Source organism: Haloplanus vescus, from assembly GCF_900107665.1.
GTDB lineage: Archaea > Halobacteriota > Halobacteria > Halobacteriales > Haloferacaceae > Haloplanus > Haloplanus vescus.
Map to the genome: position 1 here is coordinate 1 of NZ_FNQT01000004.1, position 115,343 is coordinate 115,343.

100 protein-coding genes and 1 pseudogene are annotated in these 115,343 nt (G+C 57.9%); 31 read left to right on the forward strand and 70 right to left on the reverse strand.

Going from position 1 to position 115,343, the window contains the following annotated elements; all coding sequences use genetic code 11:
- The 5 genes from BLU18_RS11860 to BLU18_RS11880 form a co-directional block, all read right to left on the reverse strand.
- Window positions 1-269: hypothetical protein (locus tag BLU18_RS11860; RefSeq protein WP_092635347.1), on the reverse strand; the 269-nt coding region annotated here is incomplete at its 3' end.
- A gap of 155 nt (window positions 270-424) precedes the next feature.
- The gene (locus BLU18_RS11865; protein ID WP_092635350.1) at window positions 425-859 is read right to left on the reverse strand and encodes a TRAM domain-containing protein; all 435 of its coding nucleotides are present in this window, start codon (window positions 857-859) and stop codon (window positions 425-427) included.
- 37 nt (window positions 860-896) lie between these two features.
- Window positions 897-3,746 carry a UvrD-helicase domain-containing protein gene (locus BLU18_RS11870; RefSeq protein ID WP_092635352.1) on the reverse strand — a complete coding sequence of 950 codons (2,850 nt, stop codon included), beginning with the start codon at window positions 3,744-3,746 and terminating at the stop codon, window positions 897-899.
- Entirely contained in the window at window positions 3,743-6,328 is a 2,586-nt protein-coding gene (locus BLU18_RS11875) for a PD-(D/E)XK nuclease family protein (protein WP_092635354.1), read from the reverse strand. Before BLU18_RS11875 ends, BLU18_RS11870 begins: the two co-directional genes overlap by 4 nt.
- A 153-nt stretch (window positions 6,329-6,481) precedes the next feature.
- Entirely contained in the window at window positions 6,482-7,258 is a 777-nt protein-coding gene (locus BLU18_RS11880) for a hypothetical protein (RefSeq protein WP_092635356.1), read from the reverse strand.
- 59 nt (window positions 7,259-7,317) lie between these two features.
- Here BLU18_RS11880 and BLU18_RS11885 point away from each other — a divergent pair, with 59 nt between their 5' ends.
- Entirely contained in the window at window positions 7,318-7,569 is a 252-nt protein-coding gene (locus BLU18_RS11885) for a DUF8139 family protein (protein WP_092635358.1), read from the forward strand.
- 12 nt (window positions 7,570-7,581) lie between these two features.
- Here BLU18_RS11885 and BLU18_RS11890 read toward each other — a convergent pair whose 3' ends face one another.
- On the reverse strand, window positions 7,582-10,857 hold the full coding sequence (locus BLU18_RS11890; RefSeq protein WP_092635500.1) for an N-6 DNA methylase family protein: 3,276 nt from the start codon (window positions 10,855-10,857) through the stop codon (window positions 7,582-7,584).
- 671 nt (window positions 10,858-11,528) lie between these two features.
- Here BLU18_RS11890 and BLU18_RS11895 point away from each other — a divergent pair.
- The gene (locus tag BLU18_RS11895) at window positions 11,529-12,557 is read left to right on the forward strand and encodes a Cdc6/Cdc18 family protein (RefSeq protein ID WP_092635360.1); all 1,029 of its coding nucleotides are present in this window, start codon (window positions 11,529-11,531) and stop codon (window positions 12,555-12,557) included.
- A gap of 18 nt (window positions 12,558-12,575) precedes the next feature.
- Here the strand turns inward: BLU18_RS11895 and BLU18_RS11900 are convergent, their stop codons facing one another.
- Together BLU18_RS11900 and BLU18_RS11905 are read right to left on the reverse strand one after the other, a co-directional pair.
- On the reverse strand, window positions 12,576-13,262 hold the full coding sequence (locus BLU18_RS11900) for an SOS response-associated peptidase (protein WP_092635502.1): 687 nt from the start codon (window positions 13,260-13,262) through the stop codon (window positions 12,576-12,578).
- A 314-nt stretch (window positions 13,263-13,576) separates the two neighbouring features.
- Window positions 13,577-14,893, reverse strand: coding sequence for an RNA-guided endonuclease InsQ/TnpB family protein (locus tag BLU18_RS11905; RefSeq protein ID WP_176791240.1), 1,317 nt, complete (start codon window positions 14,891-14,893; stop codon window positions 13,577-13,579).
- Between the two features lie 38 nt (window positions 14,894-14,931).
- Between BLU18_RS11905 and BLU18_RS14940 the strand changes: the two genes are divergently transcribed.
- From BLU18_RS14940 to BLU18_RS11925, 5 genes are all read left to right on the forward strand, one after another.
- A complete protein-coding gene (locus tag BLU18_RS14940) occupies window positions 14,932-15,075 on the forward strand; it encodes a hypothetical protein (RefSeq protein WP_176791241.1) in 144 nt (47 codons plus the stop codon).
- Window positions 15,076-15,412: 337 nt separating this feature from the next.
- Window positions 15,413-16,249 carry a hypothetical protein gene (locus BLU18_RS11910; protein ID WP_092635364.1) on the forward strand — a complete coding sequence of 279 codons (837 nt, stop codon included), beginning with the start codon at window positions 15,413-15,415 and terminating at the stop codon, window positions 16,247-16,249.
- Window positions 16,250-16,251: 2 nt separating this feature from the next.
- Window positions 16,252-16,557 (forward strand): DUF8156 family protein, encoded by a 306-nt coding sequence (locus tag BLU18_RS11915; RefSeq protein WP_092635366.1) that lies wholly within the window; start codon window positions 16,252-16,254, stop codon window positions 16,555-16,557.
- Window positions 16,558-16,559: 2 nt separating this feature from the next.
- Window positions 16,560-18,725, forward strand: a complete 2,166-nt coding sequence (locus BLU18_RS11920; protein ID WP_176791242.1) for a type B DNA-directed DNA polymerase — start codon at window positions 16,560-16,562, stop codon at window positions 18,723-18,725.
- Window positions 18,726-19,908: 1,183 nt separating this feature from the next.
- On the forward strand, window positions 19,909-21,186 hold the full coding sequence (locus BLU18_RS11925) for a Cdc6/Cdc18 family protein (RefSeq protein ID WP_092635370.1): 1,278 nt from the start codon (window positions 19,909-19,911) through the stop codon (window positions 21,184-21,186).
- A 363-nt stretch (window positions 21,187-21,549) separates the two neighbouring features.
- On the opposite strand, the gene BLU18_RS11930 is transcribed toward BLU18_RS11925, so the two are convergent.
- Window positions 21,550-21,873, reverse strand: coding sequence for a DUF6788 family protein (locus BLU18_RS11930; RefSeq protein WP_092635372.1), 324 nt, complete (start codon window positions 21,871-21,873; stop codon window positions 21,550-21,552).
- Window positions 21,874-22,084: 211 nt separating this feature from the next.
- Here BLU18_RS11930 and BLU18_RS11935 point away from each other — a divergent pair, with 211 nt between their 5' ends.
- Both BLU18_RS11935 and BLU18_RS11940 read left to right on the forward strand, forming a co-directional pair.
- Entirely contained in the window at window positions 22,085-25,237 is a 3,153-nt protein-coding gene (locus tag BLU18_RS11935) for a DEAD/DEAH box helicase (protein WP_218124098.1), read from the forward strand.
- Window positions 25,238-25,350: 113 nt separating this feature from the next.
- Window positions 25,351-26,232, forward strand: coding sequence for a helix-hairpin-helix domain-containing protein (locus BLU18_RS11940; RefSeq protein WP_176791243.1), 882 nt, complete (start codon window positions 25,351-25,353; stop codon window positions 26,230-26,232).
- Between the two features lie 345 nt (window positions 26,233-26,577).
- Here BLU18_RS11940 and BLU18_RS11945 read toward each other — a convergent pair whose 3' ends face one another.
- The 10 genes from BLU18_RS11945 to BLU18_RS11990 form a co-directional block, all read right to left on the reverse strand.
- Window positions 26,578-26,991 (reverse strand): helix-turn-helix domain-containing protein, encoded by a 414-nt coding sequence (locus BLU18_RS11945; RefSeq protein ID WP_092635378.1) that lies wholly within the window; start codon window positions 26,989-26,991, stop codon window positions 26,578-26,580.
- 85 nt (window positions 26,992-27,076) lie between these two features.
- A complete protein-coding gene (locus BLU18_RS11950) occupies window positions 27,077-27,895 on the reverse strand; it encodes a hypothetical protein (RefSeq protein WP_092635380.1) in 819 nt (272 codons plus the stop codon).
- A gap of 149 nt (window positions 27,896-28,044) precedes the next feature.
- A complete protein-coding gene (locus tag BLU18_RS11955) occupies window positions 28,045-28,848 on the reverse strand; it encodes a nucleotidyl transferase AbiEii/AbiGii toxin family protein (protein ID WP_092635382.1) in 804 nt (267 codons plus the stop codon).
- A gap of 5 nt (window positions 28,849-28,853) precedes the next feature.
- Window positions 28,854-29,684 carry a type IV toxin-antitoxin system AbiEi family antitoxin domain-containing protein gene (locus BLU18_RS11960; protein ID WP_092635384.1) on the reverse strand — a complete coding sequence of 277 codons (831 nt, stop codon included), beginning with the start codon at window positions 29,682-29,684 and terminating at the stop codon, window positions 28,854-28,856.
- Between the two features lie 124 nt (window positions 29,685-29,808).
- Window positions 29,809-30,741, reverse strand: a complete 933-nt coding sequence (locus BLU18_RS11965; protein WP_092635386.1) for an ArdC-like ssDNA-binding domain-containing protein — start codon at window positions 30,739-30,741, stop codon at window positions 29,809-29,811.
- 87 nt (window positions 30,742-30,828) lie between these two features.
- The gene (locus tag BLU18_RS11970) at window positions 30,829-31,176 is read right to left on the reverse strand and encodes a DUF8013 domain-containing protein (RefSeq protein WP_092635388.1); all 348 of its coding nucleotides are present in this window, start codon (window positions 31,174-31,176) and stop codon (window positions 30,829-30,831) included.
- 71 nt (window positions 31,177-31,247) lie between these two features.
- Window positions 31,248-32,249, reverse strand: a complete 1,002-nt coding sequence (locus BLU18_RS11975) for a DUF6610 family protein (RefSeq protein ID WP_092635390.1) — start codon at window positions 32,247-32,249, stop codon at window positions 31,248-31,250.
- Window positions 32,250-32,374: 125 nt separating this feature from the next.
- On the reverse strand, window positions 32,375-32,596 hold the full coding sequence (locus BLU18_RS11980) for a DUF8129 domain-containing protein (RefSeq protein ID WP_092635392.1): 222 nt from the start codon (window positions 32,594-32,596) through the stop codon (window positions 32,375-32,377).
- Window positions 32,597-32,662: 66 nt separating this feature from the next.
- Window positions 32,663-33,823 carry a hypothetical protein gene (locus BLU18_RS11985; protein ID WP_394327340.1) on the reverse strand — a complete coding sequence of 387 codons (1,161 nt, stop codon included), beginning with the start codon at window positions 33,821-33,823 and terminating at the stop codon, window positions 32,663-32,665.
- A 242-nt stretch (window positions 33,824-34,065) separates the two neighbouring features.
- Window positions 34,066-35,481 (reverse strand): class I SAM-dependent methyltransferase, encoded by a 1,416-nt coding sequence (locus tag BLU18_RS11990; protein ID WP_092635394.1) that lies wholly within the window; start codon window positions 35,479-35,481, stop codon window positions 34,066-34,068.
- A 535-nt stretch (window positions 35,482-36,016) separates the two neighbouring features.
- Between BLU18_RS11990 and BLU18_RS12000 the strand changes: the two genes are divergently transcribed.
- Window positions 36,017-36,802, forward strand: coding sequence for a hypothetical protein (locus BLU18_RS12000; RefSeq protein WP_092635396.1), 786 nt, complete (start codon window positions 36,017-36,019; stop codon window positions 36,800-36,802).
- A 43-nt stretch (window positions 36,803-36,845) separates the two neighbouring features.
- Here the strand turns inward: BLU18_RS12000 and BLU18_RS12005 are convergent, their stop codons facing one another.
- The gene (locus BLU18_RS12005) at window positions 36,846-37,292 is read right to left on the reverse strand and encodes a hypothetical protein (RefSeq protein ID WP_092635398.1); all 447 of its coding nucleotides are present in this window, start codon (window positions 37,290-37,292) and stop codon (window positions 36,846-36,848) included.
- A gap of 134 nt (window positions 37,293-37,426) precedes the next feature.
- Here BLU18_RS12005 and BLU18_RS12010 point away from each other — a divergent pair, with 134 nt between their 5' ends.
- A complete protein-coding gene (locus BLU18_RS12010) occupies window positions 37,427-38,791 on the forward strand; it encodes a restriction endonuclease (protein WP_092635400.1) in 1,365 nt (454 codons plus the stop codon).
- Between the two features lie 36 nt (window positions 38,792-38,827).
- Here the strand turns inward: BLU18_RS12010 and BLU18_RS12015 are convergent, their stop codons facing one another.
- From BLU18_RS12015 to BLU18_RS12055, 9 genes are all read right to left on the reverse strand, one after another.
- Window positions 38,828-39,778 carry a MarR family winged helix-turn-helix transcriptional regulator gene (locus tag BLU18_RS12015; protein ID WP_092635402.1) on the reverse strand — a complete coding sequence of 317 codons (951 nt, stop codon included), beginning with the start codon at window positions 39,776-39,778 and terminating at the stop codon, window positions 38,828-38,830.
- Window positions 39,779-39,822: 44 nt separating this feature from the next.
- Window positions 39,823-40,407, reverse strand: a complete 585-nt coding sequence (locus BLU18_RS12020; protein WP_092635404.1) for a hypothetical protein — start codon at window positions 40,405-40,407, stop codon at window positions 39,823-39,825.
- An 82-nt stretch (window positions 40,408-40,489) separates the two neighbouring features.
- Window positions 40,490-40,885: a DUF7567 family protein gene (locus BLU18_RS12025; RefSeq protein ID WP_092635406.1), complete on the reverse strand. Its 396-nt coding sequence runs from the start codon at window positions 40,883-40,885 to the stop codon at window positions 40,490-40,492.
- A gap of 72 nt (window positions 40,886-40,957) precedes the next feature.
- Window positions 40,958-41,323 (reverse strand): DUF7568 family protein, encoded by a 366-nt coding sequence (locus BLU18_RS12030; protein ID WP_092635408.1) that lies wholly within the window; start codon window positions 41,321-41,323, stop codon window positions 40,958-40,960.
- A 6-nt stretch (window positions 41,324-41,329) separates the two neighbouring features.
- Complete coding sequence (locus BLU18_RS12035; protein WP_092635410.1) at window positions 41,330-41,830, reverse strand: DUF7995 family protein; 501 nt, start codon at window positions 41,828-41,830, stop codon at window positions 41,330-41,332.
- A gap of 109 nt (window positions 41,831-41,939) precedes the next feature.
- Complete coding sequence (locus tag BLU18_RS12040; RefSeq protein ID WP_092635411.1) at window positions 41,940-42,362, reverse strand: DUF8025 family protein; 423 nt, start codon at window positions 42,360-42,362, stop codon at window positions 41,940-41,942.
- Window positions 42,363-42,436: 74 nt separating this feature from the next.
- Window positions 42,437-43,099 carry a DUF6735 family protein gene (locus BLU18_RS12045; protein ID WP_092635413.1) on the reverse strand — a complete coding sequence of 221 codons (663 nt, stop codon included), beginning with the start codon at window positions 43,097-43,099 and terminating at the stop codon, window positions 42,437-42,439.
- A gap of 69 nt (window positions 43,100-43,168) precedes the next feature.
- Window positions 43,169-43,549 (reverse strand): hypothetical protein, encoded by a 381-nt coding sequence (locus tag BLU18_RS12050; protein WP_092635414.1) that lies wholly within the window; start codon window positions 43,547-43,549, stop codon window positions 43,169-43,171.
- 86 nt (window positions 43,550-43,635) lie between these two features.
- Window positions 43,636-43,824: a DUF8012 family protein gene (locus BLU18_RS12055; protein WP_092635416.1), complete on the reverse strand. Its 189-nt coding sequence runs from the start codon at window positions 43,822-43,824 to the stop codon at window positions 43,636-43,638.
- 337 nt (window positions 43,825-44,161) lie between these two features.
- Here BLU18_RS12055 and BLU18_RS12060 point away from each other — a divergent pair, with 337 nt between their 5' ends.
- Together BLU18_RS12060 and BLU18_RS12065 are read left to right on the forward strand one after the other, a co-directional pair.
- A complete protein-coding gene (locus BLU18_RS12060; RefSeq protein WP_092635506.1) occupies window positions 44,162-44,713 on the forward strand; it encodes a DUF7342 family protein in 552 nt (183 codons plus the stop codon).
- Window positions 44,714-44,730: 17 nt separating this feature from the next.
- Window positions 44,731-45,219: a hypothetical protein gene (locus tag BLU18_RS12065; protein ID WP_092635418.1), complete on the forward strand. Its 489-nt coding sequence runs from the start codon at window positions 44,731-44,733 to the stop codon at window positions 45,217-45,219.
- Window positions 45,220-45,469: 250 nt separating this feature from the next.
- Here BLU18_RS12065 and BLU18_RS12070 read toward each other — a convergent pair whose 3' ends face one another.
- From BLU18_RS12070 to BLU18_RS15270, 3 genes and pseudogenes are all read right to left on the reverse strand, one after another.
- Window positions 45,470-46,339 (reverse strand): biosurfactant protein 1, encoded by an 870-nt coding sequence (locus BLU18_RS12070; RefSeq protein WP_092635420.1) that lies wholly within the window; start codon window positions 46,337-46,339, stop codon window positions 45,470-45,472.
- Window positions 46,340-46,599: 260 nt separating this feature from the next.
- Window positions 46,600-47,199, reverse strand: coding sequence for a transcription initiation factor IIB (locus tag BLU18_RS12075; protein WP_394327341.1), 600 nt, complete (start codon window positions 47,197-47,199; stop codon window positions 46,600-46,602).
- Window positions 47,200-47,394: 195 nt separating this feature from the next.
- Window positions 47,395-47,520: pseudogene (locus BLU18_RS15270) on the reverse strand (transcription initiation factor IIB family protein); the annotation flags it as partial.
- Window positions 47,521-47,716: 196 nt separating this feature from the next.
- Between BLU18_RS15270 and BLU18_RS12080 the strand changes: the two are divergent.
- Window positions 47,717-51,754: a winged helix-turn-helix domain-containing protein gene (locus BLU18_RS12080; protein WP_143025267.1), complete on the forward strand. Its 4,038-nt coding sequence runs from the start codon at window positions 47,717-47,719 to the stop codon at window positions 51,752-51,754.
- A 297-nt stretch (window positions 51,755-52,051) separates the two neighbouring features.
- Here the strand turns inward: BLU18_RS12080 and BLU18_RS12085 are convergent, their stop codons facing one another.
- The 8 genes from BLU18_RS12085 to BLU18_RS12130 all read right to left on the reverse strand — a co-directional run bounded on the left by BLU18_RS12085 (window position 52,052) and on the right by BLU18_RS12130 (window position 65,185).
- Window positions 52,052-54,580, reverse strand: coding sequence for a hypothetical protein (locus BLU18_RS12085; protein ID WP_143025268.1), 2,529 nt, complete (start codon window positions 54,578-54,580; stop codon window positions 52,052-52,054).
- A 311-nt stretch (window positions 54,581-54,891) separates the two neighbouring features.
- The gene (locus BLU18_RS12090; protein ID WP_092635428.1) at window positions 54,892-55,752 is read right to left on the reverse strand and encodes a DNA-binding protein; all 861 of its coding nucleotides are present in this window, start codon (window positions 55,750-55,752) and stop codon (window positions 54,892-54,894) included.
- A gap of 587 nt (window positions 55,753-56,339) precedes the next feature.
- Window positions 56,340-56,597, reverse strand: coding sequence for a HalOD1 output domain-containing protein (locus tag BLU18_RS12105; protein WP_092635433.1), 258 nt, complete (start codon window positions 56,595-56,597; stop codon window positions 56,340-56,342).
- Between the two features lie 84 nt (window positions 56,598-56,681).
- Window positions 56,682-57,011 (reverse strand): DUF8158 family protein, encoded by a 330-nt coding sequence (locus BLU18_RS12110; protein WP_092635435.1) that lies wholly within the window; start codon window positions 57,009-57,011, stop codon window positions 56,682-56,684.
- A 6-nt stretch (window positions 57,012-57,017) separates the two neighbouring features.
- Window positions 57,018-57,368: a DUF8105 family protein gene (locus BLU18_RS12115; RefSeq protein WP_092635437.1), complete on the reverse strand. Its 351-nt coding sequence runs from the start codon at window positions 57,366-57,368 to the stop codon at window positions 57,018-57,020.
- A 155-nt stretch (window positions 57,369-57,523) separates the two neighbouring features.
- A complete protein-coding gene (locus BLU18_RS12120; RefSeq protein ID WP_092635439.1) occupies window positions 57,524-57,850 on the reverse strand; it encodes a DUF7558 family protein in 327 nt (108 codons plus the stop codon).
- Window positions 57,850-58,140: a DUF8069 family protein gene (locus BLU18_RS12125; protein WP_092635441.1), complete on the reverse strand. Its 291-nt coding sequence runs from the start codon at window positions 58,138-58,140 to the stop codon at window positions 57,850-57,852. Before BLU18_RS12125 ends, BLU18_RS12120 begins: the two co-directional genes overlap by 1 nt.
- 529 nt (window positions 58,141-58,669) lie before the next feature.
- Window positions 58,670-65,185, reverse strand: coding sequence for a sacsin N-terminal ATP-binding-like domain-containing protein (locus BLU18_RS12130; protein ID WP_143025269.1), 6,516 nt, complete (start codon window positions 65,183-65,185; stop codon window positions 58,670-58,672).
- A 283-nt stretch (window positions 65,186-65,468) separates the two neighbouring features.
- On the opposite strand from BLU18_RS12130, the gene BLU18_RS12135 reads away from it, so the two are divergent.
- The gene (locus tag BLU18_RS12135; RefSeq protein ID WP_092635445.1) at window positions 65,469-65,966 is read left to right on the forward strand and encodes a hypothetical protein; all 498 of its coding nucleotides are present in this window, start codon (window positions 65,469-65,471) and stop codon (window positions 65,964-65,966) included.
- A gap of 123 nt (window positions 65,967-66,089) precedes the next feature.
- On the opposite strand, the gene BLU18_RS12140 is transcribed toward BLU18_RS12135, so the two are convergent.
- Genes BLU18_RS12140 through BLU18_RS12175 form a run of 8 tightly spaced genes read right to left on the reverse strand, consistent with a single transcriptional unit; the run spans window position 66,090 to window position 79,956 of the window.
- A complete protein-coding gene (locus tag BLU18_RS12140; protein ID WP_092635447.1) occupies window positions 66,090-68,102 on the reverse strand; it encodes a cell division protein ZapB in 2,013 nt (670 codons plus the stop codon).
- 39 nt (window positions 68,103-68,141) lie between these two features.
- Window positions 68,142-72,506 (reverse strand): primase-like DNA-binding domain-containing protein, encoded by a 4,365-nt coding sequence (locus BLU18_RS12145; RefSeq protein WP_092635449.1) that lies wholly within the window; start codon window positions 72,504-72,506, stop codon window positions 68,142-68,144.
- On the reverse strand, window positions 72,499-74,568 hold the full coding sequence (locus BLU18_RS12150) for a VirB4 family type IV secretion system protein (RefSeq protein ID WP_092635451.1): 2,070 nt from the start codon (window positions 74,566-74,568) through the stop codon (window positions 72,499-72,501). The genes BLU18_RS12145 and BLU18_RS12150 overlap by 8 nt, the downstream gene beginning before the upstream one ends.
- Entirely contained in the window at window positions 74,565-75,578 is a 1,014-nt protein-coding gene (locus BLU18_RS12155) for a TraC-like domain-containing protein (RefSeq protein ID WP_092635453.1), read from the reverse strand. Before BLU18_RS12155 ends, BLU18_RS12150 begins: the two co-directional genes overlap by 4 nt.
- Window positions 75,579-75,584: 6 nt before the next feature.
- Window positions 75,585-76,958 carry a TrbL/VirB6 family protein gene (locus tag BLU18_RS12160; RefSeq protein WP_092635455.1) on the reverse strand — a complete coding sequence of 458 codons (1,374 nt, stop codon included), beginning with the start codon at window positions 76,956-76,958 and terminating at the stop codon, window positions 75,585-75,587.
- Entirely contained in the window at window positions 76,951-77,853 is a 903-nt protein-coding gene (locus BLU18_RS12165; protein ID WP_218124100.1) for a hypothetical protein, read from the reverse strand. Before BLU18_RS12165 ends, BLU18_RS12160 begins: the two co-directional genes overlap by 8 nt.
- Window positions 77,853-79,544: a DUF8186 domain-containing protein gene (locus tag BLU18_RS12170; protein WP_218124101.1), complete on the reverse strand. Its 1,692-nt coding sequence runs from the start codon at window positions 79,542-79,544 to the stop codon at window positions 77,853-77,855. The genes BLU18_RS12165 and BLU18_RS12170 overlap by 1 nt, the downstream gene beginning before the upstream one ends.
- Window positions 79,534-79,956: a hypothetical protein gene (locus tag BLU18_RS12175; RefSeq protein ID WP_004594540.1), complete on the reverse strand. Its 423-nt coding sequence runs from the start codon at window positions 79,954-79,956 to the stop codon at window positions 79,534-79,536. The genes BLU18_RS12170 and BLU18_RS12175 overlap by 11 nt, the downstream gene beginning before the upstream one ends.
- Window positions 79,957-80,095: 139 nt before the next feature.
- Between BLU18_RS12175 and BLU18_RS12180 the strand changes: the two genes are divergently transcribed.
- A complete protein-coding gene (locus tag BLU18_RS12180) occupies window positions 80,096-80,299 on the forward strand; it encodes a hypothetical protein (protein WP_092635461.1) in 204 nt (67 codons plus the stop codon).
- Between the two features lie 21 nt (window positions 80,300-80,320).
- Here the strand turns inward: BLU18_RS12180 and BLU18_RS12185 are convergent, their stop codons facing one another.
- The 5 genes from BLU18_RS12185 to BLU18_RS12205 all read right to left on the reverse strand — a co-directional run bounded on the left by BLU18_RS12185 (window position 80,321) and on the right by BLU18_RS12205 (window position 82,732).
- Complete coding sequence (locus tag BLU18_RS12185; protein ID WP_218124102.1) at window positions 80,321-80,545, reverse strand: hypothetical protein; 225 nt, start codon at window positions 80,543-80,545, stop codon at window positions 80,321-80,323.
- A gap of 183 nt (window positions 80,546-80,728) precedes the next feature.
- Complete coding sequence (locus tag BLU18_RS12190) at window positions 80,729-81,103, reverse strand: metalloprotease family protein (RefSeq protein WP_092635465.1); 375 nt, start codon at window positions 81,101-81,103, stop codon at window positions 80,729-80,731.
- Between the two features lie 147 nt (window positions 81,104-81,250).
- The gene (gene xseB / locus BLU18_RS12195) at window positions 81,251-81,433 is read right to left on the reverse strand and encodes an exodeoxyribonuclease VII small subunit (protein WP_092635467.1); all 183 of its coding nucleotides are present in this window, start codon (window positions 81,431-81,433) and stop codon (window positions 81,251-81,253) included.
- Between the two features lie 3 nt (window positions 81,434-81,436).
- The gene (gene xseA / locus BLU18_RS12200; protein ID WP_092635469.1) at window positions 81,437-82,489 is read right to left on the reverse strand and encodes an exodeoxyribonuclease VII large subunit; all 1,053 of its coding nucleotides are present in this window, start codon (window positions 82,487-82,489) and stop codon (window positions 81,437-81,439) included.
- Window positions 82,490-82,564: 75 nt separating this feature from the next.
- Window positions 82,565-82,732 (reverse strand): DNA-binding protein, encoded by a 168-nt coding sequence (locus BLU18_RS12205; protein ID WP_004048632.1) that lies wholly within the window; start codon window positions 82,730-82,732, stop codon window positions 82,565-82,567.
- Window positions 82,733-82,866: 134 nt separating this feature from the next.
- Between BLU18_RS12205 and BLU18_RS12210 the strand changes: the two genes are divergently transcribed.
- Together BLU18_RS12210 and BLU18_RS12215 are read left to right on the forward strand one after the other, a co-directional pair.
- Complete coding sequence (locus BLU18_RS12210; RefSeq protein WP_092635471.1) at window positions 82,867-83,163, forward strand: PadR family transcriptional regulator; 297 nt, start codon at window positions 82,867-82,869, stop codon at window positions 83,161-83,163.
- A 52-nt stretch (window positions 83,164-83,215) separates the two neighbouring features.
- A complete protein-coding gene (locus tag BLU18_RS12215) occupies window positions 83,216-84,103 on the forward strand; it encodes a DUF8172 family protein (RefSeq protein ID WP_092635472.1) in 888 nt (295 codons plus the stop codon).
- A gap of 321 nt (window positions 84,104-84,424) precedes the next feature.
- Here the strand turns inward: BLU18_RS12215 and BLU18_RS12220 are convergent, their stop codons facing one another.
- The 5 genes from BLU18_RS12220 to BLU18_RS12240 all read right to left on the reverse strand — a co-directional run bounded on the left by BLU18_RS12220 (window position 84,425) and on the right by BLU18_RS12240 (window position 88,345).
- A complete protein-coding gene (locus tag BLU18_RS12220; protein WP_092635473.1) occupies window positions 84,425-86,707 on the reverse strand; it encodes a copper-translocating P-type ATPase in 2,283 nt (760 codons plus the stop codon).
- A gap of 131 nt (window positions 86,708-86,838) precedes the next feature.
- The gene (locus BLU18_RS12225; RefSeq protein WP_004594582.1) at window positions 86,839-87,036 is read right to left on the reverse strand and encodes a heavy-metal-associated domain-containing protein; all 198 of its coding nucleotides are present in this window, start codon (window positions 87,034-87,036) and stop codon (window positions 86,839-86,841) included.
- Window positions 87,037-87,182: 146 nt separating this feature from the next.
- Window positions 87,183-87,578 (reverse strand): hypothetical protein, encoded by a 396-nt coding sequence (locus BLU18_RS12230; protein WP_004594583.1) that lies wholly within the window; start codon window positions 87,576-87,578, stop codon window positions 87,183-87,185.
- 137 nt (window positions 87,579-87,715) lie between these two features.
- Entirely contained in the window at window positions 87,716-87,991 is a 276-nt protein-coding gene (locus BLU18_RS12235; protein WP_004594584.1) for a DUF7521 family protein, read from the reverse strand.
- A gap of 3 nt (window positions 87,992-87,994) precedes the next feature.
- Window positions 87,995-88,345 carry an ArsR/SmtB family transcription factor gene (locus BLU18_RS12240; protein ID WP_004594585.1) on the reverse strand — a complete coding sequence of 117 codons (351 nt, stop codon included), beginning with the start codon at window positions 88,343-88,345 and terminating at the stop codon, window positions 87,995-87,997.
- A gap of 114 nt (window positions 88,346-88,459) precedes the next feature.
- On the opposite strand from BLU18_RS12240, the gene BLU18_RS12245 reads away from it, so the two are divergent.
- Window positions 88,460-89,020 (forward strand): DoxX family protein, encoded by a 561-nt coding sequence (locus BLU18_RS12245; RefSeq protein ID WP_092635474.1) that lies wholly within the window; start codon window positions 88,460-88,462, stop codon window positions 89,018-89,020.
- A gap of 28 nt (window positions 89,021-89,048) precedes the next feature.
- Window positions 89,049-89,444, forward strand: coding sequence for an SHOCT domain-containing protein (locus BLU18_RS12250; protein WP_092635475.1), 396 nt, complete (start codon window positions 89,049-89,051; stop codon window positions 89,442-89,444).
- 14 nt (window positions 89,445-89,458) lie between these two features.
- Here the strand turns inward: BLU18_RS12250 and BLU18_RS12255 are convergent, their stop codons facing one another.
- A complete protein-coding gene (locus BLU18_RS12255; protein ID WP_008364394.1) occupies window positions 89,459-89,908 on the reverse strand; it encodes a universal stress protein in 450 nt (149 codons plus the stop codon).
- A gap of 155 nt (window positions 89,909-90,063) precedes the next feature.
- Complete coding sequence (locus BLU18_RS12260; RefSeq protein WP_092635476.1) at window positions 90,064-91,449, reverse strand: permease; 1,386 nt, start codon at window positions 91,447-91,449, stop codon at window positions 90,064-90,066.
- Between the two features lie 182 nt (window positions 91,450-91,631).
- Between BLU18_RS12260 and BLU18_RS12265 the strand changes: the two genes are divergently transcribed.
- Together BLU18_RS12265 and BLU18_RS12270 are read left to right on the forward strand one after the other, a co-directional pair.
- A complete protein-coding gene (locus tag BLU18_RS12265; protein ID WP_066419111.1) occupies window positions 91,632-92,003 on the forward strand; it encodes an SHOCT domain-containing protein in 372 nt (123 codons plus the stop codon).
- A 26-nt stretch (window positions 92,004-92,029) separates the two neighbouring features.
- The gene (locus BLU18_RS12270) at window positions 92,030-92,686 is read left to right on the forward strand and encodes a hypothetical protein (protein WP_015299307.1); all 657 of its coding nucleotides are present in this window, start codon (window positions 92,030-92,032) and stop codon (window positions 92,684-92,686) included.
- A gap of 20 nt (window positions 92,687-92,706) precedes the next feature.
- Here BLU18_RS12270 and BLU18_RS12275 read toward each other — a convergent pair whose 3' ends face one another.
- Window positions 92,707-93,231, reverse strand: a complete 525-nt coding sequence (locus tag BLU18_RS12275; RefSeq protein WP_092635477.1) for an ArsR/SmtB family transcription factor — start codon at window positions 93,229-93,231, stop codon at window positions 92,707-92,709.
- Window positions 93,232-93,413: 182 nt separating this feature from the next.
- Between BLU18_RS12275 and BLU18_RS12280 the strand changes: the two genes are divergently transcribed.
- From BLU18_RS12280 to BLU18_RS12290, 3 genes are read left to right on the forward strand one after another with little or no spacing between them, the layout of a single operon-like run.
- A complete protein-coding gene (locus BLU18_RS12280; protein WP_006183492.1) occupies window positions 93,414-93,629 on the forward strand; it encodes a heavy-metal-associated domain-containing protein in 216 nt (71 codons plus the stop codon).
- Between the two features lie 4 nt (window positions 93,630-93,633).
- Window positions 93,634-95,553 (forward strand): heavy metal translocating P-type ATPase, encoded by a 1,920-nt coding sequence (locus BLU18_RS12285; RefSeq protein WP_092635478.1) that lies wholly within the window; start codon window positions 93,634-93,636, stop codon window positions 95,551-95,553.
- Window positions 95,554-95,581: 28 nt separating this feature from the next.
- Entirely contained in the window at window positions 95,582-96,235 is a 654-nt protein-coding gene (locus BLU18_RS12290) for an FmdE family protein (RefSeq protein ID WP_092635479.1), read from the forward strand.
- A gap of 32 nt (window positions 96,236-96,267) precedes the next feature.
- On the opposite strand, the gene BLU18_RS12295 is transcribed toward BLU18_RS12290, so the two are convergent.
- On the reverse strand, window positions 96,268-97,503 hold the full coding sequence (locus BLU18_RS12295; protein WP_092635508.1) for a phage integrase SAM-like domain-containing protein: 1,236 nt from the start codon (window positions 97,501-97,503) through the stop codon (window positions 96,268-96,270).
- A 374-nt stretch (window positions 97,504-97,877) separates the two neighbouring features.
- Here BLU18_RS12295 and BLU18_RS12300 point away from each other — a divergent pair, with 374 nt between their 5' ends.
- From BLU18_RS12300 to BLU18_RS12310, 3 genes are all read left to right on the forward strand, one after another.
- Entirely contained in the window at window positions 97,878-98,399 is a 522-nt protein-coding gene (locus BLU18_RS12300; RefSeq protein WP_092635481.1) for a hypothetical protein, read from the forward strand.
- Window positions 98,400-98,496: 97 nt separating this feature from the next.
- Window positions 98,497-99,582, forward strand: coding sequence for a hypothetical protein (locus tag BLU18_RS12305; RefSeq protein WP_092635483.1), 1,086 nt, complete (start codon window positions 98,497-98,499; stop codon window positions 99,580-99,582).
- Window positions 99,579-100,697: a hypothetical protein gene (locus BLU18_RS12310; protein ID WP_092635485.1), complete on the forward strand. Its 1,119-nt coding sequence runs from the start codon at window positions 99,579-99,581 to the stop codon at window positions 100,695-100,697. The genes BLU18_RS12305 and BLU18_RS12310 overlap by 4 nt, the downstream gene beginning before the upstream one ends.
- Window positions 100,698-100,924: 227 nt before the next feature.
- Here the strand turns inward: BLU18_RS12310 and BLU18_RS12315 are convergent, their stop codons facing one another.
- Together BLU18_RS12315 and BLU18_RS12320 are read right to left on the reverse strand one after the other, a co-directional pair.
- Entirely contained in the window at window positions 100,925-101,332 is a 408-nt protein-coding gene (locus tag BLU18_RS12315; RefSeq protein WP_092635487.1) for a DUF8160 family protein, read from the reverse strand.
- Complete coding sequence (locus BLU18_RS12320) at window positions 101,329-102,147, reverse strand: ParA family protein (protein WP_092635489.1); 819 nt, start codon at window positions 102,145-102,147, stop codon at window positions 101,329-101,331. The genes BLU18_RS12315 and BLU18_RS12320 overlap by 4 nt, the downstream gene beginning before the upstream one ends.
- Before the next feature lie 406 nt (window positions 102,148-102,553).
- Between BLU18_RS12320 and BLU18_RS12325 the strand changes: the two genes are divergently transcribed.
- Complete coding sequence (locus tag BLU18_RS12325; protein ID WP_092635491.1) at window positions 102,554-103,228, forward strand: helix-turn-helix domain-containing protein; 675 nt, start codon at window positions 102,554-102,556, stop codon at window positions 103,226-103,228.
- Entirely contained in the window at window positions 103,225-103,920 is a 696-nt protein-coding gene (locus tag BLU18_RS12330; protein ID WP_092635493.1) for a hypothetical protein, read from the forward strand. The genes BLU18_RS12325 and BLU18_RS12330 overlap by 4 nt, the downstream gene beginning before the upstream one ends.
- A gap of 82 nt (window positions 103,921-104,002) precedes the next feature.
- Here the strand turns inward: BLU18_RS12330 and BLU18_RS12335 are convergent, their stop codons facing one another.
- The 5 genes from BLU18_RS12335 to BLU18_RS12355 form a co-directional block, all read right to left on the reverse strand.
- The gene (locus tag BLU18_RS12335; RefSeq protein ID WP_092635495.1) at window positions 104,003-104,275 is read right to left on the reverse strand and encodes a hypothetical protein; all 273 of its coding nucleotides are present in this window, start codon (window positions 104,273-104,275) and stop codon (window positions 104,003-104,005) included.
- A gap of 155 nt (window positions 104,276-104,430) precedes the next feature.
- Window positions 104,431-104,865, reverse strand: coding sequence for a TRAM domain-containing protein (locus tag BLU18_RS12340; RefSeq protein WP_092635350.1), 435 nt, complete (start codon window positions 104,863-104,865; stop codon window positions 104,431-104,433).
- A gap of 37 nt (window positions 104,866-104,902) precedes the next feature.
- Complete coding sequence (locus BLU18_RS12345; protein ID WP_092635352.1) at window positions 104,903-107,752, reverse strand: UvrD-helicase domain-containing protein; 2,850 nt, start codon at window positions 107,750-107,752, stop codon at window positions 104,903-104,905.
- Window positions 107,749-110,130 (reverse strand): PD-(D/E)XK nuclease family protein, encoded by a 2,382-nt coding sequence (locus BLU18_RS12350; protein WP_245697953.1) that lies wholly within the window; start codon window positions 110,128-110,130, stop codon window positions 107,749-107,751. The genes BLU18_RS12345 and BLU18_RS12350 overlap by 4 nt, the downstream gene beginning before the upstream one ends.
- Before the next feature lie 357 nt (window positions 110,131-110,487).
- Window positions 110,488-111,264, reverse strand: coding sequence for a hypothetical protein (locus BLU18_RS12355; RefSeq protein WP_092635356.1), 777 nt, complete (start codon window positions 111,262-111,264; stop codon window positions 110,488-110,490).
- A gap of 59 nt (window positions 111,265-111,323) precedes the next feature.
- Between BLU18_RS12355 and BLU18_RS12360 the strand changes: the two genes are divergently transcribed.
- The gene (locus BLU18_RS12360) at window positions 111,324-111,575 is read left to right on the forward strand and encodes a DUF8139 family protein (RefSeq protein ID WP_092635358.1); all 252 of its coding nucleotides are present in this window, start codon (window positions 111,324-111,326) and stop codon (window positions 111,573-111,575) included.
- 12 nt (window positions 111,576-111,587) lie between these two features.
- On the opposite strand, the gene BLU18_RS12365 is transcribed toward BLU18_RS12360, so the two are convergent.
- On the reverse strand, window positions 111,588-114,863 hold the full coding sequence (locus BLU18_RS12365; protein WP_092635500.1) for an N-6 DNA methylase family protein: 3,276 nt from the start codon (window positions 114,861-114,863) through the stop codon (window positions 111,588-111,590).
- Window positions 114,864-115,343 lie beyond the last annotated feature (480 nt).

The following is a 115,343-nucleotide window of genomic DNA, read 5'->3' on the forward strand; positions in this document are numbered from 1 at the left end:
TCGACCGTCGCTAACACACGGACATCCGTAGCTGAGTGTCGTTCCCGTTCAGTACGAGCACCGTGCTCGCGGAGGAACTCATCAATACGGTCGGCTAAGGACTCCGCATCCTCCCTATCGACGTGGACGATCAGCGTCGGATGTTCCTCGTCGCTGTTCTCGATCACGAGCGAGACATCCTTGAATTCGTCCGGCTGTCTATACGCCTCGAACTCATCGGCGACCTGGTCGGCCAAGTCGTCGAGTACCTCAATCGGTTCCTTTGTCATAGATTGAATTTTGGCTTTGGAAGGTTGTGACATCGTGAACGAACGGAGAGGGCGAACGTGACTTTCAGAACCACCTCCATCAGACAAACTCGAACGGAGCCTTCTCACACCGATGGTTTACAGAGAAGGAGATTGATCCACAGAAAGAACAGCAGTTAGAAAGCTCGTGGATTGCTATCGACAATGCTCGCAAACGCGACATTCTCCTGAACTTGTTCAATTTCGACGGTTGGCTCGTCGCCAGGTTGAGCGCCGGCAACGATCACGACGTAGCCACGTTCGACTTTTGCGATACCGTCGCCCTGATCGCCGACTGTCTCGATGGTCACATCACGTACTTCGCCTTCCTCCACGGGAGGTCCTGAGGAAGAATGGCTCGCAGTCTCACGAGAAGGTGCTCTCTGTGACTCCTGTTGTACTGACGACTCCGTCGAGACAGGAGATTCCAGAATCGCTACGCGATACGTTTCGTCAGCTGACAACGCTTCAAAGTCGATTTCGCTCGATGGGACCTCCACTATGTACGTCCCATCCTGCTCTTTAATTGGAGCACTGAACAGAGAGCGAAGGGAGTTGGGAATTTCGACCATTGAGTTTCTAGTGCTCAGTACCCACGAGACAAGTAATTTAAACACTATGTGTTACCACTAGCTCTCGAAGAGCCGCCTTATCGAGAGGGGTAATATTGTGCCGAGTGCCATCATCGGTGTAGAAAATAGACGCAGTAACCGACCGATCAGGATATTGGTCGGCGACGACATGGTAGTAGATACTGAGCTGTTTCCGGTATTCATCTTCTGCGTGCGTTGTGAGATCGGTTTTGTAGTCGATGATCTCAACACGGTCAGATGTCACGTGGAGCAAGTCGATGATGCCGCCGATCGTTACCTTCTCGCCGTCGACGGTAAGCGGAAGGAACGCATCGATCTCGGCTCTCGTCTCACCCTCGAGTGAGTCGAGTAACGCCTTGACGTGCTCTTTGTCAGGGTTATCGCCGGTTTCGACTGCTTCACCGAGAACATACCGTTCCGCAAACTCGTGGACGTCTGACCCGAACTCCATTCCCCGGCCGCCGGTATTCCCTTCGAAGACTGCGTCATCGATGAAGGTGTGTGGTGAGTAGCTTGCCGGTCCATCAGGCTCCGGAATATCGACCGTGTAGGTCGAATGCTCGCCGGGTTCTGGGTCGAACGCAGATAGATCGGGGTCGATATCTTCGACATCAACAGGGAGTGAATCGAGGAACGAATTTGGGTCAGTACCGCCAGTCAAGACGAGGTGGCTCTCAGCACGCGTGACAGCCACATAGAGAAGCCGACGTTCCTCGTCGTAGTTCTGTGGGAGGCAGCGATTAAGAACGTCAGTCTTCCAGTCGTCGTAGACGTGTGGAACGCCGTGTGCATCCTCTGAGTACACCTTCCGCTGACGGAGGCCAATCGGGTCGGTGTAGGCAATATCGCTTCCGCTGCCACCGGAAGACGGGAATTTGTTCGCGTTCATATTTGCGAGGATGACGATCGGGTATTCGAGCCCTTTCGTCGCGTGGATCGTTTGGACAGTCACCGCGTTCGTCCCAGCCCCGGCGTCGACGTCGTGTGTACTCCCATCAGCAATCGCCTCCTCGATGAATCGGATCAGCTCTCCACGGGTGAACGTCGTCGTCCCGTGAACCGACTGAATAGTGTCGAGGACGACGTCTGCGGTCGGGCCGGAACGGCCGTACTGTTCGAACACGCGTCGGGCGACGCCGCCGAACGTCTCCAAATCCCGTAGATCCTCTCGGAATGCGACCATAGCTTCGGGATATGCCTCACGCTCGATGATCGTCTTCGTCTCGTCAATCGTGTAGCCAGCCTCTTCGAGGACGAGTGCCCACCCGCGTTCAGCGTCACGTTCGAGGATACGTAACCACGCTAACACCAGCTTCGCGGCGTCGGTCCGGAAGACCTCGATCCCACCCTCGTAGGCCATCGGCAGACCGAACGTACTCGCCGTATCGAGCAGATCCCGACCGAAATCGCGGGTTCGCGTCAACACAGCGATGTCGCCGTACTCCGGAGCGCGATACGTGCCGTCGTCGCCTTCGACGGCGTAATCATCGTTGTCGACGATTGCGTCGATCTTCGCGAGAATGGCCTCGTGTTCGTCCTCACTCGTGAGCGCCTCGATGTAGCTATCATCTCGATCTGTATCGGCAGTCAGTGGTGTAACCTGCTCGGAGATAGCCTCCGCATCCAGAGATTCGTTCTTTGTCGCACGGGCAGTCAGCGCGTGGGTAGAGAAGTCCAAGATGGACTGCGTCGACCGGTAATTCCGCGTCAGCTGCTTGTCATCAACCGGCGTCGTCGGGAACGTGACTCGATCTACGTCCCGATTCAGCTCCGCGGTAAATCGTTCGAGCCGATCGTCGAACTCGCGGATATTGTCGACGTCCGCGTACTGGAAGCTGTAGATGCTCTGTTTCCAGTCGCCGACCACACAGATGTTGTTCGTGCCGGCAAGCAGCAGCGTGAGTTTAAACTGGATCTCACTGGAGTCCTGGAACTCATCGACCATCACGTACTCGTACCCCAGTTGCTCTCGGAGGTCGTGATCCTCACACAGAAGCACGAACGCGAACAGCTGAAGGAACCCGAAGTTCAGGTAGTTCCGCCGAAGCGCGAACTCAAGATAGGCGTGATATACGTCGTGGACGAACCGCTTGAGAGCCGTTCGGTCCTCCTCGAAGACACGTTTAGCGAGGTCCGCAGGGACTTGCTTGCCATCGCCGCGGATGTCCCACTTTGCGGGCGCCTTCGGGAGATACGTCTTATCTTCACCATACTGATAGAGCTTCTTTCGAAGCTTCGATTGCTTGCTCCCGCCGTTCCGTGGTTCATTCCGGTCGGTGAACAGCGTCTCGAACGCCTCAAAGTCCCCATCGAGGTGTGACTCGCTGTCCCGGTACCAGCCATCCGCAGTGGGGAACACACCTTTTGCGGACAGTTCCTTGATCAGATCGAGTAGCTCCGACGTCTCCGACAGTGCCGTGAAGAACTCGTCATACTCTGGGTGGTTATCGATGAACTGGCCGATGAACTCACGAAACAGCGCCTGTTCGATGATTTTGTCTTCGATAATCCGTGTCGAGCCAGTGATCGTCTCTTCGATCCCGAGGGACATCGGTGCGTCGTGTCCGTATTCGTCGAGCAGGTCGTGTGACAGCGAGTGGAACGTCTGGATCGGCGCGTTCGCGAGCTCCCGCATCCCGTACTCGCTGTGACGCACTATCCGTTCCCGCATCTCCTCGGCCGCGTTGTTCGTAAAGGTCACCAACAGCACGTCTTCGGGATCGACGCCATCTTGGGCGACAATGTTTGCGTATCGCCGGGTAACGGTGAACGTCTTCCCGGTGCCAGCACCCGCGTCAACGAGATAGAGGCCATCGGTCGCCTCTATGAGTTCGCGTTGCTCCCGGTTCGGGTCGACGCCGCTCATTGTTCACCCTCTAAGAGAAGGTCACGATTGTCTACCCGTCGGTAGTTCGTCTCGTCGGCAAGCCCCTCGATGGGGAATTCCTCGTCGCCAGTGCGGCGTCGGTTGAGTTCCGTCAGTCGCTCGTCGACAAATGATTCGAACGCATCGAGATCACGTTTGAAGAATGCACCCTTCTGTCGGTCGACGATTGCTCGCATCACCTGCTTGCTCCCCGTCGTCACGTACTTGTACTCGCCAATCTCCGCTTGGAGTCGATCGATCATCGTCTGTCCGAACTCGGACTCGATGAGTTCGTCGCTATCGGTCGTCTCGACGAGCTGCGCAGCATCGAAGAGCGCGGCGTACGTCTGATAGTCAATCTTCGAGAGGATCTTTTGGCACTTCTGTGCCCCCTCCTCACGGAGATACTCGAAGAACTCCTCACGTTGCACGTGCTCGGTGAGCGATTCAGGGTAGTATGTTACAGTCGTCAACGCGTCGTCGATGTCGGCGTCGCCGGCGATCACGTCGTCGACGAGTTCGGTGACGTAGAAGAAGGTGAACGAGAGTTGGTCACCCGGACGTTGTGATCGCCAATAGGTGAGATAGAGTGCTGCCTGAAAGTCAGGCTCGTCTGTCGGCTCGTCAATCGCGGCGTGTTTGACGATTGAGGTGGCGCTGCTCTCGCTGCCACTCTTGTAGTCGAGCAGTTCTTGCTGCGACTGAACGAGGTCGATCATTCCGTTGATGCCCAATTCTTCGTCAGTAAACCGACGTTCAGTCACGGGAGAGTCGATATCGCGACCGAAGTGAGCAGCGACGGCATTATCACCCCCACTGGACGGCGTCAGAAACGCGCCCTCGGTCGGCTGGTTCGCGTCAAGATATGAGACGATCGTTTCGAGGCTCGCACGATATTCAGTGCGCCGGGTCCGTTCGTCGACGGAGCGAACCAGCGGACGGACGTCCTCGAGCATAAGTTCGACGACCTCCGAGAGTGTCTCTTCGTCAATCTCGTCCGGATGGTTGACGTAGAACTCCGCGAAGTCGTGGAGCAGGTTGCCCTCGGTGAGATACGCCTTCTCCGGACCGTCGACTATCCGGCTGAAGTAGTAGTCTCGCGGTGAGTTCACGTAGGTGTTGAGACTCGACTTGCTGATCGTCTCGACCGGGTCGGAAGTCACACCGACAGGTTCGTTCTCGAATCCGTCACCAGCTCGTGCTGCGGTTTCGATCTGATGACTTGTCGAAGGTAGATCGGAGAAGCGGTCGTACTCCGGTTCGAGGAGCTCTTCGAAGTACAGGCACGGCGTAACGGGTGATCCGCCGGTCGCATCTTGGACGAGATAGTGTTGCTGGCTGCCGCTCTGCAACAGCAGCTGGAAGCTCTTAAGATTCCGTGTGAACTGGGCGTCCTGGTCGACCCACGGACGACGTGGGGCCGAGTGGGTCCAGCGGTCGTCAAGCCCTAGGTAGAAGACAACCTCACGACCCACGTACGACGCTGATTTCGCATCGGCGAGCAAGACACCCTCGTTCTCTCGATCGACCGGCACCTCGTAGGTCTGGAGATAGAACGACAAATCGTCGAGGCGCGCTTCCGTGATGGATTCGTCCGCGATGGTGAGTGTCTCCAGTTCCTCCCGGAAGGCATCCAGCGTGTCGCCGGCGTGGCGTTCAAACACTGAAAGGGCATCCGAGAACGTGTACTCTTGGACATCGTGGCAGAAGTCGATCAGCCACTTGAGATCTCCATCGTCAAGCTCGTGCAGTCGCTTGTTTGTGTCAGCGTCGACGACGTCACAATCGAAGACCGTCAACAGCGACCGGATCTCGCTTATTCGGGTATCAGTCCCCCGGTGGGCGGTCCGGAGGAGGTGGAGGAACAACCGGTGTTCGCTGCGATCTGTGAATCCCGGCCCGCCGAAAAACGGGATATCGGCCGCTTCGAGCGCGGACTCGATAAGCGGTGAGTATTCGCTTTCCTGATCGAGAACAATCCCGACGTTATCAGCGTTCTCGTCATCGACGGAATCGACGACGGTCTCGACGATCGCAGTCGGCGAATCGTGTATACGGAACGGCGGGAGCTCGAACTCGGTATCAGCGAAGAGGTCGACCGTGTCGTACTCGGCAGGCAGATACGCTCGTTCGAGCTGGGTGAGCATCGCCGGCTCGACGACGACCACGTCGAAATTCGGATCGATGGTCTCGTTTGTGAGCTTCATCGAGGCGGTCTCGAGTTTCGCGATTCGCTCCACAGCTCGTTCGGTGGCATCGTCGACGTAGCCGTCGTACTCGAAGATAGCGTCGTGTGACCCTCGGTGTTCCCAACACTGGAGGATATTCCCAACCGCGTATGCACAGCGCTTCCAGGAGAGGTCCTCGTGATCAAGCATACCGAGGAAAGCGAGACGGTCCTCGGACTCTTGGCGTCGACCAACTGCAAGTCGGCGTGGTGGGATCGCGAACGGACCGAGATGCGAACGATCGAGGTGGCGGTTGAGAGCACTTGCAAGCGGCCCATCCGGAGTGATCACCCGGTCGTACGATCGAACCTCTTCGTAGAGTTGGCCTGGCGATTTGGCGCGGGGAAATGGCACGCTCAGAGACAGTCAGTGATGTCGGTTAAATCTTTGTCAGTTAGATCAGGCTTTGGAAATGTACAGCTTCAGAACGACGGTCGTGAGTCCTATAGCCCGGACCGTCGTTCTGTATGAATGGAAGATTCAAACCTCACAAACACCGCTCACAACTCACGGCGGGTACTTGAATGTCTCTTCGACCCGTCGTTGCAACTTGTGATCTGAAGACTCCGACGAGAATCGGAATTCGCGGATATCCTCCAGCGTCACCCCACCAGTAATCTCACCTGGCTTCCCCATCACCTGATTAAAATACACGTTCTCGTTCACGTCCGTATACAGCACGTGTAGCTGGAAGGAAACATATCGAATCCCGGCGTCATACAGTCGCTGAGTTGTCTCAAACACTGGCGACCGGACGTACTCGGCTCGACCCTCTTCGCCGTGGAACACCTCCTCAAACTCAACTTGCGTGCTGAACTCGACACGGCCTTCATTTGGGCTTAACACCCCGCCCTCCCGTGAGTTATTTTCAAACTGGTCTCCCTCGGTCCTGTTCAACGGGAAGTATCTTGGGAGGATCTCGAATCCGTCACCGGCGGGAGTGAGGAAACACGCGTCCTCTATGTCGATAGGCGTCCCTTCTCCGGGGTCTGGATCGTAACTGACGACGAGTGTGGGCCGAACATACAGGTTCTGAGCGACGCCTTCACCGAGATTTTCCAGCTGGATCGTGAGAATATCGAACGTGCTGCCTCGGCCGCTTTTCGACTGGGTCTCCCTCCTTCGACTCTTCACGACTGGTTTGCTTTGCCGCTCGATAGTGTCTTGCAGGTCCTCGGTCGGAACCTCAGTATTTGACTGCCAGAAGACGAAGTTCTCGACGAAAACGGCCTTCACTGCAGTAAAGCTGAATTGAGGGATATAGTCACGGAAACGTTCGAACATACTGGTTAACCGTCACTCGTTGATAATAAATGGGTGGTCGGGGTACTCGAAGACAGGGAATGGAAGACATCCCGCAACCCTCACCGGACCCGTACGACCCGGACGACACAGTGCGCGTGTATCTCGACCCGGATGACCCGGACAGTCGCTTCCACGGCGTCCGCTGCGAGGTCGTAGACCGGTTCGCCGACGACTTAGACCGAGAGAGCGGGCGCGACTCGGACCGGTTCACGTACCGTGTACGCGCCGTTGAGGACGGTGGCGTACTTCCCGTCGAATTTCGGCACGCAGATCTCGTCCCCGAAGAGTAGCCGCGTCGCCGTCTAATCGTCCGCTTCGGCCGCTTCCGCGGCGTCCACGTTCAACGTCACGTCCTGCTTCCGCTCCGGTGCCGGCGGCTTCCCATCAGGGTACAGCTCCTGCATCGTTTGATGATACGCGACGAGACCCATCTGGTTAGAGATATGGACCATGTCGCTTCCGTCGAGACCGTACAAGTCCTGTAGTGCTTGCTCGATCTTCCAGTCCGTTTCTCCACCTAACTCCCCGTCACCGGCCAGCAACTCCTCGACACACTCTGCGATTTTCTCTGCCGTCTCCACGCCCTCCTCTGTCGTTAGCTTCGCAACAGGGATCGGGAGCGACCGGATTTTCGTCTGTGTCAGCTTAGCGAATGCCTGCGCAGCATCAATTTCACCGAACCGTTTGAACACGTAGTAATGGAATACGCGGGAGTTCAACGCGCCTAACAGGAACTTGTGGTACGTTTCCGTGTTCAATCCGTCTGGGATATTCTCCGGGACGGTCCACTTCCCGTCATACTCCTCGTCATCAGGGTCAATGTCAACGTACCAGTTCCGCATTTCACTCCGGTCGTCCCGGATTTTGTAGATGTAGACGCTTTGCGGGCAGTACACGGGATCACCGTGGTACGCGACGGACAGACCTACACCGGCTTGCCTGATGAACACTTTATCCCCGCGATAGATCTCCTCGTCCTTGTACTGAATTCCGTTGTACCCGGTGTCTAACCCTTTCAGCGTCAAGTGATCGTACCGTTCCCCGAAGGAATCCCCGTCCATGTACGTCACATCACCGTCTGCCGGGTCGTCGGAAACGATGTACTCTTCCCCGAGCTTGTTCTGGTACTCGAATTCAGTCTCACAGTCGGGGCACGTTTTCTTCGTGTCCGGGTCACGTCCTCGCGGCGGCGGCATCCACACTCCGCATGCGGGGCACTGAATGATGTGCCCGGCTTTGTTAAGCTCAACTCCGCGGTGTGATTCACATAACGCACCGAGCGGAATTGAGTTCGACTGCATCGTCCCGAGTATCTCGTCGTCTGTAGTGTAGCGGAACGGCTCGATCTCCCCGGACTCGATGCACCGGTCCTGCGGGATATCGAATGAATACGCCGACTCCAGCTGTGACAGGCTCAACTCACCTTCTATCGCCGCTCGCCGGTCATCGTCTACGAGCGTCATGCTACGGAACGTATTCCCGTCGCTCGGATCCTCGTTCCGGACTTGCAGCGTCGTGGTGTTCATCCGGATTTCTGGACCGAACCAGTCGGCTCCGAGCATATGGTACCGTTCGAACGTGTAGTTCCCCAGTAAGTGCTCGCGGACACCGGAGTGGTCCGGATTCAACAGGGTTTGCGGGAGTACGAACGCTAACCGTCCGTCGTCGTTCAAGTATTTCAGTGCGACGAGAATGAACAGTTCGTACGTGTCGAGATTATCGACGTCGAATTCGTCGCCGAACTCGTCACTCAACCACTCCGCGGCTTCGGGACTCACCTGCCCGCCCCACGGCGGATTCCCGATAATCAGGTCGAATTCGCCGAATCCGGGCGTTTCATCCTCGTCTTCGAATTGGATTTCACCGTCGAGTGCGTCTTGCGACGCGAAATTCCCAGTAAGCATACCGAGCGACGTATTCTTCCGCGCGCTGCGTAGCCACACGGAGAGTTTCGAGATTTCAATCGCTTCCTGCAGCAGGTCGTTACCATGCAGCGATTTGTCGAGAATGTCGATTTCAGTCTGCTCGTACGATTCAAGTGAAACTTGGTAGTGACCGTCGGATCCGGTCGCTCGTGCGGATCGGAGCTTTTCGTGCACCCGTCGCGCCTCACGACTCAAGTGGTTGAAACAAGAAACCAGGAACGCACCGGACCCGCACGCGATGTCCGCGATTCGGATGTTGACAATTTCCTTCAGGTAGGCTTCAAGGAATTCCTTGTCGGGGTTCTCCATCTCCATCTCCCCGTTCTCAAGGTCTAACTCGTCCCGAATCTTCGTGCGCTTGTCCTGTAGAAGGTCCTGTATCGCGTGCTCGGCGACGTACTCGGTGAGACCCTCCCGCGTGAAGTACAGGCCATAGTCCCCTCGGTCACCGCTGAACGGGTTCGATTCGCCTTCTGCGAGGTTCGCTCGCACCTGCTCGATATCACCCACGCTCTCCTCGAAGATACGGCCGAGAACGTGCTCATTCAGGTCTTGGTGGAAGTCGTACTCGTAGAACCCGTACACGCCGTTAATCGTCGTATCCCCGATCTCGTATTCCCGAGTGAACAACTCGTCCGGGAGGGTCACTGACTGCAGCACTTCGTCCTCCTCGAACAACCCGCCGTCGTACCCGAAGATATCGTACGGGTACTCGTCCGGGCTCCCAGTGTCGATGACTCTGAACATATCCTGAATGAGCGGGTAGATTTTCCGGTCGTCCAGCGTCGGGAGTGTCGCGCCGGTGCTGACGACGTCCTCAAGCAGGTCGTCCGGGAGTAGTCCGGACGGGTGGTCTGAGAAGAAGCAAATTACGAGACCGCGGTGTATCAGGGTTTGAGCGGCTTGAATCGCGGCGAGTTGCCCGTCGCTGGATTCGCCGAGCTCCGGGGCTTCGTTGATAATTTCCTCGTACACGTCCTCCACAGCTTCCCGGTAGAATTGGTAGAAGTCCTCGGTGAGTTCCAACCGTTCGGACAGGTTCTGCGCCATGAGGTCCTCGATGTCCGAATCGGCATCCTCACCGATTAGGAACCGTCGGTGCATAATGAAGTAGAATTCCCAGAACGTCTCGGTCAACTCACCGTCGGCGTCAAGGAACTCGTCGATCTCCCACTCCTCGTAATGGTCGATACTGCCGTGGTGGTACAACCTGACTACTTCCATGTTCGACGCGACAACCCACCGAACGGACAGACCGTTCGTGATCGCGTACTCGAATGCCTGCTCCACCGGTGATTTGAGGCGCGATGGATCGACTTTATCGAGGTCCGTCCCCGGGTCTTTCAGCTCTCCGACGACTTTCCTGACGTCTTCAGTGAGATCCCCGTCGTCCTGTTCGAAGTGACCGAGTAGAACGTCGGGGAACCCGTCACCGCCTTCGGAGAGTGATTCAGGGAGGAGCTGGAATTCACCGGCGCTGCCGCGCGGTCGAGTGTATCCAAGTACATCGCTGAAAATGTCACTTACGAACGATTGCTGCAGGTTGCGCTCAGTGAGTGACGTGCTCGTTCCCGTCCAGCCTTCCACGGCATCAACAATGTCGTCGGTATCGACTGGGCGTTCGACTTCCTGTTGCTGTAAGTACTCATCCACTAGGTCCGCGTCGAAGAGAGAGTGCTGATTAGTCGGCAAGGATATTGGGTTCTTTCTTATACAGGATACTTTGTTCTATCCCTTAACCAGTCACGGCGCCATTGTCCATCCCCTTGGCCGCTATTAAAAAATTTGTCGTGTTGGGTAAATTACTGGAATTTGAGGTAGGGTATTGAGACACCTCTGACATGACCGTGTCGCTCTCGACAATGAAACAATTTTCGCCGCCCCTGAACCGTAGTTCAACCGACCGGAACACTGAATTCCCGTTGCTATCGTATCGGACACGTCTCCCCCGTCGTCCTGTCCCCGGACGGAGAGTACGATTTTGAATGGACTCGAGATACAAAGCCGAAGCACAGCTACTGTATGATGTCGTGGACTGGTTTGCTGAAAAGTACAATTCCGGCAACCAGATGCTCGTCACGTACAAGACAGCGACTATGATATCGCGGTTTTTTGAAGCACTGGGGTATGATTGACGTGGCATTGCCTTGCCAAACGCCACATTACGTTCGACCTCAGGTGTTTCCGGAAATGCTTGGTTTCCTCAAAACGAACCGCATCACAGCGTGGTCAAACTCGGATTGAACTGAGATTGAATAGTACTTTCCGGAAACACCCCGGTCACGTTTTTAGTACTAGCCAGAAAACCAGTCTATCAATCAAAGATGATCCGCGATGCTCGCGTTCTCCGCGCCGGGTTCGTCCCTCGGGAAGTTGAGCATCGCGACGCCGAAGTTAACCACCTCTCCAGCGTTCTTGAGCCCATCACGAACGGGGAACCCGCCGACACAGCCATCGTCACTGGACCCAGCGGCGCCGGCAAGACCTGCATCTCGCAGTTCGTCACCGAACGACTCCGGGAAGAGGTCCTCGACGTCGAGACCACCTACGTCAACTGCTGGCGCAACTACACGCGGTTCCGCACGCTCTACCAGATCCTCGACGACCTCGGCGCGACCATCGACATCCACCGACAATCGACGCCGCACGACGAACTCGTCGACCGCCTCCAGCAGCACGACGGCCCGCGAACCGTCGTCATTCTCGACGAGGTCGACCAACTGGAGGACCCCAGCGTCATCTACGACCTCCACAGCCTCCCGCAGTTTGCGATCATCTGCATCGCGAACAAGGAGGAGGAGCTGTTCAGCCGCGTCGACGACCGGCTCGTGAGTCGGCTCCGTTCGAGTGAACACGTCCGGATGGACAAGTACCACGACGAGCAGCTGTACGACATTCTGAGTGCGCGGGCGAAGTGGGGCCTCGATGAGGACGTCATCACCGACGACCAGCTCTACCGGATCGCCGACGCGGCCGCCGGCGACGCCCGCCTCGCAATCGGCATCCTCCGAACAGCCGCCGGCAAGGCCGATCGTGAGAACCACGAGCGCATCACCGACGATATTCTCCTGGACGCCGCCGAGGATGCTCGGGCCCAGATCAAGCAGAAGAGCCTCGACTCGCTCACGCCGCACCAGCGCGTCGTCTACGACATCGTTCGCGAGCACGGCCCGGTCGGGCCGAGCGAGATTCACGAGCGCTATACCGAGGACGTCGATGACCCACGGACGAAGCGGACTATCCGCACGTATCTCTCGAAGATGGAGCAGTACAACCTCCTCGAGGCGGAAGGCACGAGTCGGGATCGAGAGTACTCGCTCGTCGATTCGGCAGCTGCATCGCCGATGCAGTGACCGTGACGCCGTCAGCTATCAGGAACTGAACTCGCCGAGGCCCGATTGCTCGTGGTCCAGCGGCTCGATGACCTGGGGATCGTCGTTGCCAGGGTTGTTGACTCGCGTCGAGATCTCATAAGCGTCTAGGTCGTCCTTCGGGTACGGCTGGCACAGTTCCTTGCGGGTGTCCGGGTCTGCGGCGAGCCAGTCGGACTCGGCGTCCTGCGGGAGGACGACCGGCATCCGGTCGTGGATTGAGTTCATCAGGTCGTTCGGCTCCGTCGTGAGAATCGTGACGCACGAGATCGTCTCGTCGTCGCCCTCCCAGACGTCCCAGAGCCCAGCCATCGCGAATGCGGGGTCGTCCTCCCGGTAAATCCGGTAGGGCTGCTTCGACCCGCCGTTCGGCGATTTCCATTCGTAGAACCCTGACGAGGGGACGAGGCAGGGACGTGATTTCCACGCCCGCTCGAAGACGCGTTTCTCGTCGGCAGTCTCGGAGCGAGCGTTGATGATGCCCTCCTCGGGCTCGTCCGCCCAGAACGGAATCAACCCCCAGTGGTAGGCGTCAATCTCGTCGGAGGCCTCGTTCGTGATGATGTGGAGGTCGTCGCCAGGCGCGATGTTGTATCGGGGTGTGTACCCGCCGTCCGCGACGACCTCGGCATCGAAGCGGGCCTCGAGGTCTGCTTGGTCGATGAAGAGCGAGTTTCGGCCACACATACCGAGGAGTTCGGAGGGTAGCATCTTCAACGTAATCGCACAGGAACTTCGCGTCAGCGCCGATGTTCTTAACCAACAAACAGCCCCGGAAGATCCGGTGTGTTGGTTAACTGAGCAGCAGCGGAAATAGTCAATCGTCCGCAAAACACGACGACCGAGATTGGGCTGCCATCTATCTCGTGGCTTTCCTGAAACGCGGAAGCGCCACGGCGAAGCGTATCGGGACTGTGGACAACTAGTAAACTCGCCCAGATCGCGCCCATTGACATCCTCCCATCCTTAGGGGAATGGGATTCCTCCGGTGGGGATATTGGCTATGCCGCACCCACGGAGGCAAGTTTCCCCGTGCGAGTACTCCGGTTTGTGCGCTCCTCGTTGGGACTGGCCCTCTCGGGAGAGCGTGAGAACTCCGACCAAATGTGGTCGTCCCACTTGAGGCGCACAGGCCGTGCCATCGACCCGACGTCCAGATTTACGCCAGCCTGTCGTTCGAGGAATGTCCGTGACGCACCGAGGTCGGCGTGCCCCTCGTAGCCACACGAACAGCGGAACACGTTGCCGTCCCGCTCCGTCTTCTCTCGTTCGCCACACACTGGACACTCCGCCGTCGTGTATGCTTCTGAGCGGACTTCGACCGTGATACCGTACTCCTCGGCGGTCGTGGCGAGACGATCGATGAACGAGCGATACGCCCAGAACTGGTGGGTTTTCTCGTTCACTTCCGCGCTCCAGTAGTCCACCAGCACGTCCGTAAGGTCGCCGACGTACACCGTATCGACACCTTCGTCGTATAGTCGCTCGATCAAATTCCGCACGAGAGCGTCTTGGGCGTGGTCGCGGCGGCGCGTTCGCTTGCGGTACAGGGATCGAATCCGCTGACTGCTGTTTCGGCCCTCTTGGAGTTTCGATTGGAGCCTCGCGATTTCTTCGGTGGTTTCACGGAAGCGGGCGAACAGGTCGCGTCCCTCGTAGAGATACTGCTGGCCGGTGGTGGTGGTACAAGCGACGAGGTTGTTCGCGCCTACATCCAGAGCAGCCGATTCGTCGGCTAGTGGTGAATCCTGTCGAGAATCCGGGACAGTGACAGGCTGAATGGCTCTGAACGTGTCGTCGATCTCGTCGAAGTACAGTTCCAATCGGCCCTGTTCGCCGTCCCACTTGGGAGCGCCGCAGACTTCGAGCCGTAGGCGGTCGTAGTAGCCAAGTCCGTACTCATCTTTCAGGTCTTGGCCGACCGGGATTTCGAGGCGACTCCGTTCACCAGTTTCGATGGTGTAGGAGTCATTACGGATGTACGTCCGCAACTCTCTACCGGCCTCCTCGTTGCCCCAGTAACCGGGCGGGGCGGCGTCCTCGCCATCTTCGCAGGCGGCGAAGAACGACCGCCACGCCTCGCTGTTCTTACGGATGACTTGTTGGGCAGTAGCGGAGCCGAGGACACCGACGTACTGTTTTCGGTAGTCGGCAGTATCCCATACGGAGTCGCCGTCGAAGAAGTTCTGACGGCGCTCGTAGTTCAGTTCGTTCCACAGGCTGGCGGAGGCGTCCAACAACTCGCGGAGCAGTTGCTCATCCTGCTCGGAGAGCGGTCGCACCGCGAACGTATTGGTTCGCCTCACGACAACAGACATTTGTTTCTGAATGTCTAAATGTCTTTTGGACACAAACGATGCGACCGAACATCGACATCTCGCACACACTGAATGGGCGGGTGAAAGACTACGCCGAACAAGAGGACAAGCACCTCGAAGAAGCCTATCAAGAGATTATCGAAGCCGGTCTAGAGGCGGTGGAAAATCCAGACAAGCCGTAGCACCTGGATTGTGGGGCCGTGTTGTCGCTCAGACCCAGCCTGAAAGGATGGGCCCACTCGCTACGAACCATCCGAACCAAGGTCATTCTGGAAGCCTTCTCGGAAACCTTCGGACGGTCGCCAAAATCCAGCGCCTGAGTCCGATTTACCGCATTACTCAGTCATTCCTTGGAAATGCGGAAGCGACACGCCGCGGCTTATCTGGTACGTGGCCATCTATTGGAGTATGCCCGACCGCTCCACATCGACGTCGAACCGATTGGCGGTAGACCAGCCAACACGGAGCGCTGACCGCAACCAGAATCTGGCTAATCAAGCCGACCCCGCGACGGACGGAATGCTGCTTCCCTCCCTTGAGGACGGTATAACTCTCCTTGATGTCGAAGGTGATCGGGGTGTACCGATTCTTCAGTCATTGGTACTCGATCATCTCCTCTTACATGACGGGCCCGCTTTCTGGATTGACGCAAACGGCCATGCGACGACGGCCACGCTGACGCAGATAGCCCCCAGTCAACGGTTGCTCAACCGAATCCACGTGGCACGCGGATTTACCGCCTACCAGCACTACGGTGCCAGCTGTGATCTCCCGACGGCAGTGAACAAGTCGATCCAGATGTCCACCACCGACGCCGGCCCGGCCGGTCGACAACCGAGTCGCGACGAGGACACGTCGTCCCACACGCCCGCTCTCATCGTCGCGCCGGCCGTCGACGCCCAGTACCGCGCCGACGATACCCTCGGCGAGACTCACGCGAAAACCCTCCAGGCCCGAACCCTCGCCCGGCTAGTGACCTACGCCGAGGGGTATGACATCCCGGTGCTCGTTACGCGAAACGAACGAAACGAATTCACCGAATCAATCGCGACGGTCGCCGACCACCACCTGGAGTGCGAGCAAACCCGGATGGGGCCGCGGGTCGTCGGCGAGGACTTCGAGACGCTCGTCTATCCCGTCGACGACGGCGCGTACTACCAGACGACGTTCGCGTACTGGCGGCAGCTGCTCGCGGCACGCGCCACGCAGGTCGGCGTGGAACCGACGACGCCGGCGCCGTCGACGCCGACTCCCAAAGGCGTCGGGACGGGCGTCACAGCTGACGGTGAGACGGTGTCGGCTACCGCGAATCCCCTGCTCGATGCGTGGACCGCGACCGGAACAGGAGGTCGATAGCGATGGGGCGCACAAACCCGACGTACCGAGATGCGCTGCGGGCCATCGAAGAGCGCTGGACGGAGTTCCGCCGGGCACTGCGGCGTCGCGACCAGCCGCGCTTCGACCGACTATTCGAGTACGCCCGCGAGCACGCCGACGCGAGCGGGCTGTTGAACCACCAGAACCCGCTGCTGCCGGCGCTACTCAGCATCGATCTCGAACAGGAGGCCCGCCTCGACGACCACGAGGAACGCCTCGAGGAGCTCGAAGCCGCGGTCGCAGCACGCGATGACCAGGAGAGTGCCCCACCGGACGCGAACCCGTGACGATGTCGTTCAGTATCGACTTTCTGGACGACGGCCGCGTCCTGGAGTGGGAGGCAACTGCCGACAGCGCCGTGGCGACCGAGCGCCAAGACTACACCCCACGCTTCTACGTCGCCGCTCGCGACCCTGATGCCGACCTCGACCTCACGACACTCCAGTCGGTGTACGACCAGCACCCGGACGTCGTCGCGACCGAGATGGTTGCGCGACGCCCCGGCTTTCGACGAGACGAGGAGGCCGTTCTCGCAGTCGACGTTGCCCACATCGATCGCGTCACTCCACTCGCCCGGCAGGCACGCCAGCTGTCGGACTATCCAATCGGGGATCTCGCCTGTTTCAACGTCGACTTCTCGCGAGAGTTCCGGTACTGTCTGGAGACCGGCGCCGATCCGACGCCGGCGAGCGAGCTCTCGACGCTCCGTCTCAGCGTCCCGGTGACCGAAACGAGCAACGACGTCTATGGGGAACTGTCTGTCGCCGGCGACACCGTCACCGGCTCGCCGACGGATATCCTGACCGCCGTCCAGGAGGTGCTCGAAGCACACGATCCGGACGTCCTGGTCTGCTCAACCAGCGAGATCGTCCCGACGCTGTACAAGATGGCGACGGACGCCGGCGTCGGCGACTTCTCGCTGAGTCGGTGGCCGGACGTCGACTACCAGCAGCTTGCGAGCCGGTCGACGTACTCGAGCTACGGTCGCGTCGGTCACTCACCGGCGCGGTACAACGTGCCCGGACGGGCGATCATCGACGAGTCGAACACGTTCTTCTACGGGGAGACGAACCTCGAGGGCGTCATCGACCTCGTGTCGCGCTCGAAAAAGCCCGTCCAGGAGCTCGCGTGGGCGTCAATCGGGAACGTGCTGACGGCGATCCAGATCTGCGAGGCCCACGACCGCGGTGTCCTCGTCCCGTGGAACTCCTGGCGCCACGAGTTCTTCAAGCCGATGGGGACGCTCCACGACGCCGACCGTGGCGGCTTCATCTTCGCGCCCGAGGTCGGGCTTCACGAGAACGTCCACGAACTCGACTTCTCCTCGTTGTACCCGAACATCATCTGTACGCGGAACGTCTCACCGGACGTCATCCGGTGTGACTGCCACAGCGACCGCGACGACGTCCCCGGCCTCGGGTACTCGATCTGCGACGACCGGGGCTACCTTGTCGACGTGCTACAGCCGATCATCGACGCGCGCGACGAGATCAAGGCGGCCATTCGTCGCGAGAAGGAACGGAACAACCCCGACGAGGACCGGCTGGTGGAACTCGAGGGACGGTCGGGAGCGCTGAAGTGGATCCTCGTCGCCTGCTTCGGCTATCAGGGATTCAGCAACGCGAAGTTCGGCCGCATTGAGTGCCACGAGGCGATTAACGCATTCGCTCGCGAAATTCTGCTGACGGCAAAACAGCAACTGGAAGCCGGCGGCTGGCGGGTCGTCCACGGCATCGTTGACTCCATCTGGGTGACCCCGGACCCTGACGTCGACGACGAGAACCGCGAAGACCTCAAAGCACTCGCGACGGCAATCACGGAAGAGGTCGAGATCCGGCTCGAACACGAAGCCCACTACGACTGGGTGGCGTTCGTGCCGCAGCGCGAGAGCGACGCCGGCGCGTTGACGAAGTACTTCGGGAAGGTCGCCGGCGACGACGATTTCAAGATACGCGGTATCGAAGCCCGGCAGCGCTCAACCCCACCGTTCATCGAGGACGTCCAGCGGGACTGTCTCGAACGGCTCGGTGCGACTAAATCTCCGGACACCGTACTCGACTGTCTTCAGGACGCGATCAAGCGCCTCCACGCTGGAACGGTGCCGGTCGAGCAGCTCGTCGAACGGAATCGTGTCTCCAAGCCGCTGGAAGGGTACACGCAGAATACGCAGAACGTGGCGGCGCTGAAGCGGGCTCGGGACCAGGACCTCGCCATCCACCCAGGACAGGACATCGAGTACGTGGTCGTCGACGACGAGAAGAGCTCGCGAGAGCGGGTCGCGTTAGCCCACGAAGAGATAGAGTCGTACGATGCGTCGTACTACGAGACGCAACTCGTCAGAGCTGTCGAGAGTGTGCTGGCACCACTTGGCTGGGATCGGATGGAGATTCAACGCGAGATCGCGGAAACTCGGGAAACGGACTTGGACGCCTTCACCGAGATTGAGAGTGGTTAACCAACACTATCGAGGTATCGGGAGGTTTGTTGGTTAATACTGAGTGAAGACACGGAAGGGAGCTGGAGAGAATACCTCGCCCACACACCCCTCGTCCAGAGTGAAAACCAATCGGAGAGTGGGGTGAGGTCCACGGGAAACGGGGGTTCTTGTGGGGAGAAAGCAACAGGAATCGCGGAAAGACTGCTTGAGACGGGAGAACACGGAGGAAATGGAACAGCGAACACGAGCAGCGGTTCGAAACCACCCGGACGAATGCCGCCTTCGTCCTCCTTCTTGTGCTGAATGCACTTGGGGAGTGGTAGGAGGTAGGTAGTAATAAAACCTCTAGGTAATACTATGGAGATTGGTATGTTTAGAGGATCTTCGACTGTGTGACGACTGCTGTTCGAGGGATACTCGTCTCACGTCTTGTGATTTCGGTACTTTCCAGCCGACTCGTCGTGTGGTTTCCGCCGGGTCAACCGAGGGACTCTCGTAGCGTTTCACTCTGGACGAGGGGTGTGGGGGTTAGATTTCATCGTCCGCGTATTATGAGACGTTGAAGGAAAATCGTCATTCTGACTATTCGCCAACCAGCGAACCGGCATCAAAGCCGAAATCGGGATTGGTATCTCCCGATCTCCCTCATCACTCGGAATCAAGATACCCGATCCCGACAGTTCCGATTGTACCCTGCTTTGCTTCGGCTGGAGATCTGACCTGTGTCTTCACTCTTGATTGGGGGTGCCGACGAACGCTCGTCAGCATCACTCGAGGTTCACACTTCACTCCTGCTCGTCACACCTACGCTTTCACTCTGGACGAGGGGTGTCTGCCGTGCGTCAGACGTCCAGGGTCGATGTGTCCTCTCATAGAAATGATTGATTACCAGGTTCGGGAGATACACTCTGGACGGGGGGTGTCGTCTCAACCAAGTACGCTGCTCCCGTATGGAGGGCTATTCACTCTTGACCAGGGGTGTGTCAAACCCGCTCCAGTCTGGCGTTTTCACTCTGGATTGGGGGTGCCCGTCTGCGGCGGTAACTCTCGCTCCGAATCCGATTTCACTCGGGACCGACTCGACCCTTTGTGAGGATGATACGCCAGCGACAAAACATCAGAAGACGACCATAGCCCGATTTACACTCTGGTCGAGGTAGCCAAATCATTAAGTAGGTCCCATCCGCGATATCTGATATTGATGGCTGAGGAACCGTCCCAACTCTCTGACTTCGACGGCCGCTACGAGGATCCCGCTGACGATCCCCTCTTTGACTTTGATGAAGACGACCCCGACCGAGCCAACATTTTCGCTCGAAAGGAACTGCTGAAGGTTGGCCACGTCCCTGAAAGCGGCCGTATCGTCGGCCGAGATGGCGAGATCAAGGCCGTTGCTGCTGAACTCAGGCCGATCGTTCGTGGCGATCCGCCCAACAACGTGATTATTTACGGGAAAACGGGTACGGGGAAGTCGCTCGTTGCCCGTCACGTCACAGAACGAGCCCGCCGAGCCGCGGAGTCGAACGGTGTGTCCGTCGGCACGGTCTACGTCGACTGCGCGCAGCACAACACACAGACACGCGTCGCGAGGACGGTGACTCGTTCACTCAACGAAACGGACGAGACTGACTTCGATATTCCACGCGCAGGGATTGGCAGCGGGGAATACTACGACTATCTCTGGGAGATTCTGGATACTGCCTACGAGTCAGTCATCATCATTCTCGACGAGGTGGACCGACTCGATGACGATGATATTCTTATGCAGCTCTCGCGGGCTCGCGAATCGGGGAAAGCGGATTGCCACCTGGGCGTCATCGCAGTCAGCAACAAGATCGAGTATCGCGACCAGCTGAACGAACGCGTCAAGTCCAGTCTTCGCGAGGAGGAGTTCGTCTTCCAACCCTACGACGCGAATCAGCTGCGCGAGATTATGAAGCACCGACGGGACGCGTTCCACGATGGCGTTCTCTCTGATGATGTGATCCCGCTGACGGCGGCACTAGCTGCCCAAGAACACGGTGACGCCAGAAAGGCCATCGAAATTCTTCGTCACGCCGGCGAACTGGCCGAACGAGAAAACGTCGAGACGGTCGTCGAGGAACACGTTCGCGATGCCCAGGAGTGGGCTGAAATCGATCGCTTCGAGGAGCTGCTACGCGGGTCGACGACACAGGTCAAATTCATCCTCTATTCGCTCGCGCTGCTCACCGAAGAGAATCCGAACGAGGATGGATTCTCTACCAACCGAATTTACGAACGGTATCAAGCGACGACAGAGAAGGCCGATGCGAAGACTCTCAGCGAGCACCGCGTCTACGAGCTGTTGAAAGAGCAGGCGTTCCTCGGTGTCGTTGAATCTACTCGGACCGGGGGTGGCCGGGGTGAAGGCAGTTATCTCGAGCACCGGTTGGTTCAGGATACCGGCATCGTGCTGAAATCTGTCCTCCGGGATAGCCGGCTGGAAGACCTGGCCTAGCTCCCGTTTCGGTCGCTGACCACACCCCTGATCACGAGTGTATCTCTCGATACGTCGGAAACGTGGGGTGGGGGATCCGAGGTCGTCTTCTACTCCCAATAATCGACTTTGGCCGGGTGACGAAACGACGGAAACGTGGGGGGTGTGATCCCCTCGATCGTGGCTGCGTTCCCTCCACCGACCTCCAGTTACGACGGAAACGTGGGGTGGGTATTTTTTCTCCGAGTGTTACCTGTTTGGACTGACCGGACCCATTCACACTGAGGGGTGTGGGGTGGGTTGAACCCATTCACACTCTGGGGGGTGTCCTCTGCGACGCTACTAATTGCGCTTGACAAACCTCCGGCTACGGTTCACCACCGTCTACTCGTCGGGACTGACGGGGCCTTTATACTGGGAACGAACTTTTTCGCCTTCTCGCCACTGCCAGTAGTAGTAGCGGTTGTCGTTAATCTCCTTGATCGTGATCGTGGCCTTCGCCGGGACGTCGTCCGGCAGATCGTCGGGACGTTCTTCAATTTCGCTTTCATCTGAATCCTCTTCGAGACGTGCCTCGCCAGCTTTGTGCTCAGCTAGCTCTTCAGCGTAGCGGGCAACGCGCTGGAGCTGCTCAGAAGAGGACTCGTTGAGCGTATTGACGAGGTCTGTCGGGAGTTCCGCCGGCGGCGTCGGTGGCTCGTAGGACATCAGCGGTCGCCTCGTGTTAACCAACATAACCCGCTAATCCATAGTTTTGTTGGTTAAGTTGGTAATATCAGTCAGTCCTCGCTACCTGTAACATTACTCGCAACTTCTTTATGAATGAATTTATGACGCGAAGATGTACACCCTTAGCAATTATACTACGAGCTACTAAATCGCCACTAACCCACCAAACTTCACGGAACACATACGAGGGATGTTCATCTTACATGCGGTCACGGACGATTGCGGGAAAATATACCTCTGGGCAGAGGATTCGACACTTCCTCGTTTGCGAACAAAGGAACAGGACTCGAAAGGTGGAGAGAGGCATCCGTTTGCTGTTGACAAGCAGACTCTCAACGATATTCTGTCATATGCGGGGTATGGAAACGCAAATACGGAGATGATCACTCTCACAGTCTATTTGCCGTCAGGTCAAGATAATCCTCAGCCGTCCCCATCAATTCGGGAAGAGAACGCACAAGAGACTACCACATCACTCGCTCCGTGGCTCATCCCAGCAGTGGAAGTCGATCCAAGAGACGCTCCATTGATCCTCTCATATCTTTCGCAGCCATCTTCAACTGATAAGGAGACGATTAGTCACGGAGAAAACCTTATCAAATCGGGACGGACCGTCAAGTACTGGTCTTCTGTTTGCTCGGTAGCAGAGTCGTACGTTGAATCTGGGCGGGTTGTACCACACCTCGCAGAGAAGGACGGGTCCGTTACCGGTGTTTGGCGTGCGTACCCCTCTAGGGAAGCTGATATTGATCTGATTACGGAGCTGATGGAAGCGATGCCACCGCTCGCACGGACATCCGTAGGGATTGGATCGAAGCCTATCCTCAACCGAGGATCCCCTAATGATCCAATCGGTCGTTCCTCAAGGGATGTCTTGACGCGCGCACTAGACCAAGTGGTCAATGCGCTGTCGAAAGAGCGCTTATCCCCGACTGAGACGGACTTAGCCACGGACAAAGTGGAATCAGCCCATCAACAATGGATCCGCACGCTTCAAAGGACCGGGGAGCCGATCGATGCTGCTCCCGAGGCGATCGCTGAACTTCGAGACCAACTCGACGAGTGGACACGCCCTCCCGTGACAGGGGATGAGCAAGAAGTCAGGCTCTGTTTCCAGCTGAAAGAGCCTGAAGTGGAAACTGATATGCTGATTTCGGAGTCGGAGACGGAACCGGTTGTTCCTGACGGTTGGATGCTCGAATTGCTCCTGCAATCTGAGGACGACCCGAGCCTCGTCGTTGAGGCGAGCGAACTGTGGAACTCGGATCGCTCCACATCGAAAATACTCGCACGCCATCTCAACCAGCCCACTGAGATACTGAAAAACGAACTGGAGCGCGCATCCCCGCTATATCCACGACTCAAGGAAGAACTCGACCAATCGAAACCGACTGCGATAGAGTTATCGAACAGCGATGCCGCCGAATTCCTACAGGAATATGCAGAAGTTCTCCGGCAAGCAGGATTTGGAGTGATTCTTCCAAACTGGTGGGGAGAGCCGCCGCAACGACTGGGTGCTCGACTGGTCGTCTCTGACGCCGATGACGAGTTTGAGACTACTGGTAGCGGTCTGGGAATTGAACAGCTGTGTGAGTTCGACTGGGAGATCGTTCTCGGGGAAAACAGTCTCTCTGAAGACGAGTTGGAAGAACTATCCACACTCAAACAATCGCTCGTACACTTCCAGGGAAAGTGGGTCTCAGTACAGGACGATGACGCCAAATCGGCAAGAGACCTCCTCCATCGTGAAGAAGAACGTACTCTTGAGGAAGCGCTTCAAGCGGATACTGAGATTAGCGACGACGGAGTTAGCCTCCCGGTCGTCGAAAAGAGATTAGAGGGAACGTTCAAGAAGTTGTTTGAGCAGGATTTCGAGATATGGGCCGAGAAAATAGACACCCCGTCTGGGTTTGACGGGGAGTTGCGCTCGTATCAGAAAACGGGCCTAGGCTGGATTTCGTATCTGGAAGATCACGGCTTTGGTGGCTGTCTGGCGGACGATATGGGACTGGGGAAGACGATACAGATACTCGCCCGTCTCGTTCAAGAGCGTTCCGTTGATCCCTTGGTTGGTCCGACACTTGTAGTGTGTCCGTTGTCTGTGGTATACAACTGGAAAAGTGAGGCGAATAAGTTTACACCAGATCTGACGGTACATATTCACCACGGCCAAGGTCGAATGTCGGGGGGCGACCTTGCCAGCGCCATACAACACCACGACGTAATCATTACTACCTACGGGACGGCGAGGAGCGATATCGAACTACTGCGAGACATTCAGTTCCATAGGATCGTTCTTGATGAGGCACAGAAGATCAAAAACACATCAGCCAGTCGTACACAGGCGATAAGGTCACTGTCGGCTCATCATCGGTTGGCGTTAACTGGAACTCCCGTTGAGAACCGGTTGAGTGAACTTTGGTCCATTATGGAGTTCTGCAATCCCGGACTACTTGGCACCGAGAGCCAATTCAGAAACGCCTTTTCTCGGCCTATTGAGGAACAGGGAGATATTGAGAAGATGGAGCAGCTCAGACAACTCATACGTCCATTTGTGCTGCGACGTGAGAAAACTGACAACTCGATAATCGACGATCTTCCGGAGAAATTGGAAAAAAAGGAGTACTGTGGACTCACTGAGGAACAAGCAACCCTATACAAGGCAGTAGCCGATGAAATCTTTGAGCAAATTGAGCAGTCCCAGGATATCGAACGAAGGGGGCGAATTCTGAAGCTGATCGGCAATCTCAAATCGATTTGTAATCACCCACGTCAGTATCTTAACGACGATCAGCGTATCAGTGGTCGATCGGGCAAGCTTGACGTCCTTGATGACCTCGTCCAGAAGATAGGAGCTAATGACGAGAAGGGACTGATATTCACACAATACACCCAGATGGCGGAGCTGCTGTTAGAACACTTACGAGGTCAAGGCCACCGTGTGTTCTACCTCTATGGGGGGACAGCGAAGGAGGAGCGGGAAGAGATGATTGACGAATTTGAGAACACTGAGGGATCCTGTTTCTTCTTGTTATCACTGCATGCTGGTGGCACCGGGATCAATCTCACGCCGGCTAACTACGTTATCCACTATGACCGGTGGTGGAACCCTGCCGTCGAAAAGCAAGCAACTGACCGAGCGTATCGGATTGGGCAAGACAATAACGTACAGGTACACAAACTGATTTGTCGAGGAACGATCGAAGAATCGATCGACCAAATTATTGAGAGCAAGCGTGACCTAGCAGAACAGGTACTGGCCGATAGCGACGAGTGGATAACTGAACTATCGGATGAAGAACTTCGCAACCTCGTATCGTTATCAGCAGACTCTCTGGTATGACTTGGTCTAATAGACAACTCGTCAACAGTGAGGAGACCAACCAGGACTCACGAAAACCGAGTGCGACGTGGTGGAGACATCGATTTTCCGCAACAAATGCATCAGTTGAGGGTGTGAATGATTCGCTCGAAGAATCTCTTGACGAATTCTGGACTGGGCTACCTGAGGAGTATGAGATCCCTTCCGAAGATGCTGAAGAGGATGAACAGACGAAATTAGCATCACTCGGTGCTCCACCAGAGGGATTCAGTCGGGCTTTTGAGATGGCTAATCGGCTCCACGAGAAAATTCAAGAGCCACAGAGATATCAGACTCAACAAACTCAATTCACACCAGAAACGTCTATCAGAACCGTAGTGGACGAGATTCCACGTGCAGGACCGGTTATCGTAACGAATCTGGAAAACGAGGGTTACGAGACACTCGGTGATCTGGAGGGAGTTTCCAATCGCGAATTAATGAGAGTGAACCGAGTTGGAACGGAAACAGCAGAGCGGTTGATTGAGTTCACCCAGAATCAGATACCGGGAGATCGAGATTGGAATCGAGCGAGCGACCGATCAGCTATCTCGAACGATGTTGAGCTCCGCAAGATTTCGGAGCAGATCCCCGGTTTCGGAGATACCAGTCGAAAGAAGATCGAAAAAGAGGGATATGAGACTGTAGGAGACGTACGTGCTGCAACGGCTAATGAACTAACTGATATTAAACAGATTGGCGAAGGGACTGTTTCGAAACTTTTGGACTACATAGAAAATAATTCAGGAGAACCCAGTCCAATAGCAGATAAACAGATACCAGACGATACCTCGATAGAAGATTTCGCGGCAGATGTTCCGAGTGTGGGTCGGGTGTTGATCTCTAAATTGACTCAAGAGGGGTATGAGACGGTAGGTGATCTTCGTACTGCGACCATTGAGGACCTAACCAACGTCGAGCATATCGGTGAAAAGAAGGCAGAATCTCTTTTGGAACACGCTGGTTTGAGGATGTAGACAGTGAGTCCGGGTTTGAGGAATTTACAGTCCCACACGCTTGACCTGCCAACGGAGTCGAACCGGTACTTAGTGGCGGAGAACATAGCTTCGATCACCTAGTCCTATCCGTGGTGACTGCCATCCAACCGGTCGTTGCGAATACGTCAAGTTAGCGAATAGCTGGAGGTGAATGCGATCAGAGATTCAAACGACACTCGCGGTATGGAGGATTCGTAAAGCATCGGCTGCTCACATGTTAACCAACAAAGTGCGTACCGGTATAGATTTGTTGGTTAAACAGATATCGCCCCGTCACGGGCTGAAGAGTATGAATAGCAAACTATTCGGGAATAGAACGTTCCATTAGATGTCGTCGGGACGAAGCGCGTTCTCGTACTTGACCATCTTCTCGGATTTATCGCCGATGGTGTCGTAGATCTGTTGGAGCGTCTCTTCAGCGGCGAGCAGGTTGTGCTCCTCCAGGAACTCCTGACCCTCTTCGGTGAGACCGTAGAACTTCCAGGGGTAGCCCTGTCGGCGCTGGTCGTCGTCCAGGGCGACCTCCTTCACGATGCCCTCATCGATCAGCTTCTGGATGTGCTTGTAGACAGTGGCGTCACTCACGCTGGGGTTGAGCTCCTCGAGTTCGTACATCGAAGGAAGCTGCTCGGGGTGCTGGAGGATGTTGTTGATTAGGGCAAACCGCGTCTGCTGAGTGACGAAATGGATGAGTTCCCGTGGTGCCGTGTTCTCACCGTTCCCAAGGCCATCGTCCATATTGGTGTGTTCAATCGAGTACGCCAAAGTAGTTTACCCCAGAGTAAACTACCACGCAGAAGCGACTGAGAAGCAAGACAGGAGCTTACACCTGTGGTGGAAGCTGACCATCTGGACGTGGGACCTGCCCCTGTTTGATTTCGTGATCGACGCGACGCATATGTTTGCAGCCCCCGTCTGGAGCGCGCTGCTGCCAATCGGAACAGGTACAGGATTGCCCGATGATATCGACTTCGTATCGATTTCCGGACGCCGCTTCGACTTCGTAGCGACCACCCTTGGCGAGTAGGGAGACGGTCATCGCTTCCTCGACAGCGCGCTTTGTGCGGGGCTCGAGATCATCAGCTGAGGTGGAGCCGTCTGATACGAGCATTCGGTCGCGGACGTCTCCCGCCTGTCCGCCGTCTGGAGCGACAGCGCTTCCAATCTCCTGAATCCGGTTTTCCAAGAGTGCTTCCGCAAGGTTCCCCTCCGGCCAGAGAAAGTGGACTTCTCGTCGCTCTCGATGATCGTAGGAGCCACAGGTGGCGGCATTCCCTTCCCAGACTCGCCATGCCCTCAGCGCGGCCATCACGGTGAGGATGCCCCGAGGAACCGGTGTTTGGTCCTCAGGGTAGAACACTCGAAAGCGCGTACAGTCGTCCTGTGGCGGTACTGTGTCCCACCACTCGACGTCGGACCCCCAACTGTCGTACATCGCTTGATCTCGGCCGTATCCGACCGTCACGCCATCGACCTGCGGGACCTCCTCGGGGATCGCGTTGGCATCGCCTTCGAGGAGTCGGAGTACAGCGTACCGGAGATACTCGTGTGTAGGGGAGTTCGTGGTTTGGGCGATCTGGTCGTACTGCTCTGCGACTCGCTCCGCTTCTGCCAGAACGGCTCTGAGATGTCGCTCTGTCATAATTCGGTGAGGCTGGAATGCGCCTCCACCCCTCGGCGGGCGCTCAAAAAATTAACCAACGCACCAGCCAGATATCCCGACTTGTTGGTTAATCGCCAGAGCTCCGGATGCAGCACCCATCGGTCATCCACACCGACATCGGCCGTTGCCTACGGCGATCCCTGTTGGGAGATCACCGTGTCCAACTGCTCCCAGACCATTTCGAACGCCGGCGGATCACCGGTCAGGTCCGGCAGCGTGGTCTCCCACTGGTGGCGGATCGTTTCTTGTTGCTCGTCCGGGAGTCCGTCGCTCAGATCAACGGTGAGCCCATCGTGTTTGCACTTCGCGTCGAAGGCGGGCCCCACGTCGGCAAAGTTGATGGTGACCGAATCGGTTTCGAGCAGCTGATAGAGGTCGTAGTAGTCACGGGCGGCCCCGCGCTGGTAGATCGCTCGGAGCTTTTCAGCGAAGATCTCCTCGACGCTGTACGCCTGGAGGTCGAACTCGGGCACGTCTTCGTACGCGTGCGTGTGCTGAACAGGATCGAAAGCGACGTGCTCGTCGACCATCACGTCGATGCTGGTCGTGTTGGGGTGGTTGAGGACGCCGCGGTACTGAATGCTGATGTCGACGTAGTGGGTCGGGTAGTGGTCCTGCTGAGATTCGTGATGCTCTCGAATCTCGAATTCGATGCCAGAGCGGTCGGCAATCGTATCGAGGACCGTTCGGAGTTCCTGTTTGGACCCCTGGTACTCCCCTTCGACGCCAAAATCGAGGTCTTCTGAGAATCGCCACGATTGCGGGAAATACAGCTTGGACAGCGCGGTCCCGCCTTTGAACAGGAGGTTGTCGCCGTAGCCGCTCGTGAAGATGCCCCAGAGAAGCCACGAATTGACGTAGTTCTTCTCGGCGTACCCTTGCCGAACGCCCAGTTCGCGAGCGAGAATCCGGAGCCGGTCCTGACTGATCATCGCGATCAGGACTCCGTCGGCTCCAGCGTGGCTGGCTCGACGTTGATTCGGAGGCGATACGTACTGTCGGTCGATCCGGTGTCGGGTCGCGTCGGGTCCAGCAACGAGTAGCCACTCGTGAACGACGCGACGAGTTCCTCGCGGGCGGGGAGGCCGATGCCGAGCTGATCGGCGAGGTAGACGATCCGCTTGGTCGCCGCGCCGTTGTCGAGGCGTTCGAGGTACTCGCCGACGGTGTCCCAGTCGCAGCCCCGGTCGTCGGCGGTGCGCATCGCGGTTGCAAGTTCTCGAAGGCCACCACAGAACTCGGGGTGGTCCGCACAGTCGACCAGCGTCTTCTCCAGGTTGCTGACCTGAACGGTCGTGCCTTCGATGGATGTCGGCTCAAAGCCGAAGAACTTCCGCTCGGTGACTGTCGTGACGCGGTACGGGACACCGTGGATCTCTCGGCTTTGCGCTCGGGTCGGCGTGACGACGTACACCGTCCGGGGAACCTGTTCGGTCAGCCCGTGGTGGCTGAGGGCGCTGTAGTAGCCGATGTACATTGGCTCGGCGACGTGGGCGGCGATGAGGTACTCGTGGGTGGTGTACACGGCTTCCTCGCCGGCTGTGAGTGGAATGATGAGATACGTGCCCGAGAAGAGCCGGTCGAGCCAGCCCTTCTCGGTGAGTCGGGAGGCGATCTCGCGGGCGGTATTTGGGGGGACCTCCAGCGTCGTCTCGATGTCGTCGACGGAGATGATTTGGTGACCCGCGCCAGCGAGTTGTGCAAGGAGTCGACTTTCTCGAGTCGAGAGACCCTGGCGTATATTTTGTGTTTGCTCTATGGTACTCATACCTGCGTTTCTTACATAGAGTATAAACACGGGCCTGCTTTAGCCTTGCGACTGCCGCGGACGGCGGAGACAAGCAGACTTAACCAACAGAATCGGGGTGTGGAACCGTGCGTTGGTTAAGGATTCAAGCGCCGTCTTCGGCTACGTCGATGAGCTCTTCTGCTGTGGAACTGATCCGGTCGAGACGGTCGCGAACGATCTCGGGATCGTCCGACTCCCACGCGGCCAAGTAGAACGCCGACCCGCTGGTATCTAACCCACAGTACCGCCCGACGACGTACGCGACCGCCTCGGCTTCGACTTCGCGTTTCGACCGCTCGGTGTCGTCGTCGACGTCGAAGTGGAGCAGGGCGTGGGCGTACTCGTGGATCAACGTCCGCGCAAGGTCGGCATCGTTCTCCCGATCACGCACCTCGACACGCGGTTGCATACCGACGAGACTCAGCTGCTCGCAGATGCCTTTCGCCTCGCCGTGCGTCCACTCCGCTTCCGGAATAATCCGAACCGTCACGCCAAGTTCGTCGGCGGCTCCAGTCAGCCGACCGACGAGGTCGCCGGCGTCCCCGGTTGCTTCCGTGTCGAGATCAGGAAGCGGCTCGCCTTCGGTCTGAGAGACGTCAAACACCGGCGCGGGCTTGAACCCGACCAGGCCCTCGGACCACTCTTCAGGCGACGTCTCGTCGTAGTCACAGTCACTGTCCTCGTGGTAGCTCGGCGAGTTCTCGCACTCTGGACACTGCTTCGTGATGATCGGCGCCCAGATCCAGATGGCCGACTCCCCCTCCGTGACGTGGCGGTCGAACTCTTCCTGCCACGTCCGGTAGCCCGTCACCCGGGTCGCCTCGGGACACTGCCGCTTGATGAGGAGCGTGTTCCGGTAGGAGTAGTCGTGGAAACGACTCTGGACGTCGAGCCACTCCTGGAACTCTTCGCTGGCCTGCGCGTCGTCGACGCCGGCGACGAGGTCGTCGATCCACTGTTCGATGGTGCTGTTCATCTCGTCGGATCGTGTGTCGGTCTGCTCGAAGGAGACCGACGAGTCACTAGTCGTAGCCATTGTGTTCACCGAATCAAGGTCACGGCGACTGCGTCTGTTCAGACCGCGCCGCACCCCTCAGGGGCGTCCAAAAAACCGCTCTGTCGGTTAGCGGAGTTCGTGGCGTTCGTCAGCGAAGCCGACCGTGACGAGGTACTCGAGGAACTCGTCGAAGCGCTCGACGTCGCTGGGTGTGTCAGTCGCAAGGTGACGCGTCCACTCGATGGCCCACTGGAAGGCGGGATCTGTCCCGCCCTTGCCGTGTAGATACCACCACCGGGCCGCTTTGAGAACCACTATGGGATTCGTCGGCGGCTGCTCACCGGCGAGCCCACGGGTGATGGACTCGATTTCGTCGGGGACGTCGGCGGAATCGACCTCCGCTGATTGCGTGTTGTCGATATCGACCGGGATCTCGTCGACCGAGACGTTGTCGGGACTCTGTTGTTGACTCACTGGAAGTCACCTCTGAGGGCTCTCGAAGGAGCCCTCGCCCTCTCTGGGGGCACGAAAAACAGGTCGCGAAGTCACGCCGGCGGGAGGTAGACGCTCTGCTCGCCGGCGATCTCCTCCAGGTTGTTTCGGTGACGGTGGCTGAAGTAGCACTCGTAGCTGCAGTATCCACAGATTGCGCCGGTATCGTATTCGGCCACGTACGGGCCGCGGCGAGTTCGCCAGACGTTCGTCCCGCACTCGGTACAGACGGCGTCCTCGAGAACGGCAGGACTCGGTCCCTCGTACTCGACGTTGAGCCCCTCGTCTTCCGGTGTCGTTTCGGGCCAGATCCCGTGGCCCCTCCAAAACTCACGGACGCGAGCGAGGCTGTGGCGCACTGTTTTTCGGACGGTGACGTGGTCGGCGTCGCGACCGCTGTCGTCCCAGCCGTCGGCCGTCCAGAACTCACCGAACTGTGCGCCACGATGTAGCCCGTTCCAGTCGACGCCGACGATGTCGGCTGGTGGCTCGTCCGTGAGTGTCGGTCTGGTCAGCTGTCGAATGGCGTTGAGCTGCTTGGGCGGACTCCCGCCGAGGATATGGACGCGTCGTCCTCTCCAATCGGCTGGGTCGGAGAACTCGTGGGCCAGGCGGTCGGCGTATCCCCGTGAATATCCGAGGACGAGGGTCTCGGGTATCGCATCGATCACCGCCCGCGACTTCGGAACGACGATGAGCTCGGCCTCGGGGTAGCTCGCTTGGATCTCGCGAGCGGCAGCGATGTGGGCGTCGACGGCATCTGGTTCGTAGATGTCGCCGATGACACCGACCTGTGGCTCGTGCTCGAAGAAGCAATCGACGAATCGTTCCAGGTCGGGATTGCGGAAGTCGTTATCGAGCATCCCCACCGGAATCTCGAGGTTCTGGTACTGGTCTGCCTGATACCCACAGTCTTCTCGAAACCCGGGGAGAAACCCGAGGGCCAACGCATCAGCGACGAATGGGGCTCGATGCAGGAACGCTATCTGGTCTGCCTGTCTGGCAGCAGCGATGTCGCTAGCCGTGCTGGAGTCTGGACTCAAATCGAGGGACATGACTGAACTCGCGAGGCGGCTGCTGGGCGCCCCGCACCCATTCAGGGGGCTGAAAAAACGGGACACTCTCAACGTTAACCAACACGAGGTGGTAGCTGACTCCGGTTGTTGGTTAAGACCGATCGCTACGTCTCATCCTCACGCAACTCTTCGGCCTTCCACTGGAGCCGACGCAGAATCTGCGTCCGATTCTGGTTGGCGTTTTCGTAGGCAACACACTCACGGAGTGTCTCCATATCGGGGATCGTCGCGATCCCAGCCTTGATCAGTCGGTGGTTCGGTGCTTCGAGGCGCTTCTCGGGTGGGAATTCGTCGTCAGCCCCGCTGTTGTCCGCGGATTTCTCCATCTCTATCGCCCTCCACCCCTGAAGGGCGAGAAAGACAGAGCAGCCGACTACCCCATCATCGCAGCGTCAGGCCATCGCGTCCTGGAACCGCTCACGAAGCGCGTCCTCACGTTCCTCGAACTGGTCGACCTTCTCCTGTAGATCGTCGCTGACGCGCTCGATGCTCGCGAGTGCCCGCTCGCCGGCGAGCGACGCCTGCGACCCGTCGTCGCTGTCGGCCTCCAGCTGCTCCTCGTAGGCTCGCTCGACCCGCCCGATGGTGCCCTCCGGGTTGAACAGGATGTCGTTGGCCGTGCGGACGTAGCCGTCCAGTGACGCACCCTCCTTGCCCTGGAAGAAGTGAGTGAGCGCGTACGTGGCGCCGGAATGGAGCGTCCACATATCGATCTCGACGGGAGAGGCCGCGTTGGCCTCCGCATCACTCGCGGCACGCTCGGCCAGGTAGTCCGGGAAGCCCAGCAGGCTGTAGAACTCCGTGACGGTGAACGGCAGGTCTGAGAAGTCGAGGTCGATGTCCTGTGCGTCACGGATGAACTCGAAGAGGTCGTCGGCGACGAGTTCGACCTGTGCGAGGAGTTCCTCCCACCAGCTCCGGAAGTTCCGCACGTCGCCGACGTGTTTGATGACCTCCTTGTCGGTGAGCGAGCGCATCGTGTTGGAACAATAGCCGTCCTGAGCGAACCCCTCCACGTAGACGGCGTGCTCGCCGAAGAAGTCGTAGCCCGACGTGACGCCCATCGTGATCGGGTCCGACCGGCCGGGGAGGCGCACCTCGAGGCCGTCGAACATGATGTCCATATGGACCTCGCCGCCGCCCCGGTAGCGACGAATCTCGCCGAACATCACGTCACCCAGCGGCGTTCCGTCGATAGTCTCCTCCCGAAGGACCTCCTCTAGAGGGCCGTAGACGTCGACCGGGTTGATGATCGAGTACGAGTCGGTCGGAATATGGAACAAGGAATCCGTTTCGGCGTCCTCCTCACGGGCCTGCTCTCGAGCGCGACTCGGCTCGACGAGCGCGTTGAACCGCTCCGTCTCGACCCACTCGTCGGTGTACGGATTCTTGTAGGCCACGGTCGACTCGACGGCCTGCGGGAGGTCGCGGATCGCCTCAGCGAAGCTCACGGTGTGTTTGCCGCCGTGACGCTGACGATACCACTCGGGTAGTTCGGTGTCGGTACGTCCATCGACGCCAGCGAAGATGGTTCTCGACTCTGGGTCTTTCATCGTAGTCACCTCGACGCAGGAACGCTCATCGACGGCTGCCTGCATCGTCTCGCGCCCTGCGCCCCTCTGCCGGGCGCAACAACAACACCACGTTAACCAACATTGACCCAGGCAACAGCCGACTGTTGGTTAATAACCAACCGGCGGCGACACATCTTACTGTCGTTACTCAGTACTTGAGCGACGAAGTCGTACCTGCTACGGGTTCGGAATCCACGGATGTCTCTCCCAGGGGAGATGGCTCAATCCGATTCTACTATATCCCGCAAAAGCTTATGTCGGGCACGTAAATCTCCTGCTGTCCAATCGCTCTCCGTGTCGTTACTCATTGAGTGAACAAGCGGGTTATAGTGAGCAACAGCATCTCGAAGGTCTTTCACATCCCATATTGTTGCCCCATATGATTCTAGATCTACCGGTAGCTGCTGCATCTCATCGGCCTCAGACAGGATGTCAAGTAGTTTCCCTACGGTACCCCCGGCTAGCTTGTCAGGTGCGAGATCGCCGACATAGGTCGTGCGGATGTGAATGTCGGTCTCAGTTTCCCAGTCCGGGATGTGTTCACGGATGATCTTTCGTAGTCGAATTTCAAACTGAGCGAGAAGCACGTACAGATACTGGTAGACGGGAATCTTGTTCAGGTCGAATCGGGTCACGATTCCCTCCGGATCATTTGGCTGGCCGACGAAACAGAACCGTTCTCCGTCTCTTCCTAGTCGTTCAATTACCGTCCCGACTTCTTCTCCGGGAGCGACGCAATCTGAGTCCGTTAGCGGCAGTACGTGTTCGGTGACGGGCTCTTCACCTCGTATCTCCATCTCTGCTCTGGAGACGTAGCCACGAAGTCCCTCTAGTTGCTCCGGATCATCGAAGACGAATGCAGCGTCGTAGTCCTCATAGTAGAGATCTAAGTAGACGAAGGCAGCGTCATCCTCAGCACTATATACATCCAACTCCGGGAAACATGTCGCTGTATGGCGAGCAGGCTCGCTGATTGTCGGTGAGGTTGCACTCGCCATGAGTTGGGACTCAACTTCTGATGGGTCTGGTCGGATTGATGATACCGCTGGGTCGAACTCCTCTGACTCCGGACTATTGACTTTGAGGAGCATGTGGGGAATATCGGCCTCAAAATGGTCGCGATCAACCGATTCAACATCTGCAACTTTCGGAGCCAAGTAACTGCGGAAGGGGCCCTTTGTCTCTTCTGTTTTGAATCCTCTCGTAGTCAAGAATACACCGTTTCCGTCCTCTGTTAGGACGTGTAGCGACCGTTCGAGAAACAGCAGGCCGGTATGGATACGGGCTGTATCCGGAGATATCTGAGCAAAGGAGGTAGCATACTCGCGCTGCTTTTCCTCACTCAGATCAATCCACTGGACGGTTGGCGGATAGCTAAGCACGAACTCAAACGAGTCAAGGCGTGCGTCCGCACTCAGATAGTCTCCGTTCCGAACCTCTACTTGGTCAGTGTAGTTCTCTCGAACCGTCTCGACATACTCGTCCTCTGTATCGATCGCAACCCCAGATGGTGGGTCATGCACCGAGTCCTCGAAATATCGTTCCACAGCAGAAATTAATTCACCTTTCCCACATCCCGGATACAGGATTCGCTTCCCGTACGTGGAGCTGATATCCTCGAAGAGGAGTTCAGCCATCCGATCAGCAACCGTCTCAGGAACACGAAATGGAGGCATAATCTCCCGTTTCGCATCCAACCTAATGACGTTATGCCGGGAGAGAGTGGTTCACTCATCTGAGTCGGTGGTCTCTGATTGGACTGTTTCGTGAACATTCTCCAGTTCCTCTCGGCGAGCCGACGCTCTGGTGGACGCTGATGTCGTGCTTTTTACAGAGCATTCGTTTGACTGTGAAGGTCATCTCGTCAAAATCGGCCGTCGTGATGCCGATGTCCTCCGGTGATAGGGTCTCATCAGCCGTTGATGTCTCGAAAACAGGTATCGGCCGCGATGTCGCTAGTGGGGAGCCGTCACTCGTCGCCTTCGAACCCCTCACGCGCGCGCGAATTCGCGCACGCTATTCGCGCGTAATTGGCGTCCTCAAGCGCTCTAACACCAGATTTATGGATTATGGGTGTATCTGTCCTGATAGAATGTCATCAGATCACTCTCGACTCAGGCTTGCCACCATGTTTAGTCGATTTCAGAGCCAGCCAGAGGAGGGTCGTTGAATATGCCGACGATCAACGCATACAAACACGATCTTGGTTACTACATCCGCGCTTGGACAACCGACCTCGGAAACATCAATTACAAGCTTCGCTCCCGGGGTAACACGATCATCGAACGCTTCGGATTGGAAGATGGTGACGAGATTTCGTGGGATACAATCCACGCTTTGAAATCGATTGGAGAAATCTACACCGAGGGATCCGGAACGCTCGGTCGCGATGACTTCGCCCCTCTTGATGGTGATACGAAAACTCTGTCAGAAGAGGAAGCGAAAAGACTGCTCGATTCAATTTTGGACGAGAAGAATCCGTCCGAGCAACGGATCAAGGAGCTCTGTGACATCTTAGACATAGAGCGTCCCGAGTCGAACATTGAGCGACTGGAGCAGGAGTTAGCATCCCGAATCGCCGGCATCACCAGTCGCGAGAGTTTCCAAACGGAGGTGACATTGAATGGTCCCGCCGATCAGGCAAGCATCTCTGTCAATATAGAGCCCTCGGAAGAATCCACAGAGCCACCTCTGGATTCCAAGATCAATCTTCTGCTGTTGGGCGATACGTCCCTCGATGATCCCGGGATTGCTCGACATGATATCTATCTCTGCGAGGAACATGGTCTCGAAGGATGGTCGTTTGCTTATTCGGGTTCGTGGGAGACCCATGCGGAGATGGCACGTCAGAAGGCAGAACTCATGCCAATCGTGATTCAGTGGTTCGACGATCTGAATATTGACTACGGCATTCCGAAGGAGAGTTTCGGCGGCGCTCAACGAGATCTCCTTGGATAGCATCCGCCCACACAGCCTTCGTCGCGGTATGCTCGGCTAGCGGTTATTGGAACTCACCTTCCCGGTGTCCCAGGCCTCGTGGTCGTTCCGGGGGCTGGCGGGGAAAGGAATCCGACGGCCGACGGGCGGTGTCTGGACCGCGTCCGGCTTCTTGATTGCTCGCACTCGCGGTCCCGGTTGGTCGGGACCCGACGTACATCGGCTTTCGTGCTTGGCTCCGCTCCGTGACGACCTCGCGATGGAGCATCGTACAGAGCCCCATAACGCTCTCGGCGAGGTCGAACGCCGCTGCTCGCGACCGGAGGTCGTGCTGGCTGAAGAGGATCGTCCCATCGGCCCGATCGACCCGGACCAGCCAGTCCGAGGATTGCTGGACGTGGCAGAGGACGGATTTCGAGAACTCGTAGGCGAACACGAAATGGTCGTCGTCTGTTCGGCGATGCAACCACCAGTGGTCAGGGGCGCTCTCGCTGTTGCTCTCAGAACTCATCGGTTACCCGGGACGGATGTGTCGTCCCGCACCCCTTGCGGGACGAACAACAACAACGCTCATGTCGTCGCGACTTCGTCGCCACCGTCGGCAACGTATATAGTCATAGCAAGATACTGTCCAATTACATTCGGATGGCTGTACTGGACGACCTCTCGGGATTCGAGTTCGAGGACTTGATGGAGGACGTCTTCCGGAACCTCGGCTACGAGAACGTCCGTCAGGCCGAGCGGACGGCCGACGAGGGGCGCGACGTCATCATGGAGGAGGTCGTCGATGGGACGCGACGGGCGATCATCGTCGAGTGTAAGCACACTGGGACGGTCGGCCGGCCGGTTGTCCAGAAGCTCCACTCGGCGATCGCGACGTTCGACTTCGACGGCCCCAAACGCGGAATGGTCGTCACGACTGGCCGGTTCACGAATCCTGCTCAGGAGTACGCCGACCGCCTCCAGCAGAACGACGACCCTCATCCAATCGAGTTACTCGATGGCGAGGACCTCCGGGAGATCGCCGACGAAATCGGTCTCGATCTCTACAACGGGCGCATCGAGATCCTCTGTGACGAGACGCTCCGACCGTACGACCCGGCGGCGGATGTCGACGCACCTGTCCAGGAGGCGTTCCGCGACATTGAGAACATCGAGGCCGCGGATCTGCCGGTGCCGCACTCGCAAGTGACGTTCCGACCGGTGGTTGCGATCACCGCCGACACGAACGCTGTCTTCGAGACCTCAGTCGGTGTCATCCACCGGATCAACGACCGTACACAGTTCGTTGTCCACGCTGAGCGCGGCCATCCGAAGGTGGCCGACGACGAAGTCGCGACGCTGGTCACCGAGAATTTCCACGCGACGGTTCCCCTCGATACCGGGCAGCTTACCGAGGTATTCGACGATGTCGACGAACGACGGTTCGGCCAGACCCAAACGGAGTACAAGGAGTGGGCTGTTGACCGCATCCAGGATTACCACACGACGACGGTGACCTACACCGGCGACAATAACGTCACGTACAACAAGACGTGTGAGCCCAATCTCTCGGACATCTCAGTGCAATCGATTGAGCCGGTGTATCTACCTGAGGTTCGGCAGACGACAGAGATACTGGAGTACTCGTATCCGTACGAATACTATGCTGCTGGCCCCTCACGGGTCACTCTGGAGGACGGGATTCATCGCTGCGTCCACTGCAAAACGAGCGGCGTCGACGAGACGTACACCTACTGTCCGAACTGCGGGGCGATCGCCTGCGACACCCACATCAAGACCGAACGGCTCGAAGGGGAGCCGGTCTGTACCGGCTGTGCGGTGACCGAACGGTTCGCGCTGAAGAGGAAGTACTTCTACGACGAGGAGAATCTCGACGCGTTCCGAAAGGAGTACGCCGAGATGCCGATCCACGAGAAGGCGATGGAGAACAAGCTGCTGGCTGGCGGGAGCGTGGTTGCGACGCTGCTGCTCGTCGTCGGACTCCTCGTGATCGGCGGCATCATCTAACCAGTCGCAATTTTCCGCCAGGCTGCGGGGTTAGGGTTACGAGACTCCGTACTGCTCTTTTAGTGCCATATATTCGTCCTTCTTTGGGAGGATGACTGGCAGATCATCTGTCCTGTCGAAGTCGCCCCGAAGTGGCCGATACAACGCTTTCATAATGGATTCCAGGTCGTACCACCTTGCGGTCTCGACGAGTGTCTCCTGATCGATGTTCTCCGCCTCGATCAGTAGCATCGAATAGCTGACGCGCCGGGATCCGCTATCCAGAAGGAGCGTATGGCATACGACTTCAGCAGCCGTTAGCTCCTCGTCCGGAGCATACCAGAACGGAGGCTCGCCGGCGAGGAAAAACTGTAGACCATACGCTGCAAACCGGCCCAGTCCGGTCATCTCCCAGTCCGGAGCTGCTTGGAGTGCGTCCGTATCCTCGTCGGTCTGTAGGCGAACGAGTGCTCGCTTCGGATCGCACCACGCGATCGTGGCACTGGGAGCGATTTCCCGGACTCGGGCTCGATGTTCGTGTTCTACAGTAGCCCGGACGAACGCCAACAGCGGCGAGACCTCGTCCCGGAGGGCGTACTTCGAATCGGATTGGGAGAGTAACGCTCGGTGCTTGAGCGGCGATAACGCGCTATGGACACCTTGTCGGGTGATTCCGAGTCGGTCTGCGATATCAGCGATGTGTCGTGGTCTATCGAGATACCAACACACGCGGAGTGTGGCTGGGGAGAGCAGTTCCGTCCAGTCCACGTGGCTGAACTCCGACAGCAGCGTTCGATACGCTTCGGTAACTGGATGTTCCGCGATGCGGACACGACGCTGATTGCTGGACCCACGCGTTTCTGTGAGTAATCCCGCTGCGAGCAATTCGTCGAGTACGTCGTACAGATGGTCTCGTGAATATCCGGTTTCAGCCGCCAGTTCCTCCGGTGTTGCTTTACGGCCGGTACTCAGCGTGTCAAGCACGGCGAGTCCGGCCTTCGAAATCATCTGGGTCTTTCTAAACCCTAACTATATAAATACGATTTGGGATTTTACTTGACGACTGCTTCGTCCCGGACCAGTTCTGCGAGCGCGTCCTCGAGCGACCCGTGGAATTGCCAGCTCGCCTGCTCGAAGGCCTCGTCAGTCGGGCCGTCCCAGCGGGGGAACGCGGAGTGACCGCTCACTTTGACGGTCCACTCGGTCGGATCGTCGAACGGGTTCTCCGTCGGGAGTTCGACGACGTAGAGGTACTCCTCGTCGCCATGGATGCCGTCGGCCGGATTCTCGACGCCGTGGCCCAGCAGGAACAGCGGCTGGTCGAGATGCTCCATATTGGACGGCTCAAGGAGATCCGCTGGCTGAGCCGCGTCGATCGTTCGCTCTGGGTCGCCATCCAGGTAGAGGTCGACCGTCGAGAGCTTGTCGAGGAACACGAAGGTCGCCGCCGTGTAGCCCGGGCCACGCTCTGCGCGGGTCGCATCGAGAAGCTCTTTCAGTTGTGCGAGATCCCGGAGGACGCTCCCGGGGTACCCGTCCGAATGCCGGTACACCTGCGCGACGCGGTCGGCGCTGCCATCTGTCTCACCGGTCTGTTCGACTCGTTGGACGAATCGGAGTTGGCTCCGTGTCGACATCGGTACTCGCCGGCGCGTGTGCGCCGGCACCCATCGCCGGCGCTGAAACAACACCACACAGTCGTAGCGGGATTGCAATCCGCTAAGCGAGATGTGACACCTCGTCTGGTTCCTCCACGTCGTCGAATTCACCACGCTCGACCGGCTCCCAATCCTCCCCAGGTGCTGGACTCCACCAGTCGATCTCATAGGCACCCGGTGCACCGAGGATTTTTGCCCGTGCCGAGCCGTCAGGCAGGTCGCGACGGAGCTTCTCGTCGACGTGAAGGTTCCACGTCGAGTCGGTGTCGAAGCACGCGAGCACAGCCTCCTCGTAGCCACGGTTTTCTCGGGACTCTCGGAGGACGACCTGCGTGTTACAGTTCTTGCAGAACACTCCCTCGAAGGGAATGTGGGTGAACACGTCCTGCCCGCAGACGGGGCACCAGAGGAACTCAAACAGTGCCTCGCTGTGTCGGTCGAGTACTTCGAGACTCATTGTTGGACCGACCCGGTTCGACCGGGTCACTCTCTCCGCCCCGGCCGAAAAACACCCTGCGTGTGTACGTTCTCAGCGTTCAGGGCCGTAGACGATGCGCGAGGGGGCTTCGTACCCACAGTCCGGACAGTCGTACCAGCGCTGTACCTTCGCTCCATCAGCTGTCTTCTCACCGACGAGGACGTCGTCGTTTGGACACTCCGGACAGTTCAGTTCGGGCGCTGGCTGCTCCCGAAGCGCATTCCGGAACGTTGTCGCCTCCTTCGTCTCGAAGCCTCGCGACCAGATCGGGTAGCCGTCGACGAGGATCGCCCCGCGCCACTTGTACCGGTATGAATCCGGCGCCCGGTGTAGAACGGCTCGCGCTCCAGTCTCGGTGTTTCGATACGCGAGTGTTGGTGTACGACTCTCCCGGGACCAGTTGGTGATCCGTGGCATTGTCAGTCAGAAGTGGACGTCTGCGGGGACAATCCAGAGTGTCTGGCTGTCTTCCTCTTCCTCGAGGACACGATCGAGCTGATCGCGATGGCGAATCCCCATCGCGTGCTGGTCGTACATCGGGATTGATGGCCCCTCGTAGGCCCCGACCTGATGGAACGCGTGTCGGGCGAGGTCCTCGTCGCGCATGATCGCCTCGTCGCTGAGCTCGTCGAGCGCCTCCTTCACGCGGTCGAGATTCCGCTGGAACTCTTCCTTGGTGGCGTTCCAGGCTCGATCGAGCAGTTCACCGCCCTCCTCTGAATTGATGGGTGCTGCCGTCGGTAGGTCTCCCCAGCGAGCCTTCCCGGCGACCGTCGTATCCTCTTCATCGAAGGTGCAGTAGTAGTCGAACACGGCGCAGCCGTGGGGGTTCGCCCCGACGAGACGGTCGAAGACTGCTTTCCCTTCGACAAGGGCGTCGTGCTGTGTCGGTGCCTCGACCAACGCGTAGATGACCATATGCATCTTTGTTCACCTTGGAGCGCCGACTCACCGGGACCTGCTCCGCTTTGTCTGCTCGGTGCGCCGGCACCCTTCGCCGGCGTTCGAAAAAACTCGCTTCGCGAGATCGCGTTCAGGAGTCGCGTGTCCGCTCGACGGTGATCGTTAGGTCGCCCGACTCGTAGTCGGCCTCGAAGTCGACGCTGAACGCATCCGATTGGTAGGCGGCGTGGTAGGCACGGTGCAGTTCGAGCGACCCGGTCGCCTTGAAGTGGAAGAACGCAGCTGAGGTGTAGGGTTTGCTCTGGGTTTCGACCTGCGTCTCGACAGAGGCCGGGAGTGCGATTTGCGGCGTGTCCGTGTCGATGCTCGCAGCGAACGCCTTCGCTTCCTCGACGGTGGCCTGCGAATGTGCGGGCGTCTCACCGGTTAGCACGTTCACGGGCGTCTCCGTGTCGTCGGTGAACAGGACATCGTGAAAGGTGCGCGTCCCGAGGACTGCGTCGGGACCGAACTCACAATCGTGGAATGGATTGTCGTCTGGTTTCTCGGGCATCCAATCACGAGCCCACGGTGGGGCTCAGTCCTTTCTGCCCCAGAAAAACACCATCTGCTTCGACGCAAATCGGCCTATGAGCGGCTAAGTGTCGCGTCCTGAGACGGTGTTTCACCGCTCGGGATGCGCAACTCCTGCCGCTTCCCGACCCACTCGCCGAGTTTCTGCTTGAGGTACTGGCGAGCAGTCGACTGGGTGAACACACCCTTGTCGACCATATCGCCGACGACGTCCTTCAGCGCCCGGAACTGCCCCTTCAGATGGCCGTCGCCGACCGGATCGCCGTCGTGCCACCGAACGGTCGCGAGCGCCCCGTTCCCGACCGTCTCACCGTGGTCGATTGTCTCCGAATCGTACTGCAGGCCGAACCACAGCGTCCGGTAGGCGGTCACCTCGAAGGTCGGTGACACCACGTAGAACGCCTCGTGATGGAGGTAGTCGAGATGGTCAGCGATGATCTCCTCGAGGGTGAGGTCGGTGGCGTGGGGCTTCGGCTCGACGACCGTCGATGGCCGGTCTTCGCCGGTGAGGTAGCCGTCGACGGCATCTGCCTCGAGGCCATCGGCCAGTTCAGCCAGCAGCTGTTTCGCCCACTTTGAGTCGGTGTTGTCGCCACCGAACGGCGACTCAGCCGAGATTCGGTGCTTGAGCTTCAGGTTCGCAGCACCCCAATGAGAGTAGTGGAGCGTGTACTGTCCGTCTGTCCGTTCGTACGCAACAAGTGCGCGGTGACCCATTTGAACACTCACCTCGCAGGGCGACCCACGACTGGATCGTCCCGCACCCCTCCCGGGGGATGAACAACGCTACTCGTCGATCGGTTCGGGGGAACTGAGGTCCGCGTAGAGAACTTCGCCGTCGCGAACGACGTACCGCTTCGCCAGCACTGGGAAGCGGCACTTCGTAAACCCCGCTGTCTGGATGTCGAGTTCCTCGTCAGCTTCGAGGTGGTCGGCGAGTTCTCGCAAGAATTCGTGGGTCACGATGCCGCCTTCGTAGTCCGGGAGGCCGTTCTCGCGCGTCTCGTACACTTCGAAATCGTCGAATCCCCAGATGGTGAGTTCGCCTTCGTCGGTGACCTCCCAGCTGAGCGTTCCGAAGCAGTAGCTCTCACAGAGTTCGCGAACTGCCTGTGGATCCGATACGATTGCGCCGGTTGACGTCGTCGCAGCTTGTAGTGTCGCCATCTCTGGGCTCGCGGGAAGCCCCGCACCCCTCTTGGGGGGTGACAAACCGACACTGGAAGTGCCCCTGGCGTCGACGGCGATGACGATCAGTCGTCTGTTGGGGCGTCTGGTCCGCTCCCGTCCTCTGGTTGCGTGAGTAGGCTCACTTCTTCCAGGAGGTCTCTTGCAGTCTCGACTCGCTCTCGATCCGCGTCGTCCAACCGCTCGACGTCGAGGCGGCTGAGATTGCTGAGTACACGATGCATCCGGTAGCCCTGTTCGACTTGCTGATTCATCGGTAGCGCCTCACCACTCGCCGGCGCGGATAGACACTCCACGTGACTGTCATCGGCGCATCAGCGTCGCCACTAGTGCTCATCGCGACGCGTTGCCGCTAGGAGGTCACTCTCACACCCGTCGTCCAGCCTACTGTCCGGGATGTGGGATGCCTCGCCGGTCGGCCGTAGTTCCTCAAAGTCAGAATATCGGTCGTACATCGGTTGGCTCACAACTTCTGTCGGTATCGCATTTCAACGTCCGGACGCCTTCGCTCGCATCGTTCTCTTGATTATGCGAGACTGTACAAACATATATGGGAGCAGGGCGCGAACACTGTCCCAAGAGGTGCCAACCATGACCGAATCCTCGCGAGATGGGGTCCAATCGTGGACTGAGTCGATGAGCGCCCGCGACCGCATTCGGGCGGTCGCCGAGTCACTTCGGGAACCCCGCTCAGTTAACTGGATCAGCGAGCAGGCCGACGCTGCCTGGAGCACGACCAACGAGGAACTTCAGGATCTCGTCGACCAGGGCCAGTTGCGTCGCGTTGAGGCTGGCGAGACCACGCGCTACCAGCCAGACTACACGCGACTGCTCTTCGAGGAGATCCGCACGCTCATCGAGGAAAACACCCGCGAGGAGCTGCGGAGCGAATTGGCTGCGATAACCGAGGAGATCGAGGAGTGGCAGGCAACCTACGACGTCGAGACGTGGGAGGAACTTGAACAGTCGCTCGCCGACGGCGATCTCGCAAGTGCCGAGCTCCGCGAGCGCCGCGATGTCATCGCGTTCTGGCGTGAGAACGAGGAGGATCGTCGCCTCATCAAGCACGCACTGGAACTCTACTCCGACGTCGAAGCCGCCCGCGAGCAGCTGACCGACGTGGCTGACCGCGCCACGAGCTAATCCTCCTCTCTCACAGAATGATCTTTCTTGCCGGTCGCGACCGCTATACACAGCGGACCCTCCTCCGCGACGTTCACGACCGATTGACGAACCAGCCAGGGTGTGAAGAGGTCCGCTATCGCCCGTCTCGACGCCGACCCCGGTACGTCATCGCGGATGTCGATCCGACGACGTTCCTGAGTAACTCGTACGACGCGGCGACAGCACGACTGGAGATTCGTTTCTGGTACCCCGCTGGCGTCGACCACGAATACTACCGCATCAACTGGATCGAACCGGACCGAAATCTGATGCTCGGCTTCCACCAGGACGCCGACCATCCGGACCTTGGGCCCTGTCACATCCAACTCAATCACGAAGACACGTCTGTCAACCGGCATAGCGCGACGTTTCTCGATGCGCATCCACTCGCCGTCCTCGATGACCGACTCCAGCAGTTCCCGCCCGCGCTAGCTGCGATTCACTGGAAGAATGGAGCACCCTCGCTCCCTACCTGGCCCGTCTAGACAGCGAGTTCATCGAACCTCTGGTGATGCGTCCAGGCCATGGTCGGCGTGACGTTTCCGGACTTGGCGATGTCACGGTGCGTTACCTACTCCCCCTGTTCCCGCCCCGCTTTGTAGAGACAGGCCGCTGCGAACCTGTCGAATGAACGCCCGCCGTGACTGACCTCGGACTTGCGGGTACTCACCGTGTTAACCAACAGAAGCCATCTCTATCGGAGACTGTTGGTTAACCGGTGAGATTCCTACTGCCCTATTCGGGAGCAGGCCCGTAGCGACCTGTGCCACACACTTGGCACTCCCAGATTGGTTGGCCCGTCCAGGTCTCGTCAGGGAGCGACTCGCGTGTCCTGAACCGATGTTCTGTTTCTTTCGTACAGTGATGGCACTCGAGGGCTGTTACGGTCGGGATTTCGGCTCCGGTACTGGTGGATTCCGTTTCGCGGGGTACTCTTTCCACAGCGATTGCTGGGACGATCCACAGCTGATCGCTGTCGTCGAGCGTGTGCTCGAGGGACGACTCATCGCGAATTCCCTGGCCACGCTCGTCATAGACGCGTGGAATCTCCGTCTGAGAACGATCGCTCCTCTCGTCCCACGCTGTCCGCTCACGGGCCGCTGTTAGTAACGCGTCGCCAGCCGCTGAGGTCACCTCAGTAGCAGCGGGGAGCGTAGGCCAGCGCTCGGTTAGCTGGGGTGCGGGCTCGTCGTCGAGATCGTAGATGAGCGTACAGTCGTCGATCGGCTCGTCGTGACCTGACGTGAGGAGTTTCGCTGCAGCTGCTCCCTTTGCCACGGCGCCGTAGAACGTCGACGACTTGACGAGGAACTGGATCACACCACGGAGTGTTTGCTCGGAACTCGCAGCACCCGACGCTGACGCGGCGTCGAGTTCGTGTTCGAGACAGAACCGGCATTTTCGTTGCGACGCCGGGATCGATGCGCCACAGGAGATACAGGCTCGGTCCGTGTCGGTAGTTCCATCCGGATACCCACCCGAATGCGAGGCCTCACGCTGGCGGGTGGGCTGGCTGTCTGCTGGCTGATCCAGCGCTGGGTCCGGCACCAGAGCGCCCTCCCCGACAGGTTGGAACGCCTCTCGGTCTGAGTTATGGTCAGTCATCGATTCGCTCCGCGTTTCCCCCGGTTTGGTATTTAAACTCAGGGGTGAGGAAATGCGGGGACGGATTCGGCGCCGACGAAATAAATCCGGGCCGAGACGGAGTCAGTCACGGAGCTCAGCGACCGCTCGACCGACCTCGCGAACGTGCTCACTCCGCTCGATATCAAGTTCTGTCGACAGATACTCGACAGTCTCTTCCAGATCCATACCCCCTGGTAGACTCTCTGCCGGTATGTAGGTACTCCTCCACCGGATGCGTCTCACATCGCTTGGAGTTCGTCTCGCCGGCTTCGGAGCGTCACGACTGACACCTCTGCTGCCGACGCGACGGTGGATTGGGTAATCAACGCGCCCTGCTCTTGGGCAGCCAGATAGACGCAAGCGGCCGCGACGCCCGATGGCTGACAGCCGTTCGTGAGGGCTGTTCCCTCGGCGCGTTCTGCGAGTTCGTTCGCGTGTCGGCGAATGTCGTGGTCTAACTCCAGCGCCGAGATCAGCCGCGGAACGAACGACGTCGGGCGCATTGGTGGTGCTGGGAGCTCTAATTCGCGATTCAGTGTTCGGTAGGCGTTGGTGACACGAGTGGACTCGACTCTGGCGGCGTCGACGACATCCTCGAGGAGGAGCGGGTGTTGGTTACATCGGCAGGTACCGTAGATGCTCGCTGCACCGATGGCTTCGATGGATCTGCCACGAAGCAGATCCTCGCTCTGAGCGCTCCGGAAGAGCTGACAGGCTTGGTCACGAATCGACTCGGAGAGTTCGAGCGTACTCGCCAGCCGGCGTACCTCGCCCAACCCGTGTGCGAGATTCCGTTCCGCTTTGGACCGCCACCGGCCACGGGTCTGCTCACGTCGCATCCGGGCCAGCCGCCGGCGTTTCTGCCCAGAGAGTACGTTCCCGTGTGCATCGGTTCCGTGGCCGATCTCGGTCGAGAGGCCTCGATCGTGACGGGCCGCAGTCAGGGGTGCGCCTGTTCGCTCGCATTTGTCCTCATCGTACGATCGCCACTCTGGCCCGTGATCGATACGTTGTTCATCGATAACGAGCCCACAGTCCTCGCAGACCGTTTCCTTGACGTTGGTAGTGACGTGTCCGTCGCACTCGGGACATCGGTTTGCGCTCGACTCCGTTTGGACGTCTTCGTCGAAACCAGTTTCATAGATGTCTCTCGTTGCCATCGTTCTCACCAAGGTCAGGAACTCGCCAGTACAGCGAGCCCTCACCTATTAAGCGGCGAAGAGAAACCACTCATATCCCGATATTCACAATAGGTGAGTGGTTCTAAACTGTGCGAAGTTAATGAGAATGAATATGTTATGTAGGGTGATGGTCCGGGATAAATATTGAAAAGGGTGCTTTGAGAACCCTTGTGTAATGACAGAGGACAGTGTTTTTCTTGCAGATTCTATATCTCGGCCGGAGGAGGAAATCATAGTCCAATATATCCAAGAGAGGGAGAGTCCGATTCATATCTTTGGTGAGCCAGGCGTTGGGAAAACAACAATTCTTGAACGGGTAATAACCGATGGTATAGCCGATCTTGATGTAAATAAGCGAAATATACGGGCAAACCATAGTCTCAATGATCTATTTCGTGAGGTCTGCCACGCACTCTTTGCGGCTCTCCCTGAAGACAAGAAAGAGGAGGGACGACAGTTTGCCGGACTCAGTGTCAGTTCACCAGTTGGTGGAGCCGGTGTCTCATTCGAAAGCGTGGAAGCCGAAGCATCACGAGCACAGTTTGGGTATCGGGATTCCCTACTGGGCCTCAGCGAATTATTCCCCGAGGATCAGCGTCTGCTCATCTGCATTGACGACGTACATGAACTGAGTGATGACGAACGTGCGATTCGAGATGCGATTCAAGAAGCTGATGATACCCTTCCATCAGAGGTGGTTCTCATCACGGCCGGTCGACTTGTATGGGATGACCTTGAGACAGCTGTATCGCTCTCGATGTTTGCCGAAGAACAGACCGTAACCTTTCTTCAAGATGTTTTCCCAGAGATTTCTGCCGAACGGGCACGTACGATTCATGACCAGTTAGGCGGCCACCCATTGTACATCGGGTTGTTGGCCGAGTCGGACGTTGACCAAGAGCTTCCCGACATCCCAGAACGAGAAGTACAACAAGAGATCGAACAACGGTATTTTGGCTTCTTAGAGCCTGATGAACGCCGCCTTCTCTTGGCAACAGCACCGTTAGATGAGCTCAATGAGGAACTCTGCACACAGGTTGTTTCAGAGGAATATGGATTTGACCGCATCACCGTCGGAGACATCCTTGATTCCCTAAGTACCCGTACCGTCGTACAGACAATCGGTCGGAATGCTGACGGCCTCCAAACGTTCAAAATCCATGATGTCTTCCGCGAATTCTTGCAAGAGCGCTCCGACCACATTGAGATCGCCCGCAGAGGCGCATGTATCTATTACGCTGAGAAATTAATCCAACTTGTCGATGAGGATCGGACTTTCGAGACCGAAATCGATTACGTCACATCGTGGTCAACCCATCTCTCAGACCACGTTATCAATGAAGAATCACATCTCATCGCGCAACTTATCGAAGAGACCGTAGCTGATGATGGCCTCCGATTCTATCCCCTGTCATTGCTTATTAGGGAGTTCAAAAAACGAGATGCAACTGCACTCCCGGACGAGATCGTTGAGTCGGTTCTCGACAGCGTTGATGCAAGCTGTTCAATGGCGAATGATTTCTACGATACCGACTTGGATCACTCCTGGGCCGAGTTACTGTTTCAGGACGGAGCATTCACCAACCCAGATAGTAATCTCATTAGTTATCTAGGACGGACCACAGAGACACAACCAACGTTTATTCGACGCGTGGCTGAAGAAATCGACACCGAAGATAACCGAACACTCCGATTCCTTATCTCCATTGGCCGCGACCTCCCCATCAATGATGCCGCTCTAATCGGGCAACAAGCAGCGATCTGGATCCAAGACGACGAAGCATACGGATACCTTGCCAGCCACACACTGCGACTAGCCTCATATCTGGCTGAAAACGGCGAATACGATGTTCCACTTGAAATACTCGAAGCCGTCCTGGAACCCCGAGATGGGGACCAGTTAGACATTGACCAGGGGATGGTACGCTACAATCTCACAACAATGCTTGACGAGAACTTTGACGCCTTAATCAGCGAGCGAGGTGAAAAACTGATTAGGGTGTTCGCCTCGAAACTCACCGCGGCTCTCGATCAATACGCTGACAGAGCAAGACTGGTTGCGGCACGTACCTCTTTCGCTGATTTACAGTATGTCGAGGACAATAGAGGTAGCCTCGAAGAGATTCTTCTGGAATATTTTATACGGGCGGTTACTGACTGGGTGGCTGAGAATACATCAGGAAACGAGCAAAACGAATTGGTTGAGCAACTTCTGTCTCGACCTACCCTTCTTCGACGTGTTGGCTTCTATGTCCTCAGCGAGCACCCGGACTCCTTTGAGGAAACCATTCAAAATGAACTGACGACGTCGGAGAATTATCGCGAGCACCAATCACAGTACGAATTTTATCTGGTCCTCAGTTCAGGTTTCGAATACTTGGATGACGCTGCTCAAGCCCAAGTGTGTGAGATTATTGAAGATGGGCCATATACCGATTCAGTAGAGGATCAAGCGGCACGGATGGCTGAACGAGGTGAAGAATCAGCAAGCTACTTCGAACAACGGATTCGCGAGACATGGCGGCGAGACAGGTTGTATATGATCCGCGAGCATTTGAAGGGAGAGTATTCTGATCAGCTTGATGAATTGGTAGAAAAATATGGTGAGCCGGATCAACTACCGTCGCGAACCCCTCAGCCAACGGTGAGTGGAGGGATGGTTCGCGAACGAGGCCCCGTCGAAACCGAGGAACTCCGTGAACAGTCTGCCGAGGAAGTATTGACGACCGCGGTTGAATGGGAACCGCCAGAATCTGACCTTTGGGATACCCTGGAAGACGATCAACTCGAGGAACAGAATTATCTAGGGTTCTCTCGCCAGCTTCGAGAGCTGATTATGGAGGATCCGCAGCGGTATGCGCGTGAAATCTCGGTGTTGGAAGACGCGAACCCACGATATGCTGAAGCCGCATTTCGGGCCTTCAGCGAGCTCGTTGACGATGGAGAAACCTTTCCCTGGGAGTCTATCATTGAACTCGGCCAAGTGATTACCGCATCGCCGACCTCATGGAGTGGTCAGGTTCGAACAAACTTGGCCAAGCTGATAAACAAAGGGATTGCAGCGGATGCAATTGAATTCCCAGCCGGTACTGAGTCAGCCGTTGAATCGATTCTACGAACCTTACTAACTGACTCGGACCCAGATGCCGATAGAGACCAGCCTTCGGAGGGGATGGCTGGATATGGTGACCCAGTTCAAGTAGCGATCAACAGTGTTCGACCAATGGCTGTGAACGCATACATCACTTACCTTAGTTGGCAGGATGGCCACACCGAGGACGCCCTTTCCCAGGATATCTTCGACCCAATCCGCGACCGCATCCGTGAGGATCCCTCACTTGCGGTTCGATCCGTGATTGGGCGACGATTTGGACGTCTATATTCTCTTGATCCAGATTTGATTGAAGAGCATCTTACAGATATTTTCCCACGCGACACTGACCTGGATGGTCGACAACGGTTTATTGCCGCGTGGAACTCCTACACAGCAAGTAATCGATACTGGGATGATGACTCTTTCCGCCCATACTACCGACACGCACTCAACCTCCTAGATACAGACGAGGATCAGGCGTATCAAATCGCAATACGCTCGACAACCGCACACGTCGTTTCCATCTATCTGTTCGAAGATGAAGACATCGCCGATGAGGACAGTCTCATGCGACAGTTCTACGACGTAGTAGATCGCGATGGAGCAAAGGAATTAGCATCAACAATGTCTTCGTCAATGGGAAATGACAATGTTGAAGAACAGTGGAAGAAGATTCGAGAACTTTGGTCATGGCGGTTAGATACTCTTGATCCCGACGATGAGGCGAATGGTGCAGAAGTCTATCAGTTCCTTGATTGCGTAAGGAATTCGACTAAAACGACACTAGAAGAGGAGAATATACTCATTGGCCGATCTCTTCCCTTCGTCGCCCACCAAAATCACCATTGGCGACGTATTGAAGAGTGGCTCGCTGAACAGTCTACATCCTATCCAGTGGTTGCAATTAATCTCTATGACGAATTAGTAGAAGCTGTCCCCTGCGAAGACTGGTCAGCTATAGCACGCAATAGCGAAGAAGAGAACCGGTCTCAATTGTACGAAAGTGCTGAAGCAGCAGGAAGTGATCCACTTCAAACAGCATTAGATATAGCGGATCAGTTCGCAGCAGAAAACAACCAAATGGATAGAGAGTTTTTGGAACAACACCTAACTCCGTAGTTACAGTCTGACTCAACTTGGGCGAAAAGGATCCTGATCGGGTTTAGTAGGGATTTGCGGATACTCTCTACCCCTGCCGTGAGGAGATCACCGGTTCTGTGGTCGACAAGCTAGTGACGTTCAATATCCTTGTACTGTCGAATTGATTCCACAGTGGTTTGTTTGACCAAGGGGGGCCCCAATCTGGTCTCCGAAGTGATGAAAATAGTACCGAGTTTGCCGGTTTTCTTGTTCCGTAATTACCTCGCTTGTCAAACGATACCCAACTGGCAACGTGACCTAAAGCACAGAGTAAGACTATACGGGGAGGATATCTTTCTCTAAAAATTCTCGAAGCTCAGTAATATCTAAGCCACTAACGGAAGCCTCATTTCTAAAGTTCTCAAAGAAAACCTTGGCATCTTCTCTGGTCAAGTGGACATAGTATTCTCTATCAATATTCTGATGGTATAATTTCCCGTCGTTGAGGGTCAAATAGAGCTGTTCATAGAAGTCATGGATGTTGTCCTTGATTAGTTCCATATTTTCGTTGTAGCCGATGTAGAGTCCAAGCAGGAAATCAGAGTGCATTAACACGGGGATACCATTCCATTTCCTCATTCCATTGAGCTTCTTCGCACCAACTGAACCGAAGTTCCCCGGCCTTGCGTTCGTGATGACGATAAAATTCTGGAACTTTGAGTCCGAACTCTTGACTTCATCACTCTTGTAGATTTTAAGCGCATACGTCCGAAGCATTTCAGCTTCTTTTGAAGACATATTGATCTCATCCTTCGTAGTGAATTTCCCGTCGTAGGCGAACGAACGAAAGTATTCGTTGTCATTTCGATAGAAGAATAGTTCTCCGAAGCCATCTGGTTGGTTCCCCCGTCTCTTTTCTCCCCACTGCTCCGTGCTTACTATAGCCTGTTTGATAATGTGGAAAGCGTCCTGCTCAAACTCACCACCACTGTAATCTTCAGGCTCGGTTACTAACTTCCCGAGCTGTTTGAACGCATCATGGGCGTTATCAGAAATCCTCTTTTCAGTCGTTCTTGCAACACTGTGGAGACGCTTAGAAATATAGTTATCCGGTAGTTCGTCATCTATGTCTTTTTCGATAAGGTCACCCAGATCAATAACTTCGGACGTGATTTCTTCGATCAAATTCTCGTCTATTACTGTACCCGGATTAAGAACAAGAACTGGATGGATACTCTTTCGGAGGTACTTCGCACTTCCCGGTGTCAGGTTACCCCCTTCTACGTTTAGGAGGACACGGATGATCTCGCCCTTATCTCCAATCTGGTAGAATTCGAATTCGCGCCCGTAGATACCTTCTCTCTTCTGTCCGTAGTAGGTGAGACCCTCGTCTTTGACTAATTTCTCGAAATACCGACGGGTACCGGATTTACTCAGCTCAAGCTCGAATGAGTTGTAGAAGACTTCAAGATTCCCTCCGCATTTTTGGCACATATCATAGTCTCTGAGATAGATATTCCCACAGCCTTCACATTGTTTATGTTCCACGTCATCCTTGTCCAGAACACCCAAATCATCGGTGAGCGTCTTAACCAGATCGTCATCTCGGATGTATCGGGCTTCATAAGCGGAGACACCTTTGAGCATCTGCGAAATCAAACGCTCTCGGGTTTTCGCCACAAGGTGAAGGGGGATTTTCTCGTTCAGTGGAATACCGAAATCCTCGTGAAAAGTCTCAGAGACTTGGTCTTGACGAGTCTCTGATCGTGTCTTGATATCAGCGTTGAGTCTTAAGAAATTATTCTCAATATTCTCTTCAATCTTCACGCGGGCGTTGGTTCCGAGATGGCTAAACCAGAATTTCCGTATATTTTGGAGATTGATATCTGCAATCTCATCTGAGAACTTGGCGAGAACTGGTCGGATATCGCGTTCCTCCGATTGCTTGGAGAGAGCAATTGGAATGGATGGTTGGGTATTTGTTTGCCGGAGCTGAGCCGAGAGAATTGAGTTGTCATCATCTTCAATATCGGTCTTTGTGAATTCATCGGCAAACCGTGACGCCGTTAACTCGTCATCATCCTCGATCCAGTCTGCCTCAACTGTCAATATTGAAAATACTTCTTCAATCTTGGTTTTGAGCGTCTCTCTAATCGCAGAACTTGAAGTATCAATTCTAATCGTATCCTCGTTATGATTCACCTCAAGAAATACTGTTTTCACGTCCCGTCTCCGTTGTGATCCGCTCGCCATATCGCGGGCTTCTGTGTCAGAAGCCTGTCGATCGATACTAAAGATGGTAGAGTCCTCAAACTCCATTCTATTCCGGCTGTTATATCTGAAGTTCCTGGCACGAGTTTTTCGAGAAAGAGTCATTTGGATACCTCTGCTATTTTCCTCAAATCGGGATCTGTAATCGTCAGGGAGTTGATTTTGAACTCGATATTTGATTTTATCAGAACTGTCGAGCCACTCATTGTACAGGAATATATGATATACGAGATTCTCATCACCATCGAGTAGCTGTTCCAAGACATACTCGATTTCCTCTCCTTGACGAACAGAGTGTTCTCTCTTTGACGCGAGGTCTCGAATAGATAGTCGTTTGTCGTCAAGGAATTTGTATAGAGAGAATACAAAAACTGTTTCTTCGGACTGCCTGAGAAGTTTCTCGAAAATACTCCCCTCCGATGCGTCAATACCCGCAAATTCCAATGTTAGGTCAAGAAAATCTGACGTTGTACTATCCAATATATCACTGAATTGACCTCGATATGTGCCACTCCAATTATCTTGATAGACAGAATATTCGAGAGGGACGAGTTCGGTAGTTTGCGAGATAATGTCGCCAACATTACCAGACATACAACCATCGTACCGTCAGAGTTACTTAATATTGACCCCCCACTCGAACAGTCCACCTCAGGTTCCAAGGGGCGGTTAATCACTTAATGTCTCCTGGATACTTCGGGGGTTTGTGCGGCTGCACCTCGCAAGGCCAGACAACTCACTCTGGTCTTACACCGACCCCTAAGATTCACGGATAAGAGCTAAATCCGTATCCGGGGTTGTGGCTGCGCGCGCAGCGACCGGAGGGAGCGAGCACGGAGCGGTGGGCGGGGCGGCGGGGCTTGGGTCGGTCCGGCACTCACCAGAAAAAGAAGGGGCGTCGGCCCCTACTCTTCCCACCAGCGGTCGTCGCGCTCTGGGAAGACGATCATACTGTCGTAGGTGACTGCGAGGGAACAGCGCCCTTGGTACCAGTTCTTCTTGAGCGCGCGCATCCGCACCCGTTCACCTTCTCGGACGAATTTTGGCTCTGAAGCCGTCCAGGATGTGAACTTGATTTTCCCGGTGTCGTCTGCGATGAGACCGACTTGTGCTATGGCTGAATCGCTCGGAGGCCAGAGTTTCACGATCTCGCCTTCGATGCTCACCTCGTCGGTCTGCACGTCCGGGACGTCCTCGATCGGGCAGATGGCGCCGGGGGCCGCCTTGAGCGCGTCCATCGTGTCGAACACTGCTTCGGTGATGTCCTGCCCCTTGGCGACCCGCTTTGCGAGCGCCCGCGAGACAGCGGCCCGACTGTGACCGGTGCGAAGCCGCTGTGCCATCCGGTCTGCTTCCTGGTTCACCTTCGCCAGCTCCATCCGGGAGAGGCGTTCACGCGGATCCGTCCGCTCAGGGGTGCGTTCCTCCCGCTTGCGCTGCCGCCGTTCGGTGACGACCTCGCGGGTCCGCTTCGCCCGCCCATCTTGGGTGCCGAGTTCTGCCTGGGCGCTGATGTGGTCCAGTTCGGCCTCCCGGGCGCGAATCTTCTCTTCCTGCGCGAGGGGCAGGTGCGAGAAGTCCTGGACGATGCCGTCTGGGTGGTTGGAATCCACCTTTGCCTGCGTTTCCTGCTGGACCGTCGCCCGGAACTTCGGCTGGTCGTCGACGACCTCGAAGCCGTCCTCGTCGACGCCGGCGTCTTCAGTTCGTTCGAATGCCTGTTCATCCACCGTAACGACCTTGCGACTCGAGTTGTTACTTGACATTGGTATCCTCCAGATACCACTGAAGGCGCTCGCGCGCCGCCACCGCGATGCCCCAAACATCGCGGTTTTCCGACGATGTCGACGTCCGATAGCACCGACTGCGCGCTCTCGCTCGCGCCTTCGCGAGCGCCCTGCCGGGCGCGAGCGAGAGCGCGCCCAAGTGCGGCGACCCCAACCAGCACCGCGCGCCGACCCGCCCGGAGCGAGCGGCCAGCGGAGAAAGCGTGGGGGGTGAGCAGCGACGCCGCGCAACCCCCCGCGCTTTCCCGCTGGCGTCGAGGGCACATTCACTTTAGCCCGGCAGCCCGCCCGCTACTGCAGGCAGGCAGCCCGGAATGGTCGGTCGCGAGCGACGCGGAGGGCGGCAGCGGCGAGCGGGGCGGGCCGGTACGCACACACCTGTCCAGCCGGCCGCGACACTCGGCGACCCAGCTACCGTCCTGGCGGACTCAGAAAGGGCGAGGCCGTCTCGGTCGTCCCCCGACCCCGCAAGCACCGCAGGGACGAGGAGCGCAGCGGTGGTCGCGGGATGCCGAGCGGCCGAGGGCTTTCAGGGAACGTCGCCGTCGACGAATTCGATCGCGCTACTAATCCGGTGCCCCGGCTGGCTCGTCGAGAAGGACATCGACGCCGTCGTGGGTAACAGCGAGCTGAATCCCTTCCACAGTGAACCGGACCTCGACGTCGCCGGTTGAAGATGCGAGAAGCTGTTCGAGTGCCCCGACGTCAACGGCGTCGTGGAGCTGATACGAATCACTCGCCAACCCGTGGGCTTCCAGTGTCTCGACGATTTCAACGAGTAGATCAGGGGATGTATCTGAGTCTCGGGGGGTGGAGGGAGCCATTGTGGCCTCGGCGGGTACATAGGACGAATAGGAGTTAAAAATGGGGACTCGACGGACCGTCGCTACGGGCTTTCAACCGGTCCCTCAGCCGTCGTCCTGGGCGTTTAGCTCCTCGAGGAACCAGCTGGCGTCGGTCCCGATCCGAACGCCGTCGACGTTGCGCATCTCGAGGCCGTTCGTGGCGGTCCGAAACGGCTCCTCGTCGACGAGGATGCGGTGGATGACTGTCCGGACCGACTCCGTTCCGTACCTGTCGACGAGAGCCGCGACCGCCGTATCGAAATGCGCATCCTCGTGCTCGGCTCGCGGGTTCTGCGCCCGGTGGATCACGAGGTCGACCACATCGTCGACCGATGCGTGCTCGGGATTCCCGGTTTGCTCACGAACGTTATAGAGGGGCTCAGCATCAGACATTATGGATCACTCCGTCTCGTCGTCCGTATCGGTCCTCGCCGGGTCGATTTCTCGTTGCCGGCAGATCGCAGCCAGCGTCTCCTCAAGCGTGTCCACACTCCCGGTCGCCGCGAGCTCGTCGGTAATCTCGTCGATGAGTGCGGCTCGCTTGACGGCAGTCTCGTCGCCGGCGGTCGTGTCGATTGATGCGACGCGAAGCGCCCGCGTTTCGTGCCAGCCACAGTTCCAACAGTCTCGGGTCACCTCGATCTGCTCGTCCTCTTCCGCTGCGAGGACGGCGTCGGACACCGACGTCGAAAGCGGCCGGTCCGGTCCGACCTCAAGGGTGACTGGGGACCCGCACGCGGGGCAGTCCATAGTCATCCCGAGGAGCGCCCTTCTGTTGAAGATAGCGGAGCGACGGGACAGCGACACAACCAACGCTGCAGGGGCGTGGGGTGGGACAGCTACGGACAACTGTGACCCTCCCGGAGTGGTCGCCGTTCCACTCACCTTGACGACCGCTCGGCGGATCAGTCAGAGACGATGTGCGTGTCGAGGTCGCGCGTCCAGTACGTTGCCGGCCCACCGGGACTACACCGTGCACAGACCTGTATCGGGCCTTCGAGATGGCCGAGTTCGATCCGAAACCGGGTGAGCGCTGCGAGCGCGTCGACGACAAGGCCACAGCTGTCACAGGCGTAGTGATCACGCTCGTCGGGATTTGCCGTCTCCTGAATCGCACAGTCGACGCAAATCGGGTGACTGACCTGCTCCTCTTTCCCCCACGTGTAGGCGATCCCGGTCTCTGTCCCGGGTGGCGCCTCGCAGAAGGCACAGCCGGCCAGCGTCTGCTGCATCATTCGTCCGCCTCGCCGGCGTCGTGGGCGGCCATCCAGCCCGTGTGGAAGACGGCGAGCTGCTGCATCGATTCGAACGCTGTGTCGCTGGGCTCGTGAACGAGGAGCCGCTGGTCGACGACCGGTGTGACCGTCCCGGCATCGAGTAGCTCTCGAATCAGCTGGCGGGCCGTCTCGTCGTCGAGATCCGCCGTCGACGGTGACCGGGCATCCCGATCCTGAGCGAGCAATTCTGCTTCGAACCATTCGTGATCGTCTGCCGTATCGTCGTATCTATCCGGACCAGACATACGAATCAGGGGCAGCGCACGAACCGCCCCGCACCCATTCTGGGGCACAATAAACAGTCACCACTGGCGCTTAGTCTCAGCCACGACGGCGATGTGGTCCTCTCTCCTCCACGCCTCCCGCCATCGTCCGGGTGGCAATCCCGCTCACGTGGCCTGCGGCCTGGCACCTCGGCCCTGTTGGCCGCGAACATAACTTTGGGCCGCCACCCCCACCATATATCGGTTGATTTTCCTGCTGTCTGGTGGCGGAATTCGGCCCTAAATCGCAAGACAGCGATACCTGACACCAAATTTCGTTGGCTGTCCGGGAACTCTCTGATTAGTGAGTCTGGTGTCTAGTGCTGCTATCTTGCGATTTATGCACTCCACACGAGTCCATTCATATCTGGTGTCTAGGAAAGACTAGGGGTGGTGTCAGGCTGTCTATTCGGGCGGTATAGGTGAATAGATTCTGTTGAAACGCTACACAAGTGATAGAAATAGCGAACTACGATCGCCGCTCCCGCAGAACTCTCGGAGTTCGCCGTTCCTATCCCTCAGTATAGAAGCTGATGTAGAACGACCCACCACGAAGCTTTTCTAGAATCTCCCGCTCCTCTCGCTCGATACCGACGAACTCGTCGACGTTGTCTATATCTAAGAGATTTACAGTGCGGTCATTGTCACTTCGCCAGTCGGTTGAGAAACCGACGAGTCGGATTATGTAACGGAATGCGCGCACTTGGTCCGTGTTTGCGTCGTCTGGGGACAACGGTCCGGGACGGAGCGCCATACGTAGCTCGTTCCCGGTTAATTTGATTCGGCCGCTTCGCATCCGTTCCGCTGCGACGGCTTTCGACTCGACCCGATACATCCACTCCGGTGTCCAAGACACGACGGACTCGGTTTCTGGCATTGCCGCGAAGGGATCTATCAAGTCAAACCCTGGCCCTCGTTCCGCAGACGTATCGAACAGGGCGTGGAACGCCATCCTTGTATCGCTCGTCTCAGCCAGGTTCTTTGTCCGGAGCACATCGGCAGGGCTGGTGGCCTCCACTGCGCCGCTACTGGTCCACGATGTTGCAATCTCGTCGACTGACTTCAGTCTCCACCTGTCGTGTCCACGCCACGTTTCCAAGCGATCTAAAATCGACGAACGGACGCTGACTGGTGCGGCTTGGAATCGCTGCCACGCACGATTCAAGCAAATTAATTCTCCCTCTCGGCCTCTTGCATCGATTCCGACGTTGGGTTGTCCGTACTCACCCCCCGAGGAATCGCCGATGGTTGGGGAACCTCCTCCGGAAGCGGAGCCGTCGGCTGAGATCTGTGATGCGAGCGAATCGAGCGACTCATCTCGCCCCTGAAGCCACTCATTCGTGAGATCTTCCCTCGTTCGGCCCTCATCGGTTGCGTAGTCACTCGTTGTGCCGTAGAACTTCGCGAGCGCGGTTTCAAAGGCTTTGTCACCGCCATTGGGAGTCGTCGCCGCTTCGATGAGTGACTCCATCCGCTCTTCGATGGTCTGGTCGGTATAGATTACATCCGACTGTTTCAGGTCTTCCCACTCTGTGCGACCCCATTTCCTGACGGCGCCTCTGAGATGTTCCAGCGGTTCTGGCGTTGACTTGAGGTAGGGCAACGCGCCGAGCCGGACCTCGCAAATGTCGGATGGAAGCGTTTCTGCGTGCGGAACGAATTGCGCGACGCGTCTATTTGGCTTTGGAGCCGGTGTAGCCTCTCGCGCATCTTTGGCTGCGCGTTCGAGGGTCGCCTCGCCCTCATCTTCGTACCTACCGACTGCATTCCAGAACCGACGAAATCGTTGTATAGTCGTGCTGTATGACTCCACCGGAGCGGTACCCTTTGCCGACGGCCACGTTTCGAGAGTTTGCCACCGATACCCGGCCTTGACGAGTGCGTCGATGTCGATACTGTTAACGGACTGATCGAGTTGGTAGGTGATCCGGTGTCGCACCGCCTCATCGTCGGTGGCTGCGGCACGTATACATTCGATAGCGACCTCATTGTCGAATCCACACTTCTCAGTCAGCGTGTTGAGCCACGACTGGAGCAACGTGCTCTTAGTAACCGCGGCTGGGTCATCTTCGAGTCTGTGTAACTCATTCAGCGTTACGCGCGCGTTGACAGTGAGTTCATCCCCTTCAGTTAGGGATACGGTGGGTGCAATCGTCGAAACGAGGCCCTGAAGAGTGTGGTGGATAACTTCAAGACGCTGTGTACGGAGCTCGTTGATCTCCGCTCGAACTTCCTCCAATGCCGAGCGATACTCTGTCTCCAGTGCCGACTCTCCTTTGAACAAGACGTTCTCGAAGGTATCTGCGAGGTCGAACTGTTCGAGTACTTGGACGATACCATCTGCTGTGAGGTACGGCGGTATCGCGTCACCATCGACACGCTTCACTGCGTCTTCGAAAAGGGCGATATGTAGTCCTCCATCCTTGGCTCCGTCAGCCGGTTCCCATTGTGCCGAATTACGCTGCGTATCGTCATCGTCGTCACGTGCGACGATCGCGATTCGGTTCTCGACGACAGCAGACAATTGATCGTGCTTTTCTTCGAGGTCTGGAGCTGTTGCCTGTTCGAGATATGCTGCCAACAGGTACTGTTGACGCTGCCGAAGCGTCTCCCGAAGGGTGTCGAGGCGATCCGTCCCCGATTCGACCTCACCACCACTGACTGGTCGAGGAGACGGTGGTTCGCTCTCTATGATTATCCCGAATGTTACTGTCGTCGCCTCTTCGTCGGCAGAGCTTTCGGTCCCAAGAAGGCGGGCAACTTCTGTCGAGTCGGAAGGCCGTTCGACGAACGGCCGTGCGTCCCGAACCAACCGATCACGTGAAAACGAGGAGAGTGGTTGTGTGAAAATAACCGGCTGCTGTGCTATTGACGGCGCCCCCGGTGCGGGCGCTTCCGCACCAATCTTAAGCGCTTTCGAGTTGCGGCCTTCTGTAATTCGAACCGTCGTTCCGAGGCGCCAAATATCGCGCCGAATCCAGCGCCGAATCTCTGGTCGTTCGTCGAGTCGATCTGCGAGTGTCTGTCCGGAAGCGAGCCGGCGCATCAGGGCGTCGATGGGCACAGAAAGCGCCCGTGCGGACCAGCTCGCCGATATATCGAAGGGGTTCTGACCTGGTGTCTTCTCCACTGCGAACTGCCCAATGAACCAGTTGAGTCGCTGAGCTGCCATCGGTGGGGTCAAATTATCGATTTCTCGAATACCGAGGATCCTGAGAGCTGACGAAATATCCACTGCCTCTGACCCCGATGTGGGAGCTAACCTCTGTTCGAGTTTGGAACTGTCGACTCGCGGCAAATACTGAGCAGCCCCTCTGACTTGTTCTGCATCGTCGAAGATCAATTTCTCTGCCGAAGCTGTCGTCCCATCCTCGACTGTAAGCCGGTCATTCCCGCCCTCATCTTCGAATTGGCTGTCGACAGGCCAGAGCTCTGCTTGAGCTAATTGCACGGTTCCGAGGCTGGGGATAGCAGCCCCGTCTGGGCTTTCGCTGAACGAGTGCCAGTTGCTACAGAGCCACGCGCTGTTAGCGACTGTTTCGGCAAGGTCTGGCCATAGGAGCAAGATTGCGTCCCGATACTTCTCGCGAGCTCGACCATCAGATATCTGAGGTAGATCGGGGAAGTACCACCAGACCGGCATAAGTGCCTCTTGCGAATCGTTTGCAGCCCATGTTTCCTCGTCGCATTCCAGCCAGTTGTTTCCACAGCCCGTTGAGTGGGTGGCGGTGAATGCAGGATGATTGTCTGACCGCCACATGACGTCGGTATAGGTATCTAAAACCTCGTCTGGCACGTCGAATCCGTCGTCTTCGTTGAGGGGTTCTCCGCGAGCGAGATTCTGGGCATCGGCAACGCTAATTGTACCTGCCTCACGATCGTCGTCTCCTCTGGTCGGCAACACCCATCGCCAATCGATTCGAGGGCCGATCTGTACGCCCAGATGAATCAGGAAGTCCAGACGCAAGACCCGCTGGAGCCCCTCGCTACTTGACCAACTTCCAAACACCCGTTGCCAATAGTCGCTTTCTGGTTCCGCGAGTGTCGGTGTCTCGGACGGTGTTACGCTGGACGCCTTCTCGATGACCGCTGCCCATCGCCGAAACGTAGTTGCTCGGGACTCTTCGTGTGACCCTGCGTCGAAGAATCGATCTGAACTCGAATCGATTCCTTCTAGAATATCTGCAGCTGCTTCGAACTCGCTTACCCATTCGGTCCCGAATACGATTTGTTCGGCAGGAAGCGTTTCGTCCTGCCCGTCCTGGTGTCCGATTGGCAATTCAACCTGCTGGGTGTAGCGCCGCTCAAGATAGTCATCGTAGTCGGAAGGCAATTTGTTCGTCTTGGCACCAGTTAATGTGGCCTCTACCTCGTCGAATCGACGATTCCGATTGGGGATTGGATGAAGCCACTTCGCTATCTGTCCACGTGTTACCGTCTCGTAGAGTGTCGAGAGATAACCGATAACGCTAGAATCGGAAGTTCTCTCCCCCGAATATCCTCCAGCCTCTGCAGCAACCCGTCGGTAGAATTCTGCAGGGCTATCCAGATTTCTGGTCCCCCAGTCCCGGTTGAAACTCTCGAGTGGCCCGATCCATTCCGTTCGGAACGGGACCACGAACACGGGGAGTGTCGTCGGTGGGGATGGAAGTTCTGAGATAATTGACTCAGACGTCTGACTACTCCCGGTTCGGCGAAAGACAATACGCTCGCTCCGTTGTGCTCCGTGTCCCTGCCGCGTGTCTCCGCGAGAGCGAGCACGAACGAGATGTGTGACACCATTAGAGGCATCAGTGTCGTTAGCCTGGTGTGCTTCGGCGGGTATGAGGGGGACTCTTTTTTCCCCGAGCCGACCCGCTGCTCGCTTCACGTCTGAATCGTCGTCTAAGTCGAGTTCATCACCTTCAGAGGCTGATGTGAGGATCGAACAGATCGTCTCGAAGTACGCCTCCGCGTGTTCAACCCGTTCAACTGGTACCGCCCACCTACCAGAGGAAACAGCGCTTCCACTGAGCCCCCAGTACTCACACAGAATATCGATGCAGCCTCGGGCATTACCGGTGTCATCGTCGAAAAGACGCTCCAGAACCTCGGTCAGGCCCAGCCTCCTCGCACACTGGCGAAATGTATGCTCGGTGTCGCCCTGTAATGTAGAGACACGTTGACTCCAGGTGTCTCCCGACTCAATGACTGTCTCGGCTGGTAACGGTGCTTCGGGCGCGTCTCGACGAAGGGTCTCGAACCCTCGAATGCGCTCGGGATCAAGCAGGGTATCCCGAGGGCATTGTGCGTCCGTGTCATCGGTCGGAACAATCGGAGAATCCTGAAGCAACGTGACCGCCTCCTGTACGCTCTCGGTTAGAGGCGTCCCGGAACCCGAACTGGGTTCCCCGCGTAACGGCATCGTCATCCAAGGCATCCACTGCCTGAATCCATCCCTGCTTGCTCCTCTCTCGTCGCCCCTCGCCAAGTCTGTCCCGGCGTCAGCAATTAAGTCTGGAAGCCGGTCAAGGATCTGTAGATTTTGTTGGTCGTCAGCGAGCGACTGCCTATCGAACTCGACCCGGAATGGTGCGTGGACGACGAACGGGAACGGGGTCGTAGCCTTCTCTATCGGGTAGTGGAGGTAGAGTGGCTTTGGCGATGGGTTCCAGTCATCCGTCGATTCGGGGGGCCGTTCGAACAGTAGGTGGATCTCGTCCCGTTCGTCTTGGTCGTCATTCGGAACAATCTCGTCATATGTTCGAGTGTAGCGTCTATACTGACGAGTCTGCGAGGTACCGTCGGCGGTCTGGACCGTATAATCGACTGACCTGCGAGTCGTATTGGAGTGTTCGTCTATTGAGCGTTGATCAGCCTGGTCTATGCAAACCTGATGCCGATCTATAATCTGAAGCTGTCCTGTCTCGTCGTGCGTCACCTGAATCAGGTCGAGCTCTTCGATCTCTTCAAGGAGAATCAGCGTTTCAGGTGAGATATCAGTGCACTCTTCCCAGAATTCGCGCCGACGTCGTTCGCAGAATGCAGCGCGATCCACGGGTTCTGACGAACGCCGGTTTGTGAATGTTGCCGCTCCTTCTTTGTCAGATGTCGTGAGGACCGACTCAATATGATCCAATAGATCACGCCACTGGTCATCCAAGTACTCGAGTTCGACTACCGTTGAGAAATCACCCCGATACTCGTCTAGCCAGTCAGCTAACTGAGGATCCACTCGCTTGGAGAGGTTCGCGCTCGATACATTATCCCGAATGAGATGTGTCTGGAGTGGCGTTGAGTCCGCTTGAGTATCGTTCTGTAGGAACGGATAACGGAACAGGGAGATCCGGGGAATGTCTGTGAGAATATCTACAGGGGTCGGCGGCGGTTGTCTCGGCTCATTGAGGAGTTGATCCACCAGTTCGTCTATATCGATACTATCCGGGACGACACTTTGATCGGAGAATGAAAAGCGGCCTGTGTCTAAGAAATCCGACTGGGTCTCGGTGACTCCGAGACGGTCGACGAAAGAATCGGTATCGAGTAATCTTTCATACATCGAGAGAACCATTTGCGCACTCTTCGCCCGAGAGAACGTAGCCGAGAAATCCTCACCGTCCACGCTTGAGTGAATGCTGAATGCTTCACTCAGCTGTAAAATCGATTTTAGTCCGACTCCCTTCTCCCCGATCGAATCCCGTTCCTTTGCTTTGGCAGAACGTCCCAGAGATGTGACTGCCTCGAACACGTCATCGTCGTCTAAATGAAATGGCTCACCGGAGTTGGCAATTAGTAGTGATTCTGGCCCCACAATAACTGCGACTCGTCCATTGGTCTCTTCCTCACTCTCGACAATCGCGTCTCGAGCATTTTGAATTAGCTCCAGAATAGTGCGGTTGTCGTGTGCGGCAGACACGACTTGGTTCCCGTACCCAAGATCGCCTTCTCGATTCCAGGCGGTTCGGTTATTGAGCCCACTCAGAAGTTCGATGTATTCCTCGTGGCAGAGCTGAGATATACGACTGGTGACACCTGCCTGCGTGTCCATCATGAAGTAGGTTGTACATGATGCCGGTAGCTATTCTGATAAATGTACTCTTCGAGAGGCGTGTGCTCAAGGTACAGTTCTACGGTAGATGCCCTCCATCACTCGGGAATTCGCTTAGGAAGTAATGATCCGACTAGTCCGACTATTGTAAACTAGTGAAACTAGCCTCCTAGCCTACTAGCGAAATAACGGCCTAGACGGCCTGAAACGCCAATTCTACAGAAACTCTTTATGCCTGAACCCGATAGTGAGCGCTACGGTGTGAGAGGCCTGTTCGAATACTATGACCGACTACAAGAGAGCGAAAATCCAGTTCCTCGAATGGCTGCAAGGACAAGGAGAGCACCGGGGATACAGCCCCGAGGTCAACTACGATGCGAAAGTTATCTTGGAACGTCCACGTCTACTAGCCCGGTCCCGAGCCTCTGTTGAGCAACGAAGATACCTGAATTTCAAAGTCAACGACGAGATTGAATACAAGAACGACGAGTTCGAGAAGGTGTACTCTATCATCTTGGATCTGCACGACGGCAGTAACTGGGATGCAGAGCTGGATACGTTCTATCCGTTGCCTCTGAGATTAATCAACAATCTCGCTAACAAGGATATCAACGAGGACCATCCGGTTACGATTGACTTGTCTCACCCTGGTGTGGAGCGTCAGAAGAACCGATTACAGACCCTGTTCCCGATCGAGGAAGAGGAAGATCAGGAACCACCGGCGGAGCGAATCACCGACAACCGGACCAAGGAGCTCAATGACATCGCGAAGAATCTGTAACACTATTTCTCCTGATTTGGAGGTCATTCACGTACGCTTTCGTGTGACCGATGCGCGCGCTGTATACACACGGCCTAAACAGACTATCAGCAACTGAGAATTTCACCGGGGATTGTGGTAAATCTATTCACCGAACGAAAGAACCCGCCTTGCCTTGTCAAGAGGCGACTGTTCCTCCCGGCCTTCTTGACTCGGCTCCTGACCGAACCCGCGCTCTTTGAGTACGGCCTCCAGACGGTCGCGTTCGAAGCGGACGGTCGTGAGTTCCGTTCGGAGTTGGTCGACCTCCGTCTCTAATTCCTCGATTCGCTCTGATTTCCCCTCCAGTTTAGCTTCGAGACGTTCAACCTTCGCTGCCAACAGCCGGTTCTTTTCGCGAAGATGAGCTTGATCTAGGTCACCAGATCGCTCGTCGCTCGCAGAGGCAGTACTGGCTGGCTCCGATTCATCGCCAGCCGCGTTCTCATCAGGGGTAACTCGCTCTCGACCGTGTTTCAGCCCTGCTGTTTCGATGGCTTCCAGCGTCTCGTTGTATGTTTCGTAGCCGGGGAATCCCTCGTAGGTTCCATTCTCTCCCTCACGATCGACGAACGCGTCCTCGGGACAAACCTCGAGCGCGACAGCTGCTTTCCGAACGGCCCAGAAGGGCATCTGGTCGTAGGACCCGCCGTCGACACGGTCTGATCCAGCCTCCGGGATCCACACCGGGATGTCATAGCCGACGCTCCGGAGTTCGTCGACGGCAGCCCAGTAGTCTTCGCCATCCAGGTTCGCATCGGCGTCGGCAACGATCCCCGTCGCGAGCGCCATCAGTTTCGCCGGCCCACCCCCACCGTTCACCTTTGAATCGCCGAAGGTGTTGGCCTGCTCGTCGACGAAACAGGACTGACCACTCTCACTGTGGCGCCAGCACGGATCGAACTGCGGCCGCGGCTGGTTTGGATCCGTATCGTAGGCATCGCTCGCGTAGTGACGGGCAATCTCGGTGATATCGATGTTCTCGACAGCCTCGTAGACGTCCTCTTTGAACGGCGAAATGGGCCGGCCTTCGAGGGTACCGTCGAGTTCTGCCAACCGCTCCTCACGTCGCTGGAGCGCCGCCTCACGTTGTCGCTGACGTTCACGTTCCCGCTCACGCTCCGCTTCGACCCACGCCTTCAGCGTTGCCCGCCACCCGTCGTGGTCCTCGTACAGATCCGGCCAGAGTGTCGCGACCAGCGAGTCGACACAATCCGTGTGCTCGACTCGCGTGAGATCATCAGCCCAGCTGACCGCCTGCTCGATAAGGGTGTCATCGACGGTCTCGAACGGACGGAGCTCGTAGCGGACGTCGTCGGTCGCGATGGGCGTGACGACGGCATCGTGATCGGCGTGGATCGAGAGTGGCGGCTTGTACTGGCGGTTCTTGTTGTTCACCCAGTCGGGCTGGATGACGTCGCCGGCGCCGTCGACGCGTTCGTTCACGCGGGCCTCTGCCTCCTGGAGCCATACGTTCGAGCGGTCGAGGAACTCGTCGTACACTCGTTCGAGCGCATCCGGATCCTCGCTGAAGTGGTCCGCAATCGGGAGCGTGGCCTCCGGTGCCCCGAAGACGTACGCGCCCCCAACGGAGTCCAACGCATACACCGCGTCCCGCGTGCCGTAGAGCGTCGCATACTCGTCGACGTAGGCGTCGAGCGTTCGCTCGACGAGCGCCTGTGTCTCGGCATTGAGGTCGCCTCGCTGGGGCTTGATGTCGTCGGCGAGGTCGATATCGCCCCAGGCGGGAACCGCCCGGAGGTCGGCATACCCGGGGGTCGGGGGCTCATCCTGCCAGACAGTCGTCTCCTCGGACTCGTCGTAGCGACAGGGTTCCCACTGCTGGAAGGCGGACGGTGTCTTGTAGGTGGTGACGGCGTAGAGCGTCCGTTCGAGGCGGTCGTGGATCTCGTCGTAGTCACGATCGAGGCGGGCAACCCGCCCGCGCTGCGGATACCCGGCCTTGATCGCCTCGACGTCGTCGTGGTCGCGTTTGATGTACCATCCGACGAAGTCGTTCAGCCCGATGGTCGGGTAGTCCTTGACGGTCGCCAGTGCCTCGTAGACGGGGTTGGCACGACGGTAGTACTCGCGGATAGCTGATTCGGAGAGCGTCATCTCGTGTGCTCCTGCACCTCCTGACCGGGCGCGAAACGACTACGCACTGGCATCGCTTGGTCCCTCCTGGTCGCCGGCGTCGGACAACTCGATTCCGACGTAACACCGCCGCGTCTGGCCGTCCAACCACTTCTTGTCACGCTCGAACTGAGCGTGGTCGCGAAGCGTCTGTGTGAATCGGTTTTTCGGCTTCACCTCGTATCCCCCGGCCGCCGCATACTGCTCGTAGGCATCGTAGACCTCAGCAACCGCGACAACCCCGTCGTCGGATTCAGTGAGCCGGTCCTGGACGAATGCCTGAATGCCGTACGGGTCCACCTCGTTGTCTTCTTGCGCGTCGGAATCGATCGAGTCATCCGGGGGTTCCCCTGCTGGATGGAGCGTCCTGTCCTGGATCGCGTCCACGAGTGCCGGAACGGCGGTGGCCGTCTCCGTGTCTGGCGTGTAGATGTCGAGCGTCTGGTCGCTCTCGGTGGTCGCAATCGCATACGTGCGCTCCGTGTAGTCAGGGATCGGGAGGTCGGTACTGGGCACGAACGGGCGCTTGACAGGCACCCACTCCGCTTCGAATGCCTCGCGAGACTCGTAGGACTCGGGGAGCTCTCCCGGCCTGAAGACGGTGTATGTCTCGCTATCGGCGTCGTAGCTGTACGTCGCAGGGAACTGGTCTTTCGACACGGCGTCGAAGGAGTCTATCCGTGCGTGCTGGTCCCCGGCACTATCCTCGAGGACGAACGCCCCATCCCGCTTGAACCAGCGGGTGTGGCGACTGCCGCCAGTGGCCGGTCGGACGGCTGTCACCCCATCCGCGGCTCGCGCACCGCCGTTGAATGTGACGTTGTGGTTCATCGTATACAGCCGCGTCTCACCGGATGAAAGCTGATTTCGCGGCTCGCTGAGGATTTTCGCGAGCCGGTCGGCGACCTCGCCGGCTGGTTGATCGTTATGGTCTGCGACGACGAACAGCGGGATTCGCTCCTGTTCCTGAGCTTTCCGGAGGTTCGAGAGAACCTTCGCCGGGCGGACGTGCGTGGTGGTTTCGACTTCGACTTGGAGTTCCCAGTCGAGATCCGAATGCGTCGCGATGGCGTCGGGGCGGGACTCCCCGTTCTGATCGAGGACCTCCACAGAGAAGCCCGCCGCTGCGAGCGACTGCTCGACCGCTTCGAGGACTGTGTCGTGGTGCTCGCCCCCGCCGGTCGGTGACGTCGACGTGTCGGGCGTGGCTGCCTGCTCACCCTCGTCTGTGAGCCGACACTGCACCGACGATGCCCCGTCCGGGAGATCGACCTCGATGAGCGAGGACGCCTCCCGCACTTCTGGTAGTGTCTCGTAGCCCTGCGCCTCGATGGTGCCTTCCTCGATGCGCGAGAGCAGTTCCTCGTCGACGTCCTCGACGGACACCCAGCCGTTCGTCTCGCGGACCTCGTTCGACAGCTGGACGGCGCGGATCGCACGGGCCATCGCGACTTCCAACGGTAGGTCATCCGCGTTCTCCAGAGCGACGTCAGTCGCAGCGTCACGGCTCTCCACGGTCGTCCCGCCAGCCACCCCGTAATCCTCTCGGGTATGCTCGTGAACGGCCTCTAGGGCATCCTGGAATCGCTCTTCCTGCGCACCAGTCAGAGGCTGCTCGCTATCGGGATGACCGGGCGGAATCGGGAGGGGTTCGATACTGAATGGGTCGGGACCGGTTTCGCCGAACTCCGGACTCGGGAGCTGTGCGATCCACTCGCCACGCGGGAGGGAACTAATCCGATTCTTGAACTCGACGGGATCCATCGCCTCATGTGAGAGTGCCTCGGCGATGTCGGCGTCGACGGCGATCTTCCCGACGAGGGGACTGCCGATATTGTTCAGGACGTTCAGGTAGACCTCGCGGTTGCCGGCCTCCTTCATCTGCTCGGGGAACTGCGTCACGAGTTCGATGGACAGCCGGAACTCCCGCCCCTTTTCGAGCAGTGTCGTCAGCGTATCTGAGACGACGACCGACGACGCCTCGTCGATGAGCAGGTTCGCCACGTAGTCGTCCGGCTTGCGGGCCAGCTCGTCGCCGTCGCGACGCTTGACAGCGTCATAGAGTTGCGTCAGAATGACTCCGGTCATCACGCGGGCGGCTTCGTCGCGGAGATCGCCGAGGTCGAAGATGACTACCTTGTCCTCGTCGAGGAGGTCGCGGAAGTCGAACTGCGACTGGGTATTGTTGAAGATCCGTCGGAGGTGGGCGTCCTGCGTGATGTAATCCATTCGGTTGCTGATGCCGCTCACGACGTTCGAGAACGTCGCCGGGTTCGAGCGCAGGTGTCGCTCCAGCTTCTCCGCGACTTGCGGGTCGCTGGCTCGCGGTGCATCTTCCGGTGTCGAATCTGGTGGCCCGGCGGCGTGAAACTGGGTCACCGCCTGCTCGAACTGGTCGTGGGTGAAGTAGTTCGTATCCTGCCGGAAGTGCCCGTTTTCGAGGCCGTACTCCTCGTCGTACATCGCCTTGATGAGGTACTTGATGAGCGTCGGCGAGGCGATGGCGTCCTCGTACCGCTCCGGCCCCATCACGAGTTTGATGAGCTCTTCGTAGTGGTCGGCCTTGTCCTGGATCGCGTCGACGCGACGAACCCCATCTTCCAGCGCCGGCGTGATGTCGAAGAACGCGAACCCAGGTAGGATGTCGGGCACCGAGAAGTGGAGGACGTTCTCTTCGAGGTCCTCGGTGCCGAACCGCTTCCCGTGAGCCCGCATATAGTTCTCTGGGAGGTTCCCGCCCTTGGAGTCGATCAGGAACACGGGGCCCGTGGTCTGGTCGTACAGGGAGAGCGCGTCGTTGATCAGCGCGACCGATTTGCCGGCGCCGCTCTTCGCGAACCGGCCGACGTGGAACGGGAGGAGATGCGGGGGAATCCGCATCGGCTCCGGCGTGGGCGTGCCGTCCTCCCCGAGACCGCGGCCGATCGCCATCCCGGAGTCCGTGAATGCATCCATGTGGTCCTGCGCCGGGAGTGGCAGGGGCGTCCGGCTCTCGGGTTCGGCGTCGGACCCCCGCCCGCCCTCGGTCGTAAGGCCAGTCGCCGGCGGAACGACCACGAAGTTCGCCAACTCAGCCGGCCCAAGGACGAGATCGGGGCGGGTTTTCCGCCAGTCGCTCTTTGTAGCCAACGTAGCGTTGAGTACCCGGTCGGCGTGCTTCTTGGCCCGCCGCCCCTTTCGAAGCCCACGGCGGATGCGCTTCGGTCGGAGCCGATAGTGCGGCCCGTTCAGGTGATCGAACACCGACCCGATATCGTCGAGACGATGGTCAACCCGCTCTCGTTGTCGGTCGGAAGCCACGAGCGAAAGTGCCCGCATATTCACCGTGAACGTGTGCTGTGGCTCCTTCTCGTCGATAGCCTCGACTCGCTCCCGCCCACCGATGTCGAGATACCGACGCTGTCGCCCGGTGTTCGACGGACTCTGTGGTTCGTTCTCCGTGTTTCCGAGGAGTTCTCCGAAGAACCAGTCGACGACCCGGTCTTCGCCTTCACGGAGCTTCCGCTGGCGCTCTCGTGCCTCGTGCGTCCAGTTCGATTTCCGCTGAAAGAGTACTTGGAAGGCGATCGGGTGTTCGGCCCGGGTCAGCTGATCGATGAGTGACGCGAGCGGGGCCCGAGCGTGATCGTCATCGTCGTCTTCCGTATTCGTGAATTGGGGGAGTGTCGTCATCCAGTCTTCCCGCCGGGTAGCCTGCCCGTGCCAACTGATTCCCAGTGGGGTCGTCTCATCGACGGTCGGTTGCGTATGGGCCGGCTGGTGATCGGCATCGAGTTCGGAGTCGGACGGACCAGCCGCTGTGGACTCGTCACTTGAATCGGCCTCGAACAGATCCACGTCTTCGTCCTGCGACGTAGAGCTCTCCGACAGCACACTTCCGCCATCACCGACCGGTTCCTGCCCCGTCGAACCGAAGAGAGTCACGGGCTCTGAATCCGAATTTGGGTCTCCGGGGGATTCCTCAGGTGTCCTGGGATTCATTCCGTGGCTATCGTCTCTCCCGGTACTGTGGTCCTGAGATGGGTCTGCTGTCGATGGGAGTAGCTTCGTTTCCAAGTCAAGGGTGACCCGCTCGAACGTGACGGTCGGAGGATACAGCGTCCGGAGGCGTTCCTCGAAGGCATCTAATCGGCGGTCGGCCCCGTAATAGAACTCGACCGGCTCGTCTGCCCCCTCACTCACTGCGAGGAACTCGAACACCGGTGGCGGATCGCTGAAGGGACCGATACTTGCGAGAAATCCGTCTTTGCCAGCGTCAAGGCCGTGGAGGCCGGCCAGCTGGCGGACTACGGTCTCCGGCGCGAGATCGCTCCGGGAGGGAGTGATCCGGATGTACTCGTCGCCGTTAGCCACTGCCGGGCGTTCTGACGGGGTCAGCTCAGTCATCCTCCTGAGAGGTAGTGCTAGTTGGTTCACCGCCGTCGGCACGCGTGCCGGCGGGTCGGCTATCTGGATTCGTCACGCTCGTCGTCGATTCGGGCTCGAGCTCGGCCACGTCCGCAGCGCCGCCGTCGATGACGTGGGCCTCGTAGTCGCTCGCCCGAATTCGGAGTGGGAACCAGCCCTCCTGGTCGATGCCGACCAGCGCTTCCGAGTAGCCGTCCTCGTCCTCTCCGGCCTTCGCGGAGGTAACCCAGTTCACCTGCCGTTCGCTGAGGTCGAACCACTTGGCGATCTTCTCTTTCTCCTCGTTGACGCGGTGGAGGACGGTCAGCGAACAGAGGTTCGCGATGGTGCGTGCCTCCGGCGTCAGCGCGAATTCACCCCCCGTTTGCGTGATAAATTCGAGGCTCAGATCGAAGTGGCGGCTGTGTCGGACGGCCGTCTCCAGGAAGTCCAGCGAGACAGCGTCGTTCATCAGGTAGTGCGCCTCGTCGATACAGAAGACGACGCGCTTGTCGGTCTGCTTGACCCGCTCGTAGACACTGTTGAACAGCACCTGCATCATCAGGCTGGTCTCCGCCCGGCCACGGGTGCCCTCCTCCTGGTGGAGATCGAGGTAGATGACCTTCGAATCGAGGTCGAACTCTGAGGGGCGGGCCAGATTCTCGAGTTCGCCGCCTTCGCGGAACGACGGCCGGAGATCCTTCAGCAGCGACTGGGCATCGGACTGGACGGCTTCCTGCTCCCCATCCGTGACGTAGCCGTACTCCTCGGGATCTTCGACCATCTCTTCGAGGACCGTGATGATGTCGTGGATGGTGGGCGAGTCCCGGGTGTGTGTCTCTGGATCGCGTGTGATCCCGCGCTTCTCGTAGGCTTCCTGGACGGCCCGCCGGAGCGTCTGGTTGCGCTCGCCGAGGGGATGGTCTGCGACGTGCTCGAAGAACGTCGCGAAGAAGGTCATCACCCAGTTGATCTGCTCGCCCCACGGGTCGATGTCGTCGACCTCCTGCAGGACGTGGTCGGGCGTCGGTTTGATTTCCAGCGGGTTCAGCCCCCGCCGGCCACCGACCGTGATCCGCTCGCCATCGAGCGCCTCGTTGACGCCGGCGAACCCCCGCATCGGGTCGAGCATAATGACGACCGTATCCTCGTCGAACATCGCCCGCCGCACGAGCCGGAGCTTCGTCGCGAAGGATTTGCCTGCGCCGAGCCGGCCGATAACCATCATACAGTAGCCGGTTTGCCGTTTGAATCGGTCGAGGATGAGTGGACTCGAATTCAGCGCGTACGTCCCGTATTCGATACCGGGTTCCGCAAACGCACCGGAAACGAAGGGGAACATCGCGCCGACTGCCCCGCCGAGCATCGGCGTCTTGCTGTCGAGCGTCTCGTTGAACTGATCCAGGGCGATCGGGCTCGCTGAGGTAAACGTCTTCAGCTGTGACCACCGGGGCGTCACCGGCGTCAGATTCGCAGGCGCTTGTCGGGCTGTCGTCGACACCGACTCGGCGTCGATGTTCTCGCGATCGTTGCCCCTGACCGTGAGATACATCGAGACGTCGAACGCCTGCATCGTCGTGTTCCGAAGGACGTCGTACATCTCCTGGTGGTCCTCGAGGTCTTTCTCGACGCCCCGGGCGCTCGCACGATGCTTCTCGGTCAGGTACTCGTAGTCGGCTTCGAGGTCCTCGATCTTGTTCTCCAGCGAATCCAACGTCTCTCGCGTATCACGAGGATCGATGTGGATGCTGACATCTGTCTGTTGGGTCTCGGCGGCCGCGTACAGTTTTTCGAGGAAGCCATCCATCGGAGCATCGGGATACTCACCGACCCACAGACTCTGCGCCCACTGGGTGTCAGTCCGGAGGGCGCTGGGCGTTCGCTCGATACTCGACGGCGAGACGACGGTCTGATGGATCTCGGGGATGCCGTCGACTGCCTCACCGTCGGCCTCGTAGTCCACGGTAAACTGTGATTCAGCATCTTCCCCCTCTTCGTCGGGGGCCTCGTCGTCGGTTTCCGAACTATCCGAGCTGGTGAACGGAAGCAGGTTTCCAATCATGACTTGTTGATGACGGGGGACGTTCGAAGCACCTGTTCGGGGTCGCCGTACTCGATTTCCGTGCCGGTCCAGTATTCCGCGATGAGGCGGGTGAGTTCGGCCGCATCAACGGGGCGCGTGTCACACCCCTCGATGCCGCGGAGGCCGCGCTCGACCCGCCGGCGCCGCTCGTCCAGTTCCTCGAGCATCGCGGCTCGCTCTTCCTCCTCCGGCGGCGCCGTGACAATCTGGATGAGGATGCCCAGTACGGGGATCCCAGCGAGCTTTTCGAGGAGGCTGGCCCGTTCGTATCGGACCTCCTCAGGTCGTACCGGAATCAGGACGTAGTGGTCGCGAATGGTCATCTGACGCTGCGCCAGCTCCCGGTCGTACCAGTCGACGTAGTGCTCGATGAGCGCCTGGAGTTTCTCGTTCGATTTGACGTCCGGGTCGCTCAACCGGTCTTCGTACCGCCCGACGTACTCGTCGGCGGGGAACGCCTGCGTCGTCGAGTAAATCTGGATCGGGAACTCGACGGTCGTATTGACGAAGTCCTGGAAGGCCTCCGCCTTCTGGGCCCACTCCTCGTCGGTCGCGAGCGCCATCGTCGGTGGCGACACCTGAACGGCTCCGACAAGGGCCCGATCCGTCCGCTCGATGGCGTTGTGTCGCGGGTAGACGCGCTCGACGTGAGTGTACTCCTTCGCCTCCTCGTGGGCGATCTCCGTCTCGCTGCGGTGGAAGTTCACGAACAGACCGAGCCAGTCGAGACTGTTGGTGTAGCCGGGCGTGAGGTAGACGAACAGCCCACCGAAGGCGATCGCAATCGCTGCGAGGGGGATCGTGAGGGCGGACACCGGAATGCCACGAACGGTGAGTGACGGTGGGATAACGACCTGCGTCACCAGGACTACCAGTACACCGGGAAGACCGGCGACGGCGAGGTCCGTCAGCGAGTACTTCCCGAGGAACTGGGTGTCGGTACCGAGCGACTTCGGAATTCGTTTCGCGGGGTCAGTTGCGGAGCTCATGGGTTGTTAGTGGATATAGCGTGGCGGGTCATCTGCTGAATCTGGATTCCGGTTCCGAGTCTGGGGGTCCCGGAACGCATCGTCTCGATCGAATTCCTCGCCTCCGTCGTTCCCACTACTATCCTCGCTGGTGGTGGAGCCGGCCGTAGAATCATCATTTCCGCCGCCGAGGTTTCCGCCTCCGCTGTTTCCTCCCCCTCCACCGCTGCCGTCGGTGATCGCTTCACGGAGGCGAGAGCCAGTCGTATTGAGTCGTTGGCCGGTAGAGTGGGCTCTCGAATCACCAGAGTTCAAGACGTATTGGCCACCGCTCTTGACTGCGGGCTCATCGCGCACTCCTCGAACGAAGTTTCTCCCACCCTGTTTGGCCGATTGGACTTGTTCACGTCCTCTAGACAACCGACTACGGGCCTTCTCAGCAGACATATGTCTGGCCGCCCTGTCGGCGATGAAGAACAACGCCCCGGCCTGCCAGAACAGAACAAATGGAGAGGCAACGGCGAGAAGCGGGATAACGAGTGCCGTCAACCAAGCCCCGAACTCACCAGCTGAAGGGCCGAAACTCGTTCCCAAGATGTCCCCGAGACGGAACAGGAGAGCAACTGGGACCGTCATAAACAGGAAAGGGACGTAGAACCCGGCCAACTTCTTCATGAATTTCGAGACTAGGGCGAACGGCCCGACGCCAGGGATCCAGAATACAATGAGGAGTGGCATCAGGAACACGAATAGGTAGAGCGCCAGCTGTCTCGCGAGATAAATCAGACCGATCAACACGAATAAGAGCAAATTCGTTGAGAGAGCAACAACTGTGCCGAGCACGCCCATTCCAGTGAACGACAGCGTCTGGAATAGCGAGATCTCTGACACCGAGGGGACGAGGAACCCAGCTAATGCATCCATAAATCGCAACGAGAGCGCTGAGATCCACCACCACGATAAGATACCGAGCAATCCAGCGAAGGCGCGTTTCTTGAGCTTCGAGCGATGGTATCCGTTGAACAAGTGGCTCGTCGATTCAAGGAAAATGACGATCCCAAGCGAGAGACCGTACAGCGATAGCGAAAGCGGGATGATCATCTCCCAGTAGTAGTCGTAAATTCCAGGCCACGCTGCGTTCGTCGGCTGATTGAACACCGAATCTGGATGGGGAGTACCCACCACTGTCCGCAAGACTGCATCACCGTGATTTTCGATGACGGTCTCTATGGGGCTGAAAAGTATCTCAAGGAGTTCTTGGATAGCGTTGATGATAATGTCTCCAAGGGCACCGCCATCGCTGCCCCCGTCACTTTGAGCTAAAACCGGAGCAGTGCCCGTACTCAGTAGCCCGAAGAAGACGACGATAGAGCGAATTAGGAATCGAACGGGACTACGCATTTTCTCCACCCCCGTCCAGTAGTTCAATCTGGACATCTTTACACGGGTGTTGGATCGCGCCTTGGTCGTCGATATGGTATCCACCGGACAGCTCTGCCCGAATCGGTTGCTCAATATCTCCGTGTGGGGTCTGAACAACGACGGTTAATTCTGCAGTATCACTCTCACATGAGACATCGTCGTTGTCATCGATGACGAGAACACCCCGTTGTTTCAGGAATTCCCGTTCAGTACCGGGGCTGAGGAATTCTTCGCTCGCCTCCGGACGCTCGAACGTTGTATCGGCAACGCCGTCTCCTTCGATGACCTCAGGTGCGTTCCGATACGGCGCATTCCGGAAGCCAATATTATACACCCAGGAGGGACCAGTACCGATGTTCTCGACCGTCACAAAGAGCCGACCACTACTGTAGCCATCATCTTCATCGAACTCCGGTTCGACATCGGCTATCTGGATATCGGGCCGGATCTCCAGCGACATCGACTCAGATGTCTCGCCCGAAACGGCGACTAACTCGTACTCGCCGACAGAGTACGTCCCACCAGTTTTGAAGACGATCTGTATTTCGACTCTTGTAGCTCCCTGTGTAACGGTTGACTGTTCGAACGTAGTACCATCTGGACCAATCAGATTGAGTTGGTCGACGTCGTGATCATCAGCCAGCGTCACCACGAGGTTGGGTCCCGCGAAGCTGATTTCCTCAAATACCGAATCTGTAGACGGCGACGTTGAGGACGAACCTGTTGGGGATTCAGTCTGGTTGCCGGGACCATCGGTTCCGGAACACCCTGCTACTCCTGCAAGCAGGGCTGTTCCAGACGAAGCCAAAAGACGGCGTCGACTAATCCACCGTTCCGAATTCCGGTCATGGGATTCTGAATGTTCTCTGATCATTATAGTGACCTCCACGGGGGCCAGATACGCCACCCTGTAATCCGATCGATGAAGAACACTGCAAGGAGGAACAGCGAGACGGGAACGCCGATCCGGAACAGCGTCGACACCAGCTGGAGCACTGAGCCTTGCAGCAGGACGGTATCCGAGTCGCCGGTATAGCCGGGAGGATTGAGCCACCAGTGGCCGGGTTCGTATCGGGCCGACACACCGCCAGGGGAACGTTCAATCGTCATCGTAACGGTTCCGTTCCCGGTCGTGTTCACCCGCTGCCCGTTGACGACAACGTAGCCGTCCCGTTCGGCGGTGTTGATTGGTGCGTCGGTATTCGCGTTCAGGAGCGTAACCCGGACGGTGACGGTGTCTTCGGTCTGGTTCACCACCCCAAGGGTGAGGTTGCTCTCGTAGATCTGGATTCGAGCGAACTCATCGGCGGGCCGCTCTGCCTCGACACCTTTGACGAGTCCCCACGCACGGACGGTTTCAGGCTGCTCGTCGGTCGTGGCCCGCGTCGCGATGCCGTAGCTGGCCGTGTACGGCTCCGTGAGAACGTCCAAGTGGACGTTCGATGGGAGCGTCGGAGGCGACGTCGACGTGCCGTACACATCCAGTATTGTCACGTTCCGGCGGGGCGACGGCGTCGGCCCCGTCTCGATGGGGTACGCGTTCACCTGGAGTGGATGGAGCGGTGAGTGGGCGGTCCGCTGTCCGTCGTCCGAGCTGTAGACCAGCGTATCCCAGTCCTTGTCTCGGGCTGAGTAGAACCGCCAGACACCTCGGACGTCACCGTTGGGCAACTGGTAGCCGAGCCACGGCTGGTTCTTGTAAACGACGAGGCCGAGATCACCGTTCGGATACTCCGCGATGAACCCTGATACCGCGAGGTCGTACTTCGTGACCTCGATGGAATCGGTCACCGTGACGGTCTCGGTCGGGTATGAAACGGAACTCTCCCAGTTGGTACAATCGCCTTCGTCGTTGTGGGCGGTACAAACTTCGACCTCCTTCCGAAGCCGGACCGAGATGTTCGCCTGGAGCGTGAGCTGATGGTCTTCGCCGGCGTATCCATCCAAGGAGTACGACAGTGCCGGCGTGTGGGAACCACCAGCTGTCGTCTCTTCGTCGCCGTCGACGAGGAGTCTCGTCTCCTCAACCTGGTGGCTCTCCAGACTCCAGTAGACGCGTCGATCGCCGGAGGTGTCGTCAGGCGGCACTGCCACCCGGTAATCGACGGTCCCGCGGAGCGTCCCGTCTGGAGCGACGTAAAGCGGCTGTCTGGACGACGAGAGGCGCGCTCGGGTGGACGGCTGAACGGCGAACACCTCAGTATAGGCTTCCTTGATGAACTGGTCGCTGGTGAGGTCCGCATCTGGTGGATGGATCGACACGGAGCTGTTGGTCGCCGGGAACTCTTGGTGGTCGCCCCGGTTCCATCGCTCGACTGCCCGCGGGGGCGAATCGAACGGGACATCGGTCCCCTCGCCAAGCTGCTCGACTGCCGATCCGTTACTCAGATTCGCACCGTCGGTCGCACCGTCTTGATCCCCCGACCACAGTTTGTGAAAGGTCTCCTCCGGGACGCCGTGGTCAGTACTATTCGGGGGATGGGCGCCCACCGGAACGGCGGCTGTCGATGCGACGAGGACGGCGGACATGACGAGTGCGAATCCTGTTGCGTAGTTAGAACCCACAACTCGTGCCGCCGACCACGATGTTGTTCAGGATGAACTGGACGATCTCCGTCCCGAGGGGGGCGACGATCACGCCCCAGAGCAGGCCCTGATTCCGGACAGATTTCATCTCCTTCTTCCAGTCCGAGCGACGGGTGAACGGGATCGCCACCGTCGCGCCGAGCGCGAGGACGCCGCCGATGAGCGGCCCACCGAACTGGATGATGGTGAAGATGTTCTGGATGGTGTCGGCCATATTCGAGTCGCAGAATGCGCTCCCCGGATCCGACTGTGCGGCCGCCGTCCCCACGAACAGGATCAGCGGGAGGAGCGCAAGCAGAATCGGGCCGATGGACCTGTGGATGATCCGAATGACGGACGTCGATTCCTCAGTACTGGCCGGCGTCTCGCCGGAGGGGACCTTAGCACACATCGTTTGTGGAAACGGATAGCACGACCAAAAGAGGTCAGAAAATTTGGATGAATTTGGAGATCTTCAAAGTTCTCCAAGTTCTCTAGAGAAGTTCTCATTCTACCGGGATATATGCGACCGCATAGCTTGGGTGGAACTAATGTCAGACGCGGACACAGCAACCAGCGCCAGCAACTCCGGCTCGGATGTTAGCGACGATGTGGCCCGAATCAATATGCGAATCCCGCAGGACAAATACGAGTGGTTGCAGGAAGAACTCGATTCATTCACGAGTGATACAGCCCGATTCCAGTACCTCATCCAGTTCTATTCCGACCACAAAGAAGACGACACCGACTGCTGATTTACGACCCACAGGGGCGACTTAGACCTGCAGCGGAGCAACGATGAGAAGCGGGCACCCCTCGCCCTCGAAATAGTACTGCTTTACCGTCGTCGCGTCCTCGAACTCGTCCGCATTCTCGGGAAGGGTGATCGTGCGGGCGCTGCTGTGTTCGTGGATCGAGTAAATGCCGAGTTCGGAGAGGTCCTCGCACTCGGCGGGATCCAGTTCTCTACTGACCGCCTCCAACCACGCTTCAATTGACACGGAGGACCGCTCGTCCGTATCAGGTTCACGGGGGGTACTGCGGGGACTGGCTTGTGCCATGATACATTTACACATACTTGCGTCTTATCTACTAAATACTGACGGCCAACGAATTTCTTAAAATCTGACTATGTAACTAATGAAGTGTTTGTCTGACGCAGACCGAATACACGTTAAGAAACGCTATTCTGAGGCGTTGAGACACGCTTGGATATCAGAACCACTCGGAAAAGTCAAAATCACGAGGGGAACGACGACAAGCGACCACCCGACTGGATCCAGCTGTGGAACTGGATTCGACGAGAGATAGGCTACGATGCCAAATACGACAATGGGGGTATAGACGAGGGTCGGTGCGATCGAACCGAGTCGGATAGCGACCGTCGGAGCAGACGGGGCGTAAACGGCGTCGACGTATGGGCCACGTCGATTGACACCGAACGAGACTGATTCCGCATAGAGCCTGTGGACGGCGTAGTGTGCGGACTCGTGGAGGATCCACGCGACACCACACGCGAGTAGGTAGACGCCGAATATCAGAACCGTCTCATGGAACATTGGAATTCTCGCCGAACGGTTCGAGATGGGAGGACATCGCAGTTAAGCCTGAAGGGTAGCCGTGGTCAGCGACCTTAACCAACAAGCTCGTGATCAACGGAAGTCTGTTGGTTAATGTAGAGAGACAGTCGATACTGTCCCCATTCTTCATTCGATCTCGATGACCTCGCCTTGGCCTTCGTGGAGTCGCTCGCGGATTTCAGTCAGCAACTCCTGCCCTTCCTCGTACAGCTCACTCCCTTCATCAAGTGACACCTCATCCGCGTCGAGTTGGTCGATAATCTCTTCGATGCGGTTCATCCGACTCCTGATGTCCGAGTCTTTCGCCATCGCTTAGATCACCCCCAGCCAGAGTGCGGTAATGAGCAGCAACAGCACCAGCAGCACGAAAATTGCGGCCTTGTAGTAAACTGGCGACAGACCCTCAGGCGCGGTCGCCTCTTCGACTGCCTCGGCCAGTTCCTGTTCGTGTTCGTGCTCCCGTTCAAAGGTCTCGTACGCGGCCTCAAGCTGTTGCTCAAGCGGGTCAATGTCGCTAGCCAGGAAGTCACTCCGAGACTTCGCGATGTACTCGCCGGCCGCTGTCGGTGTGATCGCGGCCATATCCGCTACCCGATCCGCGATTAGCCGGTCGTCAGTATGGCCAATTGCCGTGACAATCGGGGTGTTCGCGGTGAAGATCGCTTCCGCGACCCGCTCGGTGTTGAACGCTTGGAGGTTCGAATCGCTCCCACCGCCCCGCCCGACAATAATCGAATCGACGTCCTCGGAGCGGTCCAGATGGTGAATCCCGTTCGCGATAGATGTCGGGGCCTCTGACCCTTGGACGGTCGCATCCTTCACCAGGATGTCGACGGTAGGGTCTTGCTCGTGGATCGCGCTCTGGATGTCGTACCGAGCATCCCCTCGGAGTGAGGTCACAACACCGACCCGTTCCGGGAACGCCGGCGGGCGCTGTTTCTGCTCGTCGCCGAACCAGCCACGCTCTTCGAGTTCGCTTCGCAGTCGCTCGACGGCAGCCGCCTGGTCACCGTCGCCGACGACGATCACTTCCCACGGCTTGAGATCGATTTTCCCACCTTCGACCCAGTAGTCGATATCTCCCTCGAGGATGACTTCGGTCCCGTCGTCGAGGTCGGCGTCCATCTCCCGGTAACGGTTCGCCCAGATCATACAGGGGAGCTCGGCATCGCCGTCGGTGAGCGTGAAGTAAAGCGCCGTACTGTTCTGGTGGAGGTCGGTGACCTCGCCAATACAGCGGACGCCGTTGAGGGCAGGCGTGTCCTGGACGACCGACGCAATCCGATCGTTCAGCTGGGACACGCTAAGGACCTCTCTCGCATCGGGTTCGACCGCCTGCCGTTCGGTATCCGGTGCGTCCGCCATCTCCGTTGCCTAACTTCTGAACAGGAACCTCAAAAAGCTACGTTCGAGTGACAGGGTTGGCTGCGTTACGCAGGCCTACAGGTCGCGGGGCTGGACCGTCTTCCGGTCATTGGCCTCGGCACGCTCTGCGGCGTCGTCGAGCAGTTCGGCGACCTCTTCGTTGAGGGCGTCGTAGAAATCTGCCGAGACGTTGTGGTCCGAAAGTGCGTCCTTCACGGCTGCTTTGACGATAAGGTCAGACATTCCATCGCGGATTTCTCCCGTCCGCTATATATAGGTTCGAAGTTCTCACGTAGTCTTCCTGACCAGTCACACCGAATTCGCCTCTGAGTATCAGAGAGAACATATGCCACCCCTCAAAAATAGGGAACAGGCAGATGCACGATCTAACTGGGTTCCAGCGGGATATCTTGTACGTAACCACCGGGCTCGAGGAACCACATGGGCTCGCAATCAAGGACGAACTCGACGACTATTACGAGCAGGTGATCAACCACGGCCGCCTCTATCCGAATCTCGACGATCTCGTCAACAAAGGACTGCTGGAGAAGGGTGAACTCGACAAGCGGACGAACGTGTACACGGTCACGCAGCGCGGATTGCGGGAAATCGAGGCGCGACGTGAGTGGGAAAGTCAGTATTTAGAAGACGTGAACGCACCCACTACGTCGTAGAATCATTATAAAGCGGGACTGCTTTACCCACTTCCCACGAATCCACAGTAAGATGGCTCGGCTCGTCTTCTATCACCACCCACAGGCCGAGAATTTCTCCCTCAAATTTAGCTCGGCATCGGTGGCAGAGATCCTGTCTCAGCGAGAGCAATCCGACGAGTCGACAAAGCTCATCGGGTACCCCTTTGAAACACCGGTCTATGTGCTCTACGAAGGCGATTCAGAGATCGAATCAGCGCAAGATATCGACTTTGATCAGGAATGGCTGAGCGACCGTATTCGTGACCTCCCCCGTGCTGGGCAGGTTGTCGCATTCCGATTAGTAGAGTTGCTCGAAGCCGCGGTCGATGTTCGAGATGAGGATGAGTTCCGGCTCTACAAGGAGTTCGAACCACAAAAGATCCAGCAGGCACTCGATCACGTCTCCTGGGAAGCACCGCTTCCGACCGTCGCTGGAGAGGTGATGTCGAATTTGATCCTCCGACATTCCCTCCCGAATGCGAATCATCGAACTGGCATCGCGATGCTGCAGTTCTGTATTGAGAGTGTGGACCCGGATTTTGAGATGCCACGAACGCACGTCGACGACGATTCCTGGCGAGAGTGGGTCGATCCCTATATCGTCGATTCCAAACGGCTCATTACTGTCCGCCGGAACAACCTCCGTTTCAAGCAACTCGAAGACTTGGACGTCGACGTCGTCGAACGGAAAGACGGGATCCAAATCCGATTAGCCGAGTTCGAGCTGGATATGCACTGGAGAGAAGCCCTCACAGAGTATGCTGGGCAGCACGAATCTCACTGTACGGACTTCGCGCAGGCAGTTCTCGAACGAGCAGGACGGGACGATCTACTTGACCGTCAAGGACCAACGAAACAAGAGTTCCTCACGTATCTGGAGAACGGACTGGTCGAACGGGACTTCAGAGAAATGTTCTGATCAGTCGCGAAGCTCGGCGACCGACTGTCCGACCTCGCGAACGTGTTCACTTCGCTCGAGGTCGAGTTCCTCGGCGAGGTAGTCAACTGTCTCTTCGAGGCTCATGTTGGAAAGAAGTCCGTCAAGCGGTATAAACCTAGTGCTGGTGCAACAATGTAGCCCATCAGAGGAAGCGTCTGTGTATACCAAACTACGTATCCCTCGGGAAAACTGTGGAATCGGTGACTGCATAGCGATACCCACCGAAATCACGCAGTGTCGCCATTTGCTGTCCATCAACCGAACTCAATTGAAAGAAGCTCCGAAGCGATCGGGAGCGTTTCAGTCTGCAGGTTGTGCGTCAGTCGCTGGTGTCCCGCTTGGAAGCTCGGGGATGGACAGGTCCACGCGGCGGAGCAGCTGAGCGTTGATCGCGACGATTACTGTACTCAACGACATCAGGAGCGCACCCACAGCGGGGGAGAGCAGAATCCCGATCGGTGCCAAGACGCCTGCTGCGAGCGGAATTGCGAACACGTTGTAGCCGGCCGCCCAGACGATGTTCTCCTGCATCTTCCGGTAGCTCGCCTTACTGAGTTTCACGAGCCGAACGACGTCCATCGGGTTGTTCTGGACGAGGATGACGTCGGCCGACTGGACGGCGACGTCGGTGCCGCTCCCGATCGCGATACCGACGTCGGCCCGCGTCAGCGCCGGCGCGTCGTTCACCCCGTCGCCGACCATCCCGACGAGCTTGCCCTGGTCCTGAAGCTCCTGAACTTTCTCGTCCTTGTCTTCGGGGAGGACCTCCGCGAACACCGTGTCGATGCCCAGTTCGTCGGCGACAGCGTTGGCGACATCCTGGGAGTCCCCAGTCAACATCGCCACCTCGATGCCCAGATCGTGGAGGGTATCGACGACACGGAAACTCTCCTCACGGATTACGTCAGCCATCGCGAACGCGGCAATCAGCTCGCCTTCACGAACAAGGTATACCACCGTCTGAGCGTTCTGTCCCGCCTCGTCAGCGAAGCGGCGGAGATGGTCGGGTATCTCGCTATCGAGTTGGGTTAACAGGTTTGGCCCGCCGACGTACACCTCATTTCCGTCGACGTTCGCACGGACGCCCCGGCCTTTGATCGCCTCGAAGTCGGTCGCGTCAGGTGCGGTGAGGTCCTGCTCGTCGCCGGCCTCGCGTATGGCTCGCGCGATCATGTGTTCGGAGTCGCTTTCGACGGCTGCTGCCAGCGCAAGAGCGTCGTCCTCTTCCACGCCCTCGACGGTCGCCATGTCGACGACGCCGTGTTCGCCTTCGGTGAGCGTCCCCGTCTTGTCGAAGATGATGGCGTCCAGGTTCCGCGCCTCCTCCATCGCGATACGGTCCCGGACCAGCATCCCGTTGCGAGCCGCCAATGACGTATTGATTGCGACCACTAGGGGGATGGCGAGCCCGAGTGCGTGCGGGCAGGCGATGACGAGCACTGTGACGACGCGCTCGATGACCGTTGCGTCGAATGAGACCGCGAGCGTCCACGCGATTGCTGTCACGACTGCCGCCGCGAGGGCGACGTAGAACAGCCAGCCTGCCGCTCTGTCGGCCAGTACCTGTGTCTTGGATTTGCTCTGCTGGGCTTCCTCGACGAGGCGCATGATTCCCGCGAGCGTCGTCTCCTCGCCCGTCGCACCGACGCGCACGCGGAGGCTGCCGTCGCCGTTGATCGTCCCACCGATGACCTCGTCGCCGGGGTCTTTCGAGACCGGTTTCGATTCGCCCGTGATCATGGACTCGTTGACGTCGGAGTCTCCCTCTTCGACGACGCCGTCAGCAGGGACACTCGCACCCGGCCGGACGAGTACGAGGTCGCCCTCGGAGAGTTCACTCACCGGGACCTCCTCAGTGTCGCCGCCGTCGGTAATCCGCTCGGCGGTGTCCGGCATCAGCTTCGCCAGTTCGTCGACCGCACTCGAGGCCCGTCGCACCGACCGCATCTCGATCCAGTGCCCCAGCAGCATAATGTCGATCAGGGTGACGAGTTCCCAGAAGAACGCCGACTGCGTCGGGAAGACCACGCTCGCGAGGCTGTAGACGAACGCGACGGTGATCGCCATCGAGATGAGCGTCATCATCCCCGGCGACCGATCTTTCAGCTCCGGTACCGCCATCTGGAGGAACGGCATCCCACCGTACGCGAAGACGATGACCGCGAAGACGGGGTTGATCCACTCGCTGCCCGGGAACGCGGGGACGGAGAACCCGAGCCACTCCTGCAGCATTTCGCTGTATAGCAGGACTGGGATCGACAGGAGCGTCGAGACGAAGAAGCGCCGGCGGAACATCTGCTCGTGGCCCTTGTGCATCCCGCCATGCCCCTCACCGTGGCCCTCATGGGAACCGTGGTCGTGTCCTTCGCCCTCGTGTCCAGCGTGCTCGTGCTGCTCGTCGAGCACTGTCTCACTCTCCGCAGCAGGGTGTGCCTCTTCTTCCAGTAGGTCCTGTTCTACCCGCTGCTCGTCCGACTCGGCGTCCGATTCATCCTGCTCGCCGTGTTCGTGCTGGTGACTGCTGTCGTCCTGCTGGTGTTCCCCTCCAGGGAGATTCTCATTTGTATCTTTGTGGTCGTCCATAGCCCATATTCTCTGTAGAGGTGGATCCGCTGGCCCCCTGAATCTTCCCCACTGAACTGTACAGCAGGACCAGCGTAGCGAAGCTTCAAAGACAACGGTTGGCCGTTGTCTCGGAGTGGTCCGCGCGATTCTCAGGCGTAAGCGGTGTACCCGGCGTCTTCGACGGCCTCCACGAGAGCTGTGACATTTGCCTCACCATCGACGCTCGCCTGTTCGCTCTCCCTGTCGACGGTCACGTCAGTCACGCCGGATACCTCTTCGAGGGCCTCTTCGACCGTCTGCTCACAGTGACCGCACGTCATGCCTTCCACGATGATCGTCGTCGTCATACAGGGATACACACGGCCTCCTCTCTTTAGCGGATTTCCCCTTCGATCATACTGATATCGTGGGGCTCAAACTTTAGATTCAAAGCGATACCTGCGGCCGTAACGAACTAGACATCGGATGCGCCAGGTGTCAATAGCGAGAAGGCTCAAGTATCGTTGTGACGCTCCCTGTACGTCTTCGCCGCTAAAAAGACATAGAGTGCGCCGATAGCCCGAATGCCCAAGCGGAATCGCTCGTTCCATTCTATCGACTCTGGACGCTCGTACAGGAACGCGGTGGCAAATCTCTGATACAGGTCGGGAAATAAGAGGACTATCGCGCCGAACACGCCGGTAAGATTCATCAGCAACGCGTATGCTCGCCCGTTAAAGAGTGAAAGCGCAGCTATCAGAACACCCTCCGACCGGACTGCTGGACGTATCCACCCTCTCACTGTTCCCTCGTCTGGATTCGAAATCGCGAGTTTCTCGAAGAGCTCGACGATTTCGTCCGGGAACAGCGCTGAGATAGCGCCGAGGACACCGACGAGTGTTCGAATCATACGATATGGTACGACCGATATGGATATAACTCCCACTGCGACGCTACACTATCGAGAACGAGGGGAGTCCGAACAGTAGCGGCTTCGAACCGGGCACGACGCGCAGAGGCCGCTTGTCGAATGGGCGTCCTGAATCCTTATGGATTCGGGGCATACAGGGCGTAGAGGATAGACAGCATCCCGGCTGCGGTGACGAGTGCTGCGACGAATCCTGCTTCGAAGATCGACACCTGGAGGAGTTCGAAGAGGACGCCTTCAAGGAGGCCGCCAAGCCCGACCAATGCGAAGCCGGCGGCGACGTACAGGAGTAACTGCGTGTGATGTCGTTGGTACCCGCGATAGGCCTGATATGCGATGACCAGTGCTAACGCGGTCGTGAACAGTTTGCCGATGACGAATAGCGTGTGGTCCATGATTCAGTCTCCCCGCATTTCCTCGAAGATGGTCGTAATCCGGTCGGCGGGGTCAGGCCGGATGTCGATGTTGACGTCGAAGCCCTCCGCCTGCAGGAGGATTTCGATGCGTTCGAGGCGCGCCTCATACTCGCTGTAGTGTCGTCCCCCGGGGTCGACGTGCGTATACTCCTCGAGGAGGCCCTGCTCGACGAGGCGGGTGACACGGCGTGAGACGGTCGGGCGTGACATGTCACATTCCTCGCTGAGTTCCTTCGCAGACAGTCGGTCGGTCTTCGTCGCCACGAGGATGTCGCGAGCGTACTCGTCGTTGAGTGTAGCGAAGATTTCCGACGGGTCGGACTCCTCGGTCACACGTCTCTACTCGCGACAGGAGCGTAATATAGCCCGCCGATTTTCTGACTCAGAACGCCGGCTCGCTACTATATCGTCTCTGCCTCCGTACTGATAGTTGAAGGTGCAATAACTATGTCCACACTTGACTCCGGCATGAACCAGCTCGAGAGCAGAGTCGGCGGCCTGACCGTCGGCGGGAAAGTTCACAGTCTCAGTGCGTGGTTCGTGCTCGCGCTCCGTCTCATGATGGGGTACGCGTTCGCGTACTCTGGGTTCACGAAGATCACCGGCGAGTTCGGCGCTGGCGGCTACCTGTCGAACGTCGCGGCGACCAACGGGAACCCGCTCGCGGGCCTGTTCGCGTGGATGGGCTCGACGCCGTGGTTCGTCGAATTCGCCAACGTCGCTGTCCCGTGGGGCGAGCTGTTCATCGGACTGGGCCTGCTCGTCGGCGCGTTCGTCCGCCTCGCGGCGTTCTTCGGCGCGCTCATGATGCTCATGTTCTACTTCGGCAACTGGGACATGGGCCACGGGTTCATCAACGGGGACTTCGCGTACATGCTCGTGTTCCTCGCGGTCGCCGCGTTCGCCGCGGGCCGCATCCTCGGACTCGACCAGTACATCGAGAACTACGACATCGACGGCGAGACGCTCGTCGAGCGCTACCCAGCCCTCGAATACATCCTCGGCTAACCACGCCGAGACCGTTGGGAGTACACCAATGCAAAATCCAATTCAAGCACGCGGGATTCGTTCTCTGGGACTCATCGTCGTCGGAGCGCTGGCTCTGGCCGTCGTCGCCGGAATGGCGCTAACACACGCGACTGTCCCAGATGCAATGATGTGGGGGTGGCACGACGGGATGTGGAACGACGGCCACATGGCCGGATGGGGTAGCTGGGGCTGGGGGATGATGCTGTTCGGGCTCCTGTGGATGGCACTCCTCATCGCCGTCCCCCTCGGTTTCATCTACTGGCTGGGAACGCGGTCGCAATCGAACGGCCCCGCTGAGGATAGCGCACTCGCCGTCCTCCAAAAGCGGTACGCCCGTGGCGAGATCGACGGCGAGGAGTTTGACCGCCGTCGCGCCCGTCTCACACCAGATGATGGACGGTAACGGACGGTCGTTTCCTACTCGCTGACTTCTGTTTTCACGACGGTTGCCGGACGCGTCGTCAGCCGAAGGACGCGGTCGGTGACACTTCCGAGCAACGCACGATATTCGTCGGGCCGGCGTTTGGTACCGAGCACGAGGAGATCGGCGTCACAGTCGTCTGCGTGGTCCACGATGGTCTCAGCGGGGCGGCCATGTTGCATTGCCGTCTCGACATCGACATCGGTTTCTGCGGCTCGACGTCGGAGTTCGGAAAGCGTCTCCTCGCCGTGTTCTTCGAGGCCGTGTTCGGGACCTTCGGCTTCGTCGACGTACTCGTCCCCGCTGTACGCAGTTACGACATCCTCGTCAACGACGTAGAGCACATGGAGGACTGCGTTGTGAGCGGCTGCGAGCTCGAGTGCATGCGTTTCAGCATCTTCAGACGCAACAGTTCCATCGGTCGACAGGAGAATTCGGTCGTACATTCAGTCAGAATTCAAAGGCGGGTAACATAAATTCGGCTTCCAATTCTCTCTGCTCAAGAGTCACGGTAGCGTGTTCAGTATGGCCGCGTCAGCGGATGTGTCCAAGCACGACTGACGTACTCAATCGAGACTGTGAACCATCAACGAGCTGTCCGTCAGTGGTCGTGTCCCTCCATCACCATCGGATGCCCGGTGGCGTATTCGTCCGGGTTTTCCCCGAAGGTCTCCTTGCAGGTCTGCGAGCAGAAGTAGTACGTCTCGCCGTCGTGCGCCGCCGATGGCTCGCTGTCGTCAGTCCGCATCCCACAGACGGGGTCGCGGTACTGGCCGGGCGCACCGAGACCGCGACGATAAACATACAGCAGGAACCCGGAGAGCGCGAACGCGATGAGGTTGAGATAGAACGTGTAGTTGAGTTTGAAGTACGTCTGCTCCGTCGCCGTCTCACCGCCCGCCAGATCCGGAACGATTCCCAGCGCGTCGAACAGCAGCTCCATGAGGAAGCCGGTGAACGCCATCGTCACGAAAAAGACGCCGAGGATGTACAGCATGATCTTCCAGCCGTAGTACTTCCGGTAGACGTTCAGCACGGGAATCGTGATGAGGTCAGCGTAGACGAACGCGATGATCCCGGCGAAGCTGACGCCACCGCCCCACAGCGCGACGGCGAACGGGACGTTACCCATGCTGCCGACGAAGCTGATAACGGCGATGGCGACGCCCATAATCGCGTTCTCGGCAGTCACAAGTAGCCCGTCGCCCTGGATGAACAGGGTGTTCCACACCCACTGGGGGACGAACACGATGACGAACCCCGAAATGAGGAAGCCGGCGATGACGTCCTTCCAGATCATCGACCACTCCTTGCGGTACTGGTTCCCGACTTTGTACCAGCCACCCCACGACAGCAACTCGTCACGCCACCCACCGCGACTCGACATCTCCTGGCGGTAAGTCTCCATACACCCCTGCGAGCAGAACTTGAGCGTCTCACCGCCGTCAGTCGTAAGCGTGTACTCGTCTTTGCCTTCCATCCCGCAGGTTGGATCCTCGGTGACGCCCGCCTCGTAATCGCGCTCGTTGAGCGTCTCTCGCACCTCATCGAAGAGGTTCTCCGGGAGCGTGAGGTGAACGATGACGGCCATCACGGCGATGAGAATGAGTCCGCCGAGTAACTCTGCGACTAGGAACTCCCAGCCGAGCAGAATCAGGATCATCAACCCGAGTTCGACGATGAGGTTCGTCGACGCGAACATGAACGCGAGGAAGTTCACCGCGTGCGCCCCCTTCTTGAACAACCCCTTCCCGATGGCGACGGCGCCGAAACTACAGCCACTACTGGCCGCGCCGAACGCAGTCGCCTTGGTGAGCCCGCTCAGATCGCCATCGCCGAGGACCTGCGCCATCCGCTCCTTGGAGACGTAGACTTGGACGAGGCTCGTGATCGTGAGGCCCATGATGATCGCCCACGCTGCCGTCCAGAGGAAGCCCACTCCGATACGTAGAGCTTCGGAGATGCCACCAATCATCGTCGCTACCATAGGTATCAGTTCGAAGGGATCATCTATTGTAGTTTTCCTTCAGATAGTTCGGGTCAGAGCCGTGGTGAGTAGGTATTCAAAAAAATTGTGGCGGGTGGAACACGTAGGTCAAAGGCACAACCGCATTGAATAGTTAGTGCGTAGTATAATCTGAGAACCCCAACTCAGGGAGGGATCACAATATGCCGACAAATTCAGACGATACGCGACTTGTTACGCTCCTCCTCGTTATCATCGGTGCCGTCTTCATCGTCCCGTTGTTCTTCATGGGCTTCGGGATGATGGGGTTTGGTCCGATGATGGGCGGGATGTGGGGCGGTCACATGTGGGGCGACGGGACGATGCCTGGCTGGATGTTCATCGTCGGCATCGTGATGCAGCTGCTGTTCCTCGCTGCCCTCGTCGGTGGTGGGTACCTCATCTATCGCGCAGTTACGGGAGCTGCGAGTGATTCGGACCAGGCACTCGAAGAGCTTCGGCTTGCCTACGCTCGCGGGGAGCTGACTGACGAGGAATACGAACAGCGACGCGAAGCACTCGAACGAGATACCTGATTACGACGAGACATCAAATCTGAAGGATGACCGGCTACCCCGACCACCGTCAACAGTCTCCCCGTCCGCAACTTCCAGCGTGGCTTGACCGATACACGACGGTGGGGTTATACGGGCTCCTCATCGGGACTGGACTCTGTCTGGTCGCGTTCCTCACGAATCCCGTTCCCGATCCCTCGTTCCCGTGGGCGACGCTGCCCGAGTCTCTACGATTACCGATTGCACAGCCCCGGATCGAACACTGGCCGGTGACCTACACTATCGGTATCTGGCTGTGGATTATCGGCTTTCCCGCGCTGTTCCTCGCTGGCTATAGACGATTCGGAGACTGGATGCCGTTCGGAACACCGATGTGGCTTGCTGGACTTCCGGCGCTCGCGATGCTCAGCTGGACGACATACTGCCGGTTTTTCTGGCCGAAGCTTCATCCGCCGACCTGGAACGCTCCCTCCTACACGGTCGTCTGCTGGCTATACTGCTCCTCGTACAACGTGCTCTGGAGTAATCTTGCCTATCTGATTGCGTTCGTCGGCGTCGCCGCGACAGTTCTAGCTGTGCGACGCCGGCACGTAGCCGGATACATCCTACTCGGGTTCGGAGTCTTCGCACTTCCCCTCGGATTGCCAGCTGTGTATGAGGGATATCGCCGGATAACTAAAACACACGGTGAAGTGAGGCCTTGACAGCGGTACAGGGCGCAAGCTCAAGAATCTCGGTGCGCACGAACGAACGCCCGGCGGAGGACAGTCAGGAGCACGTAGGTTTCGTACTTCTGGGTCTGACAGTGCTCACACGGCTGCATATCTGCGACGATCTCCGCTATCGCGTCGTCGTGGTCTTCTGTGAGAGTATCGAGTGAGTCCCTGATCTGGGGTTGAACGGCCTCGATCATCTCCTCAACAGCGTCATCAGCTGACTCTGGCAGCGAGTACGAGAGGACGATCGTATTCGCGTGGTAGTACTTCGTCGTCCCACCGCGCCCTTCCTCGAAGCGGACGACGTCGACGAGACCGGCATCCCGTAACTCGTTGATGTGATGACGAACCGTGTTCTCCGTGCGGTCGACGCCGCGGTCCTCCAAACGGCCGTGGACCTCAGTTGCGGTCAGCGCCTCCGCGGAGAGGATATCGAGGATCATCGCCCGCATCGGTTCGTCGATGGCGTCCGAAACCCGGGTGTCTCGCACCGCGATGTCCTCAAGCCGGTGGTCGGTACCGGAACTACTCATACGAGAACTGAGTATGAGCAGGCGGGAAAAGCTAGCGGGACGCTGCTTAGAACTCAGGTCGCTGGGTCCGCGATACCGAAAGCCCTAGACAACCCGTTTGACTGTTCCAATCACCTATATCTGTATTCAAACATATCATCTAAAAAATACTTATTGGGGTACGGGCACTACCTCAAACTGTAATGAGCGACACAACCCAGTTCCGCGTCCTCGACTTCGACTGCCCGACCTGTGCGAGCACCGTCGAACGCGCCCTATCGAACGTCGACGGTGTCCAGCACGTCGAGGTTCACTACGCGACCGGCCGCGTCGAGATCGAATATGACGACAGCGTCGCTGATCCCGACGCCTTCGCACAGACCATCGAAAACCAGGGGTACACGCCCCAACCAGCCTAACACCATGAATATTCAATCGATCATGCAGTACTACCGGAAACACCGGAAGGCCATCGTCACGGCGACGAGCGGCCTGCTGTACGGCGGTGGCTGGAGTCTGGGCTACCTCACGAGTTTCGAGATGGCAAGCGCCGCCATCCTCGTCCTCGCGACGATCGTGGGTGGCTACGACATCGCCAAGACCGCCTACCACGAGGTCACGAACCGGACACTCGGCATCAAGACGCTGGTGACGCTGGCCGCTATCGGGGCCATCGTCATCGGGGAGTACTGGGAGGCTGCCGCCGTCGTCTTCCTGTTCAGCCTCGGCAGCTACCTCGAGGGCCGGACCATGCGGAAGACCCGGACGGCCCTCCAGGAGCTCCTGGAGATGACGCCCGACACGGCGACCGTCCGTCGCGACGGGGAACTCCAAGAGGTTCCCGCCCGGGAAGTCGAAGAGGGCGAGGTCGTCGTCGTGAGGCCGGGCGGGAAGATTCCGGTCGATGGCGAGGTCGTCGACGGCGAAAGCGCCGTCAACCAGGCGCCGGTCACCGGCGAGAGCGCCCCCGTCCACAAGGCCGACGGCGACGAAGTCTACGCCGGGACGGTCAACCAGGAGGGCGCGCTAGAAATCCGGACGACGGGTGCGGGCTCGGACACGACGCTCGAACGTATCATCCGTCGCGTCGAGGAGGCCCAAGAGGCCCAGTCGCCCACGGAGAGTCTCATCGACCGGTTCGCGAAGTACTACACGCCGGCCGTCATCGTGCTGGCCATCGGCGCATATGCAGTCACGCAGAACGCGATCCTGTCGTTGACGCTGTTGGTCATCGGCTGTCCGGGCGCGCTGGTGATCGGGCCGCCAGTCAGCATCGTCTCGGCCATCGGCAACGCCGCCCGATCGGGCGTGCTGATGAAGGGCGGCGAACACCTCGAACGCGCCGGCAAGATCGACCTCGTCGCCTTCGACAAGACCGGCACCCTCACGAAGGGCGAAACCACCGTCGCCGACGTCGAGGGATTCGGCGTCGCCGATGACGAAGTCCTCTCGCTCGCGGCAACCGCCGAGAAGAAGAGCGAACACCACCTCGCTGACGCCATCGTTGACGCAGCCCGCGAGCGCCCGACTGCTGCGACGGACGGTGGGGCGGCGGTCGCCCAGGCGGACGAGACGGACGCCAGCCTTCAGTCGATTCCCGGTCCGGACGATTTCGACGTGGTCGCTGGTAAGGGCGTTATCGCCCATACCGAGGGCACCGAAGTTGTTGTCGGCAATCGCGCACTGCTGGAGGACCGCGACATTAACGTCCCCAGTCGGATCGCCGACTACGTCCGCGAGCGTGAGGAGCGCGGCGAAACTGTCGTCCACGTCGTCCGGGACGGGGACATCATCGGCGCAATCGCGCTGCGGGACGAGCTCCGGAAGGCAGCTCCTGGGGTCGTCACGGCGCTTCAGGACGTCGGCATCGAGACGGTGATGCTCACCGGCGACAATGAGCGGACGGCCGCCGCCGTCGCCGAGGAGGTCGGCATCGACGAGTACCGCGCCGAACTCCTCCCCGAGGACAAGCAGACAGTCATCGAGGCCTACCAAGCCGACGGCCACGTGGTCGCGATGGTCGGCGACGGTATCAACGACGCGCCGTCGCTGGCGACCGCCGACGTTGGCATCGCGATGGGTGCCGCCGGGACGGACACCGCCATCGAAACGGCAGACATGGCGTTGATGGCCGACGACCTCGACCGCATCCCCTACGCGGTCAAACTCAGCAAGGCGACGCGCTGGAACGTCCTCGAGAACGTCGGGCTCGCAGTGCTGACCGTGACCGTCCTGCTCGCGGGCGTGCTCACCAGCTACGTCACCCTCGCCGCGGGAATGTTGGTCCACGAGGCCAGCGTCCTCGCGGTCATCCTCAACGGGATGCGACTGCTTCGCCACTGACCACTAGATACGATCATCACCACCACTCATGACATCAAACTCGACTGCGACCGCCGAGACCCAGACTAGAACCAATTGGAAGGTAGACTACGACGTCGATCCGATCGAAATTCGCGACCCTGTCGCGGAGGCCCTCGGCGTTCTCGAACCGGGTGACCCGTTCGTCATCACCTATAGAGACGCGGTGAAAGAGGCGGGACATTCCTGTCCGACTGCCTCGGGCGCCTACCGGATCGTCCAGTTGGGGCTCGACGCCCTGTATCCCGACGACTATCCAGTTCGGAGCGAAATCGAGGTGCAGGCGGCCGGCCCGCAGGACGATGCTGCGTATGGCGTGATGAGCCGCATCATCTCGTACGTTACTGGCGCGACCGAAGACGACGGATTCAGCGGGCTCGCCGGCGGCTACGGCGGCCGCCGCGACCTCCTCGTCTTCGACGCGTTCGACCCGGACACGGCAGAGCCGACGTTCCGGTTCCGGCGAACCGACACGGACGAGACCGTCGAAGTGACCTACCACGTCAGCGACGTTCCTGACGGTGGACCCGCAATCGGGAACCTCCAAGGGATTCTCGACGAATCGGCAACTGAACAGCAACGAGAGGCTTTCACTGACGCCTGGCACCGCCGGATACAGGTCGTCCTCAGTGACGACTCGCTGTTCACTGTCAAAGCGGTTTGACGCGACGGTCTACCCCTCTCACTCGAAATAAGTTACTGCGGTACACTATCGATCTCCTCGAGGGCCTCAGTAGCGACATCACCTAACTCACCAGCCTCGATATGCGAGTACCGCTCACGAACCATCTCCTCAGAATTATCGAGATATCGGGCCGCCACAGTATATCCGAATGCCCGGACCAGAACCTCGCCCATGCCACGACGGCCACCGTGCGGAGCAAGATAATCGTGTTTCGGATGGTCGATGTCGATCTCCGCGGCCTCCGAGAGTCGTTGGAGAATCGACCGTGCGCCGTCCGTCGTGATCGACGGCGGCCGAATATTCTCATCGAGCGCCAGCAAGAGGTCCCGGGCGTGTGCCTCACGTCGCTCGTCGATTACTTCTGGGTGTTCCCCTCGTTCGGCTAGCTCTTCCCGGACGAGCTCTGCGAGCGTCCGTTGGTCGAACGTCGGAAACACCGGCCAGCGGTCCGTCGGCGGGTCCACCAGCTGACGGTAGCTCCGCAACGGAGAAATCACCGGATCGGGAAGACTCGCGGCGTCCCACTGCTGTTTCTTCCGGTAGACGTCCATACTCCCGTCGTCGAGGGAAAAGTCCTCCCAGCGAACGCCGCGCCGGCGTGGGTCATTCGGGTCTCGTAGGAGTTCCCCGACCCGGACACCTGTGTACGCGAGAACGAACACCAGAGCTCGGTTACGAGCCGCCTTCAGCGCCGCGTAGCGCGCTCGCTGCTTGTCGAGGGGGTCAGTATCCTCCGGGAGTGTCGTGTACGCCTCGACGGCGTCGCGGGCCCGTTCGTCGACGTGGCGGGTGAGGGCGTGGCGCTGTTCGGACGTCCAGGCCTGCTGGTCGCCGGGCTTGCGGCCGTCGTCTTCCGGCAGCGGCGCCATCGCACTCGCCCGCTGAGCGTAATGCGCTTCGAGATATCCCTCGTTGACACACCACCCGCACCACGCAGAGATATAGCGGTAATAGGTTTGTACTGTGTTCTGCTTGAGTCCCCGATCTCCCCCGAGATGCCGAGCGTACTCCCGAAACACGCGTTCGTCGAGATCGTTGAAGGTGGGCTCCCGGTCGACGTCGTCGGGGACGATCCCGGTCCAGTCGTCGTCGCCGCGGTCGCCGGCGGCCCACTCGGCGAACCGCTCGAGCTCGCGTGCAGCGTTTCGTCGATAGTTCCCACCGTCCCCACCGCGGCCTTTCCCTTTGTCCTGGAGGTAGCGCTCGAAGCTGTCGTCGAGCGGCGTGGAAAGCGCTCGATTAGGCATCCACCGGCCCTCCACCGTCCTGCGGGCCCGGTCTCGGTGCCTCTACCCTGGGGGAAGCGCCGTCGTGAGGCGGTTGCAGCATTCGTGCTTCACCGACGGCGGCGGGGTACTTCAAAGTGGTCGTGATTACGAGCATAATCAGGACCACTTGTTGTAATTGAGCCATCGGGAGAATTCGGAGGTCTAGAGTCTCTTAGCGTCGGAATTCCGCACTACAGGAATTTGTATATCATATATCGCTATACAAAATCTCGGGCCTGTACAGATAGAAGTCTCCCTGACAAGGCCTTCATAACAGTGTGTTTACCAATCTGTTTTTAAAAGACAAGTGGAGGAACTGGTAAATACAGAGAGCAAAAACAACGGTAACACTTGTGTATCTGCTGCAAGCCGATATCTGGTCCACTATCACCGATGTAAGCCTCGGCACTTGGCTCGGCTTCCTCGTCACAATCGCAGCCAGTTTTGGCGTCTACCTATACCGGCGAAGACAACAAAAAATCAAGCTACGTCGCTCACTGATATCCGAACTCGAAGAACAGGACCTCGACCAAGTCATCAAAGCAGTCAACTCCTCAGAATCCGCAGTACCCCCTGACGACAACGGTGAAAGTCCGGAACTTGACCCCTCAGAACTTCCACCGGCGGGCACCCTGCCCACCCAGATCTACACATCCAACGCCGGCAACCTCGGCATCCTTTCCCAGGACGAGGTGGACGATATCGTCTCCTACTACTCAGGCCTGCTAACCCAGAAAGCCATCATCGAATCCATCCGCACAGATGAGGAACCGATGACCGCCGACCAGAAAGAACTCCGGGACAAGATTTCGGACCTGGAAGACGACCGTTCCTCACTCGTCGATACACTGGAAAACGCCAAATCCATTCTCTAACACCGGAGAAAGCCGGGAACCAGTCATATCCTCGAAACAAATGCTTTTTGCTCCTTGGGTATAACTTCCGAGGTACGCAGACAACTGAGAGTCTCTAATGGCCAGTACAGAAGCGGATTTCCTCGACGCGATCGACCGCGACTTCTCCTCCAGAGCTGACTTCATCTCCTACATCAACTCAGAGGTCGATCTTGGGAAACTGGACAACAAACTCAGTTTGATCGGCTCGGTCTCCGACCACGACCGGGCAACCTTCATCGACCGGCTTAGCAACCACTTCAAACTCGTCAACCAGAGCGACGACCTGCTCCTCTTGTGGGCCTCCGACGAACGCATCCCGTACTACGTACACCTGGAGGACAACGAGTTCCCGATTTTCTTCACCGCAGCGAACAAGACCGACGAAATCCCTGACACCCTGGTCGAGTACCTGAAGAAAGACAGGGCGATGAGCCGGATGTGGGTCGGGAAACGAGAGATGGAACGTCTCCGCCAGCAAATGGTGGACGAACACCGAGACCTGATCATCCCACAGTTCACCGCCAAACGCTCCATACACACCGACATCCCGGCCAAAAAGAGGCCTGAATACGACCGGACGATGCGGTACTGGGCGGATGACGGGTTAGAGACCTACCGGCACATGAAAAGCCGGTACGGTGTCCTCCCTACCAACATCCAGTTCGAGGTACCCGGCAACTTCAAATTCCAGATCACTCAGGACGGCGTGTTCACCGCTATCGACGGCGGCGTTGACAACATAGCATCCTTGATCGATCAGTCGACGAAGCGGCTTCGATTCGTCAAACAGATCATCAACACTTCGGACTACGATGAAAACGGAACAGGATTCCTTGAAGACGTTTCCCTGCCGTACAGCAAGCCTTGGGCCATTCAACTGGATGACAGGCCTGCGAAGGACGATATCCGTCACTTCGAGGGTAACGTAGAGGCAAGCAACCTCGAGTTCAGCGTCGTCCATTTCGACTCTTACCTCGATTCACGAGGGTTCGACGCCGAACTGATGGATAAGAATAACTACGGGAAAACCGCTGTCCGGACAAAGGAAGACGCAATAAGAGTCTATCCACGGGAAGATACTGGGATCGATCAGTCGTTCCGTATCTACAATTTCGTTGACGATCACATCGAGGCAGATCCTGAGGCAGTCGAAGTTGTATGAAAGATCCCGAGGATCCCTGGACGTTCGATGACGGATATCTGGAAGATCTAAGCTCCAGGAATCAGGAACGGTTCGAAGAGGATTTTGACGATAACCTCGACGATTTCGACGAAGATACGGTGGAACGCCGGTTGCAGACCCGGTTCAACGAGGCGGAAGAGCATTTGAAACTGGTGAAGGCAGCAGCTGCCTGTTTCCATCCTCGGGAGGGCGCAGGACGTTCTGAAAGCGGGTTCCGGTATGTCGGTGTGGATCCTCTGCAAGCCGTAGCTGAGAATCCGGCGGATGTCCTATTGGTAAAACCGGAGTACAACGGAGCGTATTTCTGCGTGGTTTGCTGCGAGATCGGCGGTGAGAGCCGGAAGGACTGGGTTGAAAACGTGAACGAAGCACGGAGAGTGTTCGAATCACGGGACAACAGAGATGTCCTGAAATCGCAGCTGGGTATTGAGAATGATGATCTGTCGTTCCAGTATGTGACGTTGACCCGGACTGATGATACCGTGGAGATGGATTTCTCAGTACTTGGCCGGAACTGTGACGCTGATACCTACGCTGTGTGGTCTGCCGATGTCGAGGATAAGTGGATGATGCACGAGAACGGTTCATTCGTCCATGCCGATCTCCGCTCAGCCTTCTCCGAGCAACTGGATTACATGCGTCGTGAGGACCCGTTGAAGTACACGGTCGGCACTCATCCGGTGTTCCCTCTTCAGCAACTCGTATACCAGGTTGTCAAGGAGAAGTTTGAGTTCGACGACGAACACAAATCCGAGTTCGCCCACGACACTTTCTACGAGTTATTCGATAAAGGCCTTCAAATCCAGTGCAGTGGTGAGCGACGGAAACAGGTTGTATCATCGGAAGTGGATAGACTGCTGGATATGGCTTTGAAGACAGGGGTTTTCTCTGATGAGGATGATGATCTCCGGTCTGATGACAGTGATTTCAGGATCATGTATTCAGGGACTCGTGGCCCGGATCATGCGGAGAACGCTGTGAAGCCGAAGTATTTCGATAACATTGGCAGGGTTCAGGTCGGACAGCTGGCGTATGATAAGACCCGAGATGAGTTTGATCCGGAGACGGATCTTGGGAGTTACGGAGCGTTCTAAACCGGCGATATCAAAGGAGGGTTACTCGTCGATGTATCGGTAGGCGGGCTCGTCGTACACCATCTCACAGGGTTCGTCATCAGCCAGGGTGCTGAATATGCATCTCTATCTAACAGCGGTTCCACCTCAATCAGTTTCTAATAAATCAGATACCGGCAGAGCCAATCGGAACCGTGTGCAGTGAGACAGTCAGTCTCAACTACTGTCGGGCCTCGCTCTGCGCGAGGTCATTCGTCGCCGAGTTCCGAAAGCCGAGCCTGAATTTCCTCAGAATCCGCCTCAGAGAGCGCCTCAATACCGAACTGGACGAGTAGTGGGTAGAAGTGGCGGTTCTTCTTGAACTCGTCCTGGCCCGCCTTGCGGAGCTTCAGCTGGGACTCGAGGTAGGTGTCCTCCATCTCGTCGAGGACATCGTCGGGAATGTAGATCGTCCGCCCATTCCACTCGTCCTTGATGTTCGTCTTCGTTTTGCTCGTTTCGTTCGTTTCACTCGTTGAAGTCGATTCGGTCGTTTCGGTCGATGAACTGGTTTCCACCGGTTCACTCACCTCGCTCGTTTCGCTGGAATCAGCCTCCTCGTCCTCCTCTTCGTAGTTGCCCTCGATGCCGGAAGCATCGCCCCAGCCGTCGGTCATGCTTCCACCTCCTCAGGTGCGGTCTTTTCAAACGTCTCGTCGAACAGGTCGGCGATCTCGTTGAACAGGTCGCGTGCATCCTCGACGCGCTGGTTCTCCTTGCCGAAGCCGAAGACGGACACACCCTCACCAATCGACTGAGAGAGGTCGGTCCGCTTCGGGATCTCGAACACTGGGAGGGAGTACGCCGACTTGATCTCCTCGATGGTATCGCGGTGCTCAGCGTTCTGCTCGACACGGTTACAGACAATCGCGAGCCGATTGATGTCTCCGTACGCCTGTTCGAGAGAGCTCAGCTGCTTTGCGAAAATCTGGAGGCTGTTGGCGTTGAGCTTCTCGGGAATGACGGGGATGACGACGTTACCGGTCGCGACGAGGGCGTTGTCGGTGAGGACGTTCAGGGATGGCGGCGTGTCGACAATGATGTAGTCGTAGTCCTTGTCAAGCTCGTCGAGAGTCATCTCCAGCCGCTCGCGACTCTTCGGCGCCTCAAGCAACGTCTGGATGTTCTTGTTGTTTGCGAGCTTCTCGCTCGCGGGGAGGATGTCGAATTCCTCGTGCTCGACGATGATGTCGTTCACCGACTCCATTTGGTCGAAGTCGAGGACGTCGAACAGCGTTATGCGGTCGGTATCGTAGTACAGATCGTTGTAGCCAAGCGAGCAGGTGAGCCCCCCGTGGTAGTCGATATCGACCAGGAGGACGTCGTGGCCTCGGGCAGCGAGTGCGCCGCCAGTATGAATGACGTCGGTAGTCTTCCCTGCGCCGCCCTTCTGATTCGCCACCGTGATTCGTGCAGTATTGGTGTCGGTCATTATCTTCGTTTCTCTCGTTGTGTTCGTTTCGTTCGTTTTGGTCGTTTAGTTCGGTGCGTTCGGTGAGGGTGTTTCACTCGGTGAGAGGATTACTACGATGTTAAAACCAACTGTTCGTTTCGCTCGTGGAAGTAAACACACTCGTTGCCATCAACTCATTCGTTCTGTTCGTTACGTTCGTTCCCCTCGTTTTGTTCATCTAGTAGAGGGCGCCAGTTCGTTCCTCAGAATGCGTTCAATACATTCGTTTTTCTCGTTCAGTTCGTTTTGTTCGTTGAATTCGTTATAGTCGTTCCACGTGTTTTCAGCGGGAATCAGGACTACCTTCGAGAGTATGGAGAGATAGTGGCTTCATGGACATTCGAGTAAGACTTTTAACTGTTACCGGATTATTGGTAACCACCAGATGTACGAGGTGCTCGACGACACCGCGGCGCAGGTCATCCTCGCTATCGAGAGTGGTGACTCCATCCGTCGTGTCGCCCAACACCTCCACACTCCGTACGAGACGGTGAGACAGGCCGTCAACCGACTCGAAGACGCAGGCTACGTCCGCTATGACGACGGCCTCTCAGTCGTCGACGAGCGCGTGAGAGACGCAGCACGAGAGCTCGTCGCTGCCAGCGCCGGCGTCAGTCCACCATCCATCGAGGAGGCCTACGTCATCCCGCAGTTCGGTGACTGGCCGTTCGCATTCACACGGATCGACGCCGTCTACGTGTGGACCCAGGGCGGCTACCAAGTCGGTCGCGAGCCCAACGACTATCCACTGTTTCTGGCCGTCCGTGAGGAGGACGTCGACGCTTGGGAGGCGTTTTTCGAGTCGTTCGACATCCCGACCGCAGTTGAGCGACAGCCCCGAGACGAGCTGGACGGACCGCTACAGGTCGTCCTCGAGCCACGCCCCTCACTCGACATCGAATACGTCGAGGGATACCCGGTGATCCCGAGAGCCGAGACAATCGAGTATATGCGCGAGAATTACGCCCAGTTCCAGTCGGCGCTCGCGATGCTCGACCGGATGTACGAGGACCTCGACCTCGGCGTCACGTATCGAGAGACAGAACGGGCACAGCCATGAGCTTCACCAACCGAAGCGACGCACTCATCGAACTGCTCGAGGAACTCACCCAAGAGGGCCACGAGTACGTTCTCGTCGGCGGGTACGCTGTCTCAGCGTTCAATGCTCGCTTCTCCACGGACCTCGATATCGTCGTCGCGCCGGACTCCAAGGCTGACTTCGTCGAGTTCCTTGAGCGGCGGGACTTGGAGGAAACGGACAGCCACGCCAAAGAGTGGTTCTACGACACCGAAGTGATCGAGTACGAAAAACGGCTCACGCCGCAACAGCCGATCGGCTTCGATCTGTTGGTGAACGGCCTCGGGTGTCGCCAGACGGAGGCACAGTGGTCGTTCGACTACCTGTACGACCACAGCCACCAACAGGAGGTGAGCGGAGGCACAGTAACGACGACGGCTAGAGTCATCGATGGGGCAGTCCTCGTCGCGGCAAAGCTCCACAGTGGGCGTGAAACCGATCTCCGGGATGTCCTGGCGGTTGCAGAAGAGATCGACCTCGACGCCGTCACGCCCCACCTGCGGCGAGGGGACGACGATGCGCTTCGGGAACAGCTTGAGCGTGGTCTGGAGATCTTGGAGAGTGACGAACTCAAACACGGATTTCGGAGTGACTTCGGGGCCTCAGCAGTCTCAGAAGAAACGGTCACCGCTCTCCAAGAGTATCTGTCTGTACAGATTAACCACCTGAGCTGAAGCGGTCGGGACCCCCTTGATCGGAAATGAAATAGGGTCCTTCAGCGGTGTTTACAGTCAGTAAAAAATTGGAGGGGCGGTGTCAGTCGACCGTCGCTAACACACGGACATCCGTAGCTGAGTGTCGTTCCCGTTCAGTACGAGCACCGTGCTCGCGGAGGAACTCATCAATACGGTCGGCTAAGGACTCCGCATCCTCCCTATCGACGTGGACGATCAGCGTCGGATGTTCCTCGTCGCTGTTCTCGATCACGAGCGAGACATCCTTGAATTCGTCCGGCTGTCTATACGCCTCGAACTCATCGGCGACCTGGTCGGCCAAGTCGTCGAGTACCTCAATCGGTTCCTTTGTCATAGATTGAATTTTGGCTTTGGAAGGTTGTGACATCGTGAACGAACGGAGAGGGCGAACGTGACTTTCAGAACCACCTCCATCAGACAAACTCGAACGGAGCCTTCTCACACCGATGGTTTACAGAGAAGGAGATTGATCCACAGAAAGAACAGCAGTTAGAAAGCTCGTGGATTGCTATCGACAATGCTCGCAAACGCGACATTCTCCTGAACTTGTTCAATTTCGACGGTTGGCTCGTCGCCAGGTTGAGCGCCGGCAACGATCACGACGTAGCCACGTTCGACTTTTGCGATACCGTCGCCCTGATCGCCGACTGTCTCGATGGTCACATCACGTACTTCGCCTTCCTCCACGGGAGGTCCTGAGGAAGAATGGCTCGCAGTCTCACGAGAAGGTGCTCTCTGTGACTCCTGTTGTACTGACGACTCCGTCGAGACAGGAGATTCCAGAATCGCTACGCGATACGTTTCGTCAGCTGACAACGCTTCAAAGTCGATTTCGCTCGATGGGACCTCCACTATGTACGTCCCATCCTGCTCTTTAATTGGAGCACTGAACAGAGAGCGAAGGGAGTTGGGAATTTCGACCATTGAGTTTCTAGTGCTCAGTACCCACGAGACAAGTAATTTAAACACTATGTGTTACCACTAGCTCTCGAAGAGCCGCCTTATCGAGAGGGGTAATATTGTGCCGAGTGCCATCATCGGTGTAGAAAATAGACGCAGTAACCGACCGATCAGGATATTGGTCGGCGACGACATGGTAGTAGATACTGAGCTGTTTCCGGTATTCATCTTCTGCGTGCGTTGTGAGATCGGTTTTGTAGTCGATGATCTCAACACGGTCAGATGTCACGTGGAGCAAGTCGATGATGCCGCCGATCGTTACCTTCTCGCCGTCGACGGTAAGCGGAAGGAACGCATCGATCTCGGCTCTCGTCTCACCCTCGAGTGAGTCGAGTAACGCCTTGACGTGCTCTTTGTCAGGGTTATCGCCGGTTTCGACTGCTTCACCGAGAACATACCGTTCCGCAAACTCGTGGACGTCTGACCCGAACTCCATTCCCCGGCCGCCGGTATTCCCTTCGAAGACTGCGTCATCGATGAAGGTGTGTGGTGAGTAGCTTGCCGGTCCATCAGGCTCCGGAATATCGACCGTGTAGGTCGAATGCTCGCCGGGTTCTGGGTCGAACGCAGATAGATCGGGGTCGATATCTTCGACATCAACAGGGAGTGAATCGAGGAACGAATTTGGGTCAGTACCGCCAGTCAAGACGAGGTGGCTCTCAGCACGCGTGACAGCCACATAGAGAAGCCGACGTTCCTCGTCGTAGTTCTGTGGGAGGCAGCGATTAAGAACGTCAGTCTTCCAGTCGTCGTAGACGTGTGGAACGCCGTGTGCATCCTCTGAGTACACCTTCCGCTGACGGAGGCCAATCGGGTCGGTGTAGGCAATATCGCTTCCGCTGCCACCGGAAGACGGGAATTTGTTCGCGTTCATATTTGCGAGGATGACGATCGGGTATTCGAGCCCTTTCGTCGCGTGGATCGTTTGGACAGTCACCGCGTTCGTCCCAGCCCCGGCGTCGACGTCGTGTGTACTCCCATCAGCAATCGCCTCCTCGATGAATCGGATCAGCTCTCCACGGGTGAACGTCGTCGTCCCGTGAACCGACTGAATAGTGTCGAGGACGACGTCTGCGGTCGGGCCGGAACGGCCGTACTGTTCGAACACGCGTCGGGCGACGCCGCCGAACGTCTCCAAATCCCGTAGATCCTCTCGGAATGCGACCATAGCTTCGGGATATGCCTCACGCTCGATGATCGTCTTCGTCTCGTCAATCGTGTAGCCAGCCTCTTCGAGGACGAGTGCCCACCCGCGTTCAGCGTCACGTTCGAGGATACGTAACCACGCTAACACCAGCTTCGCGGCGTCGGTCCGGAAGACCTCGATCCCACCCTCGTAGGCCATCGGCAGACCGAACGTACTCGCCGTATCGAGCAGATCCCGACCGAAATCGCGGGTTCGCGTCAACACAGCGATGTCGCCGTACTCCGGAGCGCGATACGTGCCGTCGTCGCCTTCGACGGCGTAATCATCGTTGTCGACGATTGCGTCGATCTTCGCGAGAATGGCCTCGTGTTCGTCCTCACTCGTGAGCGCCTCGATGTAGCTATCATCTCGATCTGTATCGGCAGTCAGTGGTGTAACCTGCTCGGAGATAGCCTCCGCATCCAGAGATTCGTTCTTTGTCGCACGGGCAGTCAGCGCGTGGGTAGAGAAGTCCAAGATGGACTGCGTCGACCGGTAATTCCGCGTCAGCTGCTTGTCATCAACCGGCGTCGTCGGGAACGTGACTCGATCTACGTCCCGATTCAGCTCCGCGGTAAATCGTTCGAGCCGATCGTCGAACTCGCGGATATTGTCGACGTCCGCGTACTGGAAGCTGTAGATGCTCTGTTTCCAGTCGCCGACCACACAGATGTTGTTCGTGCCGGCAAGCAGCAGCGTGAGTTTAAACTGGATCTCACTGGAGTCCTGGAACTCATCGACCATCACGTACTCGTACCCCAGTTGCTCTCGGAGGTCGTGATCCTCACACAGAAGCACGAACGCGAACAGCTGAAGGAACCCGAAGTTCAGGTAGTTCCGCCGAAGCGCGAACTCAAGATAGGCGTGATATACGTCGTGGACGAACCGCTTGAGAGCCGTTCGGTCCTCCTCGAAGACACGTTTAGCGAGGTCCGCAGGGACTTGCTTGCCATCGCCGCGGATGTCCCACTTTGCGGGCGCCTTCGGGAGATACGTCTTATCTTCACCATACTGATAGAGCTTCTTTCGAAGCTTCGATTGCTTGCTCCCGCCGTTCCGTGGTTCATTCCGGTCGGTGAACAGCGTCTCGAACGCCTCAAAGTCCCCATCGAGGTGTGACTCGCTGTCCCGGTACCAGCCATCCGCAGTGGGGAACACACCTTTTGCGGACAGTTCCTTGATCAGATCGAGTAGCTCCGACGTCTCCGACAGTGCCGTGAAGAACTCGTCATACTCTGGGTGGTTATCGATGAACTGGCCGATGAACTCACGAAACAGCGCCTGTTCGATGATTTTGTCTTCGATAATCCGTGTCGAGCCAGTGATCGTCTCTTCGATCCCGAGGGACATCGGTGCGTCGTGTCCGTATTCGTCGAGCAGGTCGTGTGACAGCGAGTGGAACGTCTGGATCGGCGCGTTCGCGAGCTCCCGCATCCCGTACTCGCTGTGACGCACTATCCGTTCCCGCATCTCCTCGGCCGCGTTGTTCGTAAAGGTCACCAACAGCACGTCTTCGGGATCGACGCCATCTTGGGCGACAATGTTTGCGTATCGCCGGGTAACGGTGAACGTCTTCCCGGTGCCAGCACCCGCGTCAACGAGATAGAGGCCATCGGTCGCCTCTATGAGTTCGCGTTGCTCCCGGTTCGGGTCGACGCCGCTCATTGTTCACCCTCTAAGAGAAGGTCACGATTGTCTACCCGTCGGTAGTTCGTCTCGTCGGCAAGCCCCTCGATGGGGAATTCCTCGTCGCCAGTGCGGCGTCGGTTGAGTTCCGTCAGTCGCTCGTCGACAAATGATTCGAACGCATCGAGATCACGTTTGAAGAATGCACCCTTCTGTCGGTCGACGATTGCTCGCATCACCTGCTTGCTCCCCGTCGTCACGTACTTGTACTCGCCAATCTCCGCTTGGAGTCGATCGATCATCGTCTGTCCGAACTCGGACTCGATGAGTTCGTCGCTATCGGTCGTCTCGACGAGCTGCGCAGCATCGAAGAGCGCGGCGTACGTCTGATAGTCAATCTTCGAGAGGATCTTTTGGCACTTCTGTGCCCCCTCCTCACGGAGATACTCGAAGAACTCCTCACGTTGCACGTGCTCGGTGAGCGATTCAGGGTAGTATGTTACAGTCGTCAACGCGTCGTCGATGTCGGCGTCGCCGGCGATCACGTCGTCGACGAGTTCGGTGACGTAGAAGAAGGTGAACGAGAGTTGGTCACCCGGACGTTGTGATCGCCAATAGGTGAGATAGAGTGCTGCCTGAAAGTCAGGCTCGTCTGTCGGCTCGTCAATCGCGGCGTGTTTGACGATTGAGGTGGCGCTGCTCTCGCTGCCACTCTTGTAGTCGAGCAGTTCTTGCTGCGACTGAACGAGGTCGATCATTCCGTTGATGCCCAATTCTTCGTCAGTAAACCGACGTTCAGTCACGGGAGAGTCGATATCGCGACCGAAGTGAGCAGCGACGGCATTATCACCCCCACTGGACGGCGTCAGAAACGCGCCCTCGGTCGGCTGGTTCGCGTCAAGATATGAGACGATCGTTTCGAGGCTCGCACGATATTCAGTGCGCCGGGTCCGTTCGTCGACGGAGCGAACCAGCGGACGGACGTCCTCGAGCATAAGTTCGACGACCTCCGAGAGTGTCTCTTCGTCAATCTCGTCCGGATGGTTGACGTAGAACTCCGCGAAGTCGTGGAGCAGGTTGCCCTCGGTGAGATACGCCTTCTCCGGACCGTCGACTATCCGGCTGAAGTAGTAGTCTCGCGGTGAGTTCACGTAGGTGTTGAGACTCGACTTGCTGATCGTCTCGACCGGGTCGGAAGTCACACCGACAGGTTCGTTCTCGAATCCGTCACCAGCTCGTGCTGCGGTTTCGATCTGATGACTTGTCGAAGGTAGATCGGAGAAGCGGTCGTACTCCGGTTCGAGGAGCTCTTCGAAGTACAGGCACGGCGTAACGGGTGATCCGCCGGTCGCATCTTGGACGAGATAGTGTTGCTGGCTGCCGCTCTGCAACAGCAGCTGGAAGCTCTTAAGATTCCGTGTGAACTGGGCGTCCTGGTCGACCCACGGACGACGTGGGGCCGAGTGGGTCCAGCGGTCGTCAAGCCCTAGGTAGAAGACAACCTCACGACCCACGTACGACGCTGATTTCGCATCGGCGAGCAAGACACCCTCGTTCTCTCGATCGACCGGCACCTCGTAGGTCTGGAGATAGAACGACAAATCGTCGAGGCGCGCTTCCGTGATGGATTCGTCCGCGATGGTGAGTGTCTCCAGTTCCTCCCGGAAGGCATCCAGCGTGTCGCCGGCGTGGCGTTCAAACACTGAAAGGGCATCCGAGAACGTGTACTCTTGGACATCGTGGCAGAAGTCGATCAGCCACTTGAGATCTCCATCGTCAAGCTCGTGCAGTCGCTTGTTTGTGTCAGCGTCGACGACGTCACAATCGAAGACCGTCAACAGCGACCGGATCTCGCTTATTCGGGTATCAGTCCCCCGGTGGGCGGTCCGGAGGAGGTGGAGGAACAACCGGTGTTCGCTGCGATCTGTGAATCCCGGCCCGCCGAAAAACGGGATATCGGCCGCTTCGAGCGCGGACTCGATAAGCGGTGAGTATTCGCTTTCCTGATCGAGAACAATCCCGACGTTATCAGCGTTCTCGTCATCGACGGAATCGACGACGGTCTCGACGATCGCAGTCGGCGAATCGTGTATACGGAACGGCGGGAGCTCGAACTCGGTATCAGCGAAGAGGTCGACCGTGTCGTACTCGGCAGGCAGATACGCTCGTTCGAGCTGGGTGAGCATCGCCGGCTCGACGACGACCACGTCGAAATTCGGATCGATGGTCTCGTTTGTGAGCTTCATCGAGGCGGTCTCGAGTTTCGCGATTCGCTCCACAGCTCGTTCGGTGGCATCGTCGACGTAGCCGTCGTACTCGAAGATAGCGTCGTGTGACCCTCGGTGTTCCCAACACTGGAGGATATTCCCAACCGCGTATGCACAGCGCTTCCAGGAGAGGTCCTCGTGATCAAGCATACCGAGGAAAGCGAGACGGTCCTCGGACTCTTGGCGTCGACCAACTGCAAGTCGGCGTGGTGGGATCGCGAACGGACCGAGATGCGAACGATCGAGGTGGCGGTTGAGAGCACTTGCAAGCGGCCCATCCGGAGTGATCACCCGGTCGTACGATCGAACCTCTTCGTAGAGTTGGCCTGGCGATTTGGCGCGGGGAAATGGCACGCTCAGAGACAGTCAGTGATGTCGGTTAAATCTTTGTCAGTTAGATCAGGCTTTGGAAATGTACAGCTTCAGAACGACGGTCGTGAGTCCTATAGCCCGGACCGTCGTTCTGTATGAATGGAAGATTCAAACCTCACAAACACCGCTCACAACTCACGGCGGGTACTTGAATGTCTCTTCGACCCGTCGTTGCAACTTGTGATCTGAAGACTCCGACGAGAATCGGAATTCGCGGATATCCTCCAGCGTCACCCCACCAGTAATCTCACCTGGCTTCCCCATCACCTGATTAAAATACACGTTCTCGTTCACGTCCGTATACAGCACGTGTAGCTGGAAGGAAACATATCGAATCCCGGCGTCATACAGTCGCTGAGTTGTCTCAAACACTGGCGACCGGACGTACTCGGCTCGACCCTCTTCGCCGTGGAACACCTCCTCAAACTCAACTTGCGTGCTGAACTCGACACGGCCTTCATTTGGGCTTAACACCCCGCCCTCCCGTGAGTTATTTTCAAACTGGTCTCCCTCGGTCCTGTTCAACGGGAAGTATCTTGGGAGGATCTCGAATCCGTCACCGGCGGGAGTGAGGAAACACGCGTCCTCTATGTCGATAGGCGTCCCTTCTCCGGGGTCTGGATCGTAACTGACGACGAGTGTGGGCCGAACATACAGGTTCTGAGCGACGCCTTCACCGAGATTTTCCAGCTGGATCGTGAGAATATCGAACGTGCTGCCTCGGCCGCTTTTCGACTGGGTCTCCCTCCTTCGACTCTTCACGACTGGTTTGCTTTGCCGCTCGATAGTGTCTTGCAGGTCCTCGGTCGGAACCTCAGTATTTGACTGCCAGAAGACGAAGTTCTCGACGAAAACGGCCTTCACTGCAGTAAAGCTGAATTGAGGGATATAGTCACGGAAACGTTCGAACATACTGGTTAACCGTCACTCGTTGATAATAAATGGGTGGTCGGGGTACTCGAAGACAGGGAATGGAAGACATCCCGCAACCCTCACCGGACCCGTACGACCCGGACGACACAGTGCGCGTGTATCTCGACCCGGATGACCCGGACAGTCGCTTCCACGGCGTCCGCTGCGAGGTCGTAGACCGGTTCGCCGACGACTTAGACCGAGAGAGCGGGCGCGACTCGGACCGGTTCACGTACCGTGTACGCGCCGTTGAGGACGGTGGCGTACTTCCCGTCGAATTTCGGCACGCAGATCTCGTCCCCGAAGAGTAGCCGCGTCGCCGTCTAATCGTCCGCTTCGGCCGCTTCCGCGGCGTCCACGTTCAACGTCACGTCCTGCTTCCGCTCCGGTGCCGGCGGCTTCCCATCAGGGTACAGCTCCTGCATCGTTTGATGATACGCGACGAGACCCATCTGGTTAGAGATATGGACCATGTCGCTTCCGTCGAGACCGTACAAGTCCTGTAGTGCTTGCTCGATCTTCCAGTCCGTTTCTCCACCTAACTCCCCGTCACCGGCCAGCAACTCCTCGACACACTCTGCGATTTTCTCTGCCGTCTCCACGCCCTCCTCTGTCGTTAGCTTCGCAACAGGGATCGGGAGCGACCGGATTTTCGTCTGTGTCAGCTTAGCGAATGCCTGCGCAGCATCAATTTCACCGAACCGTTTGAACACGTAGTAATGGAATACGCGGGAGTTCAACGCGCCTAACAGGAACTTGTGGTACGTTTCCGTGTTCAATCCGTCTGGGATATTCTCCGGGACGGTCCACTTCCCGTCATACTCCTCGTCATCAGGGTCAATGTCAACGTACCAGTTCCGCATTTCACTCCGGTCGTCCCGGATTTTGTAGATGTAGACGCTTTGCGGGCAGTACACGGGATCACCGTGGTACGCGACGGACAGACCTACACCGGCTTGCCTGATGAACACTTTATCCCCGCGATAGATCTCCTCGTCCTTGTACTGAATTCCGTTGTACCCGGTGTCTAACCCTTTCAGCGTCAAGTGATCGTACCGTTCCCCGAAGGAATCCCCGTCCATGTACGTCACATCACCGTCTGCCGGGTCGTCGGAAACGATGTACTCTTCCCCGAGCTTGTTCTGGTACTCGAATTCAGTCTCACAGTCGGGGCACGTTTTCTTCGTGTCCGGGTCACGTCCTCGCGGCGGCGGCATCCACACTCCGCATGCGGGGCACTGAATGATGTGCCCGGCTTTGTTAAGCTCAACTCCGCGGTGTGATTCACATAACGCACCGAGCGGAATTGAGTTCGACTGCATCGTCCCGAGTATCTCGTCGTCTGTAGTGTAGCGGAACGGCTCGATCTCCCCGGACTCGATGCACCGGTCCTGCGGGATATCGAATGAATACGCCGACTCCAGCTGTGACAGGCTCAACTCACCTTCTATCGCCGCTCGCCGGTCATCGTCTACGAGCGTCATGCTACGGAACGTATTCCCGTCGCTCGGATCCTCGTTCCGGACTTGCAGCGTCGTGGTGTTCATCCGGATTTCTGGACCGAACCAGTCGGCTCCGAGCATATGGTACCGTTCGAACGTGTAGTTCCCCAGTAAGTGCTCGCGGACACCGGAGTGGTCCGGATTCAACAGGGTTTGCGGGAGTACGAACGCTAACCGTCCGTCGTCGTTCAAGTATTTCAGTGCGACGAGAATGAACAGTTCGTACGTGTCGAGATTATCGACGTCGAATTCGTCGCCGAACTCGTCACTCAACCACTCCGCGGCTTCGGGACTCACCTGCCCGCCCCACGGCGGATTCCCGATAATCAGGTCGAATTCGCCGAATCCGGGCGTTTCATCCTCGTCTTCGAATTGGATTTCACCGTCGAGTGCGTCTTGCGACGCGAAATTCCCAGTAAGCATACCGAGCGACGTATTCTTCCGCGCGCTGCGTAGCCACACGGAGAGTTTCGAGATTTCAATCGCTTCCTGCAGCAGGTCGTTACCATGCAGCGATTTGTCGAGAATGTCGATTTCAGTCTGCTCGTACGATTCAAGTGAAACTTGGTAGTGACCGTCGGATCCGGTCGCTCGTGCGGATCGGAGCTTTTCGTGCACCCGTCGCGCCTCACGACTCAAGTGGTTGAAACAAGAAACCAGGAACGCACCGGACCCGCACGCGATGTCCGCGATTCGGATGTTGACAATTTCCTTCAGGTAGGCTTCAAGGAATTCCTTGTCGGGGTTCTCCATCTCCATCTCCCCGTTCTCAAGGTCTAACTCGTCCCGAATCTTCGTGCGCTTGTCCTGTAGAAGGTCCTGTATCGCGTGCTCGGCGACGTACTCGGTGAGACCCTCCCGCGTGAAGTACAGGCCATAGTCCCCTCGGTCACCGCTGAACGGGTTCGATTCGCCTTCTGCGAGGTTCGCTCGCACCTGCTCGATATCACCCACGCTCTCCTCGAAGATACGGCCGAGAACGTGCTCATTCAGGTCTTGGTGGAAGTCGTACTCGTAGAACCCGTACACGCCGTTAATCGTCGTATCCCCGATCTCGTATTCCCGAGTGAACAACTCGTCCGGGAGGGTCACTGACTGCAGCACTTCGTCCTCCTCGAACAACCCGCCGTCGTACCCGAAGATATCGTACGGGTACTCGTCCGGGCTCCCAGTGTCGATGACTCTGAACATATCCTGAATGAGCGGGTAGATTTTCCGGTCGTCCAGCGTCGGGAGTGTCGCGCCGGTGCTGACGACGTCCTCAAGCAGGTCGTCCGGGAGTAGTCCGGACGGGTGGTCTGAGAAGAAGCAAATTACGAGACCGCGGTGTATCAGGGTTTGAGCGGCTTGAATCGCGGCGAGTTGCCCGTCGCTGGATTCGCCGAGCTCCGGGGCTTCGTTGATAATTTCCTCGTACACGTCCTCCACAGCTTCCCGGTAGAATTGGTAGAAGTCCTCGGTGAGTTCCAACCGTTCGGACAGGTTCTGCGCCATGAGGTCCTCGATGTCCGAATCGGCATCCTCACCGATTAGGAACCGTCGGTGCATAATGAAGTAGAATTCCCAGAACGTCTCGGTCAACTCACCGTCGGCGTCAAGGAACTCGTCGATCTCCCACTCCTCGTAATGGTCGATACTGCCGTGGTGGTACAACCTGACTACTTCCATGTTCGACGCGACAACCCACCGAACGGACAGACCGTTCGTGATCGCGTACTCGAATGCCTGCTCCACCGGTGATTTGAGGCGCGATGGATCGACTTTATCGAGGTCCGTCCCCGGGTCTTTCAGCTCTCCGACGACTTTCCTGACGTCTTCAGTGAGATCCCCGTCGTCCTGTTCGAAGTGACCGAGTAGAACGTCGGGGAACCCGTCACCGCCTTCGGAGAGTGATTCAGGGAGGAGCTGGAATTCACCGGCGCTGCCGCGCGGTCGAGTGTATCCAAGTACATCGCTGAAAATGTCACTTACGAACGATTGCTGCAGGTTGCGCTCAGTGAGTGACGTGCTCGTTCCCGTCCAGCCTTCCACGGCATCAACAATGTCGTCGGTATCGACTGGGCGTTCGACTTCCTGTTGCTGTAAGTACTCATCCACTAGGTCCGCGTCGAAGAGAGAGTGCTGATTAGTCGGCAAGGATATTGGGTTCTTTCTTATACAGGATACTTTGTTCTATCCCTTAACCAGTCACGGCGCCATTGTCCATCCCCTTGGCCGCTATTAAAAAATTTGTCGTGTTGGGTAAATTACTGGAATTTGAGGTAGGGTATTGAGACACCTCTGACATGACCGTGTCGCTCTCGACAATGAAACAATTTTCGCCGCCCCTGAACCGTAGTTCAACCGACCGGAACACTGAATTCCCGTTGCTATCGTATCGGACACGTCTCCCCCGTCGTCCTGTCCCCGGACGGAGAGTACGATTTTGAATGGACTCGAGATACAAAGCCGAAGCACAGCTACTGTATGATGTCGTGGACTGGTTTGCTGAAAAGTACAATTCCGGCAACCAGATGCTCGTCACGTACAAGACAGCGACTATGATATCGCGGTTTTTTGAAGCACTGGGGTATGATT

What these genes read in the sequence shown, in the direction of transcription:
- BLU18_RS12050 (WP_092635414.1), bottom strand. Translation starts at nt 43,549, where the DNA reads ATGGCGACACTACAAGCTGCGACGACGTCAACCGGCGCAATCGTATCG.
- BLU18_RS11975 (WP_092635390.1), bottom strand. Translation starts at nt 32,249, where the DNA reads ATGTCCCTCGATTTGAGTCCAGACTCCAGCACGGCTAGCGACATCGCT.
- BLU18_RS12105 (WP_092635433.1), bottom strand. Translation starts at nt 56,597, where the DNA reads ATGGCTCCCTCCACCCCCCGAGACTCAGATACATCCCCTGATCTACTC.
- BLU18_RS11865 (WP_092635350.1), bottom strand. Translation starts at nt 859, where the DNA reads ATGGTCGAAATTCCCAACTCCCTTCGCTCTCTGTTCAGTGCTCCAATT.
- BLU18_RS12060 (WP_092635506.1), top strand. Translation starts at nt 44,162, where the DNA reads ATGACCGAATCCTCGCGAGATGGGGTCCAATCGTGGACTGAGTCGATG.
- BLU18_RS12245 (WP_092635474.1), top strand. Translation starts at nt 88,460, where the DNA reads ATGTCCACACTTGACTCCGGCATGAACCAGCTCGAGAGCAGAGTCGGC.
- BLU18_RS12020 (WP_092635404.1), bottom strand. Translation starts at nt 40,407, where the DNA reads ATGTCGACACGGAGCCAACTCCGATTCGTCCAACGAGTCGAACAGACC.
- BLU18_RS12090 (WP_092635428.1), bottom strand. Translation starts at nt 55,752, where the DNA reads ATGTCAAGTAACAACTCGAGTCGCAAGGTCGTTACGGTGGATGAACAG.
- BLU18_RS11910 (WP_092635364.1), top strand. Translation starts at nt 15,413, where the DNA reads ATGCTGCTTCCCTCCCTTGAGGACGGTATAACTCTCCTTGATGTCGAA.
- BLU18_RS11900 (WP_092635502.1), bottom strand. Translation starts at nt 13,262, where the DNA reads ATGTGTGGCCGAAACTCGCTCTTCATCGACCAAGCAGACCTCGAGGCC.
- BLU18_RS11945 (WP_092635378.1), bottom strand. Translation starts at nt 26,991, where the DNA reads ATGGACGATGGCCTTGGGAACGGTGAGAACACGGCACCACGGGAACTC.
- BLU18_RS12125 (WP_092635441.1), bottom strand. Translation starts at nt 58,140, where the DNA reads ATGTCTGGTCCGGATAGATACGACGATACGGCAGACGATCACGAATGG.
- BLU18_RS12075 (WP_394327341.1), bottom strand. Translation starts at nt 47,199, where the DNA reads ATGCGACGTGAGCAGACCCGTGGCCGGTGGCGGTCCAAAGCGGAACGG.
- BLU18_RS12250 (WP_092635475.1), top strand. Translation starts at nt 89,049, where the DNA reads ATGCAAAATCCAATTCAAGCACGCGGGATTCGTTCTCTGGGACTCATC.
- BLU18_RS12135 (WP_092635445.1), top strand. Translation starts at nt 65,469, where the DNA reads ATGACCGACTACAAGAGAGCGAAAATCCAGTTCCTCGAATGGCTGCAA.
- BLU18_RS12220 (WP_092635473.1), bottom strand. Translation starts at nt 86,707, where the DNA reads ATGGACGACCACAAAGATACAAATGAGAATCTCCCTGGAGGGGAACAC.
- BLU18_RS11965 (WP_092635386.1), bottom strand. Translation starts at nt 30,741, where the DNA reads ATGGCTACGACTAGTGACTCGTCGGTCTCCTTCGAGCAGACCGACACA.
- BLU18_RS12115 (WP_092635437.1), bottom strand. Translation starts at nt 57,368, where the DNA reads ATGGACTGCCCCGCGTGCGGGTCCCCAGTCACCCTTGAGGTCGGACCG.
- BLU18_RS12040 (WP_092635411.1), bottom strand. Translation starts at nt 42,362, where the DNA reads ATGCCCGAGAAACCAGACGACAATCCATTCCACGATTGTGAGTTCGGT.
- BLU18_RS12290 (WP_092635479.1), top strand. Translation starts at nt 95,582, where the DNA reads ATGACATCAAACTCGACTGCGACCGCCGAGACCCAGACTAGAACCAAT.
- BLU18_RS11960 (WP_092635384.1), bottom strand. Translation starts at nt 29,684, where the DNA reads ATGAGTACCATAGAGCAAACACAAAATATACGCCAGGGTCTCTCGACT.
- BLU18_RS12355 (WP_092635356.1), bottom strand. Translation starts at nt 111,264, where the DNA reads ATGTTCGAACGTTTCCGTGACTATATCCCTCAATTCAGCTTTACTGCA.
- BLU18_RS12255 (WP_008364394.1), bottom strand. Translation starts at nt 89,908, where the DNA reads ATGTACGACCGAATTCTCCTGTCGACCGATGGAACTGTTGCGTCTGAA.
- BLU18_RS11950 (WP_092635380.1), bottom strand. Translation starts at nt 27,895, where the DNA reads ATGACAGAGCGACATCTCAGAGCCGTTCTGGCAGAAGCGGAGCGAGTC.
- BLU18_RS12110 (WP_092635435.1), bottom strand. Translation starts at nt 57,011, where the DNA reads ATGTCTGATGCTGAGCCCCTCTATAACGTTCGTGAGCAAACCGGGAAT.
- BLU18_RS12175 (WP_004594540.1), bottom strand. Translation starts at nt 79,956, where the DNA reads ATGTGTGCTAAGGTCCCCTCCGGCGAGACGCCGGCCAGTACTGAGGAA.
- BLU18_RS12085 (WP_143025268.1), bottom strand. Translation starts at nt 54,580, where the DNA reads ATGTCTGGTAATGTTGGCGACATTATCTCGCAAACTACCGAACTCGTC.
- BLU18_RS12130 (WP_143025269.1), bottom strand. Translation starts at nt 65,185, where the DNA reads ATGGACACGCAGGCAGGTGTCACCAGTCGTATATCTCAGCTCTGCCAC.
- BLU18_RS11905 (WP_176791240.1), bottom strand. Translation starts at nt 14,893, where the DNA reads ATGTCTGTTGTCGTGAGGCGAACCAATACGTTCGCGGTGCGACCGCTC.
- BLU18_RS12120 (WP_092635439.1), bottom strand. Translation starts at nt 57,850, where the DNA reads ATGCAGCAGACGCTGGCCGGCTGTGCCTTCTGCGAGGCGCCACCCGGG.
- BLU18_RS12210 (WP_092635471.1), top strand. Translation starts at nt 82,867, where the DNA reads ATGCACGATCTAACTGGGTTCCAGCGGGATATCTTGTACGTAACCACC.
- BLU18_RS12155 (WP_092635453.1), bottom strand. Translation starts at nt 75,578, where the DNA reads ATGAGCTCCGCAACTGACCCCGCGAAACGAATTCCGAAGTCGCTCGGT.
- xseA (WP_092635469.1), bottom strand. Translation starts at nt 82,489, where the DNA reads ATGGCGGACGCACCGGATACCGAACGGCAGGCGGTCGAACCCGATGCG.
- BLU18_RS12360 (WP_092635358.1), top strand. Translation starts at nt 111,324, where the DNA reads ATGGAAGACATCCCGCAACCCTCACCGGACCCGTACGACCCGGACGAC.
- BLU18_RS12320 (WP_092635489.1), bottom strand. Translation starts at nt 102,147, where the DNA reads ATGACCGACACCAATACTGCACGAATCACGGTGGCGAATCAGAAGGGC.
- BLU18_RS12335 (WP_092635495.1), bottom strand. Translation starts at nt 104,275, where the DNA reads ATGACAAAGGAACCGATTGAGGTACTCGACGACTTGGCCGACCAGGTC.
- BLU18_RS11895 (WP_092635360.1), top strand. Translation starts at nt 11,529, where the DNA reads ATGATCCGCGATGCTCGCGTTCTCCGCGCCGGGTTCGTCCCTCGGGAA.
- BLU18_RS12000 (WP_092635396.1), top strand. Translation starts at nt 36,017, where the DNA reads ATGCCGACGATCAACGCATACAAACACGATCTTGGTTACTACATCCGC.
- BLU18_RS12315 (WP_092635487.1), bottom strand. Translation starts at nt 101,332, where the DNA reads ATGACCGACGGCTGGGGCGATGCTTCCGGCATCGAGGGCAACTACGAA.
- BLU18_RS12180 (WP_092635461.1), top strand. Translation starts at nt 80,096, where the DNA reads ATGTCAGACGCGGACACAGCAACCAGCGCCAGCAACTCCGGCTCGGAT.
- BLU18_RS12305 (WP_092635483.1), top strand. Translation starts at nt 98,497, where the DNA reads ATGGCCAGTACAGAAGCGGATTTCCTCGACGCGATCGACCGCGACTTC.
- BLU18_RS11990 (WP_092635394.1), bottom strand. Translation starts at nt 35,481, where the DNA reads ATGGCTGAACTCCTCTTCGAGGATATCAGCTCCACGTACGGGAAGCGA.
- BLU18_RS12080 (WP_143025267.1), top strand. Translation starts at nt 47,717, where the DNA reads ATGACAGAGGACAGTGTTTTTCTTGCAGATTCTATATCTCGGCCGGAG.
- BLU18_RS12005 (WP_092635398.1), bottom strand. Translation starts at nt 37,292, where the DNA reads ATGAGTTCTGAGAGCAACAGCGAGAGCGCCCCTGACCACTGGTGGTTG.
- BLU18_RS14940 (WP_176791241.1), top strand. Translation starts at nt 14,932, where the DNA reads ATGCGACCGAACATCGACATCTCGCACACACTGAATGGGCGGGTGAAA.
- BLU18_RS12070 (WP_092635420.1), bottom strand. Translation starts at nt 46,339, where the DNA reads ATGACTGACCATAACTCAGACCGAGAGGCGTTCCAACCTGTCGGGGAG.
- BLU18_RS12265 (WP_066419111.1), top strand. Translation starts at nt 91,632, where the DNA reads ATGCCGACAAATTCAGACGATACGCGACTTGTTACGCTCCTCCTCGTT.
- BLU18_RS12190 (WP_092635465.1), bottom strand. Translation starts at nt 81,103, where the DNA reads ATGTTCCATGAGACGGTTCTGATATTCGGCGTCTACCTACTCGCGTGT.
- BLU18_RS12330 (WP_092635493.1), top strand. Translation starts at nt 103,225, where the DNA reads ATGAGCTTCACCAACCGAAGCGACGCACTCATCGAACTGCTCGAGGAA.
- BLU18_RS11980 (WP_092635392.1), bottom strand. Translation starts at nt 32,596, where the DNA reads ATGGAGAAATCCGCGGACAACAGCGGGGCTGACGACGAATTCCCACCC.
- BLU18_RS12010 (WP_092635400.1), top strand. Translation starts at nt 37,427, where the DNA reads ATGGCTGTACTGGACGACCTCTCGGGATTCGAGTTCGAGGACTTGATG.
- BLU18_RS12235 (WP_004594584.1), bottom strand. Translation starts at nt 87,991, where the DNA reads ATGGACCACACGCTATTCGTCATCGGCAAACTGTTCACGACCGCGTTA.
- BLU18_RS12350 (WP_245697953.1), bottom strand. Translation starts at nt 110,130, where the DNA reads ATGCTTGATCACGAGGACCTCTCCTGGAAGCGCTGTGCATACGCGGTT.
- BLU18_RS12325 (WP_092635491.1), top strand. Translation starts at nt 102,554, where the DNA reads ATGTACGAGGTGCTCGACGACACCGCGGCGCAGGTCATCCTCGCTATC.
- BLU18_RS12015 (WP_092635402.1), bottom strand. Translation starts at nt 39,778, where the DNA reads ATGATTTCGAAGGCCGGACTCGCCGTGCTTGACACGCTGAGTACCGGC.
- BLU18_RS12280 (WP_006183492.1), top strand. Translation starts at nt 93,414, where the DNA reads ATGAGCGACACAACCCAGTTCCGCGTCCTCGACTTCGACTGCCCGACC.
- BLU18_RS12340 (WP_092635350.1), bottom strand. Translation starts at nt 104,865, where the DNA reads ATGGTCGAAATTCCCAACTCCCTTCGCTCTCTGTTCAGTGCTCCAATT.
- BLU18_RS11880 (WP_092635356.1), bottom strand. Translation starts at nt 7,258, where the DNA reads ATGTTCGAACGTTTCCGTGACTATATCCCTCAATTCAGCTTTACTGCA.
- BLU18_RS12055 (WP_092635416.1), bottom strand. Translation starts at nt 43,824, where the DNA reads ATGAATCAGCAAGTCGAACAGGGCTACCGGATGCATCGTGTACTCAGC.
- BLU18_RS12165 (WP_218124100.1), bottom strand. Translation starts at nt 77,853, where the DNA reads ATGATCAGAGAACATTCAGAATCCCATGACCGGAATTCGGAACGGTGG.
- BLU18_RS12150 (WP_092635451.1), bottom strand. Translation starts at nt 74,568, where the DNA reads ATGATTGGAAACCTGCTTCCGTTCACCAGCTCGGATAGTTCGGAAACC.
- BLU18_RS12285 (WP_092635478.1), top strand. Translation starts at nt 93,634, where the DNA reads ATGAATATTCAATCGATCATGCAGTACTACCGGAAACACCGGAAGGCC.
- BLU18_RS12215 (WP_092635472.1), top strand. Translation starts at nt 83,216, where the DNA reads ATGGCTCGGCTCGTCTTCTATCACCACCCACAGGCCGAGAATTTCTCC.
- BLU18_RS11985 (WP_394327340.1), bottom strand. Translation starts at nt 33,823, where the DNA reads ATGAAAGACCCAGAGTCGAGAACCATCTTCGCTGGCGTCGATGGACGT.
- BLU18_RS11955 (WP_092635382.1), bottom strand. Translation starts at nt 28,848, where the DNA reads ATGATCAGTCAGGACCGGCTCCGGATTCTCGCTCGCGAACTGGGCGTT.
- BLU18_RS12025 (WP_092635406.1), bottom strand. Translation starts at nt 40,885, where the DNA reads ATGAGTCTCGAAGTACTCGACCGACACAGCGAGGCACTGTTTGAGTTC.
- BLU18_RS11870 (WP_092635352.1), bottom strand. Translation starts at nt 3,746, where the DNA reads ATGAGCGGCGTCGACCCGAACCGGGAGCAACGCGAACTCATAGAGGCG.
- BLU18_RS12145 (WP_092635449.1), bottom strand. Translation starts at nt 72,506, where the DNA reads ATGACTGAGCTGACCCCGTCAGAACGCCCGGCAGTGGCTAACGGCGAC.
- xseB (WP_092635467.1), bottom strand. Translation starts at nt 81,433, where the DNA reads ATGGCGAAAGACTCGGACATCAGGAGTCGGATGAACCGCATCGAAGAG.
- BLU18_RS12345 (WP_092635352.1), bottom strand. Translation starts at nt 107,752, where the DNA reads ATGAGCGGCGTCGACCCGAACCGGGAGCAACGCGAACTCATAGAGGCG.
- BLU18_RS12205 (WP_004048632.1), bottom strand. Translation starts at nt 82,732, where the DNA reads ATGTCTGACCTTATCGTCAAAGCAGCCGTGAAGGACGCACTTTCGGAC.
- BLU18_RS12225 (WP_004594582.1), bottom strand. Translation starts at nt 87,036, where the DNA reads ATGACGACGACGATCATCGTGGAAGGCATGACGTGCGGTCACTGTGAG.
- BLU18_RS11925 (WP_092635370.1), top strand. Translation starts at nt 19,909, where the DNA reads ATGGCTGAGGAACCGTCCCAACTCTCTGACTTCGACGGCCGCTACGAG.
- BLU18_RS12065 (WP_092635418.1), top strand. Translation starts at nt 44,731, where the DNA reads ATGATCTTTCTTGCCGGTCGCGACCGCTATACACAGCGGACCCTCCTC.
- BLU18_RS12260 (WP_092635476.1), bottom strand. Translation starts at nt 91,449, where the DNA reads ATGGTAGCGACGATGATTGGTGGCATCTCCGAAGCTCTACGTATCGGA.
- BLU18_RS12295 (WP_092635508.1), bottom strand. Translation starts at nt 97,503, where the DNA reads ATGCCTAATCGAGCGCTTTCCACGCCGCTCGACGACAGCTTCGAGCGC.
- BLU18_RS12160 (WP_092635455.1), bottom strand. Translation starts at nt 76,958, where the DNA reads ATGCGTAGTCCCGTTCGATTCCTAATTCGCTCTATCGTCGTCTTCTTC.
- BLU18_RS11915 (WP_092635366.1), top strand. Translation starts at nt 16,252, where the DNA reads ATGGGGCGCACAAACCCGACGTACCGAGATGCGCTGCGGGCCATCGAA.
- BLU18_RS12270 (WP_015299307.1), top strand. Translation starts at nt 92,030, where the DNA reads ATGACCGGCTACCCCGACCACCGTCAACAGTCTCCCCGTCCGCAACTT.
- BLU18_RS12310 (WP_092635485.1), top strand. Translation starts at nt 99,579, where the DNA reads ATGAAAGATCCCGAGGATCCCTGGACGTTCGATGACGGATATCTGGAA.
- BLU18_RS12030 (WP_092635408.1), bottom strand. Translation starts at nt 41,323, where the DNA reads ATGCCACGGATCACCAACTGGTCCCGGGAGAGTCGTACACCAACACTC.
- BLU18_RS12275 (WP_092635477.1), bottom strand. Translation starts at nt 93,231, where the DNA reads ATGAGTAGTTCCGGTACCGACCACCGGCTTGAGGACATCGCGGTGCGA.
- BLU18_RS12140 (WP_092635447.1), bottom strand. Translation starts at nt 68,102, where the DNA reads ATGACGCTCTCCGAATCAGCTATCCGCGAGTACTACCGTCGTGCCAAC.
- BLU18_RS11920 (WP_176791242.1), top strand. Translation starts at nt 16,560, where the DNA reads ATGTCGTTCAGTATCGACTTTCTGGACGACGGCCGCGTCCTGGAGTGG.
- BLU18_RS11930 (WP_092635372.1), bottom strand. Translation starts at nt 21,873, where the DNA reads ATGTCCTACGAGCCACCGACGCCGCCGGCGGAACTCCCGACAGACCTC.
- BLU18_RS11935 (WP_218124098.1), top strand. Translation starts at nt 22,085, where the DNA reads ATGTTCATCTTACATGCGGTCACGGACGATTGCGGGAAAATATACCTC.
- BLU18_RS12230 (WP_004594583.1), bottom strand. Translation starts at nt 87,578, where the DNA reads ATGATTCGAACACTCGTCGGTGTCCTCGGCGCTATCTCAGCGCTGTTC.
- BLU18_RS12045 (WP_092635413.1), bottom strand. Translation starts at nt 43,099, where the DNA reads ATGGGTCACCGCGCACTTGTTGCGTACGAACGGACAGACGGACAGTAC.
- BLU18_RS11885 (WP_092635358.1), top strand. Translation starts at nt 7,318, where the DNA reads ATGGAAGACATCCCGCAACCCTCACCGGACCCGTACGACCCGGACGAC.
- BLU18_RS12035 (WP_092635410.1), bottom strand. Translation starts at nt 41,830, where the DNA reads ATGCATATGGTCATCTACGCGTTGGTCGAGGCACCGACACAGCACGAC.